Genomic DNA, 111,807 nt, shown 5'->3' with positions numbered 1-111,807 from the left:
CCGTTTTCCAGGGTGGGGTGTCGCTTGCCTTTGTTCCAGCTGGTGCCGCCCAGGGTCACGCCCTGATAAAGGGTGACATCGTCGCCGATCTCGGCGGTTTCGCCGATGACGATGCCCATGCCGTGGTCGATGAAGAAGCGCCGTCCGATGGTGGCGCCGGGGTGGATCTCGATGCCGGTCAGCCAGCGGCCGAAGTTCGATACCAGGCGGGCCAGCCACTTGAAATCACGCTTCCACAGGGCATTGCCCAGGCGGTGCAGCCAGATGGCGTGCATGCCTGGGTAGCAGGTCAGCACCTCAAAGGCGTTGCGCGCAGCCGGGTCACGGTGGAATACGCTTTGAATATCTTCACGCAGGCGTTCGAACATCTGTCAGTCCTTCCGTTTATGCGGCTCGCCCCGGACCACTTTCTGGGTCTCGGTGAGGATGCCGCGCAAAATGCTCATTTCCGAACGTTCGACCGCCACCCGCCCATACAGCCGGCGCAGGCGCGGCATCAGGTGCTTGGGCTTTTCGGGGTCGAGAAAGCCGATACCGACCAGGGTCTTTTCCAGGTGGTCGTAGAACAGCTCCATTTCGTCCATCGTCGCCAGCTCGCTGGCGTCAACCTTCTCGACTTTGCCCGGCGCTGCACCGGCGGCAAGCCAGGCCATGCGCACCTCGTAGGAGAGCACCTGGACAGCGGCGGCCAGGTTCAGCGAGCTGAAGTCGGGGTTGGAGGGAATGTGCACGTGGAAGTGACATCGCTGCAGTTCTTCGTTGGTCAGGCCGGCATGTTCACGCCCGAAAACCAGGGCGATTTCCTCGCCACCGTTGGCATGCTCCACCGCCTTGGCCCCGCACTCGCGTGGGCCGATCAGCGGCCAGGGGATGCTCCGCTCGCGGGCGCTGGTGCCCATTACCAGGTTGCAGCCGACCAACGCCTGCTCGAGGCTGTCGACCACCTGGGCGTTGTCCAGCACATCGTCGGCACCCGAGGCTCGGGCACTGGCATCCACGGCGGGGAACTCTTTCGGCTGCACCAGCACCAGACGCGACAAGCCCATGTTTTTCATGGCACGTGCAGCGCCGCCGATGTTGCCGGGGTGGCTGGTATTGACCAGAACAACACGAATATTTTGCAGCAAGGTGTTGTGCTCACAGATGCAGGAATCAGGGCCTTCGATCTTACAGAACCGACAGACGTAACGCCATGAAAGCAAATGTGACACTTCTGCCGCCAAAGTTTTCTGCTAGAATGATCGGCTTTCTTCTTTAACATCTCCAGGTGACCCGCCCATGCAGCCTATGCTGAATATCGCCCTGCGCGCCGCTCGCAGCGCCAGTGAACTGATTTTCCGCTCCATCGAACGCCTGGATAGCATCAAGGTCGATGAGAAAGAGGCCAAGGACTACGTCTCCGAAGTCGATCGCGCCGCCGAGCAGAGCATCGTCAACGCCCTGCGCAAGGCCTACCCGAACCACTCCATCCAGGGCGAGGAAACCGGCCTGCACGCGGGTAGCGGCGAAGAAGGCAAGGATTACCTGTGGATCATCGACCCGCTGGACGGCACCACCAACTTCCTGCGTGGTATCCCGCACTTCGCGGTCAGCATCGCCTGCAAATACCGTGGCCGCCTTGAGCACGCCGTGATCGTCGACCCGGTTCGCCAGGAAGAATTCACTGCCAGCCGCGGCCGTGGCGCCCAGCTCAATGGTCGCCGCCTGCGTGTCAGCTCGCGCACCAGCCTGGAAGGCGCCCTGCTGGGTACCGGCTTCCCGTTCCGTGACAGCCAGATGGCCGACCTGGACAACTACCTGGGAATGTTCCGCGCCCTGACTGGCCAGACCGCCGGCATTCGCCGCGCCGGCTCCGCCAGCCTGGACCTGGCCTACGTGGCCGCCGGCCGTTTCGACGCTTTCTGGGAGTCGGGCCTGTCCGAATGGGACATGGCGGCCGGCGTGCTGCTGATCCAGGAAGCGGGCGGCCTGGTGAGCGACTTCAACGGCGGCCATGACTTCCTCGAGAAGGGCCATATCGTTGCGGGCAACATCAAGTGCTTCAAGGCCGTGCTGACCGCTATCCAGCCGCACCTGCCAGAGAACATGAAGCGCTAAGCGCGGATTGCCGGCAAACAAAAAAGCACCCCTCGGGGTGCTTTTTTTATGCCTGTCGAAGCCATGCGGCCTTACTGGCCGGCTTCACTCAGGATCAGCTTGCCATTCTTGTCCAGTGGAATGGTCGAACCGGGCTCGTGATCCATCTTCACCTGCCCGACCTTGTCGCCGATGGTGTACTTCACGTTGTAGCCCACCACCTTCTCACTGATATCGTTGACCGTATTGCAGCGGGTTTGCGTGGTGGTGTAGGTGTCACGCTCCTGCATGCCCTCCTGCACCTTGTTACCGGCATAACCACCACCGACCGCACCGGCAACGGTGGCGATCTTCTTGCCGCTACCACCACCGATCTGGTTACCCAGCAGGCCACCGGCAATGGCGCCCACCACGGTACCGGCGATCTGGTGCTGGTCCTTGACCGGCGCCTGACGCGTCACGGCGACGTCCTTGCAGACCTCACGGGGGGTTTTTACCTGTTGTTTGATCGGTTGCACGTCGGTGACCTGTGCATATTCAGGCCCCTTGTTGACCAAGCTGTAGGTCGCGACAGCACCTCCGGCAGTCACACCGACAGCACCCAGTACCGCACCCACAAGCATTGATTTGTTCACATGAACCTCCTGATCATCACCCGCGGGTCCGACCCGCCTTCTCCCAGCCTTGGAGTAAAAAAAAAGGCGCGAGTTCAACACTCGCGCCTTTTTGGCCGCCAAACGGCGTGGAGCACGCCTTATGGACGGTCGTCCACACCATCGGTCTTGGCTGGCGGGATCAGGTCTTCACTGCTCAGGTTCAGCCAAATCAGTACCACGTTGGCGATATAGATCGACGAATAGGTACCGGCCATGACGCCGATGAACAGTGCCAGCGAGAAGCCGAACAGGTTGTCGCCACCGAAGAACAGCAGCGCGGCAATGGCCAGCAAGGTCGAAACCGAGGTGGCGATGGTCCGCAGCAGGGTCTGGGTGGTGGAAACGTTGATGTTCTCGATCAGCGAGGCCTTGCGCATGACGCGGAAGTTCTCGCGCACCCGGTCGAACACGACGATGGTGTCGTTCAGCGAGTAGCCGATGATCGCCAGCACCGCTGCCAGCACCGTCAGGTCGAAGGTGATCTGGAAGAACGACAGGATACCCAGGGTCACCACCACGTCGTGGATCAGCGAGACGATCGCGCCCACGGCGAACTTCCATTGGAAGCGGAAGGCCAGGTAGATGAGGATGCCGCCCAGGGCCAGAAGCATGCCCATGCCACCCTGGTCGCGCAGCTCTTCACCCACCTGCGGACCAACGAACTCGACACGCTTGACCTTGGCCGGATTGTCGCCGCCAGCCTTCTGCAGGGCTTCAGCTACCTTGTTGCCCAGCTGCGGGTCATCACCCGGCATGCGCACCAGCAGGTCGGTGGTGGCACCGAAGCTCTGCACTACTGCTTCGTGGAAGCCGGAATTGACCAGCTCGGCACGCACCGCCTTGAGGTCGGCCGGGCGCTCGTAGGTCAGCTCGATCAGCGTACCGCCGGTGAAGTCCAGGCCGAAGTTCAGGCCCTTCTGCCACCAGCTGAACAGAGCCAGCACGGTGAGGAGCACGGTAACGGCGAACGCGACATTGCGCACGCCCATGAAGTTGATGGTTTTCATCGCAGCTCCCTCAAACCCACAGCTTCTTGATGTCACGCCCGCCGCAGGTCAGGTTGACCATTGCACGGGTCACCATGACGGCGGTGAACATCGAGGTGAAAATCCCGAGGGACATGGTGACCGCAAAGCCCTTGACCGGGCCGGTACCCATGGCGAACAGGATGCCGCCGACCAGCAGGCTGGTCAGGTTGGCGTCGATGATCGCGGTGTAGGCGCGGTTGAAGCCTTCATGAATGGCGCGTTGCACCGACATGCCGGCGTTCAGCTCTTCGCGGATACGCGAGAAGATCAGCACGTTGGCGTCCACCGCCATACCCATGGTCAACACGATACCGGCAATACCCGGCAGGGTCAGGGTGGCGCCCAACAGCGACATCAGTGCCAGCAGCAGGACCATGTTGCCTGCCAGGGCGATGGTGGCGATCACACCGAAGGCGCGGTAGATGGCGATGATGAACAGCGAGACGAACAGCATGCCCCACAGCGACGCATCGATACCCTTGGTGATGTTGTCGGCACCCAGGCTTGGGCCGATGGTACGCTCTTCTGCAAAGTACATCGGCGCAGCCAGGCCACCGGCACGCAGCAGCAGGGCCAGTTCGGACGATTCGCCCTGGCCGTTCAGGCCGGTGATGCGGAACTGGCTGCCCAGCGGCGACTGGATGGTCGCCAGGCTGATGATCTTCTTCTCTTCCTGGAAGCTCTGTACGGCAACGTCCTTCTCGACGCCGTCGACGGTCTGCTTGACGTAGCGGGTGACCGGCTTCTGCTCGATGAAGATCACCGCCATGCTGCGGCCGACGTTGCTGCGGGTAGCGCGGGTCATCAGCTCGCCACCGTGGCCATCCAGGCGGATGTTCACCTGCGGGCGACCTTGTTCGTCGAAGCTGGCCTGGGCGTCGGTTACCTGGTCACCAGTGATGATCAGGCCGCGCTCGACCGCGGCGGAACGGCCGCCTTCACGGAACTCGAACACCTCGGTGGTGGCCTTGGATGCGCCTGGCTCGGCACCGAAGCGGAACTCCAGGTTGGCGGTTTTACCCAGGATACGCTTGGCTTCGGCAGTGTCCTGCACGCCTGGCAGCTCAACCACGATGCGGTTGGCGCCCTGGCGCTGTACCAGCGGCTCGGCCACACCCAGCTCGTTGACCCGGTTGCGGACGGTGGTGAGGTTCTGCTTGATCGAGTATTCGCGGATCTCGGCGACTTTCGCCTGGGTCAGCGCCAGACGCAGCACGGCGAGCTCGTTGCGCTCGGTGGTGGTCAGGTCGAAGTCATTGAAATTCTTGCGGATCAGGACACGAGCCTGTTCGCGGGTAGCATCGTCAGCGAAGCCCAGCATGATGCCGCCATCCTGTTGAGGCAGGCTGCGGTAGCGGACGCGCTCTTTGCGCAGCAAGGTCTTGACCTCGCCTTCGTAGACTTTCATGCGGGCGTTCATGGCCTTGTCCATGTCCACTTCCAGCAGGAAGTGCACACCACCGGACAGGTCCAGGCCCAGCTTCATCGGGCTTGCGCCCAGGTTGCGCAGCCATTGCGGGGTAGTCTGGGCCAGGTTCAGGGCCACGACGTAATCATCGCCCAGTGCCTTGCGCACTACATCCTTGGCTGGTAGCTGGTCTTCCTGATTGGTCAGGCGGATCAGCCCGCTGCCCTTCTCACCCAGGCTCACGCCCTTGACGGCGATCTTGGCATCGCCCAGCGCCTTGCTGACGCGGTCGAGGTCGGCCTGGTTCACCTGCAGCGCCGAGCTGGCACCACTGATCTGTACCGCCGGATCATCCGGGTAGAGGTTGGGAGCGGAATAAATAAAACCGATCGCCAGTACCAGCACGATCAGTGCGTATTTCCACAGAGGGTATTTGTTCAGCATCACGCCGCCCGTTCAAGACGCGGGGCGCTTTGCGCGCCCCGACTGGAAAAATGAAACCGGTAACTCAGATAGCCTTGAGCGTACCTTTTGGCAGGGTGGCCGCGATGGCACCCTTCTGGAACTTCAGCTCGACGTTGTCGGAAACTTCCAGGACCACGAAATCATCGGAGACCTTGACGATCTTGCCAGCGATGCCGCCGTTGGTGACAACTTCGTCACCCTTCTGCAAGTTGCTCAGCAGGTTCTTCTGCTCTTTTGCACGCTTGGCCTGCGGGCGCCAGATCATCAGGTAGAAGATGACCAGGAAACCGACCAGGAAAATCCACTCGAAGCCGGTACCGGCTGGGCCGGCGGCAGGTGCAGCGGCGTCCGCGTAAGCGGCGGGGATCAAGAAGCTCATTGGGCACTCCTAATGTAATTTTCTAATAATGGATGCAGACAGTCAGTCCAAAGGCGGCACAGGAAGCCCGCGCTTGGCGTAGAAGGCGTCGACAAAGGCGGCCAATTTACCTTGTTGAATAGCCTCGCGTAAACCGGCCATCAAGCGCTGGTAATGGCGCAAGTTGTGGATGGTATTCAGCATGCTGCTCAGCATTTCGCCGCACTTGTCCAGGTGATGGAGATAGGCGCGGGAGAAGTTGGTGCAGGTGTAGCAGTCACAGGTCGGATCCAGCGGCGAATCATCGTGGCGATGGAACGCATTGCGAATCTTGATCACCCCCGTATCGACGAACAGATGACCGTTGCGCGCGTTACGCGTCGGCATCACGCAGTCGAACATGTCGACGCCGCGGCGCACACCCTCAACGAGATCTTCCGGTTTGCCTACCCCCATAAGGTAACGAGGTTTGTCAGCAGGCATCTGGCCCGGCAGGTAATCCAGCACCTTGATCATTTCGTGCTTGGGCTCGCCCACCGACAGGCCACCGATGGCCAGGCCGTCGAAGCCGATGTTTTCCAGGCCTTCCAGCGAGCGCATGCGCAGGTCCTGGTACATGCCGCCCTGGACGATACCGAACAGCGCCGCAGTGTTGTCGGCGTGGGCGTTCTTCGAGCGCTGGGCCCAGCGCAGCGACAGCTCCATGGACGCGCGCGCCACATCGTGCTCGGCCGGGTACGGGGTGCACTCGTCGAAAATCATCACCACGTCCGAGCCCAGGTCACGCTGCACCTGCATCGACTCTTCCGGGCCCATGAACACCTTGGCGCCATCGACCGGCGAGGCGAAGGTCACGCCCTCTTCCTTGATCTTGCGCATGGCGCCCAGGCTGAACACCTGGAAGCCACCGGAGTCGGTGAGGATCGGGCCTTTCCACTGCATGAAGTCGTGCAGGCCGTTGTGCTTCTTGATCACCTCGGTGCCCGGGCGCAGCCACAGGTGGAAGGTGTTGCCCAGGATCATCTCGGCGCCGATGGCTTCGATGTCGCGTGGCAGCATGCCCTTGACCGTGCCATAGGTGCCCACCGGCATGAATGCCGGGGTCTCCACGGTGCCACGTGGGAAAGTGATGCGGCCACGACGGGCCTTGCCGTCGGTGGCCAGCAGTTCGAAGGACATTCGACAGGTGCGACTCATGCTTGATCCTCGGGCCCGCGTGGCGCCGGATTGCGGGTGATGAACATGGCATCACCGTAACTGAAGAACCGGTACCCCTGCTCGACCGCTGCCGCGTAGGCGGCCATGGTCTCGGGGTAGCCGGCGAAGGCCGAGACCAGCATCAGCAGCGTGGACTCCGGCAGGTGGAAGTTGGTGACCAGGGCGTCGACCACATGGAACGGCCGGCCCGGGTAGATGAAGATGTCGGTATCGCCACTGAAGGCCTTGAGCACGCCATCGCGCGCTGCGCTCTCCAGCGAACGCACGCTGGTGGTGCCGACTGCGATTACCCGGCCACCACGGGCGCGGCAAGCCTCGATGGCATCGACCACCTCCTGGCTCACTTCAAGCCACTCTTTATGCATGTGGTGGTCTTCGATCTTGTCGACCCGCACCGGCTGGAAGGTGCCCGCGCCCACGTGCAAGGTGACGAAGGCACGCTCTACACCCTTGGCGGCAATCTTCTCCAGCAGCGCCTCATCGAAGTGCAAGCCTGCGGTCGGTGCGGCGACTGCACCGGCTCGTTCGGCGTACACAGTCTGGTAGCGCTCACGGTCGGCGCCCTCGTCGGGGCGGTCGATGTACGGCGGCAGCGGCATGTGGCCGACACGGTCGAGCAGCGGCAGCACCTCTTCGGTGAAGCGCAGCTCGAACAGCGTGTCATGGCGTGCGACCATTTCGGCCTCGCCGCCGCCATCGATGAGGATGACCGCGCCTACCTTGGGCGCCTTGCTGGCGCGCACATGGGCCAGCACCCGATGGCTGTCGAGCACGCGCTCGACCAGCACTTCCAGCTTGCCGCCGGAAGCTTTCTGGCCGAACAAACGCGCCGGGATCACCCGGGTGTTGTTGAACACCATCAGGTCGCCGGGGCGCAGATACTCGAGCAGATCGGGGAATTGCCGGTGCGCCAGCGCGCCGGTTGGCCCATCGAGCACCAGCAGACGGCTGCCATGGCGCTCGGCCAACGGGTGGCGGGCGATCAGGGAATCGGGGAGTTCGAAGGAAAAATCGGCGACGCGCATGATGATGTTCGGTTCGGCAGGGCCGGGAAGTTTAGCCCAATGTGTGAAAATTGACCATGAAAGCCGATTGACCGACCAGCGGTGGCTCTCTATACTGCGCGCCACAAGCCCTGATGGCGGAATTGGTAGACGCGGCGGATTCAAAATCCGTTTTCGAAAGGAGTGGGAGTTCGAGTCTCCCTCGGGGCACCAAGATCCGGAAAAAACCGACCTTATGGTCGGTTTTTTTTTGCCCGTCCGGTCAGCGCCAGCGATCCAGCTGCCCCTGGGCACGGCTGCTGAAAATCGTCAGCAGCTCGCTCAATGTATGCGGTGACGGTTCGGCAGTGCGGGTGACCGCATACAAGGTAATCGGCAGCGCCGGGGCCAGCGGCCTGATCGCGGTCGCCCCAGGCGCCGCGCCAAGTGCGGTGAAGGGATCGATCACCGCCAGCCCGGCACCGGATTCGACCATCGCCCTGGCCAGTGAATAGGTTTGCACCGCGATGCTCACCCGTGGCGGCGGCTCCACCGCCTTGAGGTAGCTTTCGAGGCGCACCGACAGCGGGTCGGCGCTGGACAGCCCGATCATGGGCGCACCGGCCAGTGCCGCCAACGGCAGCGGCTTGCCTTCATCTTCCAGCGGCCAATAACCTGCCGGTGCCAATGCCACCAAAACCCCGCTGGCCAGCGCCTGAGCCTTGAGCGCAGGGTGATCTGGCTGTTGCAAGGTCAGGGCGACATCGATCTCCCGCATCAACAGGTTCTGCACCAGTTCGCGACTGTGGGCGCTGGACAACTCGCAGGCGATATCCGGATAACGCTGGGTCCATTCATGAATGGCCGGCGGCAGCAGCGACAGGGCCAGTGCCGGGGTCGCACCGATCCGCAGGCTGTGGCCTGGCGCGCGACGCAGGCTTTGCGCCAGGCGTCGCACCCCTTGCAGGCTCTCCGTGACCTTGTCGACCTCACGCTCCAGCTCCAGCGCTTCGGGCGTGGGCTGCAGCTTGCCGCGCACCCGCAGGAACAACGGGAAGCCCAGTTGCTGCTCGGCGTGCTGCAGAACCTTGGTCACGGCAGGTTGGGAAACGTGCAGCAACTGTGCGGCACCGCTGACCGAGCCGGTCTGGCGGATGGCCTGGAAAATCTCGATATGGCGAAGGCGCATGGCAAGTCCATAACCTTTGTTTATGGCTCAGCGATCTTTATTCATTTTTCGCCACCTGTCACCTGGCCCTAACCTCAGCCTCGTTCCAACCACGACCAAGGACTGACATGGCTCAGCATGTATGCATCATCGGCGGTGGCGTCATTGGCCTGTCAACCGCTTACGCACTGGTACGCGACGGCTTTGACGTGACGCTGATCGAGGCTCGCGATTCGTTGGGCAGTGAAACCAGCTTCGCCAACGGCGGCCAGCTGTCCTATCGGTACGTGGCGCCCCTGGCCGACGCAGGTGTGCCATTGCAGGCCCTTGGCTGGATGCTGCGCGGTGAATCGCCGCTGCGATTGCGCCCGCGCTTCGATCGTGCCCAATGGCGCTGGATGGCAGCATTCCTTGGTGCTTGCCGCTCCTCGGTCAACCGCGCCAACGCAGGCCACCTGTTGCGCCTCGCATTGTTGAGCCAATCGACCTTGCAAACCTGGCGAGAAGAGGATGGCCTGGACGGTTTCAACTGGCGGCGCAACGGCAAGCTGGTCACCTTCCGCCAGGCCAGCAGCTTCGAACATGCGCGCAAGAACCTTGCCGCGCCCCAGCAACAACAGGTGCTGTCACACGCCGACTGCACCCGTCTGGACCCGGCACTGGCAGAGGCGCCCTTTGTCGGCGCCATCTATACCCCGGATGAAGAAGTCGGCGATTGCCACAGCTTTTGCCAGCAACTGGCGGCGCGCCTGCAGGCGTCGGGACGCTGCAAGTTCCGCCTGGGCCAGGCGGTGTCCGCAATTCGCCATGCGCATGGCGTGGTGAATGCAATTGAACTGGACGACGAAGTGCTGCCGGTGGAGCACCTGGTGGTTGCGGCCGGCCATCGCAGTGCGTTGCTGGCACTGCCGGGCATCGACCTGCCGCTTTATCCACTCAAGGGCTATAGCCTGACATTACCGATCGGCGCGCAGCACAAGGCGCCGGACCTGAGCATCACCGACTACGATCGCAAGATCGTCTACGCCCGGATTGGCGAACAGCTGCGGGTGGCGGCGATGGTCGACATTGTCGGTTTCGATCCGTCGCTGGACCCCAAGCGCCTGGCCCTGCTAAAACGCCAGGCCCGCGAAACCTTCGCCAATGCTGGTGACTACGACTACGCCATCGAATGGGCCGGCATGCGGCCGGCGACCCCCAGCGGCGTACCGCTGCTGGGCGCAACGGCGTATAGCAATCTGTGGCTGAACCTCGGCCATGGTGCACTGGGCTTCACCCTGGCCTGCGCCAGTGCACGATTGCTCAGTGAACTGATCGGCCAGCGCCGCCCCTCCATCGACCTGCAGGGTTTCACCGCCCGTGCGGCTGGTGGAAATAACCGTACTGCAGCACGTCGCTAACCCCTCACCTACAACGGAGAATAACAATGCGAAAAATCACGTTGATCGGCTGCACCCTTGGCCTGTTGCTAGGCACCCAGGCCCATGCTGACGAAGCAGCGCTGGGGCCTACCCTGAGCAAGATTGCCAGAGCCAACAGCATTACCCTGGGCTATCGCGATGCTTCGGTGCCGTTCTCCTACGTGGGAGATCATTCGGGACAACCCATGGGCTACTCAGTAGACCTGGCGAAAAAGATCGTCGAGCGGGTACAGCAAAAGCTGGCATTGCCCCAGCTCAAGGTGAAGTACAACCTGGTGACATCGCAAACCCGCATTCCGCTGGTACAGAACGGTACCGTTGACCTGGAGTGCGGCTCGACCGGCGTCACCGCAGAGCGCCAGAAGCAGGTGGCGTTTTCCTACGGGTTCATCTATGTCAAAGGTCAATTACTGACAGCCAAAGACAGCGGAATCAAGAGTTTCACCGACCTGCGCGGCAAGAATGTGGTAACCACTGCAGGCACCACGAACGAACGCTATTTGAAAAGCTACAACGTCGATAACAAGATGGACATGTACGTGATCAGCGCCAAGGACCATGGTGAAGCCTTCCAGATGTTGCAGTCCGGCCGGGCGGCGGCGTTCTACATGGACGATGCGCTGCTCTACGGCGAACGCGCCAAGGCTCGCGATCCGCACAACTGGGTGGTGGTCGGGGAAGAGCAGTCGCGGGAAATCTACAGCTGCATGGTGCGCAAGGATGACCCGCAGTTCCTCGCGCTGGTGAACGCGTCGCTGGGCGAGCTGTACAGCTCAGGGGAAATCAACGGGATCTACCAGCGCTGGTTCGAACAGCCGATTCCGCCTAAAGGCTTGAACCTGGAGTTCCCGATGACCAGCGAACTCAAGGCCATCTTTGCCAAGCCGGTGAGTGACCCGGTGGAGTAGCATCCAGACGACCAGCCCCTCTGGCTCACGGCCTCGCTAAGTACTGGAGGCAATGGCCTCGGCCGCTCCGACCGCGCCCCGTTGCCAGCGCAGGAATGACCTGCGATGAAGCTGACCAACCGCCCCGTTCAGCCCTCCAAATCCCTGTTCTGCTAGCGGGGAACTACATGGGGCTGAACGAGGAGGTCGACCCCCAAGGCACGAATGACTTTCAGCACAGTGTCAAAGCGTGGTTTTGCGCCTGGACTGAGTGCCTTGTACAGACTTTCCCTTCCCAACCCACTCTCGGTGGCGATCTGCGTCATTCCCCGTGCGCGAGCGATATGGCCAAGTGCCCGAATTATTTCCTCGGTATCGCCATCTGCGAGGACCTGACTAAGGTACTCAGTGATGGCCTCATCACTACTCAACAAGGCCGCCATATCAAACGGGATCAACTTTTCGCTCATTTCATCTCCTTCAGCAGTTTTCTGGCTTTGAGGATATCGGTGGCCTGGGTGGACTGGTCTCCGCCGACCAACAGCAGAACCAGCCTCTGGCCCTTTTGCGCAAAATAGACACGATATCCAGCAACTACATCGATGCGAAGCTCACCGATACCGCCTCCAAGCCATTTGACATCTCCAAGATTCCCCATTGCTGCTCGCTCCAATCTACGACCTATCGCAAGCTGGGCCCTCAAATCTCTCAAGCTGGATAGCCAAACTGCAAAGCTCTCCGTCTGTTCAACGAGATACATCAAATGGTCACCCAATCGTATCCGTACGGATACACCCATTCAAGTGTTGAAGCGGCCCACTCTGTCGCCTTACCCCTTATATGGGAACTCAGGCATTTCCCATAACGGGGTCAGACTTTTCTCTTCACGGTCATAAAAAACCTTGCAACATTCAACACCCGAACCTTCGCCGCGCCTCGACGTCCGATCCTGCATCACCCGTGTTTCGAGGTACCCCCGCGTGAAAGACATCATCACCCGCAAGTACCGCCTGGTCGTGAAGACTGTCGGCTACATCGGCTGGTCGCTGTTCTGGCTGCTGATCTGGGATGTACTGGTCACCATCGATTTCATGCTGTTCTTCAACAGCAAGTTCACCCTGCCGTTGATCCCGCTGACCTTGCTTGGCTCGGCGCTGGTGGTGCTGGTGAGCTTTCGCAACAGCAGCGCCTACAACCGCTGGTGGGAAGCTCGCACATTGTGGGGGGCGTTGGTGAACAGTTCACGCAGTTTCGCGCGGCAGGCGCTGACGCTGATCGATGACCCGGATGATGGCCTGAACCCGGTCAAGGCTACCCTGCTGCGTCGGCATATCGCCTATGTGAACTGCCTGGCGGCGCACCTGAAGGGCGAGCGCTGCCCGGATGAACTAATGGCGTTCATTCCGCCAGCGGAATTCGAGCGGCGCAACCGCTCGAACAATTTCGCCAACGACATTCTGAGTGGTTCGGCGGCGTTGCTGGCGCGGGAGTACCAGGCCGGCCGGCTGGACAGCATTCGCCTGGCAAGGCTGGAGTCGACGCTGGTGGACCTGTCCAATGCCCAAGGTGGCATGGAACGGATCGCCAATACGCCACTACCCTACCCTTACGTGTACTTTCCGCGGCTGTTCATCACCCTGTTCTGCCTGATCGTGCCGGTGGGGCTGGTGGAGTCGCTGGGCTGGTTCACGCCGCTGGCATCGACGGTGGTGGGCTTCATGCTGCTGGCCATCGAGCGGATCGGGACGGATTTGCAGAGCCCGTTCAGGTTCAGTGAGCACCAGATCCAGATGGACAGCATTTGCGAGACGATCGAGCGGAATCTGGAGTCGATGCAGCGGGAGGCGCAGTGTGCCGGAGTTGTGGGTGCCTGAGGGATTTTGGGGCTGCTTCGCAGCCCATCGCGGCCCCGGCTATCTGTCAGGCCCGCACATAGCGCTGGCGCAACACATCACTCAACGCATCCACCAGCAACACCAGCACCAGCATCCCCATGATCACCGTGCTGGCCTGGGCCTCCTGGAACAAACTCAAGGTTGTGTACAGCATCTGCCCCAACCCGCCAGCCCCGACAAATCCCAGCACGCTCGCCATGCGGATGTTGTTTTCCCACCGATACAAGCTATAAGCCAGCAACTGCGGCCACAGATTGGGCAAGGTGCCAAAGCAGAATGCCGCCACCTGGCTACCGCCCTGCAAGCGGATGGCAGCTGCGGGCTCCGGCGGTGCGTTCTCCAGCGCCTCGGCAAACAGCCGCCCCAGCACGCCAGCGGTATGCAGCGCCAAGGCCAGGGTGCCAGCATTCGGCCCAAGCCCCGCCGCCAGTACCGTCAGTGCGGCCCACACCAGTTCCGGGATGGCCCGCAGGGCATTCAGCAACAACCGCGCACAGGCCTGCAGCGGCCAACCGAACCGGCCAGCGGCCGGCAGCGCCAACAGCATGCCCAGCAGCATGGCCAACAAGGTGCCCAGGCCGGACATGGCCAAGGTTTCCAGCGCCCCATGCGCTACCGCGCGCAGGTGCCCGGCAGACAGGTCCGGATGCAGGAAACGCCCGGCGTATTCGCCCATCTGCCCCAGCCCGCCGTTGCCGACCAGCGCCTGCAAGTCCAGCTCCAGGTATGCGAACGAGGCCATTACCGCAGCCACGATGGCGCCGAGCACCAGCCAGTTGATGACCCGGTTCATGCAAGCCTCCAGCGCAGGAAGCGGCTGAGCAGGTCGGCCAGCATCACCAGGACCAGAAACGTCAGCAGCATGCTTGCCACTTCCGCTCCCGCGAACATGCGCATCGACAGGTCGATCTGCTGCCCCAGCCCGCCAGCACCGACAAAGCCCATCACCACCGAGGCGCGTACCGCGCACTCCCAGCGGTACACGGTGTAGGACACCACTTCGGACACCGCACTGGGCAGGATGCCGTAGAAAAACGCAGCCAGGCGGCCACTACCCGCCTGCAGCAGGGCATGGGCCGGGCGCTGGTCGACCGATTCGAAGATCTCGGCATACACCTTGCCGAGCATACCGCTGTAGGTAATGGCGATTGCCAGCACGCCCGCCGTCGGCCCCAGCCCGACGGCCCGCACGAACAGCAACGCCCAGACGATTTCCGGCACACTGCGCAGGAAAATCAGCAACCAGCGCACCGGCAGGCGCAGCAACCGCGACCATAACCCGGCGCGACCGCCACGGGAGGCTGCGCGCAGCGACAAGGCACGGCTGGCCAGCAACCCGGCAGGGACCGCCAGCAGCAACGCCAACGCCATGCCGGCCGTGGCCACGGCCAGGGTCTGCAAGGTGGCCTCATAAAGCAGGGAAAGGAAGTCGGCATCGTGTGCTGGTGGCCAGAAGGCACTGGTGAAACTGGCGATCTGCTGGCGATTCTCCGCTTGCAGCAGGACCGCCGGGTTCAATTCGCTCAGCTGCACGCCAGGCCACAGCACCGCCACAGCCAGCAGGGTCAGCAGCAACCGCGGCAACAGCGCCGGGTCGCGGGCATCAAGTTTCAGCATCGCGGTATCTGCACGGTCAGGGTCGGCCCCTGGCTCGGTGGTGAAGCCAGTTGTTCATTCGCATACAACGCATCCAGCAACTGCTCGGTCACCGCTTGCGCCGGGCAGTCGAACACCACCTGCCCTTCGCGGATACCAATCACCCGCGGGAAGTGCGCCAGCGCCAGGTCCACGGCATGCAGGCTCGCCACCAGGGTCACGCCATTGGCCTGTGCATGGCGGTTGAGCAAGGCCAGGCTGTGGTCAGCCAGCACCGGGTCCATGGCCGACACCGGCTCATCGGTCAGCAACACCTGCGGCCGCTGGTACAACGCCCGGGCAATACCCACCCGCTGCAACTGGCCACCGGACAATTGCCCGCACTGTACGAAGAGTTTGTCGGCCAACCCCAGCTCGGCCAGTGCCTGGCGCGCCCCCGGCACATCGCAGGGGTACAGCAGGTTGAACAGGCCACGCAGCATGCCCCACTGCCCCAGTCGGCCGGCCAGCACTGCCGTCACCACCCGCTGGCGCGGCGGCAAGGGCGGTGCCTGATGCACCAGGCCTACCCGCGCACGCAGGCGCTGGCGGGCTCTGGAGGACAACGCCCATGGCTGCTCGCCGAGCAGTTCCAGGCGCCCGCTGCTGGGCTGCACGGCGGTCGCCATCAGGTGCAGCAAGCTGGACTTGCCCGCCCCCGACGGGCCTATGATGGCGACGCGCTCGCCCTGGCCGATGCTCAGGCTCACGGCATCGAGCGCACGCACCTGGCCATGGCGCAGCCCGGCCTCGTGCAGATGGATCGCCACATTGGAAGCCACTGTCGATATCACTTGAGCAGGCCGGCCTCGCGCGCAGCCTGCTCGGTGCCCACGTAGTTCTCAGGTTTGGTCTCGATGAAGCGGCTGGCCGCCTGCAGGTCGAGGATCGCCTTGTGCTCCGGGTTGGCCGGGTCGAGGTCGAGGAAGGCTTTCTTGATCTTCTCTTTCAGCGCCGGGTCCATGTTTCCGCGCACGGTCCAGTTGTAGTCGAAGTAGGTCGGGGTGGTGGCGAAAACCTTCACCTTGGCGGTATCGACCTTGCCGGCATCCACCAGCTTCTGCCAAACGCTGGCATTGAGTACGCCGCCATCGACCTTGCCGGCCTGCACCCAGGCCACAGTGGCATCGTGGGCGCCGGAGTAGGCAACGCGACCGAAGTAGTCTTCAGGCTTGATGTTGTCCTGCTTGAGCATGAAGTAACGCGGCATCAGGCTGCCCGAAGTGGATGAGATGGAACCGAAGGCAAACGACTTGCCCTTGAGGTCGGCCAGGCTCTTCACATCAGGGTTGGCGGTGATGAATTTGGAAGTGAACTGCGCATCCTGTTCACGCTGCACCAGCGGGGTGGCGGCAGGGTCCTTCAAGTGCACCTGAACGAAGGTGAAGCCCCCTAGCCAGGCCAGGTCCAGGCGGTTGGAAGCCAGCGATTCGACTACCGCCGGGTAATCGGCCACCGGCACGAACTTCACCTCCATGCCCAACTGCTTGGCCAGGTACTCGCCCAACGGTTTGAACTTGCGCTGCAGTTCGGTCGGTGCTTCGTCAGGGATGGCGCTGACCCGCAGAGTGTCGGTGGCCTGGGCGACAACGGCACAGCAAGACAGCACGAGGCCGGCGGCGAGCGCCAGAGGGCGTTTGAGCATGGGGTGTTCTCCGGTTCAATAGCGGGGAAATGTCGGCCTATGCGCCGACGACGGGAATTATAAGAGGCGCAGGCGCAAAGGCCAGCTTTGCTACAATCGCGCATCAAATTGACCTCCTGAGGTGCACATGAGCGAGCCGATTCGCCTGACCCAGTACAGCCATGGTGCCGGCTGTGGCTGCAAGATCTCCCCCAAGGTGCTGGATGTGATCCTCGCAGAAAGCGGCGCCCAGGCCCTGGACCCGAAACTGTGGGTGGGCAACGCCTCGCGCGACGATGCGGCCGTGTACGCGCTGGATGACGAGCGCGGAGTGGTTTCGACCACCGACTTCTTCATGCCGATCGTCGATGACCCGTACGACTTCGGCCGTATCGCCGCCACCAACGCCATCAGCGACATCTACGCCATGGGCGGCGACCCGCTGATGGCCATTGCCATTCTCGGCTGGCCGGTCAACGTGCTGCCACCGGAAGTGGCCCGCGAAGTGATCCGCGGCGGCCGTGCGGTATGCGCCGAAGCCGGTATCCCGCTGGCCGGCGGCCACTCCATCGACGCCCCCGAGCCGATCTTCGGCCTGGCCGTCACCGGCGTGGTCAGCAAGCGTCACCTCAAGCGCAACGACACCGCCAGCGCAGGCTGCCGCCTGTACCTGACCAAGCCACTGGGTATCGGCATCCTCACCACCGCCGAGAAAAAGGCCAAGCTGCGCACCCAGGACCAGGGCCTTGCCCGCGACTGGATGTGCACCCTCAACACGCCCGGCAGCCGCTTCGGCAAGCTTGACGGGGTCAAGGCCATGACCGACGTCACCGGTTTCGGCCTGCTCGGCCACCTGGTGGAACTGGCCGAGGGCAGTGGCCTTACCGCTCATTTGGACTATGCCGCCGTCCCGCGCCTGCCCAGCGTCGACCACTACCTGGCCGAGGGCTGCATCCCCGGCGGCACTCTGCGCAACTTCGACAGCTATGGCCACAAGATCGGCACCCTGAGCGACAACCAGAAGCATCTGCTATGCGACCCGCAGACCAGCGGTGGCCTGCTGGTGGCGGTTACCCCGGAGGGTGAAGCCGAGTTCCTCGCGGTGGCCGCCGAACTGGGCCTGCAACTGGCGCCGATCGGCAAGCTGGTCGAGCGACAGAGCCACGCGGTCGAGGTGATCTGATGCGCCCCGACTGCACCGACTTCCGCCAGTTGTTCCTCGACGACGTGCCGATGATGGACATGCGTGCACCTGTCGAATTTGCCAAGGGCGCCTTCCCGGGTGCCGTCAACCTGCCACTGATGAATGACCAGGAGCGGCAAAAGGTCGGCACCTGCTACAAGCAGAAGGGCCAAGCTGAAGCCATCGTTCTGGGCCACAAGCTGGTCAGCGGTGAGATCAAGCAGGCACGTCTGGAGGCCTGGGCAAAGTTCGCCGAGGATCACCCGGAAGGCTACCTGTACTGCTTCCGGGGCGGCCTGCGCTCGCATCTTGTGCAGAAAGTGCTGCGCGATGAGAAGGGCATCCACTACCCCCTCGTCGAGGGCGGCTACAAGGCCATGCGCCACTTCCTGCTGGAGACTACCCAACAGGCGGTCGCGCAATGTGATTTCGTGCTAGTGGGTGGCCTGACCGGTACCGGCAAGACCGACGTGCTGCACTTGCTGGACAACGAGCTTGACCTGGAGGGCTACGCCAACCATCGCGGTTCCAGCTTTGGCAAGCGCGCCACTGCACAGCCCGCGCAGATCGACTTCGAGAACAGGCTGGCCATAGACGTGTTGAAAAAACGCGCCCGGGGTATCGAGCAGTTCGTGCTGGAAGACGAAGGCCGAATCGTGGGCAGCTGCACCGTACCGCTGGAGTTGTACCAGGGCATGCAGCAATACCCGCTGGTGTGGCTGGAAGACAGTTTGGCCAACCGCGTGGAGCGTATCCTGCGCGACTACGTGATCGACCTGAGCGCCGAGTTCGTCAGCCTGCATGGTGAAGAAGATGGCCGGCGGCTATTTGCCGAGACACTTCTGCAGAGCATGGGCAGGATTCAAAAGCGCCTCGGCGGCGAGCGCCATCAGCGGCTGTCGGAAATCCTGCGCCAGGCGCTGGACGAGCAGCAGCGCAGTGGTTCGGTGGAGTTGCACCGGGTCTTCATCGAAAGCTTGCTGAGCGAGTATTACGACCCGATGTATGCCTACCAGCGTGCAGCGAAAGCAGAGCGTATCGAGTTTGCCGGGGATGCGGTGGAAGTGCGCGAGTATCTCAAGGCCCGGGCGCTGCGCGAACCACGCAAGTAAAAACGGGGCCGCTTCGCGCCCCATCGCCGGCAAGCCAGCTCCCGCAGGTATTGCACTGCCTGACAGGGTATGCGCTCCCTGTGGGAGCTGGCTTGCCGGAGATAGGGCCAGTACTGGCAGCCTCACTGCCCAGGGCTGAGCACCCGCTCCAGCTCCGCCGCCCGGTCGCGGGTCATGTCCATCACACAGGACCCACCTTCCAGCTGTGCCATGGTCCCGCCACTGGCCTGCGCATGGAACCCGCAATTGCCATCGCGGTAGGCAAGCCACTTGCGCTGCACATCACGCAGGCTCTTCTGCTTCCCGGCATCCAGCTTGCCCATCAATTGCTTGTACACCCGGTTCAAACGCTGGTCCTGCAACTGCGTCTCGGCCCGTATGCACTCGCTCATGGCCACGGTACTGGACGCCTTGTCCATGCACTGCCCGTATCCCGGCGTGTAGTCATCCGCCTGGGCCAGCGGCAGCACACAGGCCAATGCCAGGCCCGTCAGGTAATGCTTGGTCATAAACTCTCCTTGTGGGCATCACAGCGTCTGCGGCTGTTCCGGCGGCATCAGCACCTTGCCCGGCTCGAAGCGCAGCGACGGCATCTGCGTTGCCGCATAAAACATCACGCCAAGCGCCGCGATCAACACCACATCCAGCCAGCTCCAGCCCGGCATGTCGTCGGCGCTGCGTGCCCTCCAGCAATGCCAGGCCTGGCCCATGCAAAATACCACCATTGCCGCTAGCCACAGGTAGAAACCGGCACCAAAACCGGTCAGGTCATGGAACTCATAGCTCTGATTGTCCGGCAGGCGGTCAATTCCAAAGCTGCTGGCCGCCAGATACACAGCCACCAGCCCGACCAGCAAGGCCAGACGACGAAAGCGTCGATGGGCAAGGATTGCCAGGGCCAGCAGCGGGTTGGCAAACCACTGGTACAACCCGAAGGGCATGCCCCAAGGTCCGTACAACAGCATCTGCAGGGCCGGCATGTGGCGGTCACCGCTCATCAGCGCGCCGTCGAAGAACAGTGCGAGCAGGTAAAGCAGCAGGCTGGCGCTCAGGTAGAAAACTGGCAAGAGATTTACTTCCTATGCAACCGGGGGCTCAAGCAGAAGGCCATAAATACCCGAATCGGACAACTCGCCGGCAACGCACCAACGCGCACGCAATGTGCCTTCCAGCACAAAGCCCTGGCGCTCCAGAGTGCGTGCCGAACCTTGGTTGCGCGGGTCGATCTCGCCTTCCAGGCGGCGCATGTGCAGGGTGTGGGCGAGGTAATCGATGAAGCAGGTCAGTGCTTCGTCCATGTAACCCCTGCCCTGCACCGCGCTGGCCAGGCAGTAGCCGATTTCACCACGGCGGGATACATCGTCGATGTTGAACAGCTGGACCATACCGATCAGTTCGCCGTTGTCACGGCGGTACATGCCAAGCTTGAGCTGGTCACCATTGGCATAGGCTTCGCGGTCGGCGGCCAGGGCGCTTTCGGCTTCGGCCAGGTCTTGCCAAGGTGCATGGTGCCAATAGCGCATGACCTCGGGGTCGGCCATGATCGCCAGCCATTGCGCGGCATCGGCATGGCGCATGGGGCGCAATTGCAGACGCGGGCTGTCGAGGCAGAGGTCACTGGGGAAACTGCGGGGTGGGGTCACGCCGGATCTCCTGTCCATTGCTGGGGAGATGACAGTTTAACGTCAAGCGATCGGTTCAAGCATCCCGGGGCTGCTGCGCAGCAGGGCAGTTTGCGTCGACATGTTTTCGAGAAGGGTGGAACGCAGGTCCGGGGCTTCTGCGTCGAGGTATTGGAGGATGGTGTTGGAGAGAATGTCCATGACCTGGGTAGCCTGGGACTTCGCGGCTTGGTAAGTAAGGTCTGTAACGGGTGGATCAGGTACAAGTTTTTTCATAGTCATCTCGGAAATATTTTCAGAGGCAACCACTCGCATCCTTCTCACAGATAAGGTGGCAGCCGTACGCGAGGTGAGAAGACCAGTGTCCGAGGCACCGGCCAGACCGAAGTCTGCACGCGCACGGCTGCCATAACTGGCAAGCCATCTCGAAACACCGGGCTTCTCACACCCGATCGCCAATTGTGACGACGCCGAAACGTTATCTCTGAGGTAGCTACTTGCCTATCAGACGGCATCCGACTGAGGCCGTAGGATAATTCCTAATCCCTGGCAACCTGAAGCATTTGGTTTCAGGTTCAGAATCTTCTTACAGCTGATGGCCCTTTCGCGGGTAAACCCGCTCCTACAGGGTACGGTGATACCTGTGGGAGCGGGTTCACCCGCGAAAGGGCCGGTACAGGCTAACGAAATACGATCAGGCCACCTCAGCCCCATTATCCGGCCAATGCGGCTCATTGGCCCCGGGCGGGGTCAGTGGTGGCAGGCCATACGCCGCCCGCGCATCGTCGCAGCTGGGGTTATGCACCCCACCCTCCCACGACGCCTCGAACTCGCGGCAGGGGCTGGAACGGTTGGCGTAGATGGTGCAAGCCACTTCCTGGCCGATCTCGCCCTGCAGGCTGATGCAGCGGCAGGGTTTGGCATCGGTGCCGATCATGGCAACACGGGTGGGGTTGATCTGTACCACCAGGTCGTCCGGTACAAGGCCCCCGGCAGACTGGCATTCGCCCCAGAAAAAGGACACACGGAAGTACCCGCAGCAGGCGCCGCAGTCAAGGCAAGGGTTGTATTCGGACATGATGGCACGGAGGGAAGGTTGTTGTTATCGGGGCTGGCCCGCGGCGCCATTTTCAATCCAAGCCGGGGCGGCTGGATAGAGGGGAATGCAAAAAATATTTGCCGCTGATCCGGCAATTGAACACGGGCGACCAATGACTTCCCCGGCCGCCCATCCAAATCAGCGTAATGCCTTGTAGGTGTTGACATCCCAGCGCTGCAGGCCAAGGCCCTCGGTCGGCTCATAGCCATCACCACACACCTTGCTGAAGTGAATGCAGGTCTCGCCGCAATACACCAAGCGGTCGTCATCTTCGCCCTCGGTAAGTACGGTATACGACTCGCTACGCATGGCCTTGTAACGCCCTTCTGCAGCGGCCATGACCATGTGATATCGCATCAAATGCTCGTCGCTCAGGAACAGGCGCCTGTCCAGTTGCACACCCCAGCGGGTCAGGCAGACCTCGGCAAAATGACGAACGATCAATCCCGGCTCCGCCAGTACCTTGCCATCACTCGCACCGTCGATGGAGGCGTTGCCCACCAGCGTGGCGTGGCGGCCTGGTATCGGGTAGATGCATATCCGTGTACTCGGTTCGACCGAAGGGATCACGCAGGCAAAGCCTTTGGATCGCTCGTCCCGCGAATAGAAACCCACATACTCGCGGACATTGCCCGCCAAGGTTACCCGCTGGCTTTGCAGGTTACCGATGCCCGGCACCGGGTCGATGGCGAAGATATTCACAGGTATGTCCCGCAATACAGGGTCCTGCGCCATGGCGTTGGCCAGCATGTGACAACTGATCCCTCCCCTGCTCCAACCCACCAGGTTCACCCGGGTCGGCAAGCGCGGCTTGCGGAACAGGTTGATGATGCGCTCTTGCAGCTCCTGTGGCGTCGGGTGGCGTTCGCCGTAGTCATAGGTGCGCCAGAACCAGGAAGCTGTAGAGGTGGCATCCGGGATCGGAACACCGGCCTGCTTCAGCCGCTCGTATTCTTCCTCGCTCAGCTTGGTGCGCTGCCAACTGCTTTCGCCTTTGATCACCTTCAGCACATGGTTGACGTTCTCTTCCCAGCCGCTGCCGAACAACTGGCCGCTCCAGTTGAAATAACCACCGGGCTCGACGAACAGATTGTCATCCTGCAGGTTGCCGCTGCCGGGGCCGTCAACGGCAATCCAGTGAGCGAACTCGCGGCCCTGGTCATTGCTGGCCAAGGTCGAGACCAGCTCACCATTCCAGAAGTTGGGGTTGGCATCGTCGAAGCGGTGGGAACCGGTGCCGCAGAAATAGGCGGTGAAGACACTCATCTTTCGAGTCTCTGAAGTGAGAAATGAGTGCAGAAAAATAGTTTTCCGGGTAGCTGTAGAGCAGTAGGAAAGTGCTCCTACAGGTACGGCGCAGGCCGTGCGGCATGTGCCGTACCTGTAGGCATGAGGGCTTACTTACGAGTCAGGCCATCAGCCCGGAACATCTGCCGGATCCCGCGAATCGCCTGGCGAATACGATCCTGGTTCTCGATCAGGGCAAAACGCACATGGTCATCACCATAATCACCAAAACCGATCCCCGGCGACACACAAACCTTGGCTTCGGCCAGCAGTTTCTTGGAAAACTCCAGCGAGCCCAGGTGCGCATACTCCGGCGGAATCTTCGCCCATACGTACATCGAAGCCTTGGGGTTCTCGACCATCCAGCCCAGTTCGTGCAGCCCTTTCACCAGCAGGTTGCGGCGCTGGCGGTATTGCTCGGCAATGTCTCGTACGCACTGCTGGTCGCCTTCCAGTGCTGCAATGGCAGCCACCTGCAGCGGGGTGAAGGTGCCGTAGTCGTGGTAGCTCTTGATCCGCGCCAAGGCACTGACCAACTCGGGGTTGCCGACCATGAAGCCGATCCGCCAGCCGGCCATGTTGTAGCTCTTGGACAGGGTGAAGAACTCCACCGCGATGTCCTTGGCCCCCGGCACCTGCATGATCGATGGGGCTTTCCAGCCGTCGTAGACGATGTCGGCATAGGCCAGGTCATGGACCACCAGCACTCCATACTGCTTGGCCAGGGCCACCACGCGCTCGAAGAAGTCCAGCTCCACGCACTGAGCGGTGGGGTTGGACGGGAAGCCGAGGATCATCATCTTCGGCTTGGGGATCGACTCGCGGATGGCCCGCTCGAGTTCGTTGAAAAAGTCCACGCCCGGCACCAGCGGTACCGAACGCACCTGGGCACCGGCGATCACCGCCCCGTAGATATGGATCGGGTAGCTGGGGTTGGGCACCAGCACCGTGTCGCCCTGGTCGAGAGTAGCCAGCATCAGGTGTGCCAGGCCTTCCTTCGAGCCGATGGTGACGATGGCTTCGCTTTCCGGGTCGATGTCGACCTCGTAGCGTTCCTTGTACCAGTTGGAGATGGCCCGACGCAGGCGCGGGATGCCGCGAGAGGTGGAGTAGCCGTGGGTATCTTCACGCTGGGCGACCTGCACCAGCTTCTCGACGATGTGCGGTGGGGTAGCGCCATCGGGGTTGCCCATGCTCAGGTCGATGATGTCCTCGCCACGGCGGCGGGCAGCCATCTTGAGCTCGGCAGTGATGTTGAAGACGTAAGGGGGGAGACGATCGATGCGCGCAAAGCGACGCGGCGAACCTGGGTTGGCCATGGCTTCCTCTGAGTACGTAAGCGCCCGGAACCGTCCGAGCGACGCTGGCCGATATGGCGGCCTGGATCAGAAGATAATGCCGATACAGGATGCCTGTAAATGACAATTTCCTGTTTTCATAGATCTTTTCAGATGTATTTTTTGAAAATAAGAAATTTATATTCTGTTGTGCCGGCCTCTTCGCGGGCGAGCCCGCGAACGAGGCCGGCACAGAAAAACGCCCATAAAAAAACCCGGCACAGTGGCCGGGCTTTTTCGTGAAACAGGCAGCAGTATCAGCGTGCGTATGTCATCAGCACGTCCGCAGCGGTCTGGCTGTCCACACCCATCATCACGCTCAGGGCAGTGACGGTGAGGATGGAGAAGCCGAACACCTTGCGCGCCCACTTGCTGTCGTCCTCGGCCTTGTAGCCAGCCCAAGCCATGTACAGCCAGTACAGGCCCATGGCTGCTGCCACGGCCAGATAGCCGAGGCCGGCGTAACCGCCGAGGGTAAGCATCAGGGTTGCGAGCACGAAAGCCAGCACGTACAGCACGATCTGCTTCTTCGCCGCGAGGATGCCACGTGCCACCGGCAGGACCGGAATGTTGGCAGCGCTGTAATCCTTGAAGCGGAAGATCGCGATGGCGAAGCTGTGCGGCATCTGCCACAGGCTGAACATCACCAGCAGGGTAAATGCAGCCAGGTCGAAGCTGTTGCTCACGGCGCAATAGCCGATCACCGGAGGCATGGCACCAGACAGGCTGCCGACCAAGGTGCCGTGCACCGATTTACGCTTCAGCCACAGGCTGTAGAAACCGACGTAGACGATGAAGCCGATCAGCGCACAGAACGCCGACAGCGGGTTGGCCTGGACATACAGCAGGCTGAAACCCGCCACCCCGAGCAGGGTGGCGTAGATCAGCGCGAGGGGCAGCGACATGCCGCCCTGGACCATGACGCGGTTCTTGGTGCGCTCCATCTTGTGGTCGATGTCACGGTCGATGCAGTTGTTGAACACGCATCCGGACGCAACCACCAGCGAAGTACCGATCACCACCGCCAGGAACAGGGCGAAATCCACATGGCCCTTCGAGGCAAGGAAGAAACCGCCTGCCACGGAAAGCACGTTACCGAAAATGATCCCCGGTTTGGTGATTTGGATAAAGTGCTTAACGGACATGCAGTCTTACCTCACTTGGCCAACATTTCGAAGTGGATGCTGAACATGATCCACAGCGACAGGCCGACAAGCAGAGCGATCACCAGGGTGGTGAACAGGAACGTCGAAACGTTGTTGCGTTGCTCTTTCGAGCGGTCCATGTGCAGGAAGTACACGAGGTGCACTACTACCTGGATCACGGCCATGGCAACAATGATCAGAACGGTCAGGTTCTTCGGCAGGCTTGGCGACATGGCCAGGCCGAACGGGATCGCAGTCAGGATGATCGACAGGATGAAGCCGATCATGTACGACTTGACGCTGCCGTGGTTACCTTCGTGATGAGTGTCGTGTGCGTTAGCCATTACAGAACTCCCAGCAGGTAGACGACGGTGAATACGCAGATCCAGACCACGTCCAGGAAGTGCCAGAACAGGCTCAGGCAGCTCATGCGGGTCTTGGCGGTCGGCGTGATGCCGTGCTTGTTGATCTGGTACATCATGATTGCCATCCAGATCAGGCCGGCGGTCACGTGCAGACCGTGGGTACCTACCAGGGCGAAGAAGCCCGACAGGAAACCACTGCGGTTCGGGCCGTAGCCCTCGGCGATCAGGTGATGGAATTCGTAGATTTCCATCGCGATGAAGCCTGCACCGAACAGGAAGGTCACAGCCAACCAGCCCAGTACGCCAGCTTTCTTGCCGTCGAACATCTTCAGCATGGCGAAGCCGAAGGTGATCGAGGACAGCAGCAGGAACAGCGTTTCAACAGCTACGAAATCGAGCTGGAAGATGTCATGACCCGACGGGCCGCCGGCAAAACTGCCGGACAGCACCGCGTAGGTGGCGAAGAGCGACGCAAACAGGATGCAGTCGGTCATCAGGTACAGCCAGAAACCGAGTACGGTCATCTGGCCCGAGTCGTGGTGGTGGTCGTCATGCCCATGGTCGTGACCATGAGCAGCACCGTGCATTACTTGACTGGACATTGATTACACCCGCTCAAACGATTCGACACGTGCGCCGGCAGGCAGAGCACCTGCTTTGGCCAGCGCTTTCATGCGCTCGCCTTCGATGCGCGCCACTTCTTCGGCCGGAACCATGTAGCCCTGGTCGTCACGCGCAGCGTGGCGAACGAAGACAGCGATGGTTGCAACCAGGCTCGCGCCAACCAGCCACCAGATGTGCCAGATGAAGGCGAAGCCGAAGACGGTCAGGAACAGGCCCATGAACAAACCGGTGGAGGTGTTGCTCGGCATGTGGATCGCTTCGTACTTGGCCGCAGGCTTGTAGGCAACACCGGCTTCCTTGGCTTCGTGCCAGGCGTCCAGGCCAACCTTCTCAGGCATGTGGGCGAAGTTGTAGAACGGAGGTGGCGACGAAGTCGACCATTCCAGGGTACGGCCGCCCCATGGGTCGCCGGTCACGTCCAGGTTCTGGTTGCGGTCGCGAACCGATACGTACAGCTGGATCAGCTGGCAGGCGATACCGAACAGGATCAGCACGGCGCCGACAACGGCTACGTACAGGTAGGGTTCCCACAGTGGGTTGTCGGAGTGGTTCAGACGACGAGTCATGCCCATGAAGCCAAGGGCGTACAGCGGCATGAACGCTACGTAGAAGCCCGAGATCCAGAACCAGAAGGCAGCCTTGCCCCACTTCTCGTTCAGGGTGAAACCAAAGGCTTTCGGGAACCAGTAGGCGAAGCCGGCGATGTAGCCGAATACCGCACCACCGATGATCACGTTGTGGAAGTGAGCAATTACGAACAGGCTGTTGTGCAGCACGAAGTCAGCACCTGGAACAGCCAGCAGAACACCAGTCATGCCACCGATGGAGAAGGTGATCATGAAGCCCAGGGTCCACATGATCGGCGCGGTGAAGCGCAGACGGCCCTGGTAGATGGTGAACAGCCAGTTGAACAGCTTCACACCGGTCGGAATGGAGATCAGCATCGTCGCCAGGCCGAAGAAGGTGTTGACGCTGGCGCCGGCACCCATGGTGAAGAAGTGGTGCAGCCATACAGCGAAGCCCAGCACGGCGATGGCGCCCGATGCGTAGATCATCGAGTGGTGGCCGAACAGACGCTTGCCTGCGAAGGTGGAGGTAACTTCCGAGAACACACCGAAGGCCGGCAGGATCAGGATGTAAACCTCAGGGTGACCCCACGCCCAGAACAGGTTGACGTACATCATCGGGTTCCCACCAAGCTCGTTGGTGAAGATGTGGAAGTCCAGATAACGGTCAACAGTCAGCAGAGCGAGTGCAGCGGTCAGGATCGGGAAGGAAGCCACGATCAGCACGTTGGCCCAGGTGCAGGTCCAGGTGAAGATCGGCATGTCCATCAGTTTCATGCCAGGTGCGCGCATCTTCATCACGGTGACGAGGAAGTTCACGCCGGTAAGCGTCGTACCCAGGCCTGAGAGCTGTAGCGCCCAGATGTAGTAGTCGACACCCACCCCAGGGCTGTACTGAATGCCCGCGAGCGGCGGATAGGCAACCCAGCCGGTCTTGGCGAATTCACCAACGCCCAGCGAGATGTTGACCAGCAGCACGCCTGCCAGCAGCAGGTAGAAGCTCAGGGAGTTCAGGAACGGGAAGGCAACGTCACGAGCACCGATCTGCAGAGGAACCGCCAGGTTCATCAGGCCGGTGAAGAACGGCATCGCCATGAAGATGATCATGATCACACCGTGAGCGGTGAAGATCTGGTCATAGTGTTCAGGCGGCAGGTAGCCTTCGGAGCCACCGGTAGCGGCAGCCAGCTGGGTACGCATCATGATGGCGTCGGCAAAGCCGCGCAGCAGCATGACCATCGCGACGATGATGTACATCACCCCGATTTTCTTGTGGTCGACAGTCGTCAACCACTCGCTCCACAAGTAGGTCCACTTGCGGAAGTAGGTGATAGCACCGACGACAGCGATACCACCGAGCGCGATCATGGCAAGCGTCACCATGACTATCGGCTCGTGATAGGGTATCGCCTCCAGGCTTAGTTTACCGAACATCTCTTACTCCTCTGCACCGGCAGCTGGTTGCATACTCGATTCCACACCCTTGGTAGTGGCCAGATCTTTGCTGCCTGCTTCTTCGTGGCTCGGACGACCGCGGTTCATGCCTTCGTACTTGTCGACGATCAGCTGGAACTGGTCAGGCGAAGCCTCGCTATACAGCGCGACCGGGTTGTTTTCGCTTGGTTTGGCCAAGGCGTCGTATTCGGCCTTGTCCAGCTTCTTCGGCGACTGCTTGACCTCGGCGACCCACTTGTCGAAGTCTTCCTGAGAGGTGGCAGTAGCCTTGAATTTCATGCCGGTGAAGCCAGCACCGCTGTAGTTGGCGCTGATACCGTCGAACTCGCCGTTTTCGTTGGCGATCAGGTGCAGCTTGGTGGTCATGCCGGCCATGGCGTAGATCTGGCCGCCCAGGCCCGGGATGAAGAACGAGTTCATCACGGCGTCGGAAGTGACGCGGAAGTTGACCGGGGTGTTAGCCGGGAAGACGATCTTGTTGACCGTGGCAATGCCCTGCTCCGGGTAAATGAACAGCCACTTCCAGTCCAGTGCGACCACGTCGATCTGCACCGGCTTCACATCGGAATCCAGCGGACGGTACGGGTCCAGCTTGTGGGTGGAGTGGTAGGTGAAGTAGCCCAGGGCGATGATGATCAGGATCGGGATGATCCACACCGCGGCTTCGATCTTGGTCGAGTGCGACCAGTCGGGGGTGTAGGTGGCAGCCTTGTTGGAAGCACGGTACTTCCAGGCGAAAACCACGGTCATGATAATGACAGGAATCACCACCAGCAGCATCAGGCCGGTAGCGATCAGGATCAGGTTCTTTTGCTCAATGCCGACCTGACCTTTCGGGTCGAGCAGGGTCCAGTTGCACCCACTGAGTAAAAGCATGCCTAAAAAGGGCAATATGCCAAACAGTCTGGGGTAACGCTTTTTACTCATCTCACGACCTCTAGATCAGCTTGCTTCAATGCAATTTGTGTTTTGGTAGCCAACACTTCGTCCTGCCAAGTGCGGCATTTCGCGCCCGTACTCGCTCCTGCCCGGGGTCCGACTGCAGGACCTTGGCGTCAAGCGGGTTAGCGGTGCTTATGGTTTCGTAGGCAACAGGCCTGTACTTCAGACCAAGTCCATTTGGTGCGGGAAAACGCGGAGGGGGATCCGCCCGGTATCGCCGTTTGGCGAAACTTGACGAAGTCAGCAAAAAGGAGCGCTGGGGCTTCCTTCAATCCTGCGACTTGCAAGCAGTGCCGAACGGAAATTGGGGGCGATTGTAGATAGGTCGCCAACCCTTGACTATGACTTATTGAGCAACAGTCCTTTACAGAATCTGCAACAATACCGCTCAAAAATTCAACTTCGCGACAGTTTGTCGCACCCCGCTTGATAGGCCCCAAAGCCGCATTCTGCAAGGCCTCCGGGTTGATCTGGATCAAGCGGTGAGCGAATTTCCCCTCTTCTCATGCGGCGTAAAAGACCACATGCCACTCGGTACTTTTGTCTAAGCCTGGCGTCGGTTGCGATAGATCCCGAGCGGAACCAGTACAGCCGTAAGGACGAACGCCACCAGTGCCCATTGCGCCAGCGACAGACCGAGGATCGGCGGGTACGGCGTGCTGCAGAAGCCGTCGACCTGGAACACCAGCGGCCAGAGCTTGGCCAGCGGCAGGTCGTCCACGATCGGCTGCAAGGTGTCGATGCCGCAACTGACCATGGGGTTGGCGAGTATATACACATGGTTGCCGGCCGCAACGATTCCGCCGATGGCGCTGAGCACCACCAGTGCCTCGAAGAAGGTGAGGCTACGGCGCCCGGGCATGGCCGCGGCGATGAAGGCAAACACGGCGATGAACAACAGCGCATAACGTTGCAGGATGCACAGCGGGCATGGTGCCTCGCCCAGGACTATCTGCATGTAGAGGGCGCCACCGATCAGCGAAATGCAGATCAGGCCCAACAGTACCAGAAAGCGCCGTTCCCGATTCAGGCGCGATGTTTGTTCGTTCATTGCCGGTTCCTTCGATGGATAGTGGCAGCGTGATCCGCCTGCCTGGCGCAAGTCTACACGCTGTGCAGGGCCTTTGAGCGTGCCGAGGAAGCGGCGTGATAGCGCTGCGCAGGGCTATCCGGTGTGGCTGAGACCGGCCGCAACGACGTCGGTTCAACGCCGGGCGGCAAAAAAAGCGGCTGCCCGGGTGCCGCGCAGGGGCAAGCCCCTCGACACCCGGGAGTGAAGGATACCGTGATTAAAGGAGGATTAAAGATGAAAGCTGCACAGCCGCTTTCATCTCTCCTTTATATAGGCAGGAAGGTGAAGTGTGGCCCAGCGGCTGGGATGAATACGATGTAAGCCTGTACCGGCCTCTTCGCGGGTAAACCCGCTCCCACAGGGATCGCGCAGGCATTGAAATCTGCGCGATCCCTGTGGGGGCTGGTTTGTTGAAAACCACTAAATTTCCCACAGATCCCCACAAGGTTTGAAACCTGTGCGGTCCCTGTGGGAGCGGGTTTACCCGCGAAGAGGCCAGTGCAGGCGCTACATCACTCCAGCGCTGCCGCCGGCCCGAAGAACTCGTAGCGGCTCTGCTGCTCTGGCACACCCAGGCCCTTCAACTGGCGCTTGACCGCCGCCATGAAGCCCTTGGGTCCGAGGAAGTAGGCATCCACGTCTCGCTCTTGCGGCAGCCACTCGGCCAGCAAGTCCTCGCTCAGCAGGCCCACGGCATCAGCCGCGGCATCATCATGCGGTTCGGCATAGCAGTAGAAGCGCTTGAGCTGTGGGTGACGCTCGGCCAGCTCGTCGACCCAGGCGCGGAAGGCATGCACGGCGCCGTTACGGGCGCAGTGAATGAAATGCACCTCACGCTGGGTTTGCAGCGCCGCCTGCAACATTGGCAGGGTCGGAGTAATACCCACGCCACCGCTGATCAGCACCAGCGGCTTGTCGCTCGCCGCCAGGGTGAAATCGCCAGCCGGCGGGAACAGCTGCAGGGTATCGCCCACCGCCAGCACATCGTGCAGGTAGTTGGAGACCTTGCCACCCGCCTCGCGCTTGACGCTGATGCGGTATTCCTTGCCGTCGCACAGTGCCGACAGGGAGTAGTTGCGGCGCTGCTCGGCGCCGTCGATGTCCAGCTTCAGGCCGATGTACTGGCCAGGCTCGGCCCTGAGCACCGGTTTGCCATCCACCGGCGCAAAGTAGAACGAAACGATTTCGCTGCTTTCCTGCTCACGGCGCACCAGGCGGAATTCGCGGGTGCCGCGCCAGCCGCCTTCGGCTTCTTCCTTCTGTTTATAGAGGTTCTCTTCCGCGCCGATCAGGATGTCGGCCAACTGGCCATAGGCCGCGCCCCAGGCGTCGATCACGGCGGGGGTGGCGATTTCCTTGCCCAGCACTTCTTCGATGGCGCGCAGCAGGCAGCTGCCGACGATAGGGTAGTGCTCCGGCAGAATCTGCAGGGCAACGTGCTTGTTGATGATCTGGCCGACCAGGCCGCCAAGCTGCTCCAGCTGGTCGATATGGCGGGCATACATCAGCACGCCGTTGGCCAGGGCGCGCGGTTGGTCACCGCTGGCCTGGTGGGCCTGGTTGAACAGCGGGCGCACCTGCGGGTACTCGCTGAGCATCATCTTGTAGAAGTGGGTGGTCAGCGCTTCGCCGCCGCTTTCCAGCAGGGGGACAGTGGCCTTGATGATTGCACGTTGTTCGGCATTGAGCATTGCAACAACTCCTGAGCCTGTGGCTTCAAATGACTGCCCGAGCTATTACATCAATCATGCCAACTCTTATCTCCAGCAAAATCAGGGGCTTGACGCAGGTCATGTCAAAACGACCCACCTCGACGTATAGTCATATCGACCCACAGGAGTCCATATGACCACGAAGCCCCTGCTCACCACCCTGCTGCCCCTGGTCAGCGACCTTTCCCGCGACCTGCCCGACCAGGAACGCTATCGCCGCCTGCTGCAGGCCATGCGGGGGTTGCTGCCCTGTGATGCCGCCGCGCTGCTGCGCCTGGACGGCGAGTGGCTGGTGCCGCTGGCAGTGGACGGCCTGAGCCCCGATACCTTGGGCCGGCGCTTCCGAGTCAGCGAGCATCCACGCTTCCAGATCCTGCTCAGCAGCCGGGAACCCACCCGCTTCGCCAGCGACTCCGAGCTACCCGACCCTTACGACGGCCTGGTCAACGCCCCCGATGCCAACCTGGAAGTACATGACTGCATGGGTTGCCCGTTGATGGTCGAAGAGCGCCCTTGGGGCCTGGTTACCCTCGATGCCCTCACCCCCGGGCAGTTCCAGAGCCTGGAGCTGGGCGCCCTGCAGGCCTTCGCCAGCCTGGCCGCCGCCACGGTCACCGTGGCGGAGCGCATCGAGCACCTGGCCCTGCGCGCGGAAGACGAACACCGCCGCGCGGAAATCTACCGCCAGGCCAGCGGCCAGGACAGAGAGCTGATTGGCCAGAGCCCCGCGCACAAGCGCCTGGTCGAGGAAATCCGCCTGGTCGGTGGCAGTGACCTGACCGTACTGATAACCGGTGAGACCGGCGTCGGCAAGGAGTTGGTGGCCCAGGCCCTGCACCAGGCAAGCAACCGCGCCGACAAGCCGTTGGTCAGCCTCAACTGCGCCGCCCTGCCTGACACCCTGGTGGAAAGCGAACTGTTCGGCCATGTACGCGGAGCCTTCACCGGCGCCCATGGCGAGCGCCGCGGCAAGTTCGAGCTCGCCAACGGCGGCACACTGTTCCTCGACGAAGTCGGTGAACTGCCACTGACGGTGCAGGCCAAGTTGTTGCGCGTACTGCAGAGCGGCCAGTTGCAACGCCTGGGCTCGGATCGCGAACACCGGGTGGATGTGCGCCTGATCGCAGCCACCAACCGCGACCTGGCAGCGGAGGTGCGTATTGGCAACTTCCGCGCCGACTTCTACCACCGCCTCAGCGTATACCCGCTGCACGTTCCGCCGTTGCGCGAACGTGGGCGTGATGTGCTGCTATTGGCTGGCTACTTCCTCGAACAGAACCGTTCGCGCCTGGGCCTGAACAGCCTGCGCCTGAGCAGCGAAGCCCAGGCCGCGCTGCTGGCCTACGACTGGCCAGGCAACGTACGTGAACTGGAACACCTGATCGGCCGCTCGGCGCTCAAGGCGCTGGGCCAACATTCCGACAGGCCACGCATCCTCACCCTGGAAGCCATCGACCTGGACCTGCGCGCAACCGCAACGCCCGACACCCCGCCCTCCCCTGCCGCGCCCTTGCCGGCGGCACCGCTAGCCGAAGGGGGCCTGCGCGAAGCCGTCGACGACTACCAGCGCCTGCTGATCGAGGCCTGCCTGCAGCGGCACCAGGAAAACTGGGCAGCGGCTGCCCGGGAACTCGGCCTGGACCGCGCCAACCTTAGCCGCCTGGCCCGTCGGCTGGGGCTGCGCTGATTGAAACCAGCGCGGTACCTGTGGGAGCGGCTTTAGCCGCGAAGAATCCAACGCGGTGCATGGCACCGGCCGCGCCGGTGTTCGCGGCTAAAGCCGCTCCCACAGGGTCCCGAGCATTCCTTGGCTCGGTGCAAAATGACTAAAGCCAAGCCCGAACAGGCCGATAACCGGTTATCCCCTGTTCCCCACGAAGGTCACCATGGCCACGCAAAATGCCCGCGCGGACTCGCTGTCCCTGCTGCTGTTCACCCTGCGCAGCGGCAAGTTGATGGCAATCAACCTGCTCAAGGTCAGCGAGATAATCCCCTGCCCACCGTTGACCAAGCTGCCCGAATCGCACCCCCACGTGAAAGGCGTGGCAACCCTGCGCGGCAATTCGCTGTCGGTCATCGACCTGTCCCGCGCCATTGGCGAACGGCCGCTGGCCGACCCGGACGGCGGCTGCCTGATCGTCACCGAGATCAGCCGCTCGCGCCAGGGCCTGCATGTGCAGGCGGTCAGCCGCATCGTGCATTGCCTGAGCACCGACATCAAACCACCTCCCTATGGCTCGGGCAGCCGCTCGTTCATCACCGGCGTGACCCGGGTCGACAACACTCTGGTGCAGGTGCTGGACATCGAAAAAGTCATCCACGCCATCGCCCCGCCGGTGCCCGAACCGCATCACGCCACCCTGAGCGAGGAAGACGCCAGCCTGCTGGCCGCCGCCAATATCCTGGTGGTGGATGACAGCCAGGTAGCCCTGCAACAGTCGGTGCACACCCTGCGCAACCTCGGCGTCGAATGCCATACCGCGCGCAGCGCCAAGGACGCCATCAACGTGTTGCTGGAACTGCAGGGCACCGCACAGGAAATCAACGTGATCGTCTCCGACATCGAAATGAGCGAAATGGACGGCTACGCTTTCACACGCACCCTGCGCGAAACCCCCGACTTCCAGCACCTGTACATACTGCTGCACACCTCGCTGGACAGCGCGATGAGCAGTGAAAAGGCGACCCAGGCCGGGGCCAATGCCATCCTCACCAAGTTTTCCTCGCCAGAGCTGACCGATTGTCTGGTGGTGGCGGCGCGCGCCGTGGTGTTCGCCGAGCGCTGATATATTCGGAGACAAACTCCCCGGCTTGCCGTCGGGGTCGAGTCGGGCATAATTCGCCCCCCTCGCAAGTAACTTGCCGGAATCCGTATGAAGTTTTTCAGCTCTATCCTGATCAGTTTCGCCCTCTTCAGCGGTATCGCCCAGGCCTCCAGCAGCCAGGCCTGGAACGAGCAGCGCCAGCAGATGCTCAAGTCTTGCCTGGCCGCCAGCCAGTTCAAGGATGCTCACGCCCGCAGCAAGCCGGCCGAGTTCGATGACCAGGTCGGCATGAGTGCCCTGCTGATCGAAGGCGTCTACCCCCAGAAGCACATGCAGCAGCGTACCGGCACCGAGCTGTGCCTGTACGACCGCCAGCACCAGCGTGCCTTCGTCAGCGAGTGGAGCCCGGAGGTCAAGTGACCGACAGCCTGCGTTTCGCCTGTACCGGCTGCGGCAAGTGCTGTACCGGCCACCACGTGCCCTTGACCCTGGCCGAAGCGCGCCGCTGGGCAGACAACGACGGCCAGGTGGTGGTACTGATCGAAGCCTTCGTGGCGGACGGCCCTGGCATGCCGGTAGAACAGCGTGATCATGTGCTGCGTCGTTCCCATCCAGTGCCCTGTGGCGACGGCGAGGCGCGCGTCTCGGTGACCTTTGCCGCGTTCAACCCCGGGCGCTGCCGCAACCTCGACGACAACGACCTGTGCACCATCTACGACCAGCGCCCGCTGGTCTGTCGCATCTACCCGGTGGAAATCAACCCGCATATACCGCTGCGCCCGGGCAGCAAGGACTGCCCGCCGGAAGCCTGGCAACAGGGGCCGGAGCTGATTCACGGCAGGCAACTGGTCGATGCCGGGCTGGAGGCGCTGGTGCAGGCCTCGCGCCAGGCCGACCGCAATGACATCGCCGCCAAGGTGGCGGTGTGCCAGGCGCTGGGCATGACCACCAGTGCGCTCAAGGGCAACGGATTTACTGCCTACCTGCCTGATATGGGGGCCTTCCGCGCGGGTCTGGAGCAGATACCGGAGGCTGGCCTGGCACAGTGGGCCCTGCACGTGGAGGACGCGGCGCTGGTGGCGAGCTTGCAGGAACATGGTTTGCGCACCACCAGCGAGCCCCCGGTGTATTACGCCTTCATCAGCTTCTAGCTATGCCTTGGCGGGAGCAACTGTCCTGTTCCAGATCTATGAACCGGCGCCATCCCTGTGGGAGCGGCTTTAGCCGCGAACACCGGCGGAGCCGGTGCCATGTACCGCGCTGGATTCTTCGCGGGTAAACCCGCTCCCACAGGGAACGCAGATCGCCGCGCGACAGCGCAGCGCAAAAGGCGAACAATCTCCCGCGGAACAGGCGAAACTGACAGCGCTGTCAGCCAGCGGTCACGCTGCCGACCCGGTTCGAGGGCTATAAGATTGAATACAGCCACTTCCCTCCCCTATGGCCAAGGTGCCCGCACCGATGCGACGTCCGTCCCGCCCTGTCATCCTCGCCGCCCTGGCGCTCCTGGTCCTGGCGGTAGCGGGCCTCTGGTTCGGCCAGCGCCAGCCAGCACCTGCCACCCGCGCGCAAACCGCCATCCCGGTGCGCGTGGTCAGCGTCGTCCAGCAGAACGTGCCGCGCTATGCCAGCGCCATCGGCTCGGTGCTGTCGCTGCACAGCGTCGAGGTGCGCCCGCAAGTGGAGGGGGTACTGACCCAGGTGCTGGTCAAGGAAGGCCAGTGGGTGAAGGAAGGTGACCTGCTGGCCACCCTCGACGACCGCGCCATCCGCGCCAACCTCGACCAGGCCCGTGCCGAACTTGGCCAGAGCCAGGCGCAGATCCAGGTAGCCAACGTCGACCTGCAGCGCTACCGCCTGCTGAGTACCGACAACGGCGTGTCGAAGCAGACGCTCGACCAGCAGCAGGCCCTGGTCAACCGCCTGCAAGCCACGGTCAAGGGCAACCAGGCGGCCATCGCCAATGCCGAGGTGCAGCTGTCGTACACGCAGATCCGCTCGCCAGTGACCGGCCGGGTAGGTATTCGCAACGTCGACCCCGGCAACCTGGTGCGCACCAGCGATACCCGCAGCCTGTTCAGCGTCACCCAGATCGACCCGATCGCCGTCGAATTCGCCCTGCCGCAGCAAATGCTGCCAACCCTGCAAAGCCTGCTGAAGGCGCCCACCCCGGCACTGGTGCAGGCCTACATGGATGCCGACGGCGAACGCAGCCTGCTCGGTGAAGGCCACCTGGCACTGATCGACAATCAGATCTCCGCCACCACCGGCACCGTGCGGGTAAAAGCCGAGTTCGACAACAAGGACGGCCGCCTGTGGCCGGGCCAGCTGGTCACCATCCGCCTGCGCACCGCCGTGGAAGAAAACGCCCTGGTGGTACCGCCGCCTGTGGTACAGCGCGGCGTCGACGGGCACTTCGTCTACCGCCTGGACGGTGACAAGGTCACCAGCGTGCCGGTCAAGGTGCTGTACCAGGACAGCGGGCTCAACATCATTGCCGGGGTCAAGCCGGGCGAGCGCCTGGTGCTCGATGGCCAGTCGCGGCTCAAGCCAGGTTCGCGGGTCGAGGTGGCCCCCGATGCCCCCGCGCCGTCGGAAATGGCCGACCGGCGGAGCCAGCCATGAACACGCGCAACGGTGTTTCGGCCTGGTGCATCGACCACCCCATCGCTACCCTGCTGCTGACCTTCGCCCTGGTGCTGCTGGGGGCCATCGCCTTCCCGCGCCTGCCGGTGGCACCACTGCCGGAAGCCGACTTCCCGACCATCCAGGTCACCGCCCAGCTGCCCGGCGCCAGCCCGGAAACCATGGCCTCGTCGGTGGCCACGCCGCTGGAAGTGCAGTTCAGCGCCATCCCCGGCATGACCCAGATGACCAGCAGCAGCGCACTGGGCTCGACCAACCTGATCCTGCAGTTCACGCTAGACAAAAACATCGACACCGCCGCCCAGGAAGTGCAGGCGGCCATCAACACCGCCACCGCGCGCCTGCCGCAAGACCTGCCCAACCCGCCGACCTGGCGCAAGGTCAACCCGGCGGACAGCCCGGTGCTGGTGCTGACGGTAAGCTCCAGCCAGATGCCTGGCAACGACCTCAGCGACTACGCCGAAACCCTGCTCGCGCGCCAGCTGAGCCAGATCGACGGGGTCGGCCTGATCAATATCACCGGGCAACTGCGCCCGGCGATCCGTGTGCAGGCGCACCCCGAGAAACTGGCCGCCATCGGCCTGACACTGGCCGACTTGCGCCAGGCCATCCAGCAGACCAGCCTGAACCTGGCCAAGGGGGCGCTGTACGGCGAGCACAGCGTTTCGACCATCGCCGCCAACGACCAGTTGTTCCATCCAGACGACTACGCCCAGCTGATCGTCTCCTACCGTGACGGTGCACCAGTGCACCTGAGGGACGTGGCAAAGGTGATCAATGGCGCCGAGAACGCCTACGTCAAAGCCTGGTCCGGCGACCAGCCCGGGCTGAACCTGGTGATTTTCCGCCAGCCAGGCGCCAACATCGTCGATACCGTGGACCGGGTACTGGCTGCCCTGCCCAAGCTGCAGGAGATGCTGCCAGCCTCGGTCGAAGTGTCGGTGCTGCAGGACCGCACCCAGACCATCCGTGCCTCGCTGCATGAAGTGGAGCTGACCCTGATGATCGCCGTGGCCTTGGTGATCGGGGTGATGGCGCTGTTCCTGCGCCAGTGGTCGGCGACCATGGTGGTGTCCAGCGTGCTTGGCGTATCGCTGATCGCCAGTTGCGCGCTGATGTACATCTTCGGCTTCAGCCTGAACAACCTGACCCTGGTGGCCATCGTCATCTCGGTGGGCTTCGTGGTCGACGATGCCATCGTCGTGGTGGAGAACATCCACCGCCACCTGGAGGCCGGCGACGACAGCCGCACGGCAGCGCTCAAGGGCGCCGGGGAAATCGGCTTCACCGTGGTGTCGATCAGTTTCTCGCTGATCGCCGCGTTAATCCCGCTGCTGTTCATGGGCGGCGTGGTAGGCCGGCTGTTCAAGGAGTTCGCCCTTACCGCCACCGCCACCATCCTGATTTCGGTGGTGGTTTCGCTGACCCTGGCGCCAACCCTGTGCGCACTGTTCATGCGCCGCCCGCCCGGAGAGCACAAGGGCGGCTTCGGCGAGCGGCTGGTCAGGTGGTACGAAAAGGGCCTGGACCGCGCCCTCTCCCACCAGCGCCTGACCCTCGGCGTGTTCGGCCTGACCCTGGCCCTGGCGGTGGCCGGTTATGTGGGTATCCCAAAGGGCTTTTTCCCGCTGCAGGACACCGGCCTCATCCTTGGCACCAGCGAGGCGGCGGCGGATGTGTCGTACCCGTCGATGATCGAGAAGCACCAGGCGCTGGCCAAAATCATCGAGGCCGACCCGGCGGTGCGCGCGTTCTCCCACTCGGTGGGCGTCACCGGCAGCAACCAGACCATCGCCAACGGCCGTTTCTGGATCGCCCTCAAGCCGCGTGGCGAACGCGATGTGTCGGCCAGCGAACTGATCGACCGGCTGCGACCCAAGCTGGCCCAGGTACCAGGCATCGTCCTGTACATGCGTGCCGGCCAGGACATCAACCTAAGCTCCGGTCCGTCGCGCACCCAGTACCAGTACGTGCTCAAGAGCAACGACGGCATGGCGCTGAACCTGTGGACCCAGCGCCTGACCGAGCGCCTGCGGGAAAACCCGGCGTTCCGCGACCTGTCCAACGATCTGCAACTGGGTGCCAGCGTCACCCGCATCGATATCGACCGCCAGGCCGCGGCACGTTTCGGCCTGACCACCACCGACGTCGACCAGGCGTTGTACGACGCCTTCGGCCAGCGGCAGATCAGTGAATTCCAGACCGAGACCAACCAGTACAAGGTGATCCTCGAACTGGATGCCCGCCAGCGCGGCAAGGCCGAAAGCCTCAACTACTTCTACCTGCGCTCGCCGCTGACCAACGAGATGGTACCGCTGTCGGCAGTAGCCCATGTAGCGGCGCCCAGCACCGGGCCGCTGTCGATCAGCCACGACGGCCTGTTCCCGGCAGCCAACCTGTCGTTCAACCTGGCCCCGGGCGTGGCCCTGGGCGATGCGGTGACCATCCTCGAGCGCACCCAGCGCGAGCTCGGCATGCCCGACTTCATCAGCGGCAACTTCCAGGGCGCGGCCCAGGCCTTCCAGAGTTCGCTGTCGAGCCAGCCGTGGCTGATCCTGGCTGCGCTGGTGGCGGTGTACATCATCCTCGGCGTGCTGTACGAAAGCTTCGTCCACCCGCTGACGATCATCTCCACCCTGCCCTCGGCCGGCCTCGGCGCGCTGATCCTGCTGTGGGCCTTGGGCCAGGACTTCAGCATCATGGGGCTGATCGGCGTGGTGCTTCTGATCGGTATCGTCAAGAAAAACGGCATCCTGCTGATCGACTTCGCCCTGGAGGCCCAACGCCGCCAGGGCCTGACCCCGGAGCAGGCGATCCATCAGGCCTGCCTGACGCGCTTCCGGCCGATCATAATGACCACCCTGGCCGCCTTGCTCGGCGCGGTGCCGCTGATGTTCGGCTTCGGCACCGGTTCCGAACTGCGCCAGCCACTGGGCATCGCCGTGGTTGGCGGCCTGCTGGTGAGCCAGGCGCTGACGCTGTTCACCACCCCGGTCATATACTTGGCCCTGGAGCGCCTGTTCCACCGCCGTCAGGCCGCCCGTGCGGCGGCGCCCAGTGCCAGTTAGGACAAGACCATGCGTGTGCTGATCATCGAAGACGAAGAAAAAACCGCCGACTACCTGCATCGCGGCCTCAGCGAACAGGGGTTTACCGTCGACCTGGCGCGGGACGGCATCGATGGCCTGCACCTGGCCCTGGAAGGTGACTACGCAGTGATCGTGCTGGATGTGATGCTGCCGGGCCTGGACGGTTATGGCGTGCTGCGCGCCCTGCGCGCGCGCAAGCAGACACCGGTCATCATGCTGACCGCCCGTGAACGGGTCGAAGACCGTATCCATGGCCTGCGCGAGGGTGCCGACGACTACTTGGGCAAGCCGTTTTCCTTCCTCGAACTGGTCGCCCGCCTGCAAGCCCTGACACGCCGTAGCAGCAATCATGAACCGCTGCAGGTGCAGGTAGGTGACCTGTGGATCGACCTGATGGCGCGCAAGGCCACCCGCGCCGGCCAACGCCTTGAGCTGACGGCCAAGGAGTTCTCACTGCTCAGCGTGCTGGCCCGCCGGCAGGGCGAAATTCTGTCAAAGACAGCGATTGCAGAGCTGGTCTGGGACATCAATTTCGACAGCGATGCCAACGTCGTCGAAGTGGCGATCAAGCGCCTGCGCGCCAAGCTCGACGGGCCTTTCGACAACAAGTTGCTGCACACCATCCGAGGCATGGGCTATGTCCTGGAAAGCCGTGCGGGGTAATTCCATCGCGCTGCGCCTGTCGGCGCTGTTCATCCTGGTGGCGCTGGGCGTGTTCCTGCTGATCGGTTCGGCGCTGTACCGCCAGGTAGACCGCAGCCTCGACCTGCTGCCGCAAGCCGAGCTGGACGCGCGCTTCAGTGTGCTCGAGTCCACCCTCAACCGCTTCGGCACACCGGAACACTGGGTCAAGATCAACAACAAGCTCAACCTGCTAAGTGAAGAGGACAAGCGCATTCGCTTCTGGGTGGTCAGCAGCAACCCGGCCTACGAATACGGCCACCCCAGCGAGCTGGTCCGCGCCTTCGCCGAAGGCCCGCAGGGCATGCGCGACCTGCACCTGCCCGACCGGCCCTACCCTTACAAGGTGCTGGTCAGCGAACTGCCGGCCCTGGGCGAGCGGCCGCCGCTGCGCTTTCTGATCGGCATCGACACCGAAACCTTCTGGCAGGCGCAGCACAGCCTGCTGGTGGCGATTGTCGGGCTGGCGGTGCTCGGCGTGCTGCTGGCCTCGCTGCTGGGCTACTGGGTGGCGCGTATCGGCCTGCGCCCGCTGCTGGCATTGTCCGTTGAGGCCCAGGCCCTGGCCCCTCCGCGCCTGGACGGGCGCCTGCAGACCCACGCCCTGGCCCCGGAACTGGCGCAGTTCGCCGGCGCCTTCAATGCTGCGCTCGACCGGGTAAGCCAGGCCTACTCGCGGCTGGAGGCGTTCAATGCCGACGTCGCCCACGAACTGCGCTCGCCGCTGACCAACCTGATCGGCCAGACCCAGGTTGCACTGACCCGAGGGCGCAGCGCCGAGCATTACTTCGAAGTGCTGCAATCGAACCTTGAGGAGCTGGAGCGCCTGCGCAGCATCATCAACGACATGCTGTTCCTGGCCAGTGCCGACCAGGGCAGCAAGGCCACTGCCCTGACCCAGGCCTCGCTGGCCCAGGAAGTGGCGACCACCCTGGACTACCTGGACTACATTCTCGAAGATGCGCAAGTCAGCGTGAGTGTGAGCGGTGACGCCCAGGCGCCCATCGAAAAGGCCCAGCTGCGCCGGGCGCTGATCAACCTGCTGAACAACGCCGTGCAGCACACCGCACCGCACCAGGTGATCGAGGTGCAGATCGCTGCCGAGCCGGAGCAGGTCAGTATCGCCGTGAGCAACCCGGGGCCGGCGATCGACGATGAGCACCTGCCGTTGTTGTTCGAACGCTTCTACCGGGTGGATGCGGCACGTAGCAATAGTGGTGGGGGTAACCATGGGTTGGGGTTGGCGATCGTCAAGGCGATTGCGCTGATGCATGGTGGGGAGGTGTTCGTGCGTAGTGCCGCGGGGGCCAATACCTTTGGTATCCAGTTACCAACCTCAAGGCCTACCCCGCCCGCGTAGGAGCAGCCTTGCGCTGCGAAAGGGCCGGTAGACCCCAATATCCTCTGATACCTTCACTGGCCCTTTCGCAGCACAAGGCTGCTCCTACAAAGAAGCGCGGAAGTGCTCTAGGCCGGGGGTTTGCGCCGAAAGTCCAATTGCTTTTACTGCGATAGTTACCTTTTGCGCAACAGTGCTTATCGCTCTTCGCTCTGTTTCAAGTGCATTGAAAGGACTAACTTTACCCCCGTCCTCATTAGCACTTGCATCGCAAGAAGGTAGTTTCAAATGTCCAACAGTATGGGTATTGCCAGCGTCTTCGTCCTGTCTTCCCTGTTGTTGTCGCCCCTGGCCATGGCTGAAGAATCCAAGGCTTTCGTCACCCGTAATGCTGAGTTCGCCGCAGTCCACCAAGAGGCCCGCGAAGCCGTAGCCGCACAGCAGGTAGACACCGCAAAAGACGCTAACCAGACAGCTTCCAAGAACTCTGTCGATGCCAATGCCGACAGCTGATCAAGTGCTGTCGCTGCTCCCGTTTTCCCTTGGCTACGCCATGGGCACTACCAGTGCCGATATGTTAGCCTTTTAAAGCCGCTGCCGATCAGCGGCTTTTTTTATGTGCTTCAACTATCAGCCAAGCTGTAACGTTCACCTATAAAAAAAGACGCACATTCGAAAATAAAAACTGCCCCACCGCCAGACCCAAGGAGCTAGTACCGGTGCCTTCCGCGTTTCGTTTTACCCCGCTGTTCATTGCGTTGACTGCAACGATCCCTTTCGCCGCCCAGGCAGATGAAGACAAGGCTGATGGCTTCATCGAAGGCTCGTCCTTCAACCTGCATTTCCGTAATGCCTACTTCAACCGCGACAACCACAACGCCGGCGTGCGCGACACCCGCGAGTGGGGCCAAGGTGCGGTTGCACGTTTCGAGTCGGGCTACACCCCGGGTGTGGTCGGCTTTGGCCTGGACGCCCATGCCATACTGGGCCTGAAGCTCGACGGGGGCGGCGGCCATGCTGGCACCAGCATCCTGCCGACCCACCAGAAGAACGAAGACGAACTGGGTGCTGCCCCGCACTCCTTCTCCACCGCCGGTGCCGCAGTCAAGCTCAAGGCGTTCGACACCGAGCTGAAAGCCGGTGACCTGTTCCTCACCAACCCGGTGATCGCTGGCGGCGAAACCCGCATGCTGCCGCAGACCTTCCGTGGTGTGAGCCTGACCAACACCAGCATCGACGGCCTGCTGCTCGAAGGCGGCCAGGTGAGCTTCACCAAGCCGTACAACCAGAGCGGCCACCGCCGCATCGACACCTACTACGGTTCGCTGGGCGAGCATGACAAAAGCAAGCACCTGAACTGGGCCGGCGCGTCGTGGAGTGGCACCCCGAACATCACTGCCAACCTGTATGCGGCCGAACTGAAGGACATCTGGAACCAGTACTACGCCGATTTCGACTACACCTATGTGGTCAACGATCTGGTCAGCCTGAACCCGGGCGTGCACTTCTATCACACTCAGGACACCGGCCAGGCACTGCTGGGCAAGATCGACAACAACACCTACAGCGTGCATTTCACCGTCAACGCCGGGTTCCACAGCGTCACCGCCGCCTACCAGCGGGTCAATGGCAACACGCCGTTCGACTACATCAACCTGGGCGACAGCGTCTATTTGGACAACTCGCGCATGTACTCGGACTTCAACGCACCGAACGAGCGCTCGTGGAAGCTGCAGTACAACTATGACTTCGCTGGTGTGGGCATCCCTGGCCTGAGTACGGTGCTGTCGTACTCGCGCGGTGAAGCCGACCTGACCAAGGCGGTCCAGGACACCACCCACTACGACTACTACCGTGCCGATGGCAAGAACGCCATGCACTGGGAGCGCGACGTGGACGTGAAGTACGTGTTCCAGGAGGGTGACCTGAAGGACCTGTCGGTGCTGGTGCGCTATGCCACCCACCGCGGCAGCCAGGGTTATGCGTCGATCGACAGCAACAGCGACAACGATGAACTGCGGGTGATCGTGGATTACCCGTTGAACGTGTTCTGATCCAGGCCCGCAAGCTATACATCCAACCTGTGGGAGCGGGCGTGCCCGCGAACACCGGCGAAGCCGGTGCCATGCACCGCGGCGCTTGCTTCGCGGGCATGCCCGCTCCCACAAGGTTCGCGGTCAGTCCAGAAAAAGGTATACCGTGATTCCGTCGGACAAATCTTGTCCGACAATCCCCGCTTCCCTAGAATGTCGCCGCCGCGAATGGCCCTGCCCACGCAGTAGCGAGCATGACCTCCCGATCACCGCGTTTCGCACTCTACAGGTCACACCCCGAGCTGCTCCTCAACCTGGGCAGTTGCCTTGCCGTGCTCGCCATCGTGGCCATCGTCAGCTACCTGCTGGCGCGGGAGCGCGACAATATCGAGCTGTCGGCGATCCGCTCGTCCAACAATATCGTCCAGCTGATCGAAAGCGACATCCTGCGCAATGTCGAACTCTACGACCAGTCGCTGCAGGGCCTGATCTGGGCGGTCGGGCGCAAGGAGCTGCCGGAAATACCCGGCCCGGTGCGCCAACGCCTGCTATTCAATGAAGCCTTCGTCGACCGCAAGCGCGGTGACGTGCTGTGGCTGGACAAGCAAGGCAATGTGGTGGGCGATTCCACCAGCAGCGTGCCACGCAAGGCCAACTTCAGCGGTACAGGGGTATTCCAGGCCCATCTGCACAACGCCAACCTCGGCCTGCTGGTCGGCCCGCCGTTCAAGGCCAGGCTCGGCGACCTGGACTGGTGCATCAGTTTCAGCCGGCGCATTTCCGGGCCCAATGGCGAGTTCGTCGGCCTGGCCGCGGGGGCACTGCGCCTGTCGTACTTCAGTGACCTGTTCCAGCGCCTGGACATCGGCGACGATAGCAGCATCAACCTGCTCAACACAGACGGCCAACTGTTGGCCCGCCAGCCCAGCCGCTCGCAAGACCCGGCGATTGGCAGCAATTATGCCGAACGGCCCAATTTCAAACGCATTCTCAGCGAGCAGAACGGCAGCTTTACCGCACGCTCCAGCCGCAACGGCACCCCGCGCATGTACACCTTTGCCCGGGTCGCTCAGTTGCCGCTGATCGTGCTGGTCGTGCGTTCGGCCGATGAAGTTTTCGAGTCGTGGCGCCGCACTGCGATCGTGGTCGGCGTCGCCACAGGGGTACTGTGTGTGGGTATCCTCTGGCTGACCCTGCTGCTGGGCCGCGAGTTGCGCCGCCGGCAAGAGGCCGAACAGGGTCTGGCCAACCTGGCCGCCACCGACAGCCTGACCGGCTTGCCCAACCGCCGCCACCTGGACCAGGTACTCCGTCAGGAATGGGCCCGCGCCCAGCGCAATCGCAAGTCATTGGCAGTGCTGATGGTGGATGTGGACCACTTCAAGGCATTCAACCAGCGCCACGGCCACGCCGGTGGCGACCATGCCTTGCGCGAAGTGGCCAGGACCATCGAGGCGTGCATCCGGCGCCCGGCCGATCTGGCGGCGCGCTATGGGGGTGAAGAATTCCAGGTAGTGTTGCCGGAAACTGACCTGGCCGGTGCGCAACTGCTGGCGGAGCGCATCCGCGCCAGCGTCGAGGCGCTGGCACCGTTTGCCGACGATGCCCACTCTGTCACGGTGAGCATCGGCATCGGCCTGTCAGGCACCCAGCACGACCTGGCGAGGGTGCTGGGTGCTGCCGATGAAGCTCTCTACCGTGCCAAGGCCAAAGGCCGCAACCGGGTAGAGGGGCCTGCGGACTAGCTGCGGGCGCGCGCGGCGTTGCGCAAGGCCCTGACCTGATCATGGTTACGCTGCACACCTTGCAGCTGTTTTTCCACCAAGGTGTAGGTCTGGTCGCTGGCGGTGCGGCCCAGCTTGACCAGTTTCTCACGAGCTTCCTTGTAGGCCTTGAGGGCATGGTCCTCGCCCCGCTCCACCTCGTTCAGCACCGCTTCCTCATCCTTGCCGGTGATCATCGCCTTGAGGTTGACCCAACCCCGATGCAGGTCACCGCTGATGCTGGTGGAGGTTTCCGGGTCGCCCCCCAGGCGACGCACTTCGCTCTGCAGTTCGCCGGCCGCATTGGCGCACTCACCGGCACGCTGAACGAAGAACGCTTTAAGTTCGGGGTTCTTCACATCATCGGCAGAGGCCTTGAAACCTTTCTCACCATCCTTGCTGTACTCGATCAGGTCGTTGAGCACGTCGATCACGTCTTTGTTGGGATTGCTCATGGCACAAACTCCTTGGCAGGTGATAGTCATCTGTATGGGAGCAGCGTTCGTGCCAAGCGAGGATTATCTACAAATTCCTTAACAATCAATAAGATAGAAACACAAGGTCTGAGCTTGATCACGGCGTTCTGCATGATTGCCGCTTGGGCCTTCGTGCAGATTGCAGTATGGTCGGCGCTTTTCAACAGCCAGGTGCGCCGATGATGAAGCCGGAAACCCTCGAACTGCTGGTCACCCGCACCATGCCGTTTGGCAAGTACCAGGGACGAATCATTGCCGACCTGCCAGGGGATTACCTGGCCTGGTTTGCGCGCAAGGGTTTCCCGGCGGGGGAATTGGGTGGGTTGCTGGCGCTGATGCATGAGATCGATCACAACGGGCTGGGCGATCTGCTTGTGCCGTTGCGGCAGAAGCACGGGCGGTGACCTGTTCCGGCCTCTTCGCGGGTGAACCCGCTCCCACAGAGACCGCGCCGGACCTGATGCCTGTGCAGTACCTGTGGGAGCGGGTTCACCCGCGAAGAGGCCAGTAAAGCCAGCTGAAATCTCTAACCCTTCACCGGCGCTACCGCCAACTCCACCCGCTCGCTCTTCTTGATCACCGCATACACCACCGCCGTCAGCAGGCTACCCGCCACGATCGCCAACAAGTACAGCAGCGCATGGTTGATCGCATTGGGGATCAGCAGCACGAACAGGCCGCCATGCGGCGCCATCAGCTTGCAGCCGAAGTACATCGACAATGCCCCGGTCAATGCCCCACCGGCCACGCTGGCCGGGATCACCCGCAGCGGGTCCTTGGCGGCAAACGGGATCGCCCCTTCGGAGATGAAGCACAGCCCCAGCGCCAACGCCGCCTTGCCCGCTTCACGCTCGCTCTGGGCAAACTTGCGTCGGGCCAGGAAGCTGGCGATACCCAGGCCAATTGGCGGCACCATGCCGGCGGCCATGGTCGCCGCCATCGGCGCATAGCTCGACGAGGCCAGCAGCCCCACCGAGAAGGCATACGCGGCCTTGTTGATCGGCCCGCCCAGGTCGACGCACATCATGCCGCCCAGCAACAGACCCAACAGGATGGCATTGGTGGTGCCCATGCTGTCGAGAAATTGCGTGAGCCCTTCCAGCATCGCCGCCACTGGCTGGCCAACCACGTAGATCATCACCAGGCCGGTGAACAGGCTGGCCAGCAGCGGGATGATCAGGATCGGCTTCAGTGCCTCCAGGCTGCTGGGCAAGCGCGCCCAGCGGGCAATGGCCTTGGCGCTGTAGCCAGCTAGGAAGCCGGCGACGATACCCCCGATGAAACCGGCGCCCAGAGTGCTGGCCAGCAGACCGCCGATCATGCCGGGCGCCAGCCCCGGGCGGTCGGCGATGGACCAGGCGATATAGCCGGCCAGCAGCGGCACCATCAACTTGAACGCAGCCTCGCCACCGATCTGCATCAACGCCGCCGGCAAGGTGCCCGCTTCTTTGTAAGCCTCGATACCGAATACGAACGACAGGGCAATCAGCAGGCCGCCAGCCACCACCATCGGCAGCATGAACGACACGCCGGTGAGCAGGTGCTTGTATACCCCGCTCTTCTCGCCCTTGGCTGGCGTGCTCGCCGCTGCGGCATCGCCGCTGTTTTCCACCTTGGCATCAGCCAGGGCCTTGTCGAGGGTCGCGCGGGCCTGCTTGAGGGCGATACCGGTGCCACAACGGTAAATGCGCTTGCCAGCGAAACGCGCGGTGGGCACTTCGATGTCGGCGGCCAGCAGCACTACATCCGCTGCAGCGATGGCTTCGGCAGACAAGGGGTTGCGCGCACCGACCGAGCCCTGGGTCTCGACGGTGAGCTCGTAGCCCAGTTGCTGCGCAGCCTGCTGCAAGGCTTCCGCGGCCATGAATGTATGCGCGACGCCAGTCGGGCAAGCCGTGACGGCGACGATGCGTGCGCCAGCGCTGCCAGTTTCAGCCGGAAGGCCTGGCACCGTGGCCAGCAGACGGGCGCTGGAAGCCGCCTCATCGAGGAAGCCTTCGCGGTCGGCCAAAGCCTGGGATGGCGTGCTCTGGTACACGCGCTTGCCGACGAAACGCTCCAGGTCCACCGGGCCGGTGCTGACCACCAGCACCCAGTCGGCCTCGGCGATCTGCGTGGCGCTCAGTTGCCGCTCGGGGTGGCCGGCACCCTGCACTTCGACGCTGGTACTCCAGCCCCGCCGCTGGGCTGCGGCGGACAGCAAGCGCGCGCTCAGCACGCTCGACACCTGGCCGTTGGGGCAGGCAGTGACAATGGCAATATTCATCGGCAACCCTCTTTTTGTTCTGTCAGTTGCACGGCAGCTTCCAGATGCGCCAGTTGCTCGCGGTCACGGATGCCGAAACCAACCTGGGTAACAGCCTGTGCAGCGATGGCGGTGGCACGGGTCAAGGTCTGCGCCGGGGCTTCGCCCTGCAGCAGGCCGTGGACCATGCCGGCCACCAGCGAATCACCTGCACCCACTGTGCTGGCAACCTGCACCTTGGGCGGGCAAGCATGTACGGCATGGCCGCGGGTGAACCAGCTGACGCCCTGCTCTCCCGCCGACACCACCACGTGTTCGACGCCACTGGCCAGCAGGCGCTCGGCAGCAGCGCGCTGCTGCGCCGGGTTATCCACAGCCAGGCCGAGCACCTCGCCCAACTCTTCGGTATTGGGCTTGACCAGCCAGGGCGAGCTCTGCAGGCCGGCACGCAGGGCTTCACCGCTGCTGTCCAGGGCCACCTTCAGGCCTTGCGCCTTGAGCTGTTCGAGCAACTGTCGGAACCAGTCGGCGCTGATCCCACGCGGCAGGCTACCAGCCACCACCACCGCATCGTGGCCCGGGGCAACCTGCGCCAGGCAGCGCAGCAATGCACTGCGCGCCGCTTCGTCGACTTCCGGGCCTTGGCCGTTGATGTCGGTGACACGGCCATCGGCTTCGACCAGCTTGATATTACTGCGGGTTTCGCCCGGCACGCGGACAAAGCAGTCGACGAAGCCGCGCCAGTCGATCAGCGCCTCGAAAGGCTGCAGGTTGTCACGCCCGAGGAAGCCGCCAACAGTGACGGTGTGGCCCAGGTCGGCCAGTACCTGGGCAACGTTCAGCCCCTTGCCTGCGGCGTGGCTGTGCTGCTCCTGGCTGCGATTGACCTGCCCTGGGCGCAGGGTACCCAGGCCGATGGTGATATCCAGCGCAGGGTTCAGGGTGAGGGTGAGGATCTTGGCCATTCAGTAACGCTCCACCAGCGCGCGAACCGCTGCGGCGCTGTCCTGTTGCAGGGCCTCGCGCGCCAGGGCGCGGGCCGTCTGGTGATCGGCCTGGCGAACCAGGGCCTTGACTTCGGCAATGCTGCGCGCGGCGACGCTGAGTTCGTCTACGTCCAGGCCCAGCAGCACGGCCACTGCCTGCGGGTCGGCCGCCAGCTCGCCGCACACGCCCACCCACTTGCCATGGGCATGGGCGGCGCGCACGGTCATGTCGATCAGGCTGAGCACCGCCGGGTGCAGGCCGTCGGCCTGGGCCGAGAGGCTGGGGTGACCACGGTCGATGGCCAAGGTGTACTGGGTCAGGTCGTTGGTGCCGATGCTGAAAAAGTCCACTTCGCGCGCCAGTTGTGGTGCCAACAGCGCTGCCGAGGGCACTTCGACCATGATACCCAGTTGCAGATCGGCTACCGGGATCTCGGCGCGCAGGCGCTCGACCATGGCGCGCGCCTCGCGCCATTCATGCACCTGCCCGACCATCGGGAACATGATGCGCAGCGGGCGCTGGTCGGCAGCGCGCAGCAGGGCGCGCAACTGGTCTTCCATCACCTGCGGGCGCTGCAGGGTAAGGCGTACGCCGCGCACACCGAGGAACGGGTTTTCCTCGGCAGCGATCGGCCAGTACGGCAGCGGCTTGTCGCCACCGACATCGAGGGTGCGCACCACCAGCGGGCGCCCGTCGAGGCCATCGAGCACGCGACGGTACTCGGCTTCCTGGGTCGCCACGTCCGGGGCCTGGGTGTGGGCCATGAAAATCAACTCGGTGCGCAGCAGGCCAACGCCTTCGGCGCCCTGCTCCACTACCTTGGCGATGCCGTTGCTCTCGCCGATGTTGGCAAACACCTCGACAGCGTGACCATCGCGAGTGACCGCCGGCTCGAAGCGGTTGGCCCAGGCGGCCTGCAAGCGTTGCTCGCGCAGGTCGCGCTCGGCCAGGGCCTTTTGCAGTTCATCCGCCGGCGGCGCCACGCTGACCACGCCACGCTGGCCATCGAGCAGCAACGGCGTGCCGCTGTCCAACAGCAGTATCGACGCCCCCGCGCCCACCACCGCCGGAATGCCCAAGGCACGGGCGACGATGGCACTGTGGGCGGTGGCGCCACCCTGGGCGGTGACGATACCGGCGACGCGGCTCGGGTCCAGCCGGGCGACATCGGACGGGCCGACTTCCGTCATTACCAGCACGTAGGGTTGCTCGGGTTCAGCCTGGGCCTGCACGCCACACAACTGCGCCAGCACGCGGCGGCCGATGTCACGCAGGTCGGCAGCACGTTCGGCGAGCAAGGCATCGTGCAGCGACTCCTGTTGACGCGCCGCCGCCTCGATCACGGCCATCCATGCTGCCGCGGCGCTTTCGCCCTGGCCCAGGCGCTGCTCGACATCGTCGCTCAGGGCCGGGTCTGCGAGCATTTCCTGATGGGTGACGAAGATTTCGCCAATGGCCTTGTCGCTGCGCTGGACCAAAGCCTGCAGCTCGCCATTCACGGTCGCCACAGCTTCACGCAGCTTATGCCGCTCCTGGGCGCAGGACTCACCGCGCAGGGGGTAGTCGAACTCACGCTCGACACACACATGGGCCGGGCCACTGGCAATGCCGGGCGCAGCACCCACGCCGTGGATACGGCTACCGGCCGCGGGCGCTTGCAGCACTTCGGCCGCTGCGCCAGCTACAACCTCAGCACTCTGCGGCAGTGGCTCCACCTCTTCACCCAGGCCTTGTTCGATGGCGGCCAACAGCACCGGCAAGGCATCGGGGGCGATGCCGGGCTCAGCCACCAGTTCCAGTGTCTGGCCACGTCGGGCGCCGAGACTGAGCAGCTTGCTCAGGCTCTTTACGGACACCGCCGGCTGCGCGCTATCCGCCAGCCGCACGCGGATTTCCCCATCGAAACCTTTGGCCAGTTGCGCCAATACCTTTGCCGGGCGGGCATGCAAACCGTGCGGGTTGGCCAGCACCACGCGCGCACTGGGCCAGTCTTTCGGCGCCTCACCGCCTAGCACCTCCAGCACCGCGCGGCTGCTGGTAGCCTGGTAGAGCATCTGGCCGCGGCCTTCGATCAGCACTTCGCACAGGCGTTCGAGCAAGGCCTGGTGGGCTGCACCGAGGCTGGCCAGGCAGAACAGGCCGTTGAGCGGTTGGTCGCGGTAACGCAGCGGCTGCTGCGGGGTGATGAAGGCCAGCCCCGGCTGGCGCACCTGGCGCTCGCTGTGCAGCCACCACAGGCCCTCGCCCAGCGGCAGCGGTTCGGCCTGCTGCAGGACGGCGGCAAAACCGCTATCGACGCAGTCGGCACGCTGTAACAGACGGGCGCCGCGCCAGGCCAGCTCATCGAAGTCTTCGGCCGGCAGGTTCAGGCCGACCAACTGCGCATCCAGCGCCAGTTCCTGAGGCGCGCCCTGCAGCAGCTTCAGCAACGCCTCCGCGGAACCGGCGCGCCGCAGAGCTTCGGCCAGGTCGGTCTCGCCCAGGGCGCGGGTCAGCAGTTGCAACAGGCGCAGGTGCTCATCGGAACGGGCGGCGATGCCGATAGCCAGATAGACCATCTGGCCGTCGCCCCAGTCCACGCCCTCGGGAAACTGCAACAGGCGCACGCCGGTGGCGTACACCAGGTCACGGGTCTGCGGCGTGCCATGGGGGATGGCAATGCCCTGCCCAAGGAAGGTGGAGCCTTGTGCCTCTCGGGCCTGCAGCCCTTGCAGGTATCCCTCGGCGACCAGGCCGTCATCGACCAGCCGGTCGGCCAGCAGGCGCAATGCCTCGGCCTTGTCGGCGGCCTTCTGGCCCATGGCTATCTGCTCCTTGGCGAGCTCGAGCATGACCTTCTCCTTTTGCAGTTCCCGGTCGGGTACTGGAGTATTGTTGTGAAATTCACATGAACGGCCAGTTCAACAGCCTTGCACGGATGGCAGCCGAGGCAGAAAATTCGGCAGCTGAAACGATTAATCTGACCAGACGGCCACGTTACTCGATAATCTGCCGAGGAAAAAGCCCCATCCTGTCGGACAATTGCGACAATGGTCGTCTGCGCGTGGCGCCCCCGCCGGGTCAAACTACCCGGTCAAGGCTCACAGCCAGCCCCGGTAATAACAAGGAAAATTCGGTGAAACTCAGCGATATCGCCCGTCTGGCCGGTGTGTCCGTGACCACTGCCAGCTACGTCATCAATGGCAAGGCCGAACAGCAGCGCATCAGCAACAGCACTGTCGAGCGGGTACGCGCGGTGGTCGAGGCCCACGGCTTCACCCCCAACCCGCAGGCCGCTGGCCTGCGCAGCCGGCATACCCGCACTCTGGGCTTCATTCTCCCGGATCTGGAGAACCCCAGCTACGCCCGCATCGCCAAGCAGCTCGAACAAGGTGCCCGCGCCCGTGGCTACCAGTTGCTGATTGCCAGCAGCGACGACCAGCCCGACAGCGAGCGCCAGTTGCAACAGCTGTTCCGCGCCCGCCGTTGCGATGCACTGTTCGTCGCCAGCTGCCTGCCGCCAGAAGACGACAGCTACCGCGAGCTGCAGGACAAAGGCCTGCCGGTAATCGCCATCGACCGCCGCCTGGACCCTGCGCACTTCTGCTCGGTGATCAGCGACGACCGCGACGCCAGCCGCCAGCTGGCCGCCAGCTTGCTGAGCGCCGCCCCGCGCAGCATCGCCTTGATCGGCGCCCGCCCCGAGCTGTCGGTCAGCCAGGCACGTGCCGGTGGCTTCGACGAAGCCCTGCAAGGCTATGCCGGCGAGGTTCGCCGCTATCAGGGCGAAGCGTTCAGCCGAGAGTGCGGCCAGCGCCTGATGCAGCAACTGATCCATGACCTTGGCGGCCTGCCGGATGCCCTGGTGACAACCTCCTACGTGCTGCTGCAAGGGGTGTTCGACACCCTGCAGGCGCGCACTGCCGACTCACGCCAGCTGCAGCTGGGTACCTTTGGCGACAACCAGTTGCTCGACTTCCTGCCGCTGCCAGTCAATGCCATGGCCCAGCAGCATGGCCTGATTGCCGCCACCGCGCTGGAACTGGCACTGGCCGCGATCGAGGACAAACGCTACGAACCTGGCGTGCATGCCGTCGGTCGAACGTTCAAGCAACGCATTACAGCGGCCTGAACATGCGCCTGATCGACACCCACACCCACCTGGACTTCCCCGACTTCGACGCCGACCGCCCACAACTGCTGGCCAACGCGGCGTCGCGCGGGGTGGAGAGGATGGTGGTGCTGGGGGTGTACCAGGCAAATTTCCAGCGGGTATGGGACCTGGCCTGTGCCGATAAGCGCCTGTTCGCCGCACTCGGCCTGCATCCGGTCTACCTCGACCAGCATCATCCCGAGCACCTGGCGCAGTTGCGCGAGTGGCTGCAGCGCCTGCACGGCGACCCACGGCTTTGTGCCGTGGGCGAGTTTGGCCTGGATTATTACCTCGAAGACCTGGACAAGGCCCGCCAGCAGACACTGTTCGAAGCGCAACTGCAGATGGCCTGCGACTTCGAACTGCCCGCACTGCTGCACGTGCGCCGCAGCCATGCCCAGGTGATCGCCACGCTCAAGCGCTACAAGCCGGCGCGGGCGGGGGTGATTCATGCGTTTGCCGGCAGTTACGAAGAGGCCCGCGAGTACATCAAGCTGGGCTTCCGGCTTGGGCTTGGCGGTGCAGGTACCTGGCCACAGGCCTTAAGGCTGCGCAAGACCCTGGCGCGGTTGCCGCTGGACAGCGTGGTGCTGGAGACCGATGCGCCGGACATGGCGCCGGTCATGTACCCAGGGGTGAGGAACAGCCCGGAGCACCTGCCGGAAATTGCCGGGGTGCTGGCGCAGGTGATGGGGGTGGATGTCGCGGAACTGGCTCAAGCCAGCACCCGCAATGCTTGCGAGTTGTTTGGCTGGTAGCTGAAGTGCTGGCACCTGCGTGGGCCTCTTCGCGGGCTTGCCCGCTCCCACAGGGACCGCGCAAATCTTGAGACCGGCGCAGTACCTGTGGGAGCGGGCAAGCCCGCGAAAACGCCAGCGAACCAGTTCAGACAAGCACCGTCCACAGCGCAAACCCGGCATACCACAGCACCGCACAGCGCAGCAGCAGCTCCCACAGGCTGTCCAGCCGTCCCAGCCCGCGCTGGCTGTCTTCTTCCTCGGGAATGTCATCGGCAATGCGCCAGACCCGGGCCACCAGGTGTGCGGCGCTGATGTGCCAGTTGAGCACCTCGTGCAGCATCACCCGGGTGACCGCGAGAAAGTTGCCGACCAGGGCGAAACTCAAGGCCAGCACCCGTACCGGCAGCCAGTCCATGATATGCCTGAGCTGCTCGGCACGGGCCTTCAACGCCGGTTGCTTGCTGTGTTCGCCACACAGAGCCAGCAAGCGATAGGCCAGGGCTGCACCCGGGCCCAGCACGAAGTACCAGAAAATCACCGCGAAAAAGCCTTGGTACACCTGCCACAGCAGGTTGCCCTGCACCTGCACCAACAGGCTTTGCGGCTCGTCGGCCGCCAGACCTAGGTCGCGCTCGGCCACGTGCAGCGCGGCCTGGTCATCACCGCGCCGCCAGGCATCACGGAACGGCCCCATCGATGCCTTGGCATCGCCGCGGCCCAGACTGTAGATCAGCACCAGCAGGTGCACCGGCAACGCCAACAAGCCATACGCCACCGGGTCCAGAACATGCAGCAGCAAAACCAGCAGCGCTACCGGTGCCAACACCAGAATGGCCAGCGTCCACCATGGGTGCACCTTGCCGCTGCGCTCCAGGCGCACCAGTTCGCCAAGGAAGAACCCATCTCGCTGCACCTGATGGCGCAGGGCCGAGAACTTCTCGACCCAAAGCGCCAGCAACAACACCAGAAAACTCATACCTTGTCCTCGTTTTGCTGCAGCGCCTTTCGGTAGCGCGGCCAGTCGAAGGCCGGGCCGGGGTCGGTCTTGCGCTGCGGGGCAATGTCGCTATGGCCCTGGATGCGGTCCAGCGCGATGGCCGGCCAGGCACCGCGGATGTGCCGGGTAAGTTGCTCCAGCACCGCGTACTGGGCATCGGTATAGGGCAGGTCGTCGGTGCCCTCCAGTTCTATACCGATGGAGAAATCGTTACAGCCTTCACGCCCGTCGAAGCACGACACACCAGCATGCCAGGCGCGGTCGAGCAACGACACGAACTGGGTCACCGCGCCGTCACGCTCGACGAACAGGTGCGCTGATACGGTCAGGTGGTTGATGCTGGCGAAGTACGAGTGCTCATTGGGGTCCAGGCGGTTCTGGAAGAATTGCTGGACCTTGCCGGTACCGAAGCAGGCCGGCGGCAGGCTGATGTTGTGAATAACCAGCAGGGAAATCGATTCGCCTTCGGGGCGAGCATTGAAGTTCGGCGAGGGGCAATGGGTGATTCCGATTCCGTGGAACCAGCCAGTGGCACGGTCCAATTGCATGGGGCAGATCCTGAGAGCGCCGTGAACAGGTCAACAGTATGCCCTGCGGCCAACGGCGTTTGCATGTGAATCATTGTAATGCTGTGGGAGCGGGCGTGCCCGCGAACACCGGCGCAGCCGGTGCCATCCACCGCGGCGCTTGTTTCGCGGGCACGCCCGCTCCCACAGAGATCGTGCCAGCTTGCAGATAATGCGCAAGACAGTTGTGCCTACCGCCGCAGCCCGTCGAGCACCGCCTCAAGCGCCCGCTCGAACAAAAGCCCGTCATCCAGCACCCGCACCTCACCTCGATGCAGTGCCCGGGCCAGGCTGGCCCCGTTCCATTCGCGTACTTTCATACCGGTGCGGTTGGCGAACACCAGCCGGTCGCTACTGTCGACGCGCGCCACCAGTTTGCAGCGCAGCGGTTCGTCCTCGTCCAGCACTTCTACCCAGGTACCGATACGCAGGCGCTGCACCTGACGCACGGCCACAGCCTGCCCGTCGGCAAACTGCGACGGAGCACAAGCGGGTTCCTCGGCAATCGCCAGGACGATGTCCTCGGCCACCAGCACTTCGCTCAAGGGCTGGCCCTCAGTGCCGGGCTGCATCGCGGTACCCGCGCAGGCACGCAGGTGCAGCTGTTCCAGTTGCAGGAAGAATTCGCGGGTCGCTGCCGAGTCCAGGGCCACGCTGGCCAGGCCATCGCGCAGTGCCTTGAGCAGGCCCGGTACCTGCTGCAGCAAGGCATGCGGCTCATGCGGCGGAGTGATGCTGGCCAGCAGCGTGTCCATCGTCTGCAAGGCATCCCGCCAGGCCTGGGATGCTTCACCTTGCTTGAGCCAGGCCAGCAGCAGTACCTGGCTCCAGGCTTGCACCAGCATCTGTACCACCACCTGCGGCAATAACCTACCGCGCAGCCGTTGGTTGAGAGCATGCTGCACCTGCTGCCTGGCCTGCAGTGTTCGGGCACGCCCTTCTTCGGCGTCGCGGGTGCGTTGTTCGAGCAGCTCGTTGCGCCGCCGCTCGTCCTGGTTGAAAGCGAGGAAGTCTTCGAGCAGTTCGGCGAACAGGCTGGTATCTTCGGCAAAATCATTGAGAAGGCGCTGGACGATACGCTCCACCCGCAGGTGCAGGCTGTCACGCATACCGTCGCCGCCGCATTCCCAGCCGATTGCCGCGCCAGCGATCTCGTTGAGCAGCCGGCGGGCCGGGTGGCTGGCACGACTGAGCAGTCCCTTGTCCAACAGGGCCACTTTAAGCAGCGGAATGTGCAAACGCCCGATCAGCGCACGCAGGCTGGCCGGCAAGTTGTCGTCGTCCTGGATGAAGGCGAACAGCAGACCAACCAGGTTGATCATGTCCTCGTCGGCAACATCGATACGCCGGCGTGTGCCGCTGCGCACGCTGACCCGCAACAGCAATTGTTCAAGCTGTTGGCCAAGTTCGAAATCGTCGGCCTCGTGGGTAGCGGGCACATAGTGCTGCAAATGCGAAAGCAGGCGCAGCAGGTCGGCGGTGCTGATTGGCTGGGCGGCGGCCACCGCCTGCAAACGAGGCGCGAACTTTCCACGCACCGGGGCCAGCAGTGTTTGCAACGAGGCAAAGAAAGCCTGCCCTGCCGCGTCCGAGCCCACCTCGTGACCCAGGTTCGCCGGCCCACGACCTGCGCTCATGCGCCGATCTTCGGCACGCCGACGTGGTGCCGACGGCAATTCAGGCAGTACACCGGCGGCGGCCAGCAACTGGTTGGCTTCGCCATAGATCACGTCGGCATCGCGCAACACATAGCGCTCGAACAGTTTGAGCAGGACCAGCTTGACCCGCAGGCCAACCCCCAGGTTGCGGCCAGCGTCGAGGAAGTAGCCGCACAGCGCTGCGGGCCCCAGCGGGTTGTGCTGCTCGTGCAGGGGGCGGTCGAGCAGTACCTGCAAGCGCAGGCCCAGTTGCTGCAGGGCAATTCCGTCGCGTGACAGCACACGCGCGACCATGCCTTCTATCGCGCCAGCCCGTTCCACGTGGGCCTTGCTGCGCAAGTTGCCCGGCTCGACCATGTGCGCCAGCAGGTCAACCTGGCCGATACGGGCAAAGGCATCATAGAACGTGTCGAGAAAACCGCGCTCGATGCTCTTGCGCTTCAGGCGCAGGTCACGCATGGCCTCAAAGTACAGGTTCTGGTCACTGCGGTCGAAGGCCTTGTCGGCCATCTCGAAGAGGGTGTCGTCAGCATTGTCGAACAAGCCCTGCAGGCCCTGACGCAACTGCAAGGCGGCCTTGTCGCGCACCTGCAGGAGCAATACCGGAAGGCAAGGCAGAGGCGCACGCCCGCCTCGATCGATGGCTGCCGCCAAGGGCACCACCTTGCCTTCTTTTTGCATCCTGTACTCCTTGCAGGGTGTCTCGCCCGAAGGGGCTGAAGATCGTCAAAGTCATGACGCCAAATACTGGTCACCATTATCGGTAAAAATCCGCACAGCTGCCAGCGCCGTTTCACTAGCTGGCTAATGACCCTGATTTACCACGCCTGCTCACACCGGCCGACCAAAGGTCATCGCCGAGGCGACTGTACACACCGGCCCCCTGCCCTATAATCGCCGGCATCTAGCTTGTGGAGCCGACCATGCCGAACCTACGCCTTGCCGACCTGACCGCTGAAATCGAAGCCAATGTGCGCCGTGCGCTGTTGGAGGACATCGGCAGTGGCGATATCACCGCGCAGTTGATCCCGGCCGAGCGCCTGGCCAAGGCGACCATCATTACCCGCGAAGACTGCGTGATCGCCGGCACCGCCTGGGTCGATGCCGTGTTCCGCCAACTCGACCCACGCGTGGCCGTGCACTGGCAGGTGGCCGATGGCGAGCGCGCCACGGCCAACCAGCCACTGTTCCATCTGGAGGGCCCCGCGCGTTCGCTGCTCAGTGGTGAGCGCAGTGCATTGAACTTCCTGCAGATGCTGTCGGGTGTCGCCACTCGTGCGCGCTTCCTTGCCGACCTGGTGGAAGGCACCCAGGTACGCCTGCTGGACACCCGCAAGACCCTGCCGGGCCTGCGCCTGGCGCAGAAGTATGCAGTGACCTGCGGCGGTTGCGACAACCACCGCATCGGCCTGTACGACGCCTTCCTGATCAAGGAAAACCACATCGCAGCCAGCGGCGGCGTGGCGGCGGCCGTCGCGGCGGCGCACCGCATTGCGCCGGGCAAGCCGGTGGAAATCGAAGTGGAAAGCCTGGATGAGCTGCGCCAGGCACTGGCCGCTGGTGCCGACATCATCATGCTCGACGAGCTGACTCTGGAAGAGATGCGCGAAGCAGTGCGCATTACTGCGGGCAAGGCCAAGCTGGAAGCCAGTGGCGGGGTCAACGAGACGACCTTGCGGGTGATTGCCGAGACTGGGGTGGACTACATCTCGATTGGTGCCATGACCAAGGATGTGAAGGCGGTAGACCTGTCGATGCGGTTGAGCCTGTAAGCTGATTGCAGGCATGAAAAAACCGGCCTCAGGGCCGGTTTTTTCATTGGCGGCGCTCTCGGATCAGAACGAAGCGTTGGCCAGCCCATCCAGGTAACGCTCGACATCCAGCGCCGCCATGCAGCCGGCACCGGCCGAGGTAATGGCCTGGCGATAAACGTGGTCGGCCACGTCACCGGCGGCGAACACGCCCTCGATGTTGGTGGCGGTGGCATTGCCCTCACGGCCGCCGTTGACCACCAGGTAGCCGTCCTTGAGGGTCAGCTGGCCTTCGAACAGCGAGGTATTCGGGGTGTGGCCAATGGCAATGAACACGCCGTCGACCTTGATTTCGTCGCTGCTGCCATCGTTGTTCTTCAGGCGCGCACCAGTCACGCCCATGTTGTCACCCAGCACTTCGTCCAGGGTGGCATTGAGCTTGAGCTCGATCTTCCCTTCGGCCACACGGGCGTGCAGCTTGTCGACCAGGATCTTCTCGGCGCGGAAGGTATCGCGACGGTGTACCAGAGTCACCTTGCTGGCGATGTTGGCCAGGTACAGCGCCTCTTCCACGGCAGTGTTGCCGCCACCCACCACGGCGACCGGCTTGTTGCGGTAGAAGAAGCCGTCGCAGGTGGCACAGGCCGAAACACCCTTGCCCATGAAGGTTTCTTCCGACGGCAGGCCCAGGTAGCGGGCGCTGGCGCCAGTGGCGATGATCAGCGCGTCACAGGTGTACTTGCCGCTGTCACCCTGCAGGGTGAAGGGTTTGTTGGCCAGGTCGACGGCGTTGATGTGGTCGAAGACGATTTCGGTTTCGAAACGCTCGGCGTGTTCCTGCATGCGCTGCATCAGCGCAGGGCCGGTCAGGCCGTGGGGGTCGCCCGGCCAGTTGTCGACTTCGGTGGTGGTGGTCAGCTGGCCACCGGCCTGCATGCCGGTGATCAGCAGCGGCTTGAGGTTGGCACGGGCGGCATACACCGCGGCGCTGTAACCGGCAGGGCCGGAACCCAGAATGATGACGCGCGAATGACGTACTTCAGACATGTCGAACTCCTGTCGAGCGGGCCGCAGGGCCGGCATCGGTGTACCGGCTGCGCCTGCCTGGAAATTAAAAAGGACCCACGCAGCACTTGGGGAAGGCTACAACGCGCAGGCCCATAAAGCGGAAAGTGAGCGCACTGTAGCGAGGTCGCAAAGATTAAGGAAATATCCTTCGACAATCCACCTCATAGCCATCGTCTATTCAGCGATTTGATCGATAGCCAAGCCCTGCTGCTTTTGTTACAGCCCGTTTCCCGCCCGCTGCCCGCCTTTCGTCGGCGCGGCAAACTCGGTAAGGTCAGCGCGTTTTCCTTCTCTGCGGAGTCTCTCGATGCAAGCCCCTGTACTCTCTGGCCCCCAGTACCTGCGCGAAGGCCTGAAACTGGTGCTAAGCCCCAATCTGCGGTTGTTCGTGCTGCTACCGCTGGCGGTCAACCTGCTGCTGTTTGGCGGCCTGATCTACTTCGCCGGCCACCAGTTCAGCCTGTGGGTGGACGCCCTGATGCCGAGCTTGCCGAGCTGGCTGAGCTTTCTCACCTACATCCTCTGGCCGCTGTTTGTCGCCCTGGTGGTGCTGATGGTGTTCTTCACCTTCACCCTGGTGGCCAACATCATCGCCGCGCCGTTCAACGGCTTTCTGGCGGAAAAGGTCGAGGTTGTGGTGCGTGGCGAGGACAATTTCCCCGCGTTCAGCTGGGGCGAGCTGGTGGCCATGGTGCCACGTACCTTCGGCCGTGAAATGCGCAAGCTGGGCTACTTCCTGCCGCGGGCCATCGGCCTGTTCATCCTGTCGCTGATCCCGGTGGTCAACGTGGTGGCGGCGCCGCTTTGGCTGATCTTCGGGGTGTGGATGATGGCTATCCAGTACATCGACTACCCGGCGGACAACAACAAGATGAGCTGGCAGGACATGCTCGCCTGGCTGCGGCAGAAGCGCTGGCAATCGCTGGGCTTTGGCGGCATCACCTATCTGGCGTTGATGGTGCCGGTGGTGAACGTGCTGATGATGCCGGCGGCGGTGGCCGGGGCTACGTTGTTCTGGGTGCGGGAGCGGAACTGAAGGGGCGAGGGGCTGCAGGGCAGCCCCTTTCCGCAGATTGCGTTTCTAGAAGTCAGAGAAGCTGTAGGGTTCTAGAGTAGAAATCTGAGAAAGCAATATCAAATGTTCCACTGCCTTAACCTTTTCGATATTAGCAAGTTCACTTGGCCCACCGAACGCCAAGGCCGGAACAAAACCATACATTTCATCGTGCTTTAGCATGCCTAATTTTCTCTTTGCTGGCTCGAATAGGTCGCCGAAATCATTGGATTCCTTCTCCATGCCCAGGAAAAAACCTTGCACTTCCCTATCGATATCAGCTGTCGCTAATTCATGGTCATTGCCAGAATAACGGGACGCGTAGGCTATGATATCCAATGAAAACCCGGAATTTTCACCCCATAGATAGAGATCGCCAAAGGCACCGCGAGCGACTAGATGATACGTATCACGCCCCTCTAATGCAGTACCTTCAATGAATGAAGCGACCACCCCCTCGTAATCCTGTGGGTTGACAGTCCAGAATATCCCGTCGCCGTATCCACACCATCCGTGCTCAGCCCAATATTCCAATAATTTTTCCGGCAATTTTCCACTATAACGCTGTATGCTCGAAGGCGGAACCTCTTGCCGGAATACAGGATTACCCATTTCCTCTATAAAAATTGAAAAGAATTCATCCATATTAAAAAACTCTAACTATTAGCATTTATGCAACCTGACATTCAAAAGACTTGATGCACCACCCGATCTGGATAGCTCTTCAGCGGCTTGCTTTAATCCTCCCACTCTATTTTTCCACTGCGGACCTATAGTAGAGTTGACTTGTCTGTCGCCGAAGTCAGAAATAGCGTCCCGACCACCCGCGCTCAAATCTGGATTATGCAATGCCGCAAGCGATGACATGGTTTCCTTTGCTTGCTTCACTGAAAGCTTTTTAGCTTCAATAGGGCTCATACTTTTCATCAAATCTTTCTGAATTCTATCTTTCAATTTATCATACAGTTTCTTCCTTGCTTTCCTGGCAATGTTCGGATCCCGCTTGACTGGATGAGTAAGATTTTCAAGAAACTCTTCAACCGTAAGCCGGTTTAGCCCATCCTGCTGTCCCTTCAACTGCCGTTCAAACTCGCCATGCTTGGATACTGGCAATTTGTCTGCCTTGAAGCACGCCACGGTATGCAACGGCATGCTACCGGGCTTCCCTGTCGAGGGCTCCTTGTCTTTCCCTGCCGGCCGATCAGGCTGCATCGGTTGCGGCTCACCCACCGCCCCCTTGCGCCGCTCCGGTACCTGCAGGTCCGGCCGTTTCTTCAACCCCTCTTCATGCTTGAGCATCCATTGCCCCAGCCGCGCACCTTTGCGGCTGGCCGCCATTTCCTGGGCCAGCACCCGGGCATCGCCGCGGCCGCGGGTGAGGTACGACACGATCGCCCCCAACAACAGCAGCACGACCTCCACATGACCTTGGGCAATCTGATGCGTGGCCCGGGATATCGCATAGGGGTCGTCCCGGCAGAACGGGCCCGAGCCTTCATTGCCGCAGGTGCCTTCCCAGGCGAAGCGAATGCCGTCGACGTAGTACTCGCCGATACGCGGCAAGCCCTCGATGAAGAACTCGGCGATGGAGGCCAGCCCCAGCGCGCCGAGGATCCAGCCACTGACCTTGAGGCCCATGGCCGCGCCCGCGCCGGCGAACGGAATGGTTCCGGCGCCGCCGGCGAATGCGCCAACCCCCGCGCCAAGCAGGCCACCGGTGATGGTGCTGCCGGCGACGATCATCGCCATCTGCCGCACGACCATCAGCAGTTCGTCGACGATACTGTTGATGTCGAGGTCGGCGAAGCGCTGGCGCAGCATGTGCGCCGCCTGCCATTCGGCGTGGTAGAAGGCTGTGCGGACGGCTTCGATCCGGCGCAGGTTGAGGCCTAGCGAGGCGACCTCTTCATTGAGGCTGGTGCGGAACTGGCCACCGCTTTGGTAGCCCACCATGGCGATGACACGTGACTCGATCTCGTGCCAGGAGGGCACGAGGCAATCCAGGTACATGAGGTGTCTCCCTGACAGCGTGTGCAGGGGGAAATCCCATCATGGATTCGGATCGGAAGTTTCTGAGTCAGTTGTAGGAAAATGCGACTTCTTTTACAGCAGGTTCAGCGAAGTTGAGCTGTTCAGCCGGCACCAAGGACAAGGTTGGGGATCTTTGTCGTGCCTGAGATCGAGCCCCATCCGGGCGGGGGCTCGACTGCATAGGCGCTACAAACCTCAGGCCATATCAAAGACTCAACTGGCTGGAAAACTGCCCCACCACATCCACCACCCGCTTCGCACCATCCTGAATCTCGACGATCACGCTACCTGTCTCGTCCGCCAGTGCCAGGCCCTGCTCGGCCTGGCGCTTGCTGGTGTCGATGATCGCCACTGCCGCTTGGGCCAGTTGCTCGTTCTGCTGTACCACGCGGGCGATTTCCTCGGTGGCGGTGCTGGTGCGCGAGGCCAGTTGGCGCACTTCATCGGCAACCACGGCAAACCCACGCCCCTGTTCGCCAGCGCGGGCCGCTTCGATGGCCGCGTTCAGCGCCAGCAGGTTGGTCTGCCCGGCAATGTCGCTGATGGTCTTGATGATCGAGCCGATCACCCGCGACTGGGTATCCAGTGCCTGGATACCCTCTGCCGCCTCTTGCATCGACGCTTCCAGCCCGCGCATCACGCTGACACTCTGGGTGACCACATCGGTGGCCTTGCGGGCACTGGCATCGGTACCCAGCGAGGTGTTGTAGGCGACATCCGCCGCCTCGGCAACCGCCTGCTCCTGGTTGACCTGATCGGTGATGACGGTGGCGAACTTCACCACCTTGTACAGCACGTCATGGGCATCGAAAATCGGGTTGTATGAAGCTTCCAGCCAGACCACCCGGCCGTGGGCATCGATACGCTTGAAGCGGTCGGCAACGTACTCGCCACGGCGCAGCTTGTCCCAGAACGCCTGGTAGCCGGCCGAGTTGGCCTCCTCCGGCTCGCAGAAGATGCGGTGATGCTTGCCACGGATCTGCTCCAGGCGGTAACCGACAGCGCCCAGGAACCGGTCGTTGGCAGTGAGGATGGTGCCATCGAGATCGAACTCGATCACCGCGGTGGAGCGCATCAGGGCCTTGATCAGGCTTTCGTGCTCGCGGGAGGTCTCGATGGTGCGGGTAAGGTCGCTGGAATGCAGCGTGAAATACTTGATGCGCCCCTCGCTGTTCTTGACCGGCTGCAGGATCGACCGTAGCCAGGCTTCCTGGCCATTGCCACGCAGCAGGCGGAATGCACCGTTCAGGTGTTCACCGCGGCTGATTGCGCCCTTCATGCGCTGGTGGAAATCCAGCGTCTTCACATGGGCGGGGACGATGTCCTCGATGTTGCGCCCAAGCAATTGTTCGCCACGGTAGAGCATCTCGCTCTCGAAGTTGGCATTGACCATCTCGATCCGTCCCTGAGGGTCGAGTTGAAGTACCAGCATCTCGCTGTCGAGGCTATTCTTGACCTGTTCTATGGACATCAGGTCTTCGCGAAGCTGCCGGATTTCTTGCTTGAGCTTGTTGTTGAACATCACCGCTCTCCTGGAGCGAATCGGGTAGTCGAATGCATCTTCATCGGCTGCCGATGCCCCCGCTTGAGTGCCCTGCAATGAAATATTCGCGTGGACAAACGCGTCGGCGAGCAGGCGTCATCTTTACGTCACATGGCAGTCACATTGGCGCAATCCAGCAGGCGGAAACTTTTTGTCATGAATACACCCGCCCTACGCATTTCCCTGGTCAGCGAAACCTTCCCACCCGAGATCAACGGCGTGGCCAATACCCTTGGCCGCCTCAGCGAGGGGTTGCGCCAACGCGGCCATGAGATCGAAGTGGTGCGCCCACGCCAGGCCGGAGAAGCACCGCGGCACAGCGACCCGAACCTGATGCTGTGCCGTGGCTGGCCACTGCCTGGCTACCCGGGCTTGCAGTGGGGCGAGGTATCGATGCACAAGCTGTTGCGCCGCTGGCGTCGACAGCGCCCGGATGTGCTGTACATCGCCACCGAGGGGCCGCTTGGGCTCAGTGCACTGCGCGCGGCCCGGCGCCTCGGGGTTGCGGTGGTCAGTGGCTTCCACACCAACTTCCCGCAGTATTCCGGCCAGTACGGGCTGGGCCTGCTGACGCGCCTGCTCACCAACTACCTGCGCTGGTTCCATCGGCGCACGGCGATCACGCTGGTACCCAGCCTCAGCCAGCGCCTGGAGCTCGAACGCCGTGGCTTCGAACGCCTGGAACTACTGGCCCGGGGGGTCGATGCCTGCCTGTTCAACCCGGCCCGGCGCAGCCCCGCATTACGGGAAAGCTGGGGGCTCGGCCCGGACGACATCGCCGTACTGCATGTCGGGCGGCTGGCGGCAGAAAAGAACCTGGGTTTGCTGCGCCCAAGCCTGGAGGCACTGCAGAAAGCTTATCCACACAAACGTCTGCGCCTGATCATGGTCGGTGACGGCCCGCAGCGTGCCGCCCTCGAACAGCAGGTACCGGATGCCATGTTCTGCGGCGCCCAGCGTGGCGAGGTGCTGGCCGAACACTATGCCAGCGGTGACCTGTTCCTGTTTCCGAGCCTGACCGAAACCTTTGGCAATGTGGTGCTCGAAGCCATGGCCTCGGGGTTGGCGGTGGTCGCCTATGACGAGGCGGCCGCCGCGCAGCATATTCGCCACGGCCATAGCGGTGCGCTGGCCATGCCGGGGGACCAGGCGGCGTTCATCGATGCAGCCTGCTGGCTGCTGGAGGAAGAAGAGACGTTACGGCGGGTGCGCCTGAATGCGCGAAAGCATGCCAGCCACCAGGGATGGCCAGGGATTGTCGAGCAGTTTGAGGGGTATCTGCATGCAGCCCGGAACCAGGCTGCGACCTCGCCAGCTTCGAGGCTGGGTGCTACGCGATCTGTGTAGGAGCGGCCTTGTGCCGCGAATGGCCGCGAAGCGGCCCAGGCCATTCGGCATCATGGCAGCCATCGTGGGCCGCGCTGCGGCCCATTCGCGGCACAAGGCCGCTCCTACAGGGACCGCGTCAGGCGCTTCAGGCCAAGGCTTTCTCGATAGCCTGCACCACCGCAGGATCATCCGGCGCCGTGCGCGGCGAAAAACGCGCCAGCACCCGCCCGTCCTTGCCCACCAGGAACTTCTCGAAGTTCCAGGTAATGTCGCCCGGGAACTCTGCCCCCTCACCCGCCAGCAGGCGGTACAGCGAATGGCGCTGCGGCCCGTTGACCTCCAGCTTGGCACCCAGCGGGAAGCTCACCCCGTAGTTGAGGCTGCAGAACTCCTGAATTTCCTTTTCGCTGCCAGGCTCCTGCCCGGCAAACTGGTTGCACGGCAGGCCAAGCACGTTGAAGCCCTTGTCCTTGTAATTCTGGTAGAGGTTCTCCAGGGCCTTGTATTGCGGCGTGAGACCACACTTGGAGGCAACGTTGACCACCAGCACCACTTGGCCCTTGAACGGTGCGAGGGGCAGCTCCCCGCCGTTCAACGCGTCCAGTTTCAGGTCGTGAAAAGCACTCATGATGAATCCCCTCTCAGGTTCCCGGTTGCCGCGCAGGCGAATTACGCCCACTAAAAAGGCGCTCGTCCAAACCGTCCACCTCCCGTAGGAAGGCAAATCGGCTTGCCCGAGCGCCTGGCGACTTTCTGAGCTTAGCGCAGAAAAATCAGTGGTGATGGCCACCTTCACCGTGGATGTGGCGGTGAGCGATTTCTTCGTCGCTGGCATCACGAACGTTGACCACCTTGACCTGGAAGGTCAGACGCTGGCCGGCCAGCGGGTGGTTGCCGTCGACAGTCACGTCGTCGCCGTCGATGTCGCGGATGGTGACGATCTGCATCTGGCCATCCGGCGCCGAAGCGTGGAACTGCATGCCCACTTCCAGCTCGTCGACACCTTCGAACAGGCTGCGGTTCAGGGTGCTGACCAGCTCGGCCAGGTATTCGCCGTAGGCATCTTCCGGCTCGATGGAAACGTTCAGCTCGTCACCGGCCTGCTTGCCTTCCAGGGCTTTTTCCAGGCCCGGGATGATGTTGCCGGCACCGTGCAGGTAAACCAGCGGTGCACCGCCGGCGGAGCTGTCGATGGTCTCCCCGGCGTCGTTGGTCAGGGTATAGTCGATGGAGACAGCCTTGTTGGCGGCGATCAGCATGGGGCAAGACCTTTTGCAAAAGTATGTAGAGCGGACAAGTGTAACCAAGCCATCGCCCGATTGCGAACGCACTGCGGACGAGCAACGGCCCATCAGTCGGATCACCGGCTTCCACCAGGACGAAGAGGGCCACTGGGTGGCCGAACTGTCCTGCGGCCACACCCAGCACCTGCGCCACCAGCCGCCGTGGCAGGCGCGCCCCTGGGTGCTCGACCCGGCCCAACGCGCGCAGCGTATCGGCCTGCCTTTCGCTTGCGGCTGGTGCGCACAAGGGGCCGATAGCGCTACCCTTGGCCGTTAATTTCTTGCACCGCTTATTTCGAGAAGCACGCATGCAGACATTTTTCATTGCGCCGACCGATTTCGGTGTCGGCCTGACTTCCATCAGCCTGGGTCTGGTGCGCACCCTGGAGCGCGCCGGCCTGAAGGTCGGCTTCTTCAAGCCGATCGCCCAGCCTCACCCGGGTGACACCGGCCCCGAGCGCTCCACCGAGCTGGTTGCCCGTACCCACGGCATCAAGCCCCCTGTGCCGCTGAGCCTGTCCCATGTCGAGCGCATGCTCGGCGATGGCCAGCTGGACGAGTTGCTCGAAGAAATCATCCGCCTTTACCAGCAAGCCTGCATCGGCAACGACGTGGTGGTGGTCGAGGGCATGGTGCCCACGCGCCACGCCAGCTATGCGGCGCGGGTCAACCTGCACCTGGCCAAGAGCCTGGATGCCGAGGTGATTCTGGTATCGGCGCCGGAAAACGAAGTGCTCAGCGAGTTGTCCGGCCGGGTCGAACTGCAGGCCCAGCTGTTCGGCGGCCCGCGCGACCCGAAGGTGCTCGGGGTAATCCTCAACAAGGTGCGCACCGACGAAAGCATGGCGGACTTTTCCACCCGCCTGCGCGAGCACTCGCCGCTACTGCGCGGCAACGACTTCCGCCTGCTGGGCTGCATCCCCTACCAGCCTGAACTGAACGCCCCGCGCACCCGCGATGTGGCCGACCTGCTCGGTGCCCAGGTGCTCAATGCCGGCGACTATGAACAGCGGCGCATGAGCAAGATCATCATCTGCGCGCGTACCGTTGCCAACACGGTGCCACTGCTCACCTCGGGTACCCTGGTGGTGACCCCGGGCGACCGCGACGACATCATCCTCGCCGTCAGCCTCGCGGCGATCAACGGCGTCCCGCTGGCCGGCCTGCTGCTGACCAGCGACAGCAAACCTGACGCGCGTATCCTTGGTCTGTGCCGTGGCGCCCTGCAGGCCGGCCTGCCGATCCTTTCAGTCAGTACCGGCTCGTACGACACTGCCAACCAGCTCAACTCGCTGAACCGCGAAATCCCGGTGGACGACCGCGAGCGCGCCGAATTCATCACCGACTTCGTCGCCAGCCACCTCGACGCCGCCTGGCTGCACCAGCGTTGCGGCACGCCGCGTGAATTGCGCCTGTCGCCAGCCGTGTTCCGCTACCAGTTGATCCAGCGGGCACAGCAGGCGAACAAGCGCATCGTCCTGCCGGAGGGTGCCGAGCCTCTGCTCGTTCAGGCAGCAGCCATCTGTCAGGCTCGCGGCATTGCCCGCTGCGTGCTGCTGGCCAAGCCTGAGGATGTCGACGCGGTGGCCCGAGCCCAGGGCATCACCTTGCCACCGGGCCTGGAGATTCTCGACCCAGAGCTGATTCGCGGGCGCTATGTGGAACCGATGGTCGAGCTGCGCAAGAGCAAGAACCTCAATGCACCAATGGCCGAGCAGCAACTGGAGGATCCGGTGGTGATCGGTACCATGATGCTGGCTCTGGACGAAGTGGACGGCCTGGTCTCGGGCCTGGTGCACTCCACCGCCAACACCATCCGCCCGGCACTGCAGCTGATCAAGACCGCACCGGGCTCGAGCCTGGTGTCGTCGGTGTTCTTCATGCTGTTCCCCGAGCAGGTGCTGGTGTACGGCGACTGCGTGATGAACCCGCACCCGAGTGCTGTCGAACTGGCCGAGATCGCTCGGCAGAGTGCCGAATCGGCGCAGGCCTTCGGCATCGCGCCACGGGTGGCGATGATCAGTTATTCAAGCGATTCGGCCAGCGACGAGGAAGTCGAGAAAGTGCGCGAAGCGACCCGCCTGGCACAAGGCGCGGCGCAAGAGCTGCTGATCGACGGGCCGTTGCAGTATGACGCGGCGGCCAACCCGGCGATTGCACGGGAGCTGGCGCCGGGCAGCCCGGTAGCCGGGCGGGCGACGGTATTCGTGTTCCCTGACCTGAATACCGGCAACACGACCCACAAGGCGGTGCAACGCAGCACCGACGGGGTCAGCCTGGGGCCGATGCTGCAAGGGTTGCGCAAGCCGGTGAACGACTTGCCGCGCGGGGCTCAGGTTGACGATATCGTGCATACCATTGCCCTGACGGCGATCCAGGCCAGCGTGGGGGGCTAAAAGCTGGGGCTGCTTTGCAGCCCCTGTGGGAGCGGGCATGCCCGCGAAGCAGGCACTGCGGTGTATGGCACCGGCTTCGCCGGTGTTCGCGGGCATGCCCGCTCCCACAGGGCCGCAAAACGGCCCCGGCGGTCAATCAGGGATACTGCTGAACCTGACCTTGCTGGTCATACTGCTGACCCGGAATCGGCTTCAGGTTCACTTCCACACGGCGGTTCTGCGCACGGCCATTGGCGTCGGCGTTGCTGGCGATCGGCTGGTCCGGGCCCATGCCACGTACGGTGATACGCGAGGCATCTACACCCTGCGAGGTCAGGTAGGTGCTGACCGCCTGCGCACGGCGCTGGGACAGGTCCATGTTGTGCTGGCGGCTGCCAGTGCTGTCGGTGAAGCCGACCACTTCGATGGTGTTCTGGTTGAACTGCTTGAACGAGCCAGCCAGGTTGTTCAGCGGCGAGTAGAAGCTTGGCGCGATGTTGGCCGAGTCGGTTGCGAAGGTGATGTTGCCCGGCATGATCAGCTTGATCTGGTCACCCTGGCGCTGCACTTCCACACCGGTATTGGCCATTTGCGCGCGCAATTCGGCTTCCTGCTTGTCGGCGTAGTAGCCATAACCGGCTGCAGCGGCACCCACGGCGGCAGCGCCGATCAGTGCGCCCTTGCCACGGTTGTTGTGGTCGATGGCGGCACCGGCGATAGCACCGGCCAGCGCGCCCAGGCCGCCGTATTTGGCAGTTTTGCTCATCCCGGTGGAGCCCTGCGCCTGCCCCTGGCTGTCATAAGGGTTCTGGCCGGCACAGCCGGTCATCAGGGCAGCGGCGGTTGCGACGATAATCAGACGACGCATGGTGAACATGGACAAGCTCCTACTGAATTCATGAATGCGACAGATCATAAAGGGATCTATGCCAGCCTTGGATTGCATCGGCGCCGAAAAATTCCGTGAAAGTGCCTTCATGTGCCATCAGGCACGCACAAAGGGGTTCTCGCGCATTTCGTCGCCCAGGCGGGTATCAGGCCCGTGGCCGGTCACCACGATGGCCTCCTCGTCCAGCCGGTACAGCCGCTCCCTGATGGAACGGACGATGGCCCGCTGGTCGCCACCCCACAAATCGGTACGGCCAATGCCCCGGCGGAACAGGGTATCGCCGGCGATCAGCAGCTTGGCGTCGGCAAACCAGAAGCTCATCGAGCCTGGCGTGTGGCCTGGCGTATGCAAGGCCACTCCACATCCACAGGCCAGCTCCTCGTCATCCCCCAGCCAACGGTCTGGCGCGGGTACCGGAGTGTAGGGCACGCCGAACATCTGGCACTGCATTTCCAGGTTGTCCCACAGCGACTGGTCGTCCTTGTGCAAGTGCAGCGTGGCGCCGGTCAGCTCCTTGAGCTTGCCCGAGGCGAGGAAGTGATCGAAGTGCGCGTGGGTGTGGATGATGCTCACCAGCGTCAGCCCATGGGCCTGCAGGCGGGCCAGGATCTTGTCCGGGTCACCGCCGGGGTCTACGACGATGGCCTTTTTGGTCAGCGGGTCGCCGATCAGGGTGCAGTTGCACTGCAGGGGGCCTACGGGGAAGGTTTCGCGGATGAGCGCTGACGATGGATTCTGCATAGGGAATACGGGAACCGGTTAATCGAAGAGGGTCTGTACGCGAGCCAGTGCATCAAGGATGACGACCTCGGGTACCGACTCTATGCGTTTGGCAAATCTGGCTTCAAGGTCGACTGTGCGCACCTGATTGCAGAGCATCACGCCCTGAGTCTGCGTACCCGCACCGCTGAGCGTGACGGCGAAACCCGCATGCCTGGCAAAATCGCCACCTTGAGTGATCGGCACTACCACAGCCAGGCCTGACGCATTGAACGCAGCGGGAGTGAGCACCAGCGCAGGTCGCCCAGCACCCTGCTGCTCCCGTCCAACAGTCGGATCGAGATTGATGCGGACGATATCGCCCCTGGCGAACTTCACCCGTTTCACACTTCACGCCCTACTGGTGGCATCGCGTTCCAGTCGGCCATGTCCTCTGGCTCCGGTGCATCCAGATCGCACTGAGCCATCAGCTCTTCAAGGGTGTATTTGGGTTTCGACCTGACGGGTTTGAGCACCATGGTCTCACCCGCGGTGTCCAGGCTCAAGGTAGAGCCGACTCCGAGACGCATCTGCTTGAGCACTGCAGCCGGCAAGCGAATCGCGGCGCTGTTACCCCACTGTTGAATCTTGATCTGCATGAGTATCTCCCAAGGTAGATACATAGTAGAAACCCTCCAAATGATTGCAAGCGAAATGTAGAGACGTCGTATCTACACTGTCATTTGCCCGGTATGGACAAAAGCGCTGCAACCTCAAGAAGGAAATGCCCTACATCACCTTGGGAACCTACTTTCCAGCTGCAAAAATTTGAAACGCAATCCTTGTCAGTTTCAAGGCAAAAACAACCTGAACAACCCACCCCCAAGCGCGCCGCCATTGGAGATCTCGATCCGCCCGCGCACCCCGCCGCTTTCATGCAGTGCCGCGATCCGCGCTGCAAAATACAGGCCAAGGCCGGTACTGCCGCTGGTCGAGTCGATACCCTGGATGAATTCTTCCTGGCGTTCGAGCATGCGCTGTGGATAACCCGGGCCGTCATCGTTGACGCAGATGGCCAGCTGGTTGTCTGCCTCTTCGATGGTGATCAGCAAGGCATGCGCGGCAAAGCGGGTGGCGTTGGTGATCACGTTGGCGATCACCGAGGCCACCAGCTCGCGGTCGAAGAAGCCCAGCGGGTTGTCGGTGTCGATGCGCCAGGTGGCAAGGATGTCCTTGTGCTTGAGCACCTCCTCATGTGCCGCCAGCTGGGCTTCGATAAAGTCGTCCAGTTCGTGGTAGTCCGGGCACACCGGCAACTGGTTCACGCCCAGTTTGTACAACCCCAGCAACTGCACAAGCATGCCGTTGAGGTGGCGAAACTCATGTTCCATAACCCCTTGCTCGGCACCACTTCGCAGCTCCTCGGGCAAGCGCTGCATCCACTGGTTGTGGGACTGGATCAGCGCCGACAGGGAATTCTTCAGGTCGTGCACGGTGGAGGCGATCACCGTGGAAAAATCCAGCCCCTGGTTGTCTTGATTCATGCGCCGAACACTCGGATGTGCAGTTTGCGGTAGCGATCGTAGCGGTTGTCGCTGGCGGGGATGCCGGCCACGCTGGTCAGGGCGTCGCGGCACTCCTGCATGATCGCGGGCTGAGGGTTGTCTCCGCCGATGCGCAGCAGCGCCTGGGCAGTGTTGAGGGCGATGCTGATGTTCTTCGGCTGCAAACCCAGCGCCTTGCGGAACAGCTGCAATGCCTCGCCGAGCTGCCCTCCCTGGTAACTGCGCACACCCTGGCGATTGAGGGTGACAGCTTCGGTAATGGCGTTGAGCACGCTGGGGTCGTCCGTCAGCTTGCCGACCCTCTCCATGACCTTGGGGTCGTCGCCATAACTTTCCACACAGCTCTTCAGCACGCCGATGGCAGCAGCTTCCTGCCCCATGGCCTGCAACTGCACGGCAACGGTCAGAGCCGAATCGACCGAGAAGAACTGGTTCATCTTGTCCAGACGCTGGATCGCCTGTTCGGTCAGCTTTGCAGCCGTTTCAGGATCGCCGGCCTGCTGCAGGCTGGCGGCCTTCATCATGCGGGCACGCACCTGCAGGCCTTGGTCCTCGGGGTTTTCCTTGGCCACTTCGCTGAGTGTGCTGTTGATCTCGACCCGTGTGCGCGCATCCAGGCCAAAACCGGCATTCCTGCTCATCAGCGCCTGCACCAGGCCCAGGTTGTTCTCGGCGTCCTTGTAGCGCGAGCTCTGGCCCTGATTCACCGCATGGCGAAATGCCTTCGAGGCACTCTCGAAGTCTTCGTTTTCCAACGCCAGCTTGCCCAGCGTCGACTGCCGGCGCACCGACAGCGGCGACAGGCGCACGGCTTCTTCAAGCATGTTCTGCGCACGCCTGGTTTCGCCTTGGGCCACCAGCACCTCGGCCATGCCATCGTACAGGCCCGGCATGATCGGGAAGGCCTTGAGCGCCTGCTCGTACACGCCCTGGGCCTGGGCATTCTGGCCACGCTTGTGCATCAGGCTGCCCAACGCCGAGTAGGCCCATGGCTGCGGGCGGCTGGCCAGGATGGCCTTGAGGAACTTCTCCAGTTCCTCGAAGCGGTTGAGGTTGCGCAAGGCATCTGCCCGATAGCGCAGGCACAGCGGGGCCAGGCGTGGGTCGCGCTTGCACAGTTCGGCGCAGGCAGCCAGCACTTCGGCCGGGCGATTGCGGTCCAGGGCCTGCAGGATCGGCTTGAGCAGGGTCTTGCGCTGGTACAGTTTCTCGACACGCTGGGCCAGGCCAACTCGGTTGAACGGCTTGGTCAGATAGGCATCAGGCTCGTGCTCGATGGCGCTGAGGACAATGGCCTGGCTGCTCTCGGCCGTGACCATGATGAATATGCACTCATGGCTGATGTGCTTGTCGAGGATCAGGTCTTCGAGCACCTGCTGGCCGTTCTTCTTGCCGTCGCCCAGGTGGAAGTCCTGCAGGATGACGTCATAGCGCTTTTGCGCGCACATGCGCAGCGCCTGCTCGCCGCTGTCGGCGGTGTCCACATCACGCACGCCCAGTTCGCGCAGCATGGAACGGGTCGACGTACGAAAGTCGGTAAAGTCGTCGACGATCAGAAAGCTCTTTTGCCCGTACTGCAGCATCAACACGACCTGCCTTGGAATGATTGAAAAATCGCGCGAGGCGATGCCACCGATAGCTGTATCGGCAGCTGGTCGGGAAAGATGAGGGTAGAGCACTGGCGGCCACGAGCCATGAGCCACGGCCTCGAGCCATCACTTCAACGAGCAAGACCTTGCTGGGCCAATATCACACCAGCAGCCCCAGGGACTTGGCCTTCGCCACCGCCTGGGTACGCCGTTCCACCCCCAGCTTGCTGTTGATATGGCTGGCGTGGGTTTTCACCGTGTGCAGGGAAATGAACAACCGCTCGCTGATCTGCTGGTTGGAACAACCCTGGGCAATCAGCTCGAGCACGGCCAACTCGCGGCTACTCAGGGCTTCGCCGCTGCCGATGCTGGCGCTTGGTATCTGCGGCAGGCGCTTGAGCAACTCGGCCTGCACCGGGCAGGCGGCAACTGCCTGGAGCTGTTCGAGAAGCCACTGCGGGTGCTGCTCCAGCAAAGGCTGGAACGGTTGCAGCACGCCGCCATGGGCTGCCGCCAGCAACCGTGGCAACAACTGGGCGGCCTGCTCTTCCCGACCTTCTCCCAGCAACAAGCCAAGCCACTGGCACAGGGCACTGACGCTGAGCATCATGCCGCCACTGGCCTGGCCGCGCTCGACCAGGCTGGCCAGGCGTTGCGCCGCGTCGTCGCTACGCGACTGGATACGCTCGAGCGATGCCTGCTGCAAGGCGATGTGCAACGGCAGCAACGGGTGGAACTCCGGGGCCGCCGCCGGTTGCTCGCCGCCATAGGTCTGACCCAGGCGCAGCAGCCAGGACTCCGCCAGGTCGATGCGCCCCTGGGCCAACCACAACTCGCATTTGACCAGGGTGATCATCGCCAGATAGTAGACAGGCGGTACATCCCAGATGTGCATCAGCCGCTCGGCCTCGGCCAGTTCGGCAAAGGCCTCGGCAAAGTGCCCTTCTCGGCCATCGAGCGTGGCGATCACACAGTGGCCGATGAGCACACTGATATCACGGCAGGCCCGCGCCTCGCCCAGCCCAGCACGTAAACGGGCACGACCCTGGGACGGCTGCAGACGCGACACCAGCAGGTAGCCCTCGTAAAGCGTCAGGCGGGCGCGCACGGCGTAAAGCCGCTGTGCTGACAGCCCTTGCAGGCGCTGCAACCCCTGGCGAACTTCGTCCAGCGCGCGCAACACCTCGCCACGGGCATGCAGCACCCGCGCCCGGTCGTAATGGGCCAGGGCCTCGAACAATGGGTTGCCAACACGCTGGGCCAACTCCAGCGCCTCACGGTTCCAGCCGCGGGCCCGCCAGAAATCGCCATCGGCAATCGCCAGGTTGGACAGCGTCGACAGGCACACCAGGCGTTGGCCATAACGCTTGCTCGGCAAGCTCTGCAACGCTTCACCGCAATAGGCCAGGGTGCGCTCGCGATCACCACGGCCACGGGCGATAACACCACTCAGCGCCAGCCACTGGGCCAGCATGGACTTTTGCGCGGTCGCCGAAGGCGCGGGCAGGAAGCGGCTGAGATAACCCGCCAGCTCCTCGGCCGCGTCCAGCTGGCACGCCAGGCCCAACGCCCAGCTGTACAGCACGATCAGCCGCGGCGTGCTGATCAGCAGGCTGTCGGGCAGGTCCATCTTCCAGCGCAGCAACATGCCGACGTTCTGTTCGGCCAGCAGTTGCTCCTCGGACAGGCTCTGCACCAGGTCGGCGGCGACATCGAGGTAACCGGCGCGCAGGGCCTGCTCCACCGCTTCGTCCAGCAGGCCCTGGCTTTCGAACCAGCGGCAGGCACGCAACTGCAGGTCGGCCAGCGGCTCGCTGGCCTGGCGGCTGCGCAACAGGTCGGAGAACAAATGGTGATAGCGGAACCAGTGGCCATGCTCGTCCAGCGGCACCAGGAACACCTGGTGCGCCTGCAAGAAACGCAGGATCGCGGCACTGTCGTGGCGGCCGCGTACGGCATCGCACAGCGGGGCGCAGAAACGTTCCTGGCAGGCCGTTTCGTACAGGAAGGCCTGCACATCGGCGGGCAGCATGTCGATGACTTCTTCCAGCAGATAGTCACGGATCAGGCCCTCGCCGCCATGCAAGGCCTGGGGCAACGCCTGCTCGTCAGCGGACTCGCTGGCCGCCAGTTGCCAGAAACGCAACCCTGCCACCCAACCGTCGCTGCGCTGGATCAGGTTGTCCAGGGCCTGGCCACGCAGGCCGGTGGGTTGGCGGCCGAGCACCGCCAGTGATTCTTCGGTAGTCAGGCGCAAGTCCTGCTCGTTGAGTTCGACCAGTTGCCGCGAAAGGCGCAGGCGCGCCAGGTGCCAATCCGGGCGTTGGCGGCTGGTGACCAGCAGCACCAGGCCGGGGGGCAGGTGATTGAGGAAGAACTGCAGGCAGCGGTCGAGCACCGGCCCCTGGGCCAGGTGATAGTCGTCCAGCACCAGCAACAAGGGAGTATCTGCTTGCAGGTACAGCGCCAGCTCGTCGAGCAGGCCGTCGAGCCATTCCTCGAAGGCGAACGGCTGGTGGCGCTGGCGCATTTTCAGTAGGCCCATAGCCTGGCCGCCCAGCGCCGGGCAATACTGCTGCAGGCCTTCGAGCAGGCGTTCGAGGAATCGGCCAGGGTCGGCATCCCGTTGGCTCAGGCCCAGCCACAGGCTACGCCAGTGCTCGGGCAGCGCTTCGCAAAATTCGATGGCAAGGGAGCTTTTGCCGAACCCTGCCGGGGCATTGACCAGTAACAACCGCCCGCCGAGACCGGCTTGCAGCCGCTGGCACAGGCGCAGGCGCGGCACATGACCGTCCGGCAAGGGCGGCCGGAAGAAACGCCCGTCCAGCAGGCCCAGGGCCTGGCTGGTGAATCCATGCGTACGGGACAGATCTGTCATGGCCGGCTCGTTCTGGTTGGAAGACTACGGCGGTATGGATGCTTGCGAGACTAGCGGGTAACGCTACGCATTTGAAGATGATGGGCGCAATTCCACTGGAAAAGACTGCGACAAAAAGCAACATAGCTGATGGACAGCGGCTGGGGCGGGGGTTTGGAGAGGTATTCACCAGCTTTATTGCTGTACCGGCCTCTTCGCGGGTGAACCCGCTCCTACAGGGATTGCGCAGGTTTCAAGCCCAGTGCAGTACCTGTGGGAGCGGGTTCACCCGCGAAGGGGCCAGTACAGGAAAATGAAACGCCCCGGACAAGCCGGGGCGCTCCGAGGTTGCGCGATACTTAGCGAATACCCGACTGGCGCAGTGCCGCAGGCTGGAAGTCAGCCTTGCTGGCACTGAAGCCGAAGTCGTAGGCGCGCTTCTCTTCGTTCTTCATGCCCAAGGCCAGGTAACGGCCCGACTGCAGGTCATAGATGGCCTCCAGGGTGTACCACGGCACTTCCACGTTGTAGTACGGCTGAGCATGTGCCTCGGACACGCGCCACAGTTGGCCACGGCCGTCGTACTGGTCAATCACCGCAGCCTGCCAGGTGTCCTCGTCGATGTAGAAGTCACGCTTGGCATAGATGTGCCGCTGGCCCGGCTTGAGGGTGGCGACCACGTGCCATACACGCCGCAGCTCGTAACGGGCCAGGTCCTGGTTGATGTGCCCGGCCTTGATGATGTCGGTGTACTTGAGCTTGGGGTCGTCGAGCTTGAATGCGTTGGACGCGATGTACATCTCCTTCTTGCCTTCCAGCTTCCAGTCATAGCGGTCTGGCGCACCGTTGAACATGTCCAGGTTGTCGGAGGTGCGCAAACCGTCGGCGGCGGTACCCGGGCCGTCGTACGACACTTGTGGTGCCTGGCGTACGCGGCGCTGACCGGCGTTGTAGATCCACGCCTTGCGCGGTTCCTTCACCTGGTCGAGGGTTTCGTGCACCAGCAGCACGGTACCGGCCAGGCGCGCAGGCGCGGTCACTTCCTGCTTGAAGTAGAACAGGATGTTGCCCGGATTGTTCGGGTCGTAATCCTTCATTCTTTCGCGGAAGACGAACTGGTCGGAGAAGTATACCGGGTTGAAAGAGCCGTTCTGCTGGGGCGTTGCCTGGGTCACCAGACGGCTGACGCTACCGCCCCGGTAGCGGGTGATGTGGTTCCAGATCACCTCCAGGCCGCTTTTCGGGATCGGGAACGGTACAGCCGTGCGGAAGTTGTTCAGACCGTTGCCGCCTTCGACCAGGGTGGTCTTGGTAGCGTTTTCCTTGATGGCAGCGAACACATCGGCCGGCACCGTGGCCCCGCGATGGGTCTTGAATACCGGGATCTTGAAGGTGTCCGGATAGCGCTTGAGCATGGCCAGCTGGCCCGGCGAGAGCTTGTCCTTGTACTGGTCGGCGTTCTGCGCGGTGATGGTGAACAACGGCTTGTCGCTGCCGTACGGGTCGGACAGGAAGCCCTTGCCGTCGACGCTGCCCGCGCTCTTGGACAGCGGTTCCCACGGGCCGATCGAGCCATCGGCGTTGCCGGCCTTTTCGGCGCCCATCGGAGTCAAGGTACTGCCCAGCTTGGCCGCCTCGTCGGCGGATACTGCAGCCATGACGCTGGTCGCCAGCAGGGACAGGCCCAGCACACCGGCTTGCAGCAGACTTCTGGTCTTGTTCATGTCGTGTCGTCCTGGATCTGAATGCTTAGAAGTTCACGCCGAAGCTGAGCGCGACGAAGTCGCGGTCATCCACGGTGGTGTACTTGCCATCGAAGAAGTTGGTGTACGACAGGCTCGCCGTGTAGGTGTTCTGGTACTCGGCGTCGAGGCCCAGGCTGACGGCCTTGCGGCCTTCCTCGAAGTTGGCGCCAGGGCCCGGCGAATAGCCGGAGACGTCATGCGACCAAGCCACGCTGGGTTTCAGGTTGACCCCGGCAAAGACATCGTTGTAGTCCCAGATGACTCGGGCGCGGTAACCCCAGGAAGTGCTGGTGGTAAAGCCATCGTTCTCGCAGTTGCGGCTCAGGTTGGCGGTGGAGGCACCGGCACCAGCGCCTGCGATGGTGCTGGCATTCAGGGCCTGACAGGTGTTTGCCCCACCGGTGGATGGCAGCGGGCCTGGACCAAACACTGGATCGCGACCGTAGCGGGTATCGTGGGCGCTCTCCAGGCCGCCCACATGGGTGACCCCCAGCTCGCCCACCACGGTCATGCGGCTGGCGCCCATTACCTGGTCGAAGAAATGCGTGAGGGTGGTCTGGAACTGAGTGATCTCCTTGCGGCGATACCCGTGCAAGTCCTGCCCCGGCGTACCGGTCAGCAGCGAAGCGTTGCTCAAGGCACCGCCAATGGGGCGGACCCCGGCGAACAGGATATCCGTGGTATTCAGTTGCACCGGTGCGTTGGGGCGGTAGCTGAGTTCGCCGCTCCAGGCGGTCCCGGTGGGCAACGTAGTAGAGAAGCTCAAGCCATAAAGGCGGATGTCCTCGGGGTATTCGACGAAGTACTCGGAGTTACCTGCCACGATCAGCGGTGCCAATGCGCGCAGCTGTGCAGGCAATGCGCTCAGGCCGGCGAACACTGAAGGCGCGGCCCCGGTAGCACTGAAGATTGGCGCACGGCTGTGGTAGTTCATGAAGTAGGCGCCAAACTCGGTGTCCAGCGGCTCGAACATGTAGCGCATTGCCACGCCAAACTGGCCGCTGTCACGCGCATCGCGGTCGGCGCCGCGGCGCACCATCACCCCTTCCTCATTGATGTCCACGCCACGGGTGGCAAGGAACTGCTGCGCCGCCCCCGGCACTGTGCGACTGCTGTTGAGCACGCGCAGGTTGTCGGTACAGCCGTCGGCAATGATGTCTGGCTGGGAGAAGAAGGTGCCGCAGTTGTCGACGACCGTCTGATCCCATTCGATCTGGTAGAAGGCCTCCGCCGACAGGTTGTCGGTCAGGCTCTGCGAGATGTAGAACATGTTGACCGGGATCAGGCCTTCCTTGATCTCGGCCCCCGGGCGGCGGAACGCCGACACGTCGATCGGGTTGATCGAGTTGATGCCGCCACCGATGAAGGTACTTTCACCCCAGCTCACCACCTGCTTGCCCAGGCGCACCGAGCCTGGCTGATCGCCGATGGAGTAGTTGTGGTAGACGAATGCGTCTAGCAGTTCGGCACCGGACGATTTGGCGCCTTCCTTGCGGTTGGAGTCGCTGATGTCCTTGAACTCGCGGCCTTCGTCCTTCAGTTCGAAGTCGTACCAGTACTTGCCCCGGACGAACACGCCGGTGTCGCCGTACTTGAGCTCCAGGTCATGGATGCCCTTGAAGATCTTGGAGAAGGTTTCGCCCTTCTTGAAGTTCAGGTGGCCATCGTCGGATGTCTGCGACAGGCCCTTGCCGCCGTTGTTCACCCCGATCAGGTTCTTGTTGGGGTTGGCCGTCGACCAGCTGGCGCCGATGGAGAGCGACGAGTCGAACTGGCCTTCGATTTCACCAATGTTGAAACTGACAGCGAAAGCAGGACTTGCGAGCGTGGAAGCAAGGCTGACGGCCAGGGGCAACTTGGCCCGGCGCCAGAACAGGTTTGCAGATTTCATCGACGCTACTCCATGTACTTTTTTTGTTATGGCAGTGAGTCCTTTCAAGAACGGCCCGAGCGACCGGTTTGCAGGCTTGCGCCCGCGGCGACACGGCTTGCGCATGTCGCCTCCCCCATTCCTGAAAATCCCCTGGCCCCGACTATAGCCAGCAAGGCACAGGCGCTTGATCCCTCTAAAGTGTGATTTGCGCTCCGTGCGGCCAACTCGCTGCCATGTTGCCCCGGCTGCGCGCTGGCAGTGCTAAAGGATGGCGTATTTCTGCCGTTTGGCAAGGCTCCACCCCTCTAGCATGCGGGTCGCGCGCTGCAGTACGCGACCCGCATGGCGGTTACAGCGTGGAGAGGAACGCGCTGTTGCTGGCCTGCCACTGGACGATGTCCTGGCGGATGCGTTTCTTGTCGAGCTTGCCGACACTGGTCTTGGGAATTTCGGTAACAACGGCGATCTGGCTTGGAATCGCCCACTTGTTGATGTGCCCTTGCTCGACGAACGGCTTGAGGTGTTCCTTCAGCGCCTTGGCGTCGATGACCTGGTCTTCGCGCACCACAAGCAGGGCAAACGGGCGTTCACCCCACTGCGGGTCGGCCACCCCTACCACCGCCACTTCGCGCACGGCCGGGTGACGGCTGATCAGGTCTTCGAGGTCGAGCGAGGAAATCCACTCGCCACCGGTCTTGATCACATCCTTGATACGGTCGCGGATGTCGATATAGCCCATGCCGTCGAGCGTGGCGACATCACCAGTGTGCAACCAGCCGCCCTGCCACAGCTCCTCGCTTTTTTCCGGTTCCTTGAAGTAGCCCATGGTCAGCCATGGCGCACGCAGCACCAGCTCGCCCTGGGTTTCACCGTCGGCGGGCAGGAAGTTGCCGTCGCCGTCGACGATGGCCGCCTCCACCAGCGGCACCGGCACGCCGGCCTTGATGCGGTAGGTGACGCGCTCATCCTCGCTGCCGGCCTGCAGTTCGTCGTTAAGGTGGGCGGCGGAAATCAGCGGGCAGGTCTCGGACATGCCATACGCAGCGGTCAGCTGGATACCGCGTGCCAGGGCGGCCTGGTACAACGAGCGGTTGAGTGCGCTGCCACCGATAATGATCTTCCAGCCGCCGAAGTCCTGACCTTGGGAGGTCGGGCAGTTGAGCAGCATCTGCAGGATGGTCGGCACGCAATGGGAGAAGGTGACCTTCTCTTCGCGCCACAGTTTGACCAGCATGTCCGGCTCGTAGCGCCCCGGATACACCTGCTTCATGCCCAGCATGGTGGCGGCGTAGGGAATGCCCCAGGCGTGCACATGGAACATCGGCGTGATGGGCATGTACACGTCGTTGCTGCCCAGCAGGCGCACGCTGTCGATGCTGCCAGTCACCGAAGCTTCGGCCAGGGTGTGCAGCACCAGTTGCCGATGAGTGAAGTACACACCCTTGGGGTTGCCGGTGGTGCCAGTGGTGTAGAAGGTGGTGGCCACCGAGTTCTCGTCGAAGTCCGGGAAATCGTAGCGCGGGCTGGCAGCGGCCAGCAGTTGCTCGTACTCGCCCACCAGGTTGGGCAGCTCGGCTGTCTTTTCCGGGCCGTCGGTCAGCAGCAGGGTCTTGTCGACCGTGGTCAGTTGCCCGGCGATGGCCTGGTACAAGCCGACGAAGTCACTGTTGACCAGCACCACGCGGTCTTCGGCGTGGTTCATGGTGTAGAGAATCTGCTCGGGCGACAGGCGCACGTTGATGGTGTGCACCACCGCACCGATCATCGGGATGGCGAACATGCATTCCAGGTAGCGGTGGCTGTCCCAGTCCATCACCGCCACGGTGTCACCGGCCTTTACCCCGGCTTCGGTCAGCACGTTGGCCAGCCGCGCGATGCGCTCGTTGAGCTGGGGGTAGGTCAGCCGCATCTGGTCTCGGTAGACGATTTCGCGGGTCTTTTCATAGCGGCTGCCAGACATCAGCAGTCGCTTGATCAGCAGGGGGTAGGCGTAGGCGCCCCCGGCGGGCTTGATGATGCGGGTCTGCAACATGGGTATCCCTTTTCTGGAAAGCGGGCCGGACAAGTCTGGGAACTACTGTAGTTCGCCAATGTGACGGCTAAATCAGCCGAAGGAATGATTTGCGTGATGAAGGTATGAGTGGCGGGCGTTGACGGGCGGCAAGGTTGAACTAGACACTGCGCCGGCAGCTTCAGGTTATGTGGTGAAGCTGATGGCCTATTCGCGGGTAAACCCGCTCCCACAGGTATTGCACCATTGCAAAGGCTGGTGCAGTACCTGTGGGAGCGGGTTTACCCGCGAATGGCCGCGACACCGAAATCCCGCCCAGCCTCGGAGAACTTCATGCCCAGCCCGCGTCGCGCCGTGTTTCTCGATCACCAGTCCCTGGACCTGGGCGATCTCGACCTCTCGCCCCTGAAGCAGCAGTTCGACGAGTTCGAACTGTTCGCCGCCACCCGTCCTGAGCAGGTCGCCGAACGCCTTCAGGGCGCGGTAGCGGTGGTCAGCAACAAGGTCATGCTCGACGCCGCGACCCTGGCCGCCAACCCGCAACTGAAGCTGATCCTGGTGGCCGCCACCGGCACCAACAACGTCGACCTGGCAGCCGCCCGCGCCCAGGGCATCACCGTGTGCAACTGCCAGGGCTACGGCACACCGTCCGTCGCCCAGCACACCCTCGCCCTGCTACTGGCACTGGCCACCCGCCTGTGCGACTACAACCAGGCGGTAGCCGACGGCCAGTGGGCCAAGGCCAGCCAGTTCTGCCTGCTGGACTTCCCCATCGTCGAGCTGGAGGGCAAGACCCTTGGCCTGCTCGGCCACGGTGAACTGGGCGGCGCGGTGGCGCGACTGGCCGAAGCCTTTGGCATGCGCGTGCTCAGCGGGCAGATCCCCGGCCGCCCGGAACGCGCCGACCGGTTGCCGCTGGACGAGTTGCTGCCGCAAGTCGACGCCCTGACCCTGCACTGCCCGCTGAACGAGCACACCCGACACATGCTCGGGGCCCGCGAACTGGCCTTGCTCAAGCCAAACGCACTGGTGGTCAACACCGCCCGCGGCGGCCTGATCGACGAGCAAGCGCTGGCCGACGCCCTGCGCAGTGGCCACCTGGGTGGCGCCGCCACCGACGTGCTGAGTGTGGAGCCGCCGGTCAACGGCAACCCGCTGCTCGAACCCGGCATCCCGCGCCTGATCATCACCCCGCACAGCGCCTGGGGCGCGGTAGAGTCGCGCCAGCGCATCGTCGGCCAGCTCAGCGAGAACGCCCAGGCCTTCTTCGCCGGGCAGCCACGCCGCGTGGTTAGCTGAGCCCGACGCCCGCCTCTGCTAAACTGCGCCACTTTTTTCCAGGAGGCGTCGTCCATGGACCCGCGCAGTGAAGTGTTGCTCCGCCAGGCAGAGCTGTTCCAGGGCCCGCTGCTGCTCGCCGGCGCCCCCGCCGACGGCCTGCTAGGCCAGTTGCCCAATGCCCAGGCCTGGACCTGGCATGCGGGTGATCAGGCTACGCTCGAAAGCCGCTTCGCCGGGCGCAGCCACTATTCAGTGGAGCCCCCTGAAGTGGCTTTCGACAGCGCCGTGCTGTTCCTACCCAAGTCCCGCGAACTGGCCGCCTACCTGCTCAACGCCCTGGCCTCGCGCCTGGCGGGCCGCGAGCTGTACCTGGTCGGCGAGAAACGTGGTGGCATCGAGGGTGCGGCCAAGCAGCTGCAGGCCTTTGGCAAGCCGCGCAAGCTCGACAGCGCCCGCCATTGCCAGCTGTGGCAGGTGACCATCGAGCACGCGCCAGAGGCCAAGCCCCTGGAAAGCCTGGCCGAACGCTTCGAGCTCAGCCTGGAAGACGGCCCGCTGCAAGTGGTCAGCCTGCCCGGTGTGTTCAGCCATGGCCGCCTCGATCGCGGTACCGCCCTGCTGCTCAAGCACCTCGATGGCCTGCCGAGCGGGCATGTGCTGGACTTCGGCTGCGGTGCCGGGGTGCTGGGCGCCACGGTCAAACGCCGTTATCCACAAAACCGGGTGACCCTGCTGGACGTGGATGCCTTCGCCGTGGCCGCCAGCCGCCTGACCTTGGCCGCCAATGGTCTGGAGGGCGAAGTGATCAGCGGCGACGGCATCGACGCAGCGCCGACCGAGCTGAGCCTGATCCTGAGCAACCCGCCGTTCCACACCGGGGTGCACACCAACTACCAGGCATCGGAAAACTTGCTGAAAAAATCAGCCGTTCATCTGCGAAAAGGTGGCGAAATGCGCCTGGTTGCCAACAGCTTCCTGCGCTACCAGCCACTGATCGAAGGGGCGCTGGGCAACTGCCAGGTACGCGACGAGGCGGACGGTTTCCGCATCTACCAGGCAACACACGGATAAAAACAGCGCTTGCCGAAAGCGTTTTGCCTAGGCAGAATCCGCACCGTCCTAGGGGAGTAGTCTCCCGCGAGCGCCCTGCTCGCCCGGTACGCGTCAACATACTTGGTCCACAGACCATGGCGCGTGCGACCCACCATGCCAGCCTGCATGGCGAGATCCGCATAGACGGATCCAGGGTTTGACAAGACCTATGACACGCACACCTTACCCGGGGCGGGGAGGCTGTACGTGTCATAGCCGTGTCGACCCGCCCCCGTAGGAATCCTGATGCTGGAATCTTTGCTGGTCCCCACCGCCATCGTTGCCCTCGCCGAAATCGGCGACAAGACGCAATTGCTCGCGCTCATACTCGCTGCCCGCTTCCGCAAGCCCTGGCCGATCATCGCCGGCATCATCGCCGCCACCTTGGCCAACCATGCCGCGGCTGGTGCCGTGGGCGCGTGGGTCGGCAGCTTCTTCAGCGACTCGGCACTGCACTGGATCCTGGCCGCGAGCTTCACCGCCACTGCCCTATGGACCCTGGTTCCGGACAAGATGGAGGACGACGAGAACCCGGCGCGCCGCTTCGGGCCGTTCCTGACCACGCTGATCGCGTTCTTCCTGGCTGAAATCGGTGACAAGACCCAGGTCGCCACGGTAATGCTGGCAGCACAGTATCCGTACCTGATCATGGTCATTATTGGTACTACCCTGGGCATGCTGATTGCCAACGTGCCAGTGGTACTGGCGGGTAACTTCGCGGCGGACAAACTGCCGCTGACGCTGATCCGTCGCCTGGCGGCCACGGCGTTCTTCGTGCTGGCGATCGTGGCCGTGTACTCGGCGATGAAAGCCAGTGGCTGGGTGGGGTAACTCGAAAGGCGACAGGCTGACGCCGAACCTGTAGGAGCAGCCTTGCGCTGCGAAGAGGCCGGTACAGGCACCAGGAAGTGTGGTGCTCTTACCGGCCCTTTCGCAGCACAAGGCTGCTCCTACAAGGGGTAAGCATCTGGAAGTCGGGTCTTACTTCTTGGCTGCCTGATACAGCGGCATCACCTTCGGAATGGCCGCCTGCAACGAAGCAATGCGGCTCTGGGACGCCGGGTGAGTGCTCATGAACTCAGGCGGCGCGCCCTCGGAAGCCTGGCTCATCTTGTTCCACAGAGTGATTGCGGCATTCGGGTCGTAACCGGCACGCGCCGAGAGCTCCAGGCCGATCAGGTCGGCTTCGTTCTCGTTGGCCCGGCTGTTGGGCAGGGTCATTGCATAGTTCACCACGGTATCGGCCATGGCCATGCTGCCCTGGCCGAGGCCAAACAGGGCACCGGCGCCCTGGCGCGCCATTTCCACGCCATACGCCTTGGACATCGCTTCGCGGCTGTGCTCACGCAAAGCGTGGGCGATCTCGTGGCCCACCACCGCAGCAATTTCCGCATCGGTGAGCTTGAGCTGATCGATCAGGCCGGTGTAGACGATGATCTTGCCGCCCGGGCCGCAGTTGGCGTTGAGCTCGTCGCTCTTGATCACGTTGACTTCCCAGTTCCATTGCGCGGCATCCGGGCGGAACTTGGGGGTCTGGGCAATCAGGCGGTTGGCAATTACCTGCACACGCTTGGCATCTGCGCTGGACTTGTCGAGCACGCCTTTGTTCGATGCCTCACCCAGGGTCTGCTGGTACGACTGGGCGTACATCTGGTTGACTTCATCGGTCGAAAGCATGCTGAACATGTACTGCTGGCGCTCGACGCCGACAGCACCGCCGCTGGTGGTATTAACCGCCTGGCAGCCGGCCAGCAGGATGCCAGCACTCAACAGGCTGACGACAAAAGACTTACGCATGAAAACACTCCCTTTCTACATGCGCCGTATCCTAGGACGACTCGCCGGTGGGCCGCCATAGCCGCACGGAAGAATTTATTTTCCTGCACCGGCCTCTTCGCGGGTGAACCCGCTCCTACAGGGATAATGCGATCGTTGTAGGAGCGGCTTCAGCCGCGAAGAGGCCGGCACAGCCATACATCAGGCCGGAGTCAGGCACTCCGGCGCATCCAGCTTCGGATCATTGACGAAATGCGCCAGGGCCCGCTCGCGCAACGTCGCCGGCGGGCTGGCCAACAATTCATGCAGGCGGGCCAGCGGCGTGTCCGGGTCAAGCCAGGCCGCCTGCCCCGCCTCGTCCAGTATCAACGGCCGACGCTGGTTCATCGCCGCCTGGGTCACCACCGCACAACTCAGCCAAACCTGGTCCTGCACCGGGTAGGCCTCCCACACGGCGGCGAAGTACAGTGATGCACCCTCCCCCGGGGTCAGCCAGTACGGGCGCTTGCGCACGCTGCCGCGCCATTCGTAAAAGCCGTTGGCCGGCATCAGGCAGCGGCGCAGGCGAAACGCGTCGCGAAACATCGGCTGCTCGGCCAGGGTTTCGGCGCGGGCATGGGCGGGGGTGCGGGACAGGTCGGTGAGCCAGGCCGGGGTCAGCCCCCAGCGCGCCTTGGCCAGTTGCAACTGGCCGTCGAGCTGGCGCTGGATCAGCACCGAAGCCCCGGGCGAGATGTTCCATTGGGCTGGCTGGCCAACGGGAAAGCCCGGCAGACTGGCAAGAGCCTGGGGCCAGCGAAACAGGGCGTAACGTCCACACATGGGCGAATTCAGAACCTAGCAGATCAAGGTACCGGGGAAACTCTCCGGTTCGTCGCCAACCAGTGGCTGGGCATCATTGTACGCATCGATTAGCTGCCGTGCGTACTCGGCCTGTTCATCAGCCACGGCAAGCCCAAGCAAGCCCTGCATCGGCAGTTCACCGGCAGCACCGATCAGGTCACGACCAACCAGGTGCGCCTCGACCCCCTCGCTGGCGAGCATGCCCGCCAGCATTTCAGCCTCGAGCAGGTTTTCCGGTTCGTAGATACGCTGCATCAGTCATTCTCACCGAATACATCCAGCATCCACTCCTCGCCATGAACTTGCAGCACGAAGCGGATAGGCTTGCAACATACCTGACAGTCCTCGATGTACTCCTGATCGCCACCGGACAGGTCCACCGTGGTTTCGACTTCTTCGCCACAATAAGGGCAATCGTAGATCGCAGTTTGCAGCATCGCGGCCTCCGGGGTGACTTATGCGTATAATTGCCGGTCTGTTTACAGGGCCTGTGTGTGTCCGAGCCGTTTTTCGGAGCCCGCCCCTACCTTATTACCCTAGCCGTTTCCAACAAGAGAGCATGATGGGCGAATTCGATGCCATCCGACCGTACGACGACGCTGAGGTCCCTGCCGTTCTGGCACGCCTGCTCAGCGACCCGGCATTCCTCGATATCCTCACCCACTTCCGCTTCCCGCGTGCGGCCGGTGCTCTCGGCTGGTTGCTCAAACCGCTGATCGCCCGCCGCCTGCGCAAGGAATTCGCCGGTGTCACCTGTGTCTCGACCTTGCAGGACAAAGTCGAGTACTACGTCGACCAGACCATCGACCGCGCCACCGACGGCGTCACCTATTCGGGCGTGGAGCAGCTCAAGGCCGGCACCGCCTACCTGTTTCTGGCCAACCACCGTGACATCGTCATGGACCCGGCCTTCGTCAACTACGCGGTTTACCACGCCGGCCTGCCCACGCCGCGCATCGCCATTGGCGACAACCTGCTGCAAAAGCCGTTTGTCAGCGACATGATGCGCCTGAACAAGAGCTTCATCGTGCACCGCTCGATCAGTGGGCGCCGCGAGAAGCTGGCGGCCTACCAGTTGCTCTCAGCCTACATCAACCACTCGATCCGCAACGACGCCACGTCGATCTGGATCGCCCAGGCAGAAGGCCGGGCCAAGGACGGTGACGACCGTACCGATTCGGCGATCCTCAAGATGTTCCACATGAGCCGCAAGGACGAGCCGTTCGGCGCGGTGATCCAGAGCCTGAACCTGACACCGGTTTCGATCAGCTACGAATATGACCCGTGCGACCAGGCCAAGGCCCGCGAGCTGTACATCCGCGCCACCACCGGCACCTACAAGAAGGCGCCGGGCGAGGACGACAACAGCATCGCCAAGGGCATTACCGGCTACAAAGGCCGGGTGCACATCAACTTCGCCCCGCCGGTGACCGAGTATCACGAGGATACCAAGCAGCTGGCAGCGGAAATCGACCGGCAGATCCTCGGTGGCTACCGACTGTTCCCGGTGCACTACCTGGCCTATGCGATGTGGGATGGCAGGGATGAGGCGCTACAGGTGCCGAGCGCCGAGAAGGTGTTCCCGGCCGATGAGCTGGCTCGGGCCAAGGAGGAATGGCAACGCCGCCTGGATGCCTGCCCTGAGGAGCAGAGGCCGTACCTTGTGCTGCAGTATGCGACGCCGGTGCGCAACCAGTACCAGGTCAGGCAGCAGGCACCGGTTGCCTGATCGATCCTAGGGCTGCTTTGCAGCCCATCGCGACACAAGGCCGCTCCTACAGGGGATCGTGCATACCTGTAGGAGCGGCTTTGTGTCGCGATGGGCCGCAAAGCGGCCCTGAAATCTCAAATCCAGGTACTGAACCAGGACAGCAGCAACGCCATCGCCAGGCACGAAAAGCCGAGAATGTAGAAGTACCGCGGCACCCGCAGGTCGAACGCGTCCACCACCCCCTCGTCCACCGCCATGTATTCGCGGGTTTCGGCCTCGCGCCGCCGCGCACTGTGCAGCAGCAACCCGCCCGGGCAGGTCAGCAGCAGCGCCAGCAAATTGATCAGCTTGGTCGGGTGGGCGGCCAGGAACCCCCAGAGCACTTGCAAGGACATCACGCAACCTCGGTATGAGCGACGGCAAAGGCCGGCATTCTACCCAAGTCATGCCCAGACGCCCGGCTCAGGCGACAAAGTGTCATCAAATTTCATCTGGAATGGCATGAAATTTTGCCGGCCTCTTCGCGGGCACAGACAACAAAAAACCCGCTGCCTGGAACACAGGCAGCGGGTTTTGTTTTATAGCTGAAGGCTTACTGCCCCAGCACCTGACCGATGGTCGGGTCCTTGAACATGCGGGTCAGGGCATCGCTCAGCACATCGCCCACCAGCTGGGTGTTGGTTTCCTGGTTCGGCGCCATGCCGAAACGCTGGTCCAGCGAAGCGCCGTAACGGCCACTGTAGCGGCGGCCGCCATTGGACACGTCGGCACGGAATGTGGCGCCGATGGTAGCCTCGGTCACGTACAGGTTGTCTTTCGGCGACTGGTACTTCAGTTCGGCCAGCGTCACGGTCAGCTGCGGCGCGTTGTAGGCGTTCGGCGTCGGGGTGAAGCCGAGCAGGCGTACGGCGGCTTCGGCCTGGGCCTGCAGCTTGGGCACGATGTCGTTGCCACTCACGCTGATGGTACTGGTCTCGGGATACATGCCACCGCGAGTGCCCAGGGACTGCGAGGCCCGGCCATCAACTACCCGGACCACTACCGGCTGGCCATGGCCGACCGGGGCGAGCTGGGCCTTGAGCGTGGGTTGCGGGTTGAGTTGTTGCGGGCTGTGGGCACAACCGACCAGGCTGAGGCTGGCCACGGCGATCAAACCGAACAACAGACGTTGCAACATGCGCGTTACTCCAGAAAAAGCGGCGAAGGCCCACAGTATACCTAGCCACGCATCGACCAGTCATCGGTCCGGCCCGCTTGTCACAATCGTTTCATCGCCGCGCCCTTATCCTTGCGCCAAGCCCTAACGCACAGGACTCGCTGCCATGGCCTCGCTCTGGACCCTGCTGTTCCAACGCCCGCGCCACAACACCTATGCCCGCCTCGATGCAGACGGCAAATGCCTGGCCTTCAAGCAATGCAGCCAGGCGCCCAGCGGCAGCGGCTGGGTCCAGATCGGCGAAATCCGGCTCGCCTGGCTGGGCCGCGAGCTGCCCGCCAGTGCCCGGGTTTGCGCCCGCGCAAGCCGCCGCTGGCACCAGCGCATCCTCGCGGCCTGACAAACGCTGCAATAAAAACCACGAATGGCGACATTTCTGCCCGCGACATCGCTATAATCTCCCCCCGATTATAAGGACGTCTCCTGATCGGGCCCCGCACTCGCCGATTGACCCCGGCAACTTCAATGCTTCGCCCACAGAGAGCCTTCCACTCAGGTCTTGCATCGGCTGTCGTGCCTGCTTTTCCGGCCCTTCACACTGCATGAACCTGCGGGTTGCCATCGCGCAGTCCCCTTTTGAGGTTCACGTCTCCAAAAGAGCGTGAAAAAACGGTTTTCACAACTTCACAAGAGTGTGGCGAGCAAATGAACAGTCTGGCATGTGCAAAAGCGGCAGATGTGTCCCGAACAGCCCTGAACAGGCGGCAAATGCGCTCATCCCGTATGAGTGTCTGAGCCGTTCCATAACGCACGCACGACACCTTGACCATAAGTCGAATTGCCGCACCCGTGGCAAACCGCGTTCAATACGCGAACCCGAAGACTGATTGGCGGTGTCCGCGGAAGTTGCAAGAACTGCGAAAAGTCGGACATGGCGACCCTGGCGAACCCAGGTCCTATGCTGTCAATTAGGTAGCTGTAGATTGTGGAGACGCGTTAAATGGCGCAGAACGAATCGGTTGATGTGGTACTGGTAGGCGCAGGCATCATGAGTGCCACCCTGGCCGTACTGCTCAAGGAGCTCGACCCGACCCTGAAGCTTGAGGTCGTGGAGGCGATGGACTCCGGAGCCGCGGAAAGCTCCAACCCCTGGAACAACGCAGGCACCGGCCACGCCGGCCTGTGCGAGCTTAACTACACGCCCCAGGCCGCCGATGGCAGCATCGACATCAAGAAGGCCGTGCACATCAACACCCAGTTCGAGGTTTCGCGCCAGTTCTGGGCCTACCTGAGCAAGAAGGGCAACTTCGGCTCGGCACGTGCCTTCATCAACCCTGTCCCGCACCTGAGCTACGTCGAGGGTGACAAGGGCGTTTCCTTCCTCAAGAAGCGCTATGAGCTGCTCAAGCAGCACCATGCCTTTGCGGACATGGAATACACCGAAGACAAGGCCGTGATGAAGGACTGGATGCCGCTGATGATGCCAGGCCGCCCAGCCGACCAGCACATCGCCGCCACCCGCGTGCTCAAGGGCACCGACGTCAACTTCGGCGCCCTGACCAACAAGCTGCTGAAGCTGCTGGGCGACTCGCAGGACGCCCAGGTCAAGTACAGCAAGAAGGTTGTTGGCCTGCGCCGTAACGGCAAGGGCTGGACCGTGAGCATCAAGGACGTCAACAGCGGCGGTAGCCGTGAAGTGGACGCCCGCTTCGTCTTCCTCGGCGCCGGTGGCGCGGCCCTGCCGCTGCTGCAGCTGTCGGGCATTCCGGAAAGCAAAGGCTTCGGCGGCTTCCCGGTCAGCGGCCAGTGGCTGCGTTGCGACAACCCGGAAATCGTCAAGCAGCACCAGGCCAAGGTCTACAGCCAGGCCGCGGTCGGCGCCCCGCCGATGTCGGTACCGCACCTGGATACCCGCGTGGTCGATGGCAAGAAATCGCTGCTGTTCGGTCCATATGCCGGCTTCACCACCAAGTTCCTCAAGCACGGTTCGCTGATGGACCTGCCGCTGTCGGTACGCATGGGCAACATCGGCCCGATGCTGGCCGTGGCCCGTGACAACATGGACCTGACCAAGTACCTGGTCAGCGAAGTGATGCAGTCGATGGAGCAGCGCCTGGAAGCCCTGCGTCGCTTCTACCCGCAGGCCAAGGCCGAAGACTGGCGCCTGGAAGTAGCCGGTCAGCGCGTGCAGATCATCAAGAAAGATCCGAAGAAAGGCGGCGTGCTGCAGTTCGGTACCGAGCTGGTCTCGGCCCAGGACGGCAGCCTGGCTGCACTGCTCGGCGCATCGCCGGGTGCTTCGGTGACCGTTTCGATCATGCTGGAACTGATCGAGCGCTGCTTCCCCGAGCAGGCCAAAGGTGCCTGGGCTGCCAAGCTCAAGGAAATCTTCCCGGCTCGCGAGAAGACCCTGGCGACCGATGCTGCCCTGTACCACAAGATCAGTGCCGACAACGACGTGGCGCTGGAACTGGTGGAAAGCAGCCCGGCAGCCAAGCATTACGCCTGATTCGGCCGGTCACGAAAAAACGCCCCTCGGGGCGTTTTTTTGTGCCTGGATCTTAGTAAGCCTGTTCCGGACCTTTCGCGGGTAAACCCGCTCCCACAAGGACCGCACCACAGCTAAGGGCTGTGCTGTACCTGTGGGAGCGGGTTTACCCGCGAAAGGGCCGGAGCAGGTTTACAAATCAGCCACGGGCCTTGGCGATGATCTCGATGTAATCCGGCGCATTGCGCTGGTCGGCAATCTGCTCGACAAAGGTCTTGCCGTGCTCGTCTTTGCCATCCAGGTCCAGCCCAGCCTCGACGAAGAAGCCGACAAAACGCTCGAAATCGTCGATGCGCAGGCCGCGGTAGGCCTTGACCAGCTTGTGCAGCGACGGCGAGGTCACGCCATCGGCCGGCTCGAACTGGAGGAACGACTTGATGTAGTCGTCGCTGATCTCGTCACCGATTACCTGTTTCTTGTCTTTACGCATTGCCGACTCCAACTGGACCATCACGAAATTTCGAAGGCCGGCAGTGTACCCCCCGCAGGCCGGGCGCCTCAACGCGTACGTACGGTACCGGTGTGCAGGTCGGCCCAGACGTGGCCGTTGCCGTAGGTGAGGAACTGCACATACAGCGTCTCGTTGCGCAGCAGGTCCATGATCACGCGGTAGTCGCTGAGCGGATAATTCAGGCTCAGGGTGCGGGTTTTCTCATCGTATACGGGTTTCTTCAGGCTCTTGGCCGCTTCACCGTCAAAGGTCAGCAGTACCTGGGCGATGGTTGCGCCCTTGCTCAGCGGCTTGCCCTTGAGGCGCACCTGCAACGACGAGGTGATCGGGATCGGCTGCTGGTCGGATTGGCGTTGGGTACCCACTACCACCGAGTAGTCGGTCACTTGCAACAATTGCTGGCCGGTCGGCGCTTCCTGGCGCAGGGACTGGTCGTCAGGTGGCAGGAACTGGCTGTGCAGCGGTGCGGCGGCGAGTGGCAGGCTGACCGCCAGCAGGAGGGGAAGAAACGCACGCATGTGAGGCTCCTTGAATGAAGGAGCACTCTAGCATGCTGTGTCTGGGCTGTACCGGCCCTATCGCCGGCAAGCCAGCCACACAGGGATAGCACATGGCTTGAGGCCACCGGGGTCGAGGTGGGAGCTGCCTTGCCGGCGATAGGACCGGTACAGTCGACATCAATCGAACTGCGCGCGCATCCAGGCCTGGTACTCGTCCACGCCCTCTTCTCCTTCGCGCGGCGCCCAGTGCGCATGTTCGCCTTCACCCACCGGCCGATACGGTCCGGCCTTGCACTCGAACAGGATGCTGTCCGGTTCCAGCACCACAAGCCCATGGTAAATGCCGGGCGCCAAATCCACACCCAGGCAGTCGCCGCCCGCCTGCAGCACTCGCTTGTCGATCACCGCCCCCTGCTCGTTGAAGAGCAGCAGGCCCAGGCAACCCTTGAGCACGACCAGCGTTTCGGCTTTGTCATCGCTCAGGTGTCGATGCGGCGGGATATAGGTGCTCGGTTGCAGCCCGACTGCCATGCGGTGGCAAGGCTCTTCCATTTCATGGAAATTGTGATGTTGCCGCCCACGCGGGTTGGCTGCAGCCTTTGCGGCCAGCCCGGCGAACAGCGATTGGTCGATGAACGCAGGCTGGCGCATGATCACAGCCCCTTTACGGCGAAAATGCCGTTGGCGTTGCGCCAGTAGCCTTTGTAGTCCATGCCGTAACCGAAGATATAGCGGTCGACGCAGGGCAGGCCCACGTAGTTGGCCTTGAGTTCCGGGCTGGCCTTGCGGTCATGGTCCTTGTCGATCAGTACCGCGGTGTGCACCGAGCGCGCACCGGCGTGCTTGCAGAACTCGATGATGGCGCTGAGGGTGTGGCCTTCGTCGAGGATGTCATCGACGATCAGTACGTCACGGTCGATGAACGATACTTCGGGCTTGGCCTTCCAGAACAGCTCGCCGCCGCTGGTCTGGTTGCGGTAGCGGGTAGCGTGCAGGTAGCTGGCTTCCAGTGGGAACTGCAGGTGGGTCAGCAGTTTGCCCGAGAAGATCAGGCCGCCGTTCATCACGCAGAAAACCACCGGGTTCTTGTCGTGCAGGTCCTTGCAGATCTGCTCGCCGACTTTGGCGATGGCCGCTTCGACTTCGGCTTCGGTGTACAGGCAGTCAGCTTCACGCATGACTTGACGGATATGCTCGAGATCGGCGGACATGGCGCTCTCCGGGGGTGCATTTTGGAAAAGCGGGCAAAGGTACGCATCCGCTCGTCACAGATCAAGCATTTATGGACTAACGTCCAGAATGACCAGACGACAGCACAGGCTGAATAGATTAATCTAGCGCGGTTTTTTTGCCCGCCTTTCGGAGCCCCCCTATGCCCACTCGTGAGATCCGCCATCCGCTGATCCGCCACAAGCTCGGCCTGATGCGCCGTGCCGATATCAGCACCAAGAATTTTCGCGAACTTGCCCAGGAAGTCGGCGCGCTCCTGACCTACGAAGCCACCCAGGACCTGCCGCTCGAAACCTACGAGATCGACGGCTGGTGCGGCAAGGTGCAAGTTGAAAAAATCGCCGGCAAGAAGATTACCGTGGTACCGATCCTGCGAGCCGGCATCGGCATGCTCGACGGCGTGCTCAGCCTGATCCCGGGCGCCAAGGTCAGCGCCGTCGGCGTTGCCCGCAACGAGGAAACCCTCGAAGCCCACACCTACCTGGAAAAGCTCGCGCCGGACATCAACCAGCGCCTGGCCCTGATCATCGACCCGATGCTGGCCACCGGCGGTTCGATGGTCGCCACCATCGACCTGCTGAAGAAGGCCGGCTGCAAAGAGATCCGCGCCATGGTTTTGGTCGCTGCGCCAGAAGGCATCGAAGTGGTGGAAAAAGCCCACCCGGACGTGCAGATCTACACCGCCTCGATCGACCAGCGCCTGAACGAACACGGCTACATCGTGCCGGGCCTGGGCGATGCCGGTGACAAGATCTTCGGCACCAAGCAAAAGGACGCCTGACCATGCAGGACGGCTTCAACGACCCGCTCTGGCGCCAGGTCGTTTCGGGCGCGCAAATGCTCTTCGTGGCATTCGGCGCGCTGGTGCTGATGCCACTGATCACCGGCCTCGATCCGAACGTAGCGCTGTTCACTGCCGGCATCGGCACCCTGCTGTTCCAGCTGGTCACCGGCCGCCAGGTACCCGTGTTCCTGGCCTCGAGCTTTGCTTTCATCACCCCGATCATCCTCGCCAAGGGCCAGTTCGGCCTGGCCGAGACCATGGGCGGCGTGATGGCCGCAGGTTTCGTGTACACCTTCATGGGCCTGATGGTAAAAATCAAAGGCACCGGTTTCATCGACCGCATGCTGCCGCCGGTGGTGATCGGCCCGGTGATCATCTCCATCGGCCTGGCCATGGCGCCGATCGCCGCCAATATGGCGATGGGCAAGGCCGGTGATGGCAGCGTGCTGCTGCCCTACAAGACCGCCATGATGATCTCGATGCCGGCCCTGCTGACAACGCTGATCGTTGCCGTGTTCGGCAAGGGCATCTTCCGTCTGGTGCCGATCATTGCCGGCGTGTTCGTAGGCTTTGCCCTGTCGTTCGCCTTTGGCGTGGTCGACACTGCCAAGATCGCCGCCGCGCCGTGGCTGGAGCTGCCCAACTTCACCGCGCCAGCATTCAACTGGCAGGCCATCCTGTTCATCGTCCCGGTTGCCCTGGCACCGGCGATCGAGCACATCGGCGGGGTGATCGCGGTCGGCAGCGTGACCGGCCGTGACTACCTGAAGAAGCCCGGTCTGCACCGCACCCTGCTGGGCGACGGCCTGGCCACCACCGCAGCCGGCCTGTTCGGCGGCCCGCCCAACACCACCTATGCCGAAGTCACCGGCGCGGTGATGCTGACCAAGAACTACAACCCGAAGATCATGACCTGGGCGGCGATTTTCGCTATCACCCTCGCCTTCATCGGCAAGTTCGGCGCATTGCTGCAAAGCATTCCGGTACCGGTGATGGGTGGCATCCTGTGCCTGCTGTTCGGCTCGATCGCGGCGGTGGGCATGAACACCATGATCCGCCACAAGATCGACCTGGCTGAAGCGCGCAACCTGGTGATCGTGTCGGTGACACTGGTGTTCGGTATCGGCGGCGTACTGATCGGCAGTGGTGATGGCCCGGATGACTGGGGCCTGAAAGGCATCGCCCTGTGCGCCATCGTGGCTATCGCCCTGAACCTGATCTTGCCGGGCAATGATGGCTGGAAGCACAAGAAGCTGGATGATCAGTTGCCTTGATTCGGCTTTAGCCTGACCCGGCCACTTCGCGGGTAAACCCGCTCCCACAGGTACCCCGCTGCCCTCAGGCCTTGTGCAAAACCTGTGGGAGCGGGTTTACCCGCGAAGAGGCCAGAACAGGCAACCTTGGACTCAGGCTTTTTCGCACATCCCCGCCAGCGCCTTCACCCACTCCGGGTGATCATTCAGGCAAGGCACCAGCACCAGCTCCTGCCCGCCGGCCTCGACAAACTGCTCGCTCCCGCGCATGCCGATCTCTTCCAGGGTCTCGATGCAATCGGCCACGAACGCCGGGCACATTACCAGCAGCTTCTTCACCCCAGCCTTGGCCAGCTCGTCCAGCCGCGCCTCGGTATAGGGTTCGATCCACTTGGCCCGCCCCAGTCGTGACTGGAACGACACCGACCACTTGCCATCGGGTATGCCCATCTTCTGAGCAAAGGCCCTGGCCGTTGCCAGGCACTGCCCGCGGTAGCAGACCGCGCGCATGTCGGCATTGGCATCCTTGCAGCAATCGGCCGCCTGGAAGTCATGCTTGCCGGTAGGGTCCAGCTTCTTCAAGTGGCGCTCCGGCAAACCATGGAAGCTCAGTAATAGGTGATCGTAATCCTGCTCCAGGTAAGGCCGGGCGCTGGCGACCAATGCCTCGATGTAGTCCGGGTGCTCGTAGAATGGCTGCAGCACGCGAAGTTGCAACGGCAACTGGCGTTCACTGACCGTCTGCCTGGCCAGTTCCACCACAGTGGTCACCGTGCTGTCAGCGAACTGTGGATACAGCGGCGCCAGGGTCACCTTGCGCACACCCTGGGCCACCAGGCGCTCCAGCACCTCGGGCAAGGCCGGCTGGCCATAGCGCATGGCAATCTCCACCGGGCCATGGGGCCAGTGCTCGACCATTGCCGCCTGCAGGCGACGGGTCAGCACTACCAGCGGCGAGCCCTCTTCCCACCAGATCGAGCCATAGGCATGCGCCGACTGCTCCGGGCGCTTGATCAGGATCAGCGACACCAGCAGGCGCCGTACCGGCCAGGGCAGGTCGATCACATACGGGTCCATGAGGAACTGGTTGAGGTAGCGGCGCACATCGGCCACCGAGGTGGAGGCCGGGGAACCCAGGTTGACCAGCAGCAGGGCGTGATCGGTCATGCAGCGTCCTATGTCAGAGGCGGCTGGACAGGTTGTCCAGAGCCGATTGCAAATCGTTGAAGCGGAAGGTGAAGCCTGCCGCCAGCAAGCGTGCCGGGCGGGCGCGCTGGCCGCCGAGTAGCAGGGTCGACAGCTCACCCAGCCCCGCCTTGAGCAGCAGTGCCGGCACTGGCAGCAGCGCCGGCCGGTGCAAGGTGCGGCCCAGGCGCCTGGCGAACTCGCGGTTGCGCACCGGCTCCGGGGCGCAGGCATTATAAGGACCGCTGGCATCCTTGTGCTGCAAGAGAAAATCAATCAGGGCGACCTGGTCGTCTATATGGACCCAAGGCATCCACTGCCGCCCGTCGCCCAAAGGCCCGCCCAGCCCCAGTTTGAAGGGCAGGCGCAGGCGCGACAAAAAGCCGCCATCACTGGCCAGAACCAACCCGGTACGCACCAGCACCACGCGAATGCCCTGGGCCTGGGAACGCAGCGCCGTCTCTTCCCAGGCGATGCACAGCTGGCTGGCGAAATCTTCGCGCACCGGCGGTGAAGCCTCGGTCAGCTCGCGTTCGCCACCGTCTCCGTACCAGCCCACCGCCGAGCCGGAAATCAACACTTCCGGACGCTGTTCGCGGCTGCCCAACCAGGCCAGCAACTGCTCGGTGAGGGTGACGCGGCTGGCCCACAGCAGGTTGCGCCGGGTCGCCGTCCAGGGCCGGTCGGCAATCGGGGCGCCGGCCAGGTTGATCACCGCGTCCAGCTGATCGTCCGCCTCCAGTTGCTCCAGGCGGGCGATGCCACGCACGCCGGTCCCACAAATTTTCGGCACCTGCTCGGGTCGCCGGCTCCATACCGTCAGGCGATGACCCTGGCCGAGCCAGTACTGACACAGGTGCCTGCCAATCAACCCGGTGCCGCCTGTCAGCAATATATGCATGGCTGTGTCCTCGCAGAATGCGGCGGTGGTCTATTTTTAACATCAAGGCACTTTTTTGACCCGACGCTCTCGGATAAACATAGGCCAACCTGCCTGCCAACACGGAATAACCTTATACAACATTTGAGCATTGTACAGGTTTGCCTGACAGCGTAGTCTGCTTACAGCAAGGTTTGAAGAGGCCATCATGACAGTACCTATCGCCATCATCGGGGCCGGTATCGCCGGTCTGTCAGCCGCCCAGGCCTTGCAGAAGGCCGGGCAATCCGTGCATTTGTTCGACAAGGGCCACGGCAGTGGCGGGCGCATGGCCAGCAAGCGCAGCGAAGCTGGCGCGCTGGACCTCGGCGCCCAATACTTTACGGCCCGTGACCGCCGCTTCGTCGAGCAGGTACAGCAATGGGTTGCCGCCGGTTGGGCCGCGCAATGGAAGCCACAGCTGTACAACTACCGCGATGGTGAACTCAGCCCCTCCCCCGACGAGCAGACGCGCTGGGTGGGCGTGCCGCGCATGAGTGCAATCACCCGCGGCCTGCTCAAGGACGTGACGGTCAACTTCGGCTGCCGCATCGCCGAAGTGTTCCGCGGCAAGCAGTACTGGCACCTGCAGGACACCGAAGGCTGCAGCCACGGCCCCTACAGCCGCGTGGTGATCGCCGTGCCGGCGCCACAGGCCACGCCACTGCTGGCCGCTACTCCGAAGCTCGCTGCCGTGGCCGCCGGTGTGCAGATGGAGCCCACCTGGGCCGTCGCCCTGGCCTTCCAGACCCCGCTGGACACCCCGATGCAAGGCTGCTTCGTGCAGGACAACCCGCTCGACTGGCTGGCGCGCAACCGCAGCAAGCCCGGACGTGACGAGCAGCTCGACACCTGGGTACTGCACGCCACCTCGGACTGGAGCCGGCAACACATCGACCTGCCCAAGGAAGAAGTGATCGAACAGCTGTGGGGCGAATTCGCCGAACTGGTCGGCTGCGTGGTGCCAGCACCTACTTTTGCCTTGGCCCACCGCTGGCTTTATGCCCGCCCGAGCAGCAACCATGAATGGGGCGCACTGGCCGATGCTGACCAGGGCCTATACGCCTGCGGCGACTGGTGCCTGTCCGGCCGCGTCGAGGGCGCCTGGCTCAGTGGCCAGGAAGCGGCGCGTCGGCTGCTCGAACATCTCGAGTGATGTAGGGTTATACAAAAAAAACTGTTTGCATAACTTCCGGGCTGTGCTGGAATGAACCTGTACAACTATTTTGTCTCGTACAGGTTTTTGGAGGCAGCCCATGCACGACTCATCCGCCCACAGCAAGCCGCGTATCGCCATCAGCGCCTGCCTGACCGGGCACAGCGTGCGCTATAACGGCGGACACAAGGCCTCCGACCTGTGCCGTATGCAACTCGAGGAACATTTCGACTGGTTGCCGGTGTGCCCGGAGGTGGCCATCGGCCTGGGCGTGCCGCGCGACCCGATCCGCCTGGTCGGCGACCCCGAGCAGCCGGAAGTGGTAGGCACCCGCAACCCCGGCATGGACCTGACCGGGCCGCTGCGCAGCTATGGCGAGCAAATGGCGGCGGAACTCGATGATATCTGCGGCTACATCTTCATGCAGAAATCGCCTTCCTGTGGCCTGGAGCGGGTCAAGGTATACCAAGACAATGGCCACCCTGCCTTCCACGGTGGGCGGGGAGTGTATGCGCAGGCGTTCTGCGCACGGCGGCCGGACCTGCCGGTGGAAGAAGAAGGCCGCCTGCACGACCCCGTGCTGCGCGAGAACTTCATCAGCCGCGTGTACGCGTACGCCGACTGGCAGCGCCTGCTGGCCGAAGGCCTGAGCCGTGGCGCTCTGGTGCGATTCCACTCACGCTACAAGTACCTGTTGATGGCCAACAACCCGCAGGCCTACCGCAGCCTCGGGCGCCTGCTCGGCAGCATGAGCAAGGACGATGACCCGCAAAGCATCGGCCCGCGCTACTTCAGCCAGCTGATGCAGGCTCTGCGCCGCTGTGCCAGCCGCGGCACTCATTGCAACGTGCTGCAGCATCTGAGCGGCTACTTCAAGGATATCCTCACACGGCAGGACAAAGCCGAGCTGCAGGCCATCATCGGCCAATACCAGCAAGGCGTGGTGCCGCTGGTAGTGCCGCTGACCCTGCTCAAGCACCATTTGCGCAAGCATCCCGATCCGTATCTGCAGCAGCAGGCCTACCTTCAGCCGCACCCCGAGAGCCTGGGCCTGCGCAATGCCGTCTGAGATCCTGTTGCCCATCGGCGAACTGGCTCGCCGCACGGGCGTCAATCCCGTCACCCTGCGAGCCTGGGAGCGCCGCTACGGCCTGCTCAAGCCCCAGCGTACCGCCAAGGGCCATCGCCTGTATCCGCTGGAGCAGGTCGAACGAGTAGAAGCGATCCTCGCCTGGCTGCAGCGCGGCGCCTCCGTCGGCCAGGTACGCGAGCTGCTCGACAAACCGGCCAGCACGCCGCCGAAAGGCGACTGGCAAGCCCGGCAGTTCCAGCTGATCGAGGCCATCGCCACGCTGTCGCAGCGCGCCCTCGACCAGCAGCTCAACCAGGCGATGGCCTTGTACCCGGCCGTCACCCTGTGCGAGCAATTGCTGTTGCCGCTGCTCGACCTCCTCGACCTGCGCTGGCGCAACTATTTCAACGCACGGCTGGAACAGGTGTTTTTCCACAGCTGGTTGCGCAGCAAGCTGGGCGCCAGGGTCTACCACGACAACCAGTTGCTGCATGGGCCTGCCATCTTGCTGGCCGAAGACAGCGAACACACTTTCAGCCCCGGTTTGTGGTTGTGCGCCTGGCTGTTCACCAGCAACGGCCTGCCGGTTGAAGTGCTGGAGCACACCATTGCTGGCGCGCACCTGCAACGCGCAGCCACCATGCTCAAGCCACGCGCCGTGCTCCTGCACCTGGGGCCACGCATCGATGACAAGGCGTTGCACCGTACCCTGTCCAACCTGCCCGTGCCGACCCTGGCTGGCGGTCCGACGCTGGCGCTGCATGAAACCCGGCTGCGCGCCTTGGGGCTGCCCAATCTTGCCCTGTTCGATACCCCGCAGGCGGCATTGCGTTTGCTGCAAGCCCATGACCGCCAGCCTGGAGAGATGACCGCACCATGCACCTGACCTGGCTGCGCAGCGACCTGCGCATCGATGACAACACCGCGCTAGCTGCCGCCAGCGAACGCGGCCCGACCCTCGCACTGTGGCTGGTCAGCCCCGGGCAATGGCTGGCCCACGACGACGCCGCCTGCAAGGTCGACTTCTGGCTGCGCAGCCTGCGCGACCTGCGCCAGTCGCTGGAGCGCTTGAACATCCCCCTGCTGATCCGCAAGATCGACACCTGGGACCAGGTGCCACAGGCCGTACTCGACGTCTGCCGCCAACATCAGGTGCAAAGCGTGCACTGGAACGAGGAGTACGGCATCAACGAGCAACGTCGCGACGACGCCACCCGTGCGCTGCTGGAAAAGTCGTCCATCCAGGCCCACAGCCACCTCGACCAGCTGTTGTTCCGCCCTGGCACCATCCTTACCCGCAGCGGCGACTACTTCCAGGTGTTCAGCCAGTTCAAGAAGAGCTGCCTGGAGCACCTGCACCGCAGCCTCCCTGCCCTGGCCCGCCAGATAAAACGCCAGGCACCGCTGCATGTCAGCAGCGACCCGATCCCACAGCACGTGGACGGCTTCGAAAAACCCGCGCAGGCACTGCGCGACCATTGGCCGGCCGGCGAAGCCGAAGCGCAGGCGCGGCTGACCCGTTTTCTCGATGAAACCATCGACGATTACCAACAGCTGCGTGACTTGCCTGCCAAGCCCGGTACCAGCCAGCTCTCCGCCTATCTGGCCGCCGGCGTGATCTCGCCACGCCAGTGCCTGCACGGTGCCCTGGCCAGCAACCGCGGCGAGTTCGACAGCGGCAGCAGCGGCGTGCAAACCTGGATCAACGAGCTGCTCTGGCGCGAATTCTACAAACACATCCTGACCGGTTATCCACAGGTCTCGCGTCACCGCGCCTTCCGCGCCCAGACCGAAGCCCTGCCCTGGCGCGATGCACCGGCCGACCTCGAAGCATGGGAACAGGGCCGAACCGGCTTCCCGATCATCGACGCCGCCATGCGCCAACTGCTGCACACCGGGTGGATGCACAACCGCCTGCGCATGATCGTGGCCATGTTCCTCAGCAAGAATCTGCTGATCGACTGGCGCAAGGGCGAGCGGCATTTCATGCGCCACTTGATAGACGGCGACCTGGCCGCCAACAACGGCGGTTGGCAGTGGAGCGCGTCCACTGGCACCGACGCAGTGCCCTATTTCCGCATCTTCAACCCGGTTTCACAGTCGCAGCGATTCGACCCGCAAGGGCGTTTCATTCGGCACTGGCTGCCGGAATTGCAGGGGGTGGATGAAAAAGCCATTCATTTCCCCGTGAAGTCGGCCGATCTTTTTGCTAGATATTCCTACCACAGTCCAATTGTCGATCTCGACAGCAGTCGCCAGCGCGCACTGGAGGCATTCAAGAACCTCCCGCGCCGGCAGGATCAGAGGGCAGCATCTTGAACAACGCACGCAGTATCTGGGTGACGGGAGCAGGCAATGGACTTGGCCTGGCTTTAGTGGAGGAGCTGCTCGGGCAAGGACACCGGGTAGCTGCAAGCGCGAAACATGGCGAGGCACTGGATGCCTTGGGTGCACGCTATGGCAGCCAGCTGTTGCGCTTGCCGTGGCAGTTGCACGAAGAACATCAGGCGGCACAGGCCAGCCAGCAGATCTGCCATGCCTGGTGCGCGCTGGATGGCTTGATCATCAACGCCGGTACCAGCGATTACCTGGCGGACGATGTGGCGGACAGCGAGTTGTTCGAGGCGATCGTCACGGACAACCAGTTGGCCGGCGAGCATTGCCTGGCCAGTGCGCTGCCGTTGTTGGCGAAGGGTCACTCGCCGCAGGTGATGGCGGTGTTCAACCGTTATTCGGCGCTGCAGTTGCATGCACCGACGCAGGTGCCTGCGGGCTGGAACAACATGCCGCAATGGATGCGCGAGCAGCGTCAGGCGTTGAAGGCGCAGGGGGTTGAGCTGACCGTGGTGGGGCCGCAGTCGCTGAAGAAACCCGTGACACCGGCGCAGGCGCTACCGGAGGCATGGACGCCGCAGGATGCGGCAGAAGAACTGCTGCGGCGGTGGCCGCAGAGGGAGCCCGAGCTTGTGCTGGAGGTCTTGGATCTCAATGGCCTGTGGCCGTTGACGCGCTAGAGCCTGGCATCGGCACTGCTTTGTTTCGCGGGTAAACCCGCTCCCACAGGTACACCACTGCACTCAAGATACAGGGGGTGCTATGGGAGCGGGTTCACCCGCGAAGAGGCCGGCACAGGAGAGCTCAGAGCGCCATGCGGTAATGCAGACTATAGCTCTCCACCCCATCGTTGGGCTGCTTGATGCCCGCGTTGGAATAGTGAATCGCCCGCACGCCAATCTCATGCCCACCGGCAAAGCGCAATCCAAAGCCGATGCGGTCCTCGAACTGGAATGCCGAGCCCAGCTCGTTGTCTTCCAGCTCGGTGCTGGAGAATGCCGCCACGCCAATCCCAGCCTCTATATAAGGCTTCACCGACTCCCCGGCAAACTCGTAGACGAACACCGGCGCGAACGACAGGCTATGGTTGCTCGCGGTCTCGTCACCATCCCAATAGGTGTAGGCCCCATCCCAATACCCCGTCAGGCGCCCGACGCTGGTCTGCCACCAACTCGCTTCCCAATTCGATTGCAGCCCCAACCGGTAGACCATGGTCGAGTCACCGGTCTGCCCCACCGAAAACGAAACGTCGGCAGCCTGCGCCGACAGTGAGTGCCCCAGGGTGAAGACGGCAGCCGCCGCCAAGCCGAGCAGCTTCTTCATGAGCAACATCCTTCTTTGCTGTTATTGATATCCGCCTCATTTCAGGCAAGGCGGTAGAAAACGGCAGCGGTACGATAGTTCAGCTTCTTTCACGTTTTTTTCACAATGAAAAGCTTTCCACACTGTCCGACTTATGCCACAGCAAAGGCAGGATCTTTCTGAGAGATTGCGGATCGGCACTGGTCCAGAAGCGGGTATCCCTGGCAGGCCCATCGGCCAACAGGTCATCCGCGCCCAGCAGCCGCTGCAGTTGGCGCGCCACTGCGGCACCGGTGTCGATGATGGCAACGTCGGCTGGCACCATGCCGGCCAGCAACGGGCGCAGGAAGGGGTAATGGGTGCAACCGAGAATCAACGTGTCACAGCCAGCGGCCAGCAACGGCTGCACATAACCTTGCAGCAACTGGCGCAGCGCCGGGCTGGCCAGGTCACCGGTCTCGATCAGATCGACCAGGCCCGGGCAAGGTTGGGTGATGACCTGTACGTCATTGGCAAAACGATCGAGCAAGGCAGCGAACTTGGCACTCTGCAGGGTACCGGTAGTGGCCAGCACACCGACCACGCCCGAGCGCGTGGCGGCGGCAGCGGGCTTCACCGCCGGCTCCATGCCCACCAGCGGCCAGTTCGGGTACAACTCGCGCAGGTCGGCCACCGCCGCCACCGTGGCGGTATTGCAGGCCAGTACCATGGCCTTGGCGCCCTGTTCATGGAAGAACGCAGCAATGCGCCGGAGACGCTCACGGATATAGTCCGGCGACTTCTCGCCGTAGGGTATGTGGCCGCAATCGCCCACGTACAGCAGCGTCTCGTTGGGCAGCAGGCGCTGGATCTCGGCGAGTACCGACAAGCCGCCAACCCCGGAGTCCATCACGCCGACCGGCGCCGAGCGCTCAGCCATCGCGCTTGCCGCAGACCGCACAGGCCGGGTCGCGCTTGACCCGCAATTCGCGGATACGAGTGCCGAGAGCATCGATCAGCAGCAGGCGGCCGACCAGCGGCTCGCCGAACCCGGCCAGCAACTTCATCGCCTCCAGCGCCTGCAGGCTGCCTACCAGGCCCACCAGCGGACCGATCACGCCGGCTTCGCTGCAGGTCAGTTCGGCTTCGCTGCCATGGCCATACAGGCAGTGGTAGCAAGGGCTGTAGTCACGCCGTGGATCGAATACCGACAACTGCCCTTCCAGGCGGATCGCCGCACCGCTGACCAGCGGCTTGCCAGCCGCGACACAGGCAGCGTTGACCGCCTCACGGGTACCGAAATTGTCAGAGCAGTCCAGCACCAGGTCGACCGCTGCCACAGCGGCCGCCAGCGAGTCCTCGTCCAGAGCCTGGCGATGGGCAACCAGGCTGATTTCCGGGTTGATTGCCTGCAGGCGCTGCAGGGCCGAATCGACCTTGCTCATGCCCACGCTCGCACTGTCGTGGATCACCTGGCGTTGCAGGTTGGTCAGGTCGACGGTGTCAAAGTCCGCCAGGTGCAGCTCACCGACCCCGGCGGCGGCCAGGTACAAGGCGACGGGCGAGCCAAGGCCGCCGAGCCCGACGATCAGCGCCTTGCTCTGCTTGAGCCGCAACTGGCCGTCGATGTCGATCTGGGCCAGCAAAACCTGCCGGCTGTAACGCAGCAGTTCCTGATCACTCAGCATGGCAGGCGCCCCAGGGTAATGCGTTCATGGCCGCCCAGGTCCGTGCGGCTGGCGACCTCGATGAAGCCTTGTTCAGCCAGCAAGGCGCGCACCGCCGCTGCCTGATCGTAGCCGTGCTCCAGCAGCAACCAGCCACCCGGTACCAGGTGCGCGGGGGCCTGGACAGCGATCACGCGCAGGTCGTCCAGGCCATCGGCACCGGCCACCAGCGCACTGCTGGGCTCGAAGCGTACATCACCGGCGACCAAATGCGGGTCTGCAGCGGCGATGTAGGGCGGGTTGCTGACAATCAGGTCGAAACGCTCGCCGGCCAGGCTGTCGAACCAATGGCTGAGCCGTACCTGGGCGTTCGCCAGGCCCAGGCGCTGGCGGTTGCGCTCGGCCAGGGCGACGGCCTCCTCCACCCGGTCCACTGCGGTTACCTGCCAGGCCGGGCGATCGCTGGCCAGGGCCAGGGCAATCGCGCCGGTGCCGGTGCCCAGGTCAAGGACCTTGGCCGGCGTGGCGGGTTGCAGTTCAAGGGCAGCTTCGACCAGCAGCTCGGTATCCGGCCGCGGGATCAGGGTATGCGGTGCCACTTCCAGGTCGATCTTCCAGAAGCCCTGCAGCCCGAGAATGTAGGCGACCGGTTCGCCGCCACGGCGGCGCTGCAGGTAGCCAGCATAGGTCTCGGCATCTTCGCTGCTGACGATTCGCTCGGGCCAGGTGTGCAGGTAGCTGCGCGATTTTCCGATGGCCGCGGCCAACAGCAACTCGGCATCCAGCCGCTCGGTAGGCGACTCTGGCAACTGCGCGTTGCGCAGCAGGCTGGCGATGATGGTCATCAGTCCCCCAGGGCGGCCAGTTGATCGGCCTGGTATTCGGCCAGCAGCGGTTCGATCACCGCCTCCACCCCGCCGGCGAGGATATCGTCCAGCGAGTACAGGGTCAGGTTGATACGGTGATCGGTCACCCGCCCCTGTGGATAATTGTACGTACGGATGCGCTCGGAACGGTCACCCGAGCCGACCAGCAGCTTGCGCTCGGTGGCGATGGCATTCTGCGCGGCGCTGGTCTGCATGTCGTTGAGCTTGGCCGACAGCCAGGACATGGCACGGGCACGGTTCTTGTGCTGCGAGCGCTCTTCCTGGCACTCGACCACGATACCGGTGGGCAAGTGGGTGATACGGATCGCCGAGTCGGTCTTGTTGACGTGCTGGCCGCCGGCACCGGATGCGCGGTAGGTGTCCACGCGCAGGTCGGCCGGGTTGATCTCGATGGCCGCCTGCTCGTCCGGCTCGGGCAGTACTGCCACGGTGCACGCGGAGGTGTGGATACGGCCCTGGGATTCGGTCTCGGGCACGCGCTGTACGCGGTGCGCGCCGGACTCGAACTTGAGCTTGCCGTACACGCTCTCACCCTCGACGCGGGCGATGATTTCCTTGTAGCCGCCGTGCTCGCCTTCGTTCTCGGAGAGGATTTCCAGGCGCCAGCCACGCTTTTCGGCGTAGCGTGAATACATGCGGAACAGGTCGCCGGAGAAGATCGCCGCCTCGTCACCACCGGTGCCAGCACGGATTTCGAGGAACACGTTACGGCCATCGTTGGGGTCCTTGGGCAACAGCATGCGTTGCAGCTGCGACTCCAGCGTCAGCAGTTGTTCCTTGGCTTCACGCACTTCTTCCACGGCCATTTCGCGCAGGTCCGGGTCACTGTCCTTGAGCAGCGCCTGGGCACCTTCGAGGTCGTCCTGGACTTTGCGCCACTCTTTATAAGCAGCGTAGACCGGCTCGACTTCGGCGTATTCACGGGAATAGGCGCGAAAGCGCGTCTGGTCGGAAATGACCTCGGCATCACCAAGCAGAGCGGTGAGTTCTTCGAAGCGGTCCTGGAGGATTTCCAGTTTGTTCAGCAGCGACGCTTTCATTGCGGGGATTTGTCCGTCGAGCCCTCGTTGAGGGCAAAGAGTTCCTGGGCCATGGCCAGCGCATCGAGGCGGCCCTCGGCCGAGAGCCTTTTCAACTGCACGCTGGGCGCGTGCAGGAGTTTGTTGGTCAGCCCCCGGGCCAGTTGGGCCAGTACGTCTTCGGGGTTGCCGCCGTTGGCCAGCAGCCGCTGGGCCTTTTGCAGTTCTTCGTCGCGCAGGCGCTCGCATTGCTGGCGATAGGCCTTGAGCACATCCACCGCGGCCAGCTCGCGCAGGCGCAGCATGAAGTCCTCTGCCCCCACCGACACCAGCTCTTCGGCGGCCTGGGCCGCGCCCTGACGACTTTTGAGGTTTTCTGCCACAACGTCGTGCAGGTCATCGACAGTGTACAGGTAGACGTCATCCAGTTCGCCGACTTCGGTTTCGATATCGCGCGGTACGGCAATGTCGACCATGAAAATCGGCTTGTGCCGGCGCTGCTTCAGCGCGCTCTCGACCGCACCCTTGCCAAGGATCGGCAACTGGCTGGCGGTGGAGCTGATGACGATGTCGCTGTTGGCCAGTTCCTGGGGGATGTCGGCCAGCAGAACGGCGTGCGCACCGAACTGCTCGGCCAGGATGCTGGCCCGCTCAAGGGTACGGTTGGCAACGACGATGCGGCGCACGCCCTGCTCATGCAGGTGGCGGGCGACCAGGGTGATGGTTTCGCCGGCGCCGATCAGCAGGGCCTGGCTGCGGCCCAGGTCGCTGAAGATCTGCTTGGCCAGGCTGACCGCGGCAAACGCCACCGACACCGGGTTTTCGCCGATGGCGGTGTCGGTGCGCACCTGCTTGGCGGCACTGAAAGTGGCCTGGAACAGGCGCCCGAGCAGCGGGCCGACGGTGCCGGCCTCACGCGCCACGGCGTAGGCGGACTTCATCTGGCCGAGGATCTGCGGCTCGCCGAGCACCAGCGAGTCCAGGCCGGAGGCCACCCGCATCATGTGCTTTACCGCCTCGTGCTCTTCGTGCACGTAGGCGCTGGCGCGCAGCTCGTCCAGGCTGAGGCGGTGGTAGTCGGCGAGCCATTGCAGCACGACATCGGCGGACAGGTGGTCCTGCTCGATATAGAGCTCGCTACGGTTGCAGGTCGACAGAATCGCCGCTTCGCGGCTGGATGTCAGTCGGCAGAGCTGCTGCAGGGCGTCTACCAGCTGCTCTGGGGTAAACGCCACGCGCTCGCGTACGTCTACCGAGGCAGTCTTATGGTTGATACCAAGTGCAAGAAAGGCCATGCAAGGTCGCTGGTTGTGACGGGAAGCCGATAATTGTCCTCTTTCGCAGGTTTTTGGACAACCACCGTTCGCTATTGCGCTGATAGCGCTGCGGCTATCGCCGGCTTCAGGCCAGCATCAGCGGCAAATTCAGCTCACTCCCCCGCTTTTGATCTGGCTTTTGATCTGGCTCTTGATCTGGCTTTTGATCTTGATCTTGATCTTCGCGACTTCAGGAGGCCGAACGCAGGTCTTGCGGAGGGAGG

The 111,807-nt window shown here is 62.9% G+C and carries 108 protein-coding genes, 1 tRNA gene, 1 pseudogene and 1 riboswitch (1 of these 111 only partly in view); of the genes and pseudogenes, 39 read left to right on the top strand and 71 right to left on the bottom strand.

Annotated elements, in window-relative coordinates:
* Positions 1 to 368: the beginning of a serine O-acetyltransferase gene (gene cysE / locus RR51_RS13920; protein ID WP_013971015.1), read on the bottom strand. The gene continues 418 nt to the left of window position 1, outside the view; 368 of the gene's 786 nt are visible here — the first part of the coding sequence; its start codon is at positions 366 to 368; its stop codon lies off the left edge, out of view.
* Positions 369 to 371: 3 nt separating this feature from the next.
* Positions 372 to 1,127, bottom strand: coding sequence for a tRNA (cytosine(32)/uridine(32)-2'-O)-methyltransferase TrmJ (trmJ, locus tag RR51_RS13915; protein ID WP_031325634.1), 756 nt, complete (start codon positions 1,125 to 1,127; stop codon positions 372 to 374).
* A gap of 151 nt (positions 1,128 to 1,278) precedes the next feature.
* Between trmJ and suhB the strand changes: the two genes are divergently transcribed.
* Positions 1,279 to 2,097, top strand: a complete 819-nt coding sequence (gene suhB / locus RR51_RS13910; RefSeq protein ID WP_003257850.1) for a type III secretion system regulator SuhB — start codon at positions 1,279 to 1,281, stop codon at positions 2,095 to 2,097.
* Positions 2,098 to 2,168: 71 nt separating this feature from the next.
* On the opposite strand, the gene RR51_RS13905 is transcribed toward suhB, so the two are convergent.
* The 6 genes from RR51_RS13905 to queA form a co-directional block, all read right to left on the bottom strand.
* Positions 2,169 to 2,711: a glycine zipper 2TM domain-containing protein gene (locus tag RR51_RS13905; protein WP_013971012.1), complete on the bottom strand. Its 543-nt coding sequence runs from the start codon at positions 2,709 to 2,711 to the stop codon at positions 2,169 to 2,171.
* 119 nt (positions 2,712 to 2,830) lie between these two features.
* Positions 2,831 to 3,739 carry a protein translocase subunit SecF gene (gene secF / locus RR51_RS13900; protein WP_013971011.1) on the bottom strand — a complete coding sequence of 303 codons (909 nt, stop codon included), beginning with the start codon at positions 3,737 to 3,739 and terminating at the stop codon, positions 2,831 to 2,833.
* 10 nt (positions 3,740 to 3,749) lie between these two features.
* On the bottom strand, positions 3,750 to 5,612 hold the full coding sequence (gene secD, locus RR51_RS13895) for a protein translocase subunit SecD (RefSeq protein ID WP_015269010.1): 1,863 nt from the start codon (positions 5,610 to 5,612) through the stop codon (positions 3,750 to 3,752).
* Positions 5,613 to 5,676: 64 nt separating this feature from the next.
* Positions 5,677 to 6,012, bottom strand: coding sequence for a preprotein translocase subunit YajC (gene yajC, locus RR51_RS13890; protein WP_003259111.1), 336 nt, complete (start codon positions 6,010 to 6,012; stop codon positions 5,677 to 5,679).
* A 42-nt stretch (positions 6,013 to 6,054) separates the two neighbouring features.
* Positions 6,055 to 7,170, bottom strand: coding sequence for a tRNA guanosine(34) transglycosylase Tgt (gene tgt, locus RR51_RS13885; RefSeq protein WP_013971009.1), 1,116 nt, complete (start codon positions 7,168 to 7,170; stop codon positions 6,055 to 6,057).
* A 14-nt stretch (positions 7,171 to 7,184) separates the two neighbouring features.
* Complete coding sequence (gene queA, locus RR51_RS13880) at positions 7,185 to 8,234, bottom strand: tRNA preQ1(34) S-adenosylmethionine ribosyltransferase-isomerase QueA (RefSeq protein ID WP_013971008.1); 1,050 nt, start codon at positions 8,232 to 8,234, stop codon at positions 7,185 to 7,187.
* Between the two features lie 107 nt (positions 8,235 to 8,341).
* Here queA and RR51_RS13875 point away from each other — a divergent pair.
* Positions 8,342 to 8,426 (top strand) — tRNA-Leu (locus tag RR51_RS13875).
* Between the two features lie 49 nt (positions 8,427 to 8,475).
* Here the strand turns inward: RR51_RS13875 and RR51_RS13870 are convergent.
* Complete coding sequence (locus RR51_RS13870) at positions 8,476 to 9,381, bottom strand: LysR family transcriptional regulator (RefSeq protein WP_013971007.1); 906 nt, start codon at positions 9,379 to 9,381, stop codon at positions 8,476 to 8,478.
* A 107-nt stretch (positions 9,382 to 9,488) separates the two neighbouring features.
* On the opposite strand from RR51_RS13870, the gene RR51_RS13865 reads away from it, so the two are divergent.
* Both RR51_RS13865 and RR51_RS13860 read left to right on the top strand, forming a co-directional pair.
* On the top strand, positions 9,489 to 10,760 hold the full coding sequence (locus tag RR51_RS13865; RefSeq protein WP_039613841.1) for a D-amino acid dehydrogenase: 1,272 nt from the start codon (positions 9,489 to 9,491) through the stop codon (positions 10,758 to 10,760).
* 26 nt (positions 10,761 to 10,786) lie between these two features.
* Entirely contained in the window at positions 10,787 to 11,689 is a 903-nt protein-coding gene (locus tag RR51_RS13860) for a transporter substrate-binding domain-containing protein (protein WP_039613840.1), read from the top strand.
* Positions 11,690 to 11,841: 152 nt separating this feature from the next.
* Here the strand turns inward: RR51_RS13860 and RR51_RS13855 are convergent, their stop codons facing one another.
* Positions 11,842 to 12,138 carry an addiction module antidote protein gene (locus RR51_RS13855; RefSeq protein WP_039613839.1) on the bottom strand — a complete coding sequence of 99 codons (297 nt, stop codon included), beginning with the start codon at positions 12,136 to 12,138 and terminating at the stop codon, positions 11,842 to 11,844.
* Positions 12,135 to 12,428, bottom strand: a complete 294-nt coding sequence (locus RR51_RS13850) for a type II toxin-antitoxin system RelE/ParE family toxin (protein ID WP_082044698.1) — start codon at positions 12,426 to 12,428, stop codon at positions 12,135 to 12,137. Before RR51_RS13850 ends, RR51_RS13855 begins: the two co-directional genes overlap by 4 nt.
* Positions 12,429 to 12,648: 220 nt before the next feature.
* Between RR51_RS13850 and RR51_RS13845 the strand changes: the two genes are divergently transcribed.
* Positions 12,649 to 13,542 (top strand): bestrophin family protein, encoded by an 894-nt coding sequence (locus RR51_RS13845; protein ID WP_015269004.1) that lies wholly within the window; start codon positions 12,649 to 12,651, stop codon positions 13,540 to 13,542.
* Positions 13,543 to 13,588: 46 nt separating this feature from the next.
* On the opposite strand, the gene phnE is transcribed toward RR51_RS13845, so the two are convergent.
* From phnE to RR51_RS13825, 4 genes are read right to left on the bottom strand one after another with little or no spacing between them, the layout of a single operon-like run.
* Positions 13,589 to 14,356, bottom strand: a complete 768-nt coding sequence (phnE, locus tag RR51_RS13840) for a phosphonate ABC transporter, permease protein PhnE (protein WP_015269003.1) — start codon at positions 14,354 to 14,356, stop codon at positions 13,589 to 13,591.
* Positions 14,353 to 15,180: a PhnE/PtxC family ABC transporter permease gene (locus tag RR51_RS13835; protein ID WP_039613838.1), complete on the bottom strand. Its 828-nt coding sequence runs from the start codon at positions 15,178 to 15,180 to the stop codon at positions 14,353 to 14,355. The genes phnE and RR51_RS13835 overlap by 4 nt, the downstream gene beginning before the upstream one ends.
* Positions 15,174 to 15,968, bottom strand: coding sequence for a phosphonate ABC transporter ATP-binding protein (locus RR51_RS13830; RefSeq protein ID WP_015269001.1), 795 nt, complete (start codon positions 15,966 to 15,968; stop codon positions 15,174 to 15,176). Before RR51_RS13830 ends, RR51_RS13835 begins: the two co-directional genes overlap by 7 nt.
* A gap of 20 nt (positions 15,969 to 15,988) precedes the next feature.
* Complete coding sequence (locus RR51_RS13825; RefSeq protein ID WP_039613837.1) at positions 15,989 to 16,843, bottom strand: putative selenate ABC transporter substrate-binding protein; 855 nt, start codon at positions 16,841 to 16,843, stop codon at positions 15,989 to 15,991.
* Between the two features lie 127 nt (positions 16,844 to 16,970).
* On the opposite strand from RR51_RS13825, the gene selD reads away from it, so the two are divergent.
* Entirely contained in the window at positions 16,971 to 18,005 is a 1,035-nt protein-coding gene (gene selD, locus RR51_RS13820; protein WP_039613836.1) for a selenide, water dikinase SelD, read from the top strand.
* Positions 18,005 to 19,117: a tRNA 2-selenouridine(34) synthase MnmH gene (gene mnmH, locus RR51_RS13815; protein WP_039613835.1), complete on the top strand. Its 1,113-nt coding sequence runs from the start codon at positions 18,005 to 18,007 to the stop codon at positions 19,115 to 19,117. The genes selD and mnmH overlap by 1 nt, the downstream gene beginning before the upstream one ends.
* Before the next feature lie 122 nt (positions 19,118 to 19,239).
* On the opposite strand, the gene RR51_RS13810 is transcribed toward mnmH, so the two are convergent.
* The 14 genes from RR51_RS13810 to hmpA form a co-directional block, all read right to left on the bottom strand.
* Positions 19,240 to 19,626: a lysozyme inhibitor LprI family protein gene (locus RR51_RS13810; RefSeq protein WP_039613834.1), complete on the bottom strand. Its 387-nt coding sequence runs from the start codon at positions 19,624 to 19,626 to the stop codon at positions 19,240 to 19,242.
* Positions 19,627 to 19,644: 18 nt separating this feature from the next.
* Positions 19,645 to 20,184, bottom strand: coding sequence for a hypothetical protein (locus tag RR51_RS13805; RefSeq protein WP_039613833.1), 540 nt, complete (start codon positions 20,182 to 20,184; stop codon positions 19,645 to 19,647).
* Positions 20,185 to 20,196: 12 nt separating this feature from the next.
* Positions 20,197 to 20,760 carry a GNAT family N-acetyltransferase gene (locus RR51_RS13800; RefSeq protein ID WP_012270565.1) on the bottom strand — a complete coding sequence of 188 codons (564 nt, stop codon included), beginning with the start codon at positions 20,758 to 20,760 and terminating at the stop codon, positions 20,197 to 20,199.
* Positions 20,761 to 20,802: 42 nt separating this feature from the next.
* Positions 20,803 to 20,940 carry a hypothetical protein gene (locus RR51_RS31215; protein WP_177328655.1) on the bottom strand — a complete coding sequence of 46 codons (138 nt, stop codon included), beginning with the start codon at positions 20,938 to 20,940 and terminating at the stop codon, positions 20,803 to 20,805.
* Between the two features lie 493 nt (positions 20,941 to 21,433).
* On the bottom strand, positions 21,434 to 21,817 hold the full coding sequence (locus tag RR51_RS13790) for a YkgJ family cysteine cluster protein (protein ID WP_039613831.1): 384 nt from the start codon (positions 21,815 to 21,817) through the stop codon (positions 21,434 to 21,436).
* Positions 21,818 to 21,976: 159 nt separating this feature from the next.
* Positions 21,977 to 23,104 carry a hypothetical protein gene (locus RR51_RS13785; protein ID WP_039613830.1) on the bottom strand — a complete coding sequence of 376 codons (1,128 nt, stop codon included), beginning with the start codon at positions 23,102 to 23,104 and terminating at the stop codon, positions 21,977 to 21,979.
* 131 nt (positions 23,105 to 23,235) lie between these two features.
* Positions 23,236 to 24,444 carry an alanine transaminase gene (alaC, locus tag RR51_RS13780; RefSeq protein WP_013970982.1) on the bottom strand — a complete coding sequence of 403 codons (1,209 nt, stop codon included), beginning with the start codon at positions 24,442 to 24,444 and terminating at the stop codon, positions 23,236 to 23,238.
* A gap of 275 nt (positions 24,445 to 24,719) precedes the next feature.
* Positions 24,720 to 25,607, bottom strand: a complete 888-nt coding sequence (cyoE, locus tag RR51_RS13775; RefSeq protein ID WP_013970981.1) for a heme o synthase — start codon at positions 25,605 to 25,607, stop codon at positions 24,720 to 24,722.
* Positions 25,608 to 25,618: 11 nt separating this feature from the next.
* Positions 25,619 to 25,951 (bottom strand): cytochrome o ubiquinol oxidase subunit IV, encoded by a 333-nt coding sequence (gene cyoD, locus RR51_RS13770; protein WP_003259128.1) that lies wholly within the window; start codon positions 25,949 to 25,951, stop codon positions 25,619 to 25,621.
* Positions 25,951 to 26,574: a cytochrome o ubiquinol oxidase subunit III gene (gene cyoC / locus RR51_RS13765; protein WP_023661242.1), complete on the bottom strand. Its 624-nt coding sequence runs from the start codon at positions 26,572 to 26,574 to the stop codon at positions 25,951 to 25,953. Before cyoC ends, cyoD begins: the two co-directional genes overlap by 1 nt.
* Before the next feature lie 3 nt (positions 26,575 to 26,577).
* Complete coding sequence (gene cyoB / locus RR51_RS13760) at positions 26,578 to 28,596, bottom strand: cytochrome o ubiquinol oxidase subunit I (protein ID WP_013970980.1); 2,019 nt, start codon at positions 28,594 to 28,596, stop codon at positions 26,578 to 26,580.
* Between the two features lie 3 nt (positions 28,597 to 28,599).
* The gene (gene cyoA / locus RR51_RS13755; RefSeq protein ID WP_015268993.1) at positions 28,600 to 29,544 is read right to left on the bottom strand and encodes a ubiquinol oxidase subunit II; all 945 of its coding nucleotides are present in this window, start codon (positions 29,542 to 29,544) and stop codon (positions 28,600 to 28,602) included.
* A gap of 559 nt (positions 29,545 to 30,103) precedes the next feature.
* Positions 30,104 to 30,610, bottom strand: a complete 507-nt coding sequence (locus RR51_RS13750; protein ID WP_039613829.1) for a disulfide bond formation protein B — start codon at positions 30,608 to 30,610, stop codon at positions 30,104 to 30,106.
* Between the two features lie 533 nt (positions 30,611 to 31,143).
* Positions 31,144 to 32,322, bottom strand: coding sequence for an NO-inducible flavohemoprotein (gene hmpA / locus RR51_RS13745; protein ID WP_039613828.1), 1,179 nt, complete (start codon positions 32,320 to 32,322; stop codon positions 31,144 to 31,146).
* Positions 32,323 to 32,476: 154 nt separating this feature from the next.
* Between hmpA and norR the strand changes: the two genes are divergently transcribed.
* The 11 genes from norR (at position 32,477) to RR51_RS13690 (ending at position 46,641) form a co-directional block, all read left to right on the top strand.
* Entirely contained in the window at positions 32,477 to 34,030 is a 1,554-nt protein-coding gene (gene norR / locus RR51_RS13740) for a nitric oxide reductase transcriptional regulator NorR (protein WP_039613827.1), read from the top strand.
* Positions 34,031 to 34,229: 199 nt separating this feature from the next.
* Positions 34,230 to 35,129: a chemotaxis protein gene (locus RR51_RS13735; protein WP_015268990.1), complete on the top strand. Its 900-nt coding sequence runs from the start codon at positions 34,230 to 34,232 to the stop codon at positions 35,127 to 35,129.
* Positions 35,130 to 35,216: 87 nt separating this feature from the next.
* Positions 35,217 to 35,528, top strand: coding sequence for a hypothetical protein (locus tag RR51_RS13730; RefSeq protein ID WP_015268989.1), 312 nt, complete (start codon positions 35,217 to 35,219; stop codon positions 35,526 to 35,528).
* Complete coding sequence (locus RR51_RS13725; protein WP_039613826.1) at positions 35,525 to 36,259, top strand: YkgJ family cysteine cluster protein; 735 nt, start codon at positions 35,525 to 35,527, stop codon at positions 36,257 to 36,259. The genes RR51_RS13730 and RR51_RS13725 overlap by 4 nt, the downstream gene beginning before the upstream one ends.
* A gap of 310 nt (positions 36,260 to 36,569) precedes the next feature.
* Positions 36,570 to 37,733 (top strand): efflux RND transporter periplasmic adaptor subunit, encoded by a 1,164-nt coding sequence (locus tag RR51_RS13720; protein WP_039613854.1) that lies wholly within the window; start codon positions 36,570 to 36,572, stop codon positions 37,731 to 37,733.
* Complete coding sequence (locus RR51_RS13715) at positions 37,730 to 40,822, top strand: multidrug efflux RND transporter permease subunit (RefSeq protein ID WP_039613825.1); 3,093 nt, start codon at positions 37,730 to 37,732, stop codon at positions 40,820 to 40,822. The genes RR51_RS13720 and RR51_RS13715 overlap by 4 nt, the downstream gene beginning before the upstream one ends.
* 9 nt (positions 40,823 to 40,831) lie before the next feature.
* Positions 40,832 to 41,506, top strand: a complete 675-nt coding sequence (locus RR51_RS13710) for a heavy metal response regulator transcription factor (protein WP_024086289.1) — start codon at positions 40,832 to 40,834, stop codon at positions 41,504 to 41,506.
* Positions 41,481 to 42,884, top strand: a complete 1,404-nt coding sequence (locus RR51_RS13705) for a heavy metal sensor histidine kinase (RefSeq protein WP_039613824.1) — start codon at positions 41,481 to 41,483, stop codon at positions 42,882 to 42,884. Before RR51_RS13710 ends, RR51_RS13705 begins: the two co-directional genes overlap by 26 nt.
* Before the next feature lie 267 nt (positions 42,885 to 43,151).
* Positions 43,152 to 43,376 (top strand): hypothetical protein, encoded by a 225-nt coding sequence (locus tag RR51_RS13700; protein ID WP_015268983.1) that lies wholly within the window; start codon positions 43,152 to 43,154, stop codon positions 43,374 to 43,376.
* A gap of 206 nt (positions 43,377 to 43,582) precedes the next feature.
* Positions 43,583 to 44,917, top strand: coding sequence for an OprD family porin (locus RR51_RS13695; RefSeq protein ID WP_039613823.1), 1,335 nt, complete (start codon positions 43,583 to 43,585; stop codon positions 44,915 to 44,917).
* Between the two features lie 233 nt (positions 44,918 to 45,150).
* Entirely contained in the window at positions 45,151 to 46,641 is a 1,491-nt protein-coding gene (locus tag RR51_RS13690; protein ID WP_039613822.1) for a sensor domain-containing diguanylate cyclase, read from the top strand.
* Here the strand turns inward: RR51_RS13690 and RR51_RS13685 are convergent.
* Complete coding sequence (locus tag RR51_RS13685) at positions 46,638 to 47,114, bottom strand: ferritin-like domain-containing protein (protein ID WP_039613821.1); 477 nt, start codon at positions 47,112 to 47,114, stop codon at positions 46,638 to 46,640. The genes RR51_RS13690 and RR51_RS13685 overlap by 4 nt on opposite strands.
* Positions 47,115 to 47,317: 203 nt before the next feature.
* Here RR51_RS13685 and RR51_RS13680 point away from each other — a divergent pair, with 203 nt between their 5' ends.
* Entirely contained in the window at positions 47,318 to 47,539 is a 222-nt protein-coding gene (locus RR51_RS13680) for a DUF3820 family protein (protein WP_015268980.1), read from the top strand.
* Between the two features lie 122 nt (positions 47,540 to 47,661).
* On the opposite strand, the gene RR51_RS13675 is transcribed toward RR51_RS13680, so the two are convergent.
* The 3 genes from RR51_RS13675 to ptsP are packed head-to-tail and all read right to left on the bottom strand — an operon-like array spanning position 47,662 to position 53,198.
* The gene (locus tag RR51_RS13675) at positions 47,662 to 49,401 is read right to left on the bottom strand and encodes a PTS fructose-like transporter subunit IIB (protein WP_039613820.1); all 1,740 of its coding nucleotides are present in this window, start codon (positions 49,399 to 49,401) and stop codon (positions 47,662 to 47,664) included.
* Entirely contained in the window at positions 49,398 to 50,345 is a 948-nt protein-coding gene (pfkB, locus tag RR51_RS13670; protein WP_039613819.1) for a 1-phosphofructokinase, read from the bottom strand. The genes RR51_RS13675 and pfkB overlap by 4 nt, the downstream gene beginning before the upstream one ends.
* Complete coding sequence (ptsP, locus tag RR51_RS13665) at positions 50,346 to 53,198, bottom strand: phosphoenolpyruvate--protein phosphotransferase (protein ID WP_039613818.1); 2,853 nt, start codon at positions 53,196 to 53,198, stop codon at positions 50,346 to 50,348.
* Between the two features lie 284 nt (positions 53,199 to 53,482).
* Between ptsP and cra the strand changes: the two genes are divergently transcribed.
* Positions 53,483 to 54,478: a catabolite repressor/activator gene (cra, locus tag RR51_RS13660; RefSeq protein WP_039613817.1), complete on the top strand. Its 996-nt coding sequence runs from the start codon at positions 53,483 to 53,485 to the stop codon at positions 54,476 to 54,478.
* 2 nt (positions 54,479 to 54,480) lie between these two features.
* Entirely contained in the window at positions 54,481 to 55,257 is a 777-nt protein-coding gene (locus RR51_RS13655) for a TatD family hydrolase (protein WP_039613816.1), read from the top strand.
* A gap of 127 nt (positions 55,258 to 55,384) precedes the next feature.
* On the opposite strand, the gene ampE is transcribed toward RR51_RS13655, so the two are convergent.
* From ampE to RR51_RS13640, 3 genes are all read right to left on the bottom strand, one after another.
* Entirely contained in the window at positions 55,385 to 56,215 is an 831-nt protein-coding gene (gene ampE, locus RR51_RS13650) for a regulatory signaling modulator protein AmpE (protein ID WP_039613815.1), read from the bottom strand.
* Complete coding sequence (ampD, locus tag RR51_RS13645) at positions 56,212 to 56,784, bottom strand: 1,6-anhydro-N-acetylmuramyl-L-alanine amidase AmpD (RefSeq protein WP_039613814.1); 573 nt, start codon at positions 56,782 to 56,784, stop codon at positions 56,212 to 56,214. Before ampD ends, ampE begins: the two co-directional genes overlap by 4 nt.
* Before the next feature lie 209 nt (positions 56,785 to 56,993).
* Positions 56,994 to 59,141: a DUF1631 domain-containing protein gene (locus tag RR51_RS13640; protein WP_039613813.1), complete on the bottom strand. Its 2,148-nt coding sequence runs from the start codon at positions 59,139 to 59,141 to the stop codon at positions 56,994 to 56,996.
* Between the two features lie 242 nt (positions 59,142 to 59,383).
* On the opposite strand from RR51_RS13640, the gene nadC reads away from it, so the two are divergent.
* A complete protein-coding gene (gene nadC, locus RR51_RS13635; protein ID WP_004376060.1) occupies positions 59,384 to 60,232 on the top strand; it encodes a carboxylating nicotinate-nucleotide diphosphorylase in 849 nt (282 codons plus the stop codon).
* Between the two features lie 63 nt (positions 60,233 to 60,295).
* Here the strand turns inward: nadC and trxB are convergent, their stop codons facing one another.
* Positions 60,296 to 61,258, bottom strand: coding sequence for a thioredoxin-disulfide reductase (gene trxB / locus RR51_RS13630; protein ID WP_015268972.1), 963 nt, complete (start codon positions 61,256 to 61,258; stop codon positions 60,296 to 60,298).
* A gap of 328 nt (positions 61,259 to 61,586) precedes the next feature.
* Here trxB and cysZ point away from each other — a divergent pair, with 328 nt between their 5' ends.
* The gene (gene cysZ, locus RR51_RS13625; RefSeq protein ID WP_004376058.1) at positions 61,587 to 62,315 is read left to right on the top strand and encodes a sulfate transporter CysZ; all 729 of its coding nucleotides are present in this window, start codon (positions 61,587 to 61,589) and stop codon (positions 62,313 to 62,315) included.
* Between the two features lie 45 nt (positions 62,316 to 62,360).
* On the opposite strand, the gene RR51_RS13620 is transcribed toward cysZ, so the two are convergent.
* The 4 genes and pseudogenes from RR51_RS13620 to RR51_RS31935 all read right to left on the bottom strand — a co-directional run.
* Positions 62,361 to 62,978, bottom strand: coding sequence for a GAD-like domain-containing protein (locus RR51_RS13620; RefSeq protein ID WP_039613812.1), 618 nt, complete (start codon positions 62,976 to 62,978; stop codon positions 62,361 to 62,363).
* 18 nt (positions 62,979 to 62,996) lie between these two features.
* A complete protein-coding gene (locus RR51_RS13615; protein ID WP_039613811.1) occupies positions 62,997 to 64,343 on the bottom strand; it encodes a DUF6861 domain-containing protein in 1,347 nt (448 codons plus the stop codon).
* A gap of 226 nt (positions 64,344 to 64,569) precedes the next feature.
* Positions 64,570 to 64,980 (bottom strand): methyl-accepting chemotaxis protein, encoded by a 411-nt coding sequence (locus RR51_RS31940; RefSeq protein WP_371264036.1) that lies wholly within the window; start codon positions 64,978 to 64,980, stop codon positions 64,570 to 64,572.
* Positions 64,981 to 65,109: 129 nt separating this feature from the next.
* Positions 65,110 to 65,796, bottom strand: a pseudogene (locus RR51_RS31935) (PAS domain-containing protein); the annotation flags it as partial.
* A gap of 267 nt (positions 65,797 to 66,063) precedes the next feature.
* Here RR51_RS31935 and RR51_RS13605 point away from each other — a divergent pair.
* A complete protein-coding gene (locus RR51_RS13605; RefSeq protein WP_039613810.1) occupies positions 66,064 to 67,254 on the top strand; it encodes a glycosyltransferase family 4 protein in 1,191 nt (396 codons plus the stop codon).
* 127 nt (positions 67,255 to 67,381) lie between these two features.
* On the opposite strand, the gene RR51_RS13600 is transcribed toward RR51_RS13605, so the two are convergent.
* Positions 67,382 to 67,864, bottom strand: coding sequence for a glutathione peroxidase (locus RR51_RS13600; protein WP_015268966.1), 483 nt, complete (start codon positions 67,862 to 67,864; stop codon positions 67,382 to 67,384).
* A 145-nt stretch (positions 67,865 to 68,009) separates the two neighbouring features.
* Entirely contained in the window at positions 68,010 to 68,495 is a 486-nt protein-coding gene (locus RR51_RS13595; RefSeq protein ID WP_003259610.1) for an FKBP-type peptidyl-prolyl cis-trans isomerase, read from the bottom strand.
* Here RR51_RS13595 and RR51_RS13590 point away from each other — a divergent pair.
* Both RR51_RS13590 and pta read left to right on the top strand, forming a co-directional pair.
* Complete coding sequence (locus tag RR51_RS13590; RefSeq protein WP_039613809.1) at positions 68,494 to 68,796, top strand: DUF3565 domain-containing protein; 303 nt, start codon at positions 68,494 to 68,496, stop codon at positions 68,794 to 68,796. The genes RR51_RS13595 and RR51_RS13590 overlap by 2 nt on opposite strands.
* Before the next feature lie 31 nt (positions 68,797 to 68,827).
* Complete coding sequence (pta, locus tag RR51_RS13585) at positions 68,828 to 70,915, top strand: phosphate acetyltransferase (RefSeq protein ID WP_015268964.1); 2,088 nt, start codon at positions 68,828 to 68,830, stop codon at positions 70,913 to 70,915.
* A gap of 136 nt (positions 70,916 to 71,051) precedes the next feature.
* Here the strand turns inward: pta and RR51_RS13580 are convergent, their stop codons facing one another.
* The 10 genes from RR51_RS13580 to RR51_RS13535 all read right to left on the bottom strand — a co-directional run bounded on the left by RR51_RS13580 (position 71,052) and on the right by RR51_RS13535 (position 84,143).
* Complete coding sequence (locus tag RR51_RS13580) at positions 71,052 to 71,771, bottom strand: OmpA family protein (protein ID WP_013970946.1); 720 nt, start codon at positions 71,769 to 71,771, stop codon at positions 71,052 to 71,054.
* 108 nt (positions 71,772 to 71,879) lie between these two features.
* The gene (locus tag RR51_RS13575; RefSeq protein WP_013970945.1) at positions 71,880 to 72,524 is read right to left on the bottom strand and encodes an MBL fold metallo-hydrolase; all 645 of its coding nucleotides are present in this window, start codon (positions 72,522 to 72,524) and stop codon (positions 71,880 to 71,882) included.
* Positions 72,525 to 72,542: 18 nt separating this feature from the next.
* Positions 72,543 to 72,890, bottom strand: coding sequence for a type II toxin-antitoxin system ChpB family toxin (locus RR51_RS13570; protein ID WP_015268962.1), 348 nt, complete (start codon positions 72,888 to 72,890; stop codon positions 72,543 to 72,545).
* The gene (locus tag RR51_RS13565) at positions 72,887 to 73,165 is read right to left on the bottom strand and encodes an AbrB/MazE/SpoVT family DNA-binding domain-containing protein (RefSeq protein WP_003259615.1); all 279 of its coding nucleotides are present in this window, start codon (positions 73,163 to 73,165) and stop codon (positions 72,887 to 72,889) included. The genes RR51_RS13570 and RR51_RS13565 overlap by 4 nt, the downstream gene beginning before the upstream one ends.
* Positions 73,166 to 73,333: 168 nt before the next feature.
* Complete coding sequence (locus RR51_RS13560) at positions 73,334 to 74,026, bottom strand: sensor histidine kinase (RefSeq protein ID WP_013970942.1); 693 nt, start codon at positions 74,024 to 74,026, stop codon at positions 73,334 to 73,336.
* The gene (locus RR51_RS13555; protein ID WP_015268960.1) at positions 74,023 to 75,630 is read right to left on the bottom strand and encodes a tetratricopeptide repeat-containing response regulator; all 1,608 of its coding nucleotides are present in this window, start codon (positions 75,628 to 75,630) and stop codon (positions 74,023 to 74,025) included. The genes RR51_RS13560 and RR51_RS13555 overlap by 4 nt, the downstream gene beginning before the upstream one ends.
* 166 nt (positions 75,631 to 75,796) lie before the next feature.
* Complete coding sequence (locus RR51_RS13550; protein ID WP_039613808.1) at positions 75,797 to 78,514, bottom strand: LuxR C-terminal-related transcriptional regulator; 2,718 nt, start codon at positions 78,512 to 78,514, stop codon at positions 75,797 to 75,799.
* Positions 78,515 to 78,852: 338 nt separating this feature from the next.
* On the bottom strand, positions 78,853 to 80,217 hold the full coding sequence (locus RR51_RS13545; RefSeq protein WP_039613807.1) for a DUF1329 domain-containing protein: 1,365 nt from the start codon (positions 80,215 to 80,217) through the stop codon (positions 78,853 to 78,855).
* Between the two features lie 25 nt (positions 80,218 to 80,242).
* Positions 80,243 to 82,129 carry a DUF1302 domain-containing protein gene (locus RR51_RS13540; RefSeq protein ID WP_039613806.1) on the bottom strand — a complete coding sequence of 629 codons (1,887 nt, stop codon included), beginning with the start codon at positions 82,127 to 82,129 and terminating at the stop codon, positions 80,243 to 80,245.
* 331 nt (positions 82,130 to 82,460) lie between these two features.
* Positions 82,461 to 84,143 (bottom strand): fatty acid--CoA ligase, encoded by a 1,683-nt coding sequence (locus RR51_RS13535; protein WP_039613805.1) that lies wholly within the window; start codon positions 84,141 to 84,143, stop codon positions 82,461 to 82,463.
* A gap of 312 nt (positions 84,144 to 84,455) precedes the next feature.
* Here RR51_RS13535 and RR51_RS13530 point away from each other — a divergent pair, with 312 nt between their 5' ends.
* The 3 genes from RR51_RS13530 to RR51_RS13520 all read left to right on the top strand — a co-directional run bounded on the left by RR51_RS13530 (position 84,456) and on the right by RR51_RS13520 (position 87,326).
* Complete coding sequence (locus RR51_RS13530) at positions 84,456 to 85,421, top strand: 2-hydroxyacid dehydrogenase (RefSeq protein WP_039613804.1); 966 nt, start codon at positions 84,456 to 84,458, stop codon at positions 85,419 to 85,421.
* A gap of 54 nt (positions 85,422 to 85,475) precedes the next feature.
* Positions 85,476 to 86,474, top strand: a complete 999-nt coding sequence (locus tag RR51_RS13525; protein ID WP_039613803.1) for a class I SAM-dependent methyltransferase — start codon at positions 85,476 to 85,478, stop codon at positions 86,472 to 86,474.
* A gap of 39 nt (positions 86,475 to 86,513) precedes the next feature.
* Positions 86,514 to 86,654: riboswitch (yybP-ykoY riboswitch) on the top strand.
* Between the two features lie 87 nt (positions 86,655 to 86,741).
* Positions 86,742 to 87,326, top strand: coding sequence for a TMEM165/GDT1 family protein (locus RR51_RS13520; RefSeq protein ID WP_039613802.1), 585 nt, complete (start codon positions 86,742 to 86,744; stop codon positions 87,324 to 87,326).
* A gap of 150 nt (positions 87,327 to 87,476) precedes the next feature.
* Here RR51_RS13520 and RR51_RS13515 read toward each other — a convergent pair whose 3' ends face one another.
* The 4 genes from RR51_RS13515 to RR51_RS13500 form a co-directional block, all read right to left on the bottom strand.
* Complete coding sequence (locus RR51_RS13515) at positions 87,477 to 88,292, bottom strand: M48 family metallopeptidase (RefSeq protein WP_013970933.1); 816 nt, start codon at positions 88,290 to 88,292, stop codon at positions 87,477 to 87,479.
* Between the two features lie 180 nt (positions 88,293 to 88,472).
* On the bottom strand, positions 88,473 to 89,093 hold the full coding sequence (locus tag RR51_RS13510) for an SOS response-associated peptidase (RefSeq protein ID WP_003260669.1): 621 nt from the start codon (positions 89,091 to 89,093) through the stop codon (positions 88,473 to 88,475).
* 15 nt (positions 89,094 to 89,108) lie between these two features.
* A complete protein-coding gene (locus tag RR51_RS13505; RefSeq protein WP_013970931.1) occupies positions 89,109 to 89,369 on the bottom strand; it encodes a putative signal transducing protein in 261 nt (86 codons plus the stop codon).
* Positions 89,369 to 89,551 carry a CPXCG motif-containing cysteine-rich protein gene (locus RR51_RS13500; protein WP_003260667.1) on the bottom strand — a complete coding sequence of 61 codons (183 nt, stop codon included), beginning with the start codon at positions 89,549 to 89,551 and terminating at the stop codon, positions 89,369 to 89,371. The genes RR51_RS13505 and RR51_RS13500 overlap by 1 nt, the downstream gene beginning before the upstream one ends.
* A gap of 122 nt (positions 89,552 to 89,673) precedes the next feature.
* On the opposite strand from RR51_RS13500, the gene RR51_RS13495 reads away from it, so the two are divergent.
* Positions 89,674 to 90,843 carry a 1-acyl-sn-glycerol-3-phosphate acyltransferase gene (locus RR51_RS13495; protein ID WP_161795741.1) on the top strand — a complete coding sequence of 390 codons (1,170 nt, stop codon included), beginning with the start codon at positions 89,674 to 89,676 and terminating at the stop codon, positions 90,841 to 90,843.
* Positions 90,844 to 90,959: 116 nt separating this feature from the next.
* On the opposite strand, the gene RR51_RS13490 is transcribed toward RR51_RS13495, so the two are convergent.
* Entirely contained in the window at positions 90,960 to 91,220 is a 261-nt protein-coding gene (locus RR51_RS13490) for a hypothetical protein (protein ID WP_013970930.1), read from the bottom strand.
* 197 nt (positions 91,221 to 91,417) lie between these two features.
* Positions 91,418 to 92,002 carry a YajG family lipoprotein gene (locus tag RR51_RS13485; protein WP_013970929.1) on the bottom strand — a complete coding sequence of 195 codons (585 nt, stop codon included), beginning with the start codon at positions 92,000 to 92,002 and terminating at the stop codon, positions 91,418 to 91,420.
* A 145-nt stretch (positions 92,003 to 92,147) separates the two neighbouring features.
* Here RR51_RS13485 and RR51_RS13480 point away from each other — a divergent pair, with 145 nt between their 5' ends.
* Together RR51_RS13480 and mqo are read left to right on the top strand one after the other, a co-directional pair.
* Positions 92,148 to 92,381 carry a hypothetical protein gene (locus RR51_RS13480; protein ID WP_013970928.1) on the top strand — a complete coding sequence of 78 codons (234 nt, stop codon included), beginning with the start codon at positions 92,148 to 92,150 and terminating at the stop codon, positions 92,379 to 92,381.
* Between the two features lie 600 nt (positions 92,382 to 92,981).
* Positions 92,982 to 94,490, top strand: a complete 1,509-nt coding sequence (mqo, locus tag RR51_RS13475; RefSeq protein WP_039613800.1) for a malate dehydrogenase (quinone) — start codon at positions 92,982 to 92,984, stop codon at positions 94,488 to 94,490.
* Positions 94,491 to 94,668: 178 nt separating this feature from the next.
* Here mqo and RR51_RS13470 read toward each other — a convergent pair whose 3' ends face one another.
* The 4 genes from RR51_RS13470 to RR51_RS13455 all read right to left on the bottom strand — a co-directional run bounded on the left by RR51_RS13470 (position 94,669) and on the right by RR51_RS13455 (position 96,691).
* Complete coding sequence (locus tag RR51_RS13470) at positions 94,669 to 94,959, bottom strand: PA4642 family protein (protein ID WP_003256344.1); 291 nt, start codon at positions 94,957 to 94,959, stop codon at positions 94,669 to 94,671.
* Between the two features lie 68 nt (positions 94,960 to 95,027).
* The gene (locus RR51_RS13465; RefSeq protein WP_013970925.1) at positions 95,028 to 95,498 is read right to left on the bottom strand and encodes a hypothetical protein; all 471 of its coding nucleotides are present in this window, start codon (positions 95,496 to 95,498) and stop codon (positions 95,028 to 95,030) included.
* Between the two features lie 159 nt (positions 95,499 to 95,657).
* On the bottom strand, positions 95,658 to 96,131 hold the full coding sequence (locus tag RR51_RS13460; protein ID WP_039613799.1) for a WbuC family cupin fold metalloprotein: 474 nt from the start codon (positions 96,129 to 96,131) through the stop codon (positions 95,658 to 95,660).
* A gap of 2 nt (positions 96,132 to 96,133) precedes the next feature.
* On the bottom strand, positions 96,134 to 96,691 hold the full coding sequence (locus RR51_RS13455; protein ID WP_003256346.1) for a hypoxanthine-guanine phosphoribosyltransferase: 558 nt from the start codon (positions 96,689 to 96,691) through the stop codon (positions 96,134 to 96,136).
* A gap of 161 nt (positions 96,692 to 96,852) precedes the next feature.
* Here RR51_RS13455 and upp point away from each other — a divergent pair, with 161 nt between their 5' ends.
* Together upp and RR51_RS13445 are read left to right on the top strand one after the other, a co-directional pair.
* A complete protein-coding gene (gene upp, locus RR51_RS13450; protein ID WP_011532223.1) occupies positions 96,853 to 97,491 on the top strand; it encodes a uracil phosphoribosyltransferase in 639 nt (212 codons plus the stop codon).
* A 2-nt stretch (positions 97,492 to 97,493) separates the two neighbouring features.
* Complete coding sequence (locus tag RR51_RS13445; protein ID WP_013970921.1) at positions 97,494 to 98,768, top strand: uracil-xanthine permease family protein; 1,275 nt, start codon at positions 97,494 to 97,496, stop codon at positions 98,766 to 98,768.
* A 132-nt stretch (positions 98,769 to 98,900) separates the two neighbouring features.
* Here RR51_RS13445 and hemH read toward each other — a convergent pair whose 3' ends face one another.
* Together hemH and RR51_RS13435 are read right to left on the bottom strand one after the other, a co-directional pair.
* Positions 98,901 to 99,914 (bottom strand): ferrochelatase, encoded by a 1,014-nt coding sequence (gene hemH / locus RR51_RS13440; RefSeq protein ID WP_039613798.1) that lies wholly within the window; start codon positions 99,912 to 99,914, stop codon positions 98,901 to 98,903.
* Between the two features lie 13 nt (positions 99,915 to 99,927).
* Complete coding sequence (locus RR51_RS13435) at positions 99,928 to 100,833, bottom strand: TIGR01777 family oxidoreductase (protein ID WP_039613797.1); 906 nt, start codon at positions 100,831 to 100,833, stop codon at positions 99,928 to 99,930.
* Between the two features lie 187 nt (positions 100,834 to 101,020).
* Here RR51_RS13435 and RR51_RS13430 point away from each other — a divergent pair, with 187 nt between their 5' ends.
* The 5 genes from RR51_RS13430 to RR51_RS13410 all read left to right on the top strand — a co-directional run bounded on the left by RR51_RS13430 (position 101,021) and on the right by RR51_RS13410 (position 106,093).
* On the top strand, positions 101,021 to 102,007 hold the full coding sequence (locus tag RR51_RS13430; protein WP_013970918.1) for an NAD(P)/FAD-dependent oxidoreductase: 987 nt from the start codon (positions 101,021 to 101,023) through the stop codon (positions 102,005 to 102,007).
* Positions 102,008 to 102,107: 100 nt separating this feature from the next.
* Positions 102,108 to 103,076, top strand: coding sequence for a YbgA family protein (locus RR51_RS13425; RefSeq protein ID WP_038408696.1), 969 nt, complete (start codon positions 102,108 to 102,110; stop codon positions 103,074 to 103,076).
* Entirely contained in the window at positions 103,066 to 103,965 is a 900-nt protein-coding gene (locus RR51_RS13420) for a MerR family transcriptional regulator (RefSeq protein WP_015268948.1), read from the top strand. The genes RR51_RS13425 and RR51_RS13420 overlap by 11 nt, the downstream gene beginning before the upstream one ends.
* Positions 103,956 to 105,398 carry a deoxyribodipyrimidine photo-lyase gene (gene phrB, locus RR51_RS13415; RefSeq protein WP_039613796.1) on the top strand — a complete coding sequence of 481 codons (1,443 nt, stop codon included), beginning with the start codon at positions 103,956 to 103,958 and terminating at the stop codon, positions 105,396 to 105,398. Before RR51_RS13420 ends, phrB begins: the two co-directional genes overlap by 10 nt.
* Entirely contained in the window at positions 105,395 to 106,093 is a 699-nt protein-coding gene (locus RR51_RS13410; protein ID WP_039613795.1) for an SDR family oxidoreductase, read from the top strand. Before phrB ends, RR51_RS13410 begins: the two co-directional genes overlap by 4 nt.
* A 124-nt stretch (positions 106,094 to 106,217) precedes the next feature.
* Here RR51_RS13410 and RR51_RS13405 read toward each other — a convergent pair whose 3' ends face one another.
* From RR51_RS13405 to hemA, 6 genes are all read right to left on the bottom strand, one after another.
* On the bottom strand, positions 106,218 to 106,736 hold the full coding sequence (locus RR51_RS13405) for an acyloxyacyl hydrolase (RefSeq protein ID WP_039613794.1): 519 nt from the start codon (positions 106,734 to 106,736) through the stop codon (positions 106,218 to 106,220).
* A 100-nt stretch (positions 106,737 to 106,836) separates the two neighbouring features.
* The gene (gene murI / locus RR51_RS13400; protein ID WP_039613793.1) at positions 106,837 to 107,634 is read right to left on the bottom strand and encodes a glutamate racemase; all 798 of its coding nucleotides are present in this window, start codon (positions 107,632 to 107,634) and stop codon (positions 106,837 to 106,839) included.
* A complete protein-coding gene (locus tag RR51_RS13395; protein WP_013970911.1) occupies positions 107,627 to 108,382 on the bottom strand; it encodes a molybdopterin-synthase adenylyltransferase MoeB in 756 nt (251 codons plus the stop codon). Before RR51_RS13395 ends, murI begins: the two co-directional genes overlap by 8 nt.
* Positions 108,376 to 109,206 carry a peptide chain release factor N(5)-glutamine methyltransferase gene (gene prmC / locus RR51_RS13390; RefSeq protein WP_039613792.1) on the bottom strand — a complete coding sequence of 277 codons (831 nt, stop codon included), beginning with the start codon at positions 109,204 to 109,206 and terminating at the stop codon, positions 108,376 to 108,378. The genes RR51_RS13395 and prmC overlap by 7 nt, the downstream gene beginning before the upstream one ends.
* The gene (gene prfA / locus RR51_RS13385) at positions 109,206 to 110,288 is read right to left on the bottom strand and encodes a peptide chain release factor 1 (protein ID WP_013970909.1); all 1,083 of its coding nucleotides are present in this window, start codon (positions 110,286 to 110,288) and stop codon (positions 109,206 to 109,208) included. The genes prmC and prfA overlap by 1 nt, the downstream gene beginning before the upstream one ends.
* On the bottom strand, positions 110,285 to 111,562 hold the full coding sequence (hemA, locus tag RR51_RS13380; protein ID WP_015268942.1) for a glutamyl-tRNA reductase: 1,278 nt from the start codon (positions 111,560 to 111,562) through the stop codon (positions 110,285 to 110,287). The genes prfA and hemA overlap by 4 nt, the downstream gene beginning before the upstream one ends.
* Positions 111,563 to 111,807: the final 245 nt, after the last annotated feature.

Origin of the sequence: Pseudomonas sp. C5pp (assembly GCF_000814065.1) — a bacterium.
GTDB lineage: Bacteria > Pseudomonadota > Gammaproteobacteria > Pseudomonadales > Pseudomonadaceae > Aquipseudomonas > Aquipseudomonas asiatica.
This window is presented reverse-complemented; position numbering and strand designations above follow the sequence as displayed.

Excerpts from the sequence above, each read along its gene's own strand:
- suhB (WP_003257850.1), top strand. The coding sequence starts at position 1,279 with ATGCAGCCTATGCTGAATATCGCCCTGCGCGCCGCTCGCAGCGCCAGT.
- secF (WP_013971011.1), bottom strand. The coding sequence starts at position 3,739 with ATGAAAACCATCAACTTCATGGGCGTGCGCAATGTCGCGTTCGCCGTT.
- secD (WP_015269010.1), bottom strand. The coding sequence starts at position 5,612 with ATGCTGAACAAATACCCTCTGTGGAAATACGCACTGATCGTGCTGGTA.
- yajC (WP_003259111.1), bottom strand. The coding sequence starts at position 6,012 with ATGAGCTTCTTGATCCCCGCCGCTTACGCGGACGCCGCTGCACCTGCC.
- tgt (WP_013971009.1), bottom strand. The coding sequence starts at position 7,170 with ATGTCCTTCGAACTGCTGGCCACCGACGGCAAGGCCCGTCGTGGCCGC.
- queA (WP_013971008.1), bottom strand. The coding sequence starts at position 8,234 with ATGCGCGTCGCCGATTTTTCCTTCGAACTCCCCGATTCCCTGATCGCC.
- RR51_RS13870 (WP_013971007.1), bottom strand. The coding sequence starts at position 9,381 with ATGCGCCTTCGCCATATCGAGATTTTCCAGGCCATCCGCCAGACCGGC.
- RR51_RS13865 (WP_039613841.1), top strand. The coding sequence starts at position 9,489 with ATGGCTCAGCATGTATGCATCATCGGCGGTGGCGTCATTGGCCTGTCA.
- RR51_RS13860 (WP_039613840.1), top strand. The coding sequence starts at position 10,787 with ATGCGAAAAATCACGTTGATCGGCTGCACCCTTGGCCTGTTGCTAGGC.
- RR51_RS13855 (WP_039613839.1), bottom strand. The coding sequence starts at position 12,138 with ATGAGCGAAAAGTTGATCCCGTTTGATATGGCGGCCTTGTTGAGTAGT.
- RR51_RS13850 (WP_082044698.1), bottom strand. The coding sequence starts at position 12,428 with ATGTATCTCGTTGAACAGACGGAGAGCTTTGCAGTTTGGCTATCCAGC.
- phnE (WP_015269003.1), bottom strand. The coding sequence starts at position 14,356 with ATGAACCGGGTCATCAACTGGCTGGTGCTCGGCGCCATCGTGGCTGCG.
- RR51_RS13835 (WP_039613838.1), bottom strand. The coding sequence starts at position 15,180 with ATGCTGAAACTTGATGCCCGCGACCCGGCGCTGTTGCCGCGGTTGCTG.
- RR51_RS13825 (WP_039613837.1), bottom strand. The coding sequence starts at position 16,843 with ATGCTCAAACGCCCTCTGGCGCTCGCCGCCGGCCTCGTGCTGTCTTGC.
- selD (WP_039613836.1), top strand. The coding sequence starts at position 16,971 with ATGAGCGAGCCGATTCGCCTGACCCAGTACAGCCATGGTGCCGGCTGT.
- mnmH (WP_039613835.1), top strand. The coding sequence starts at position 18,005 with ATGCGCCCCGACTGCACCGACTTCCGCCAGTTGTTCCTCGACGACGTG.
- RR51_RS13810 (WP_039613834.1), bottom strand. The coding sequence starts at position 19,626 with ATGACCAAGCATTACCTGACGGGCCTGGCATTGGCCTGTGTGCTGCCG.
- RR51_RS31215 (WP_177328655.1), bottom strand. The coding sequence starts at position 20,940 with ATGGACATTCTCTCCAACACCATCCTCCAATACCTCGACGCAGAAGCC.
- RR51_RS13790 (WP_039613831.1), bottom strand. The coding sequence starts at position 21,817 with ATGTCCGAATACAACCCTTGCCTTGACTGCGGCGCCTGCTGCGGGTAC.
- RR51_RS13785 (WP_039613830.1), bottom strand. The coding sequence starts at position 23,104 with ATGAGTGTCTTCACCGCCTATTTCTGCGGCACCGGTTCCCACCGCTTC.
- alaC (WP_013970982.1), bottom strand. The coding sequence starts at position 24,444 with ATGGCCAACCCAGGTTCGCCGCGTCGCTTTGCGCGCATCGATCGTCTC.
- cyoE (WP_013970981.1), bottom strand. The coding sequence starts at position 25,607 with ATGTCCGTTAAGCACTTTATCCAAATCACCAAACCGGGGATCATTTTC.
- cyoD (WP_003259128.1), bottom strand. The coding sequence starts at position 25,951 with ATGGCTAACGCACACGACACTCATCACGAAGGTAACCACGGCAGCGTC.
- cyoC (WP_023661242.1), bottom strand. The coding sequence starts at position 26,574 with ATGTCCAGTCAAGTAATGCACGGTGCTGCTCATGGTCACGACCATGGG.
- cyoB (WP_013970980.1), bottom strand. The coding sequence starts at position 28,596 with ATGTTCGGTAAACTAAGCCTGGAGGCGATACCCTATCACGAGCCGATA.
- cyoA (WP_015268993.1), bottom strand. The coding sequence starts at position 29,544 with ATGAGTAAAAAGCGTTACCCCAGACTGTTTGGCATATTGCCCTTTTTA.
- RR51_RS13750 (WP_039613829.1), bottom strand. The coding sequence starts at position 30,610 with ATGAACGAACAAACATCGCGCCTGAATCGGGAACGGCGCTTTCTGGTA.
- hmpA (WP_039613828.1), bottom strand. The coding sequence starts at position 32,322 with ATGCTCAATGCCGAACAACGTGCAATCATCAAGGCCACTGTCCCCCTG.
- norR (WP_039613827.1), top strand. The coding sequence starts at position 32,477 with ATGACCACGAAGCCCCTGCTCACCACCCTGCTGCCCCTGGTCAGCGAC.
- RR51_RS13735 (WP_015268990.1), top strand. The coding sequence starts at position 34,230 with ATGGCCACGCAAAATGCCCGCGCGGACTCGCTGTCCCTGCTGCTGTTC.
- RR51_RS13730 (WP_015268989.1), top strand. The coding sequence starts at position 35,217 with ATGAAGTTTTTCAGCTCTATCCTGATCAGTTTCGCCCTCTTCAGCGGT.
- RR51_RS13720 (WP_039613854.1), top strand. The coding sequence starts at position 36,570 with ATGCGACGTCCGTCCCGCCCTGTCATCCTCGCCGCCCTGGCGCTCCTG.
- RR51_RS13715 (WP_039613825.1), top strand. The coding sequence starts at position 37,730 with ATGAACACGCGCAACGGTGTTTCGGCCTGGTGCATCGACCACCCCATC.
- RR51_RS13710 (WP_024086289.1), top strand. The coding sequence starts at position 40,832 with ATGCGTGTGCTGATCATCGAAGACGAAGAAAAAACCGCCGACTACCTG.
- RR51_RS13705 (WP_039613824.1), top strand. The coding sequence starts at position 41,481 with ATGTCCTGGAAAGCCGTGCGGGGTAATTCCATCGCGCTGCGCCTGTCG.
- RR51_RS13700 (WP_015268983.1), top strand. The coding sequence starts at position 43,152 with ATGTCCAACAGTATGGGTATTGCCAGCGTCTTCGTCCTGTCTTCCCTG.
- RR51_RS13690 (WP_039613822.1), top strand. The coding sequence starts at position 45,151 with ATGACCTCCCGATCACCGCGTTTCGCACTCTACAGGTCACACCCCGAG.
- RR51_RS13685 (WP_039613821.1), bottom strand. The coding sequence starts at position 47,114 with ATGAGCAATCCCAACAAAGACGTGATCGACGTGCTCAACGACCTGATC.
- RR51_RS13680 (WP_015268980.1), top strand. The coding sequence starts at position 47,318 with ATGAAGCCGGAAACCCTCGAACTGCTGGTCACCCGCACCATGCCGTTT.
- RR51_RS13675 (WP_039613820.1), bottom strand. The coding sequence starts at position 49,401 with ATGAATATTGCCATTGTCACTGCCTGCCCCAACGGCCAGGTGTCGAGC.
- pfkB (WP_039613819.1), bottom strand. The coding sequence starts at position 50,345 with ATGGCCAAGATCCTCACCCTCACCCTGAACCCTGCGCTGGATATCACC.
- ptsP (WP_039613818.1), bottom strand. The coding sequence starts at position 53,198 with ATGCTCGAGCTCGCCAAGGAGCAGATAGCCATGGGCCAGAAGGCCGCC.
- RR51_RS13655 (WP_039613816.1), top strand. The coding sequence starts at position 54,481 with ATGCGCCTGATCGACACCCACACCCACCTGGACTTCCCCGACTTCGAC.
- ampE (WP_039613815.1), bottom strand. The coding sequence starts at position 56,215 with ATGAGTTTTCTGGTGTTGTTGCTGGCGCTTTGGGTCGAGAAGTTCTCG.
- ampD (WP_039613814.1), bottom strand. The coding sequence starts at position 56,784 with ATGCAATTGGACCGTGCCACTGGCTGGTTCCACGGAATCGGAATCACC.
- RR51_RS13640 (WP_039613813.1), bottom strand. The coding sequence starts at position 59,141 with ATGCAAAAAGAAGGCAAGGTGGTGCCCTTGGCGGCAGCCATCGATCGA.
- nadC (WP_004376060.1), top strand. The coding sequence starts at position 59,384 with ATGCCGAACCTACGCCTTGCCGACCTGACCGCTGAAATCGAAGCCAAT.
- trxB (WP_015268972.1), bottom strand. The coding sequence starts at position 61,258 with ATGTCTGAAGTACGTCATTCGCGCGTCATCATTCTGGGTTCCGGCCCT.
- cysZ (WP_004376058.1), top strand. The coding sequence starts at position 61,587 with ATGCAAGCCCCTGTACTCTCTGGCCCCCAGTACCTGCGCGAAGGCCTG.
- RR51_RS13620 (WP_039613812.1), bottom strand. The coding sequence starts at position 62,978 with ATGGATGAATTCTTTTCAATTTTTATAGAGGAAATGGGTAATCCTGTA.
- RR51_RS13615 (WP_039613811.1), bottom strand. The coding sequence starts at position 64,343 with ATGTACCTGGATTGCCTCGTGCCCTCCTGGCACGAGATCGAGTCACGT.
- RR51_RS31940 (WP_371264036.1), bottom strand. The coding sequence starts at position 64,980 with ATGCAAGAGGCGGCAGAGGGTATCCAGGCACTGGATACCCAGTCGCGG.
- RR51_RS13605 (WP_039613810.1), top strand. The coding sequence starts at position 66,064 with ATGAATACACCCGCCCTACGCATTTCCCTGGTCAGCGAAACCTTCCCA.
- RR51_RS13600 (WP_015268966.1), bottom strand. The coding sequence starts at position 67,864 with ATGAGTGCTTTTCACGACCTGAAACTGGACGCGTTGAACGGCGGGGAG.
- RR51_RS13590 (WP_039613809.1), top strand. The coding sequence starts at position 68,494 with ATGGGGCAAGACCTTTTGCAAAAGTATGTAGAGCGGACAAGTGTAACC.
- RR51_RS13595 (WP_003259610.1), bottom strand. The coding sequence starts at position 68,495 with ATGCTGATCGCCGCCAACAAGGCTGTCTCCATCGACTATACCCTGACC.
- pta (WP_015268964.1), top strand. The coding sequence starts at position 68,828 with ATGCAGACATTTTTCATTGCGCCGACCGATTTCGGTGTCGGCCTGACT.
- RR51_RS13580 (WP_013970946.1), bottom strand. The coding sequence starts at position 71,771 with ATGTTCACCATGCGTCGTCTGATTATCGTCGCAACCGCCGCTGCCCTG.
- RR51_RS13575 (WP_013970945.1), bottom strand. The coding sequence starts at position 72,524 with ATGCAGAATCCATCGTCAGCGCTCATCCGCGAAACCTTCCCCGTAGGC.
- RR51_RS13565 (WP_003259615.1), bottom strand. The coding sequence starts at position 73,165 with ATGTATCTACCTTGGGAGATACTCATGCAGATCAAGATTCAACAGTGG.
- RR51_RS13560 (WP_013970942.1), bottom strand. The coding sequence starts at position 74,026 with ATGAATCAAGACAACCAGGGGCTGGATTTTTCCACGGTGATCGCCTCC.
- RR51_RS13555 (WP_015268960.1), bottom strand. The coding sequence starts at position 75,630 with ATGCTGCAGTACGGGCAAAAGAGCTTTCTGATCGTCGACGACTTTACC.
- RR51_RS13550 (WP_039613808.1), bottom strand. The coding sequence starts at position 78,514 with ATGACAGATCTGTCCCGTACGCATGGATTCACCAGCCAGGCCCTGGGC.
- RR51_RS13545 (WP_039613807.1), bottom strand. The coding sequence starts at position 80,217 with ATGAACAAGACCAGAAGTCTGCTGCAAGCCGGTGTGCTGGGCCTGTCC.
- RR51_RS13540 (WP_039613806.1), bottom strand. The coding sequence starts at position 82,129 with ATGAAATCTGCAAACCTGTTCTGGCGCCGGGCCAAGTTGCCCCTGGCC.
- RR51_RS13535 (WP_039613805.1), bottom strand. The coding sequence starts at position 84,143 with ATGTTGCAGACCCGCATCATCAAGCCCGCCGGGGGCGCCTACGCCTAC.
- RR51_RS13530 (WP_039613804.1), top strand. The coding sequence starts at position 84,456 with ATGCCCAGCCCGCGTCGCGCCGTGTTTCTCGATCACCAGTCCCTGGAC.
- RR51_RS13525 (WP_039613803.1), top strand. The coding sequence starts at position 85,476 with ATGGACCCGCGCAGTGAAGTGTTGCTCCGCCAGGCAGAGCTGTTCCAG.
- RR51_RS13520 (WP_039613802.1), top strand. The coding sequence starts at position 86,742 with ATGCTGGAATCTTTGCTGGTCCCCACCGCCATCGTTGCCCTCGCCGAA.
- RR51_RS13515 (WP_013970933.1), bottom strand. The coding sequence starts at position 88,292 with ATGCGTAAGTCTTTTGTCGTCAGCCTGTTGAGTGCTGGCATCCTGCTG.
- RR51_RS13510 (WP_003260669.1), bottom strand. The coding sequence starts at position 89,093 with ATGTGTGGACGTTACGCCCTGTTTCGCTGGCCCCAGGCTCTTGCCAGT.
- RR51_RS13505 (WP_013970931.1), bottom strand. The coding sequence starts at position 89,369 with ATGCAGCGTATCTACGAACCGGAAAACCTGCTCGAGGCTGAAATGCTG.
- RR51_RS13500 (WP_003260667.1), bottom strand. The coding sequence starts at position 89,551 with ATGCTGCAAACTGCGATCTACGATTGCCCTTATTGTGGCGAAGAAGTC.
- RR51_RS13495 (WP_161795741.1), top strand. The coding sequence starts at position 89,674 with ATGATGGGCGAATTCGATGCCATCCGACCGTACGACGACGCTGAGGTC.
- RR51_RS13490 (WP_013970930.1), bottom strand. The coding sequence starts at position 91,220 with ATGTCCTTGCAAGTGCTCTGGGGGTTCCTGGCCGCCCACCCGACCAAG.
- RR51_RS13485 (WP_013970929.1), bottom strand. The coding sequence starts at position 92,002 with ATGTTGCAACGTCTGTTGTTCGGTTTGATCGCCGTGGCCAGCCTCAGC.
- RR51_RS13480 (WP_013970928.1), top strand. The coding sequence starts at position 92,148 with ATGGCCTCGCTCTGGACCCTGCTGTTCCAACGCCCGCGCCACAACACC.
- mqo (WP_039613800.1), top strand. The coding sequence starts at position 92,982 with ATGGCGCAGAACGAATCGGTTGATGTGGTACTGGTAGGCGCAGGCATC.
- RR51_RS13470 (WP_003256344.1), bottom strand. The coding sequence starts at position 94,959 with ATGCGTAAAGACAAGAAACAGGTAATCGGTGACGAGATCAGCGACGAC.
- RR51_RS13465 (WP_013970925.1), bottom strand. The coding sequence starts at position 95,498 with ATGCGTGCGTTTCTTCCCCTCCTGCTGGCGGTCAGCCTGCCACTCGCC.
- RR51_RS13460 (WP_039613799.1), bottom strand. The coding sequence starts at position 96,131 with ATGCGCCAGCCTGCGTTCATCGACCAATCGCTGTTCGCCGGGCTGGCC.
- RR51_RS13455 (WP_003256346.1), bottom strand. The coding sequence starts at position 96,691 with ATGTCCGCCGATCTCGAGCATATCCGTCAAGTCATGCGTGAAGCTGAC.
- upp (WP_011532223.1), top strand. The coding sequence starts at position 96,853 with ATGCCCACTCGTGAGATCCGCCATCCGCTGATCCGCCACAAGCTCGGC.
- RR51_RS13445 (WP_013970921.1), top strand. The coding sequence starts at position 97,494 with ATGCAGGACGGCTTCAACGACCCGCTCTGGCGCCAGGTCGTTTCGGGC.
- hemH (WP_039613798.1), bottom strand. The coding sequence starts at position 99,914 with ATGACCGATCACGCCCTGCTGCTGGTCAACCTGGGTTCCCCGGCCTCC.
- RR51_RS13435 (WP_039613797.1), bottom strand. The coding sequence starts at position 100,833 with ATGCATATATTGCTGACAGGCGGCACCGGGTTGATTGGCAGGCACCTG.
- RR51_RS13430 (WP_013970918.1), top strand. The coding sequence starts at position 101,021 with ATGACAGTACCTATCGCCATCATCGGGGCCGGTATCGCCGGTCTGTCA.
- RR51_RS13425 (WP_038408696.1), top strand. The coding sequence starts at position 102,108 with ATGCACGACTCATCCGCCCACAGCAAGCCGCGTATCGCCATCAGCGCC.
- RR51_RS13420 (WP_015268948.1), top strand. The coding sequence starts at position 103,066 with ATGCCGTCTGAGATCCTGTTGCCCATCGGCGAACTGGCTCGCCGCACG.
- phrB (WP_039613796.1), top strand. The coding sequence starts at position 103,956 with ATGCACCTGACCTGGCTGCGCAGCGACCTGCGCATCGATGACAACACC.
- RR51_RS13405 (WP_039613794.1), bottom strand. The coding sequence starts at position 106,736 with ATGAAGAAGCTGCTCGGCTTGGCGGCGGCTGCCGTCTTCACCCTGGGG.
- murI (WP_039613793.1), bottom strand. The coding sequence starts at position 107,634 with ATGGCTGAGCGCTCGGCGCCGGTCGGCGTGATGGACTCCGGGGTTGGC.
- RR51_RS13395 (WP_013970911.1), bottom strand. The coding sequence starts at position 108,382 with ATGCTGAGTGATCAGGAACTGCTGCGTTACAGCCGGCAGGTTTTGCTG.
- prmC (WP_039613792.1), bottom strand. The coding sequence starts at position 109,206 with ATGACCATCATCGCCAGCCTGCTGCGCAACGCGCAGTTGCCAGAGTCG.
- prfA (WP_013970909.1), bottom strand. The coding sequence starts at position 110,288 with ATGAAAGCGTCGCTGCTGAACAAACTGGAAATCCTCCAGGACCGCTTC.
- hemA (WP_015268942.1), bottom strand. The coding sequence starts at position 111,562 with ATGGCCTTTCTTGCACTTGGTATCAACCATAAGACTGCCTCGGTAGAC.